Source organism: Achromobacter sp. E1, from assembly GCF_037039475.1.
In the GTDB taxonomy this organism is placed as follows: domain Bacteria; phylum Pseudomonadota; class Gammaproteobacteria; order Burkholderiales; family Burkholderiaceae_B; genus Achromobacter; species Achromobacter mucicolens.
In genome coordinates, this window is sequence record NZ_CP146253.1 from 1,543,562 (window position 1) to 1,658,619 (window position 115,058).

Below are 115,058 nucleotides of genomic sequence, written 5' to 3' on the forward strand. Positions count from 1 at the left end.
TGCTGCCGCGCGGCCAGATCGTTCTTGTTCGGCGCGCCCAGCGCCATGGCCTTGGCGGCCGCCGCCTCGGCGTCGGCGTACTTGCCCTGCGCTTCCAGCGCGTCCAGCCACAGCATGGCCCACGCGCCCTGTTTGGGATCGATGCGAAACGCGCGCTCGGCGCCGCGTTCGGCGGCGGCATAGTCCGCGCGGTTGTAGTCGGCGTACGCGCGCGTGGCGATGGGAAAGCCGCGCTGGTAGGCGCTGCTTGGCCGGGGGGCTGAAGCGGCCGACGCACCGGCAGCGGGCGCGGCGGGGCTGGCCGCAGCCGGGCGCAGATTCGCGCGCGCCTGGCGCAGGGCGCGTGTGTCCAGGCCGCTGGCGATCGCGTCAGCCGCCGCCTTGTCGGCTTCCTGGATCTTGCCCTGCTTCTGCAGCGAATAGATCAGCAGCAGGCGCAGGCGCTCGACGTCCGGTCGCAGCACGATGGCCGATTCGGCCTGCTGCTGCGCCAGCGCGTAGTTGCCGGCGTCGTAGTTCCGGTAGCCCTCGTCGGCAAACTGCCACGCGGCGCCCTCCAGCGGCGCCTCGGCCCGGGACTGCGCCTGCGCGCTCACAGGCGCCGCGGCCCAGACACAGGCCAGGGCCGCGGACAGAACGAGCGATCGGGGAAAGGACGTCATGGAACTGAGGGTTTGGTCGGGGGCGCGGCCGGCGGTTCGCCTTGCCCGGCCTGTTGGAATCGGATGGCTTCGTGCAGCGTGCTTTCGTCCAGCCATCCCTGTTCGGTCAGGATCTGGCCCAGCGGTTTTTTCTCGCGCGCCTGGATCGTCAGCGCCTGCTCCAGCGTGGACTGGTCGATGGCCTGCCACGACAGCAGCAGCTCGCCCAGGCGCTGGCGCTGCTGCGCCAGCTGATCCGTGGACGGAAAATCGTGCATGGTCTTGTCCCACGCCAGCCGCTTGCCCGTGATCAGGTGGCCGATGAACAGGCGCCAGGCCCGGGCGGCTGCCATGGCATTGATGAAATTGCCGACGATCATCCGTGGAACCGACAGCAGGGCATGTTCCCAGCCGTACATCCGGCCGACGAAGTAAGCGCGCTGCACCACGCGCAGCAGCAGCGCCACGGCGTTGGCCCACATCAGCGTCACCAGCCAGCCGCCGGGCCGGAAGTACGACGGGTAATACACCGTCCACCACCCAAACAGGTCGGCCAGGTAGAAGACGAAGAAGTTCGCCAGCAGCACGTAGGCCAGGATGGCGATGAAGGACGTGACCAGGCCCTTGCGATCGCGAAAGAGCAGGTACTTGGTCGCAAGCGACCCGGTCCATCCCACCTGCTGCCAGCCCTGCAGCCCGATCCCCAGCGTCCAGCGCGCCTTCTGCCGGTAAGCGGTGCGGAAGGTGTTCGGAAAGTATTCGCGCACGCCCAGCGGCATGCGCAGCGGCGCGATGCGTTCCTTGCCCATGCCGAACCACGATTGGCGGCGTGTCACGTATTCGACCGGGAATTTGCCGAAGATCTGGCGCATGCCGCGCTGCGCCAGGCGCGCGCCGATGTCGTAGTCCTCGGTCAGCGTGTCCGTGTTGAACGGCTGGTTGTTCGTCTCGGCGGCCAGTTCCACCAGCGCCCGGCGCGAAAAGCACGTGCCCACGCCCGCGGAGGGCACCATCCTGGACAGGCTCTCGCGCACCACCAGGTCCTTGGTGTGCCATTCCGCGAACTCGTCCATGTAGGTGCCCGCCACCAGCTCGTACCAGTGCCGCTCCAGCGACGTCACCGGCAGCTGGATGAAATCGATGCGCGGCAGCAGGTAGTTGTAGTACTTCAGTTCCAGCGGGTGCAGCACGTCCTCGCTGTCGTGCAGGATCACGCCGGCAAACGGCACGGGCTGCTTGGCGTCCTGCGCGAAGATCGCCTGCACGATCCAGTTCAGGCAATCGGCCTTGCAGGTCGGGCCGTCGTGCGGCACCTCCACGCGGACCAGCTGGCGATATCGGCGCCGCATCCGCTCCACTTCCTTGATCGTTCGCTCGTCGTTCTGGTAGGTGCCCGCGAAGATCATGTAGTTCTTGTATTCCAGCGTCGACACCATCGTTTCCAGCATCGACGCGATCACGTCGTACTCCAGCCAGGCCGGCACCATGATCGCCAGCGGCTGCTCTTCCTTGGCGCGCAGTTGCTCCGCGGTAAGCGGCGCGTAGCGGCGCTTGACCGTCAGCCGGCGCCGCAGCTCGCGCACCCAGTACCAGCCGTCGATGAACAGGTCATCCAGGCTGGACAGCAGGATGATGACGCCCACCACGGCGGTCACGACCTCCAGCCCGCGGTAGTAATCCGCGATCAGGTAGGGCCAGTAGAGCGAGGACATGTCGACCGGGCCTTACTTCGAATCCTTGCTCTTCCTGCGGCTGACGCGCATTGCGAAGATCAGGATCAGAAGCAGCACCAACAGGCTGATGCTGATGGCCGGCACGCTCCACGAGATATACCGCCGCCATTCGAAGAAGGCGCTTTCGCCCGCTCCGGGCGGATGGCTCGCGTCCGGATTGTCGCTGTCGATCCATGCCACCGGACCCGTCGCTCCGATGATCGCGATGTTGCCGCGATTGAGCACAAAGGGCGCGTCCGTCATGCCGGGCTGCTCGCCCAGCGTGTGCCACAGCACGCCGTCCTGGCCCCCGGCGCTGACGACTTCCGCGGTGCTCAGTTGGGCAAGCCCGGAAATGTCCAGCCACGTCGTGTCCTTGCCCGCCACCTGCAGCTGCTTGCGGTCGGTGACTTTGACGGCAGGCTTGGCGCCTTCCACCTGCAGTTCCATCGCCAGGAAGGCGCGCGCGGGTTTGACTGCCTGGCCGGCGGGCGACACCGCCAGCTCGGCGCGCGTGGCCGATACGCCGCTGGCCGCGGCGATGCCGATCACCCGCTTGATGTTGGCGGGCGCGTCGGCCAGATAGCTGTCGGGGATCAGCACCTGCGGCGATCCCGCCATCTGCGGCAGCAGACCCACGAAGGTGCCGTCCGGCTGCGACTTGCCGGGCTTCACATAGCTGGTCGGCAGCACGTTCACGGGATAGCCCTGCGGAATCTCGTTGCAGTCCACCGACACGGGCTGACGCTGGAACGTCACGCGGACCGCATTGGTCACGCCCAGCGCGTAACCCGGCACGCGCGCCGTCAGCCGCTCCGGCCGCCCATCGGCCTCAAGCTGCCTGGCGCCCAGCAGGATGCCATTCCAGAACACCGAGGCCACGGGGCGCGTGGTCGACGCGCCAGGCGCTGCCGCCACGTCCATGACAAGTTCATCCGGCACGCGGCCATCACTGGTCACGGCAGCCAGCGGAAACGAGGTGTTCCAATCCCCGCGCGCCACCACGTCAAAGCTGGCGGACGAGCCGCCCAGCGCCGACAGGCGCACGCCGCCATCCTGAAGAGACTGCGGCGGGACGGCCGTTTGCACCTGCACCTGGCGGCTGGCCAGGATGCGGCGCCACGCGGTGTCGAAGACCCCTGCGCCTTGCGCGCCCGCATCGGCCGCAAGGGCAATGACCGCCTGCCGGCCCAGGGACATCAGCCGGATCTCCTTGGACGGCAGGCCGGCGCCCGCCAGCGGCATGCGCTGCTGGCGCCACGCCTTGAAGGCGTCCGCGGCATCGGGGTCCGACGCCAGTTGGGCCTGCAAGGCGTCCAGTGCCTCGCTGTATTTTTGCGTCAGCGCCGCGTCGGCAATCACGACATCGCCGGCCACGGCCGGCGCGCCCATCACCAGCAGGGCGCCGATTTCCGCCGGGTTGGCGAGCTTATGGGTCTCCTTGCCCGTCACCGCGGCAAACGCCGGCACTTGCGCCAGGCCGGCCGGCGCTTGCAAGCCCCGCGTGTCCACGTCCTCGCCCACCGCCGGAAAGGCCCTGACCGCCACGCGCTTGCCGCTGCGCTCCATCGCCACACCCATGCGCCAGGCGCTGTTAAAAGCCTGCTGCTCCAGCTTGCGGCCGGCGACCATCAGCACGGGTTTGCCGGGCAGCGAGCCCCATGCATCATCCAGGTTGTTGATCGCGGATGCGTCATAGCGATAGGTCAGCCGCGTCTGCGGCGAGATGGTCAGGGCGTTGCCTGTGGCACGGTTGCTTTCACAATGGCGCAGCGCGATGTCGGACTGCCAGTCCACGCCCACGCGCAGAAATCCGGACTCGCGCGTGCGCCGCTCCACGGCCAGCGTCCGGCTGGCCGACCCGTCGCCATCGGCGATGCGCTGCGCGGCTTGCGGCACGCCGTCCAGCCACAGCACCATGCTGGTCCGGCCCGGCTCGCCCTTGGTGTAGCGCGCGTCGAAATCCAGCCGGGCGTCCGTGACCGGCACGCCGCGCGGCACCGGCATATAGAACTCCTGCCGCGCATCGCTGTTGGACAGGACCACGGGCTCGTTGATGCCCAGGTCCTCCAGCGTGGTGCTGCGCGTGACCATGTCGTCGCTCTGCAGCCGGCGCAACGCGTCGCCGGCCGGACTGGCCATCGCGGCCAGCGGCGCCAGCAGCCCCGCCGCGATCAAGGCGCGGCACAACGTACGGACATCGGTGGCTTGTGAGGAGAGGGGCATGAAGACTCCGGGCAGGAAGGGCATCGCGGCAAGCATCAGAAGGAGGAGGGGGCGGTAGCGTGGGGAGCGAATTCGGAGACGGCGCGGCCGCAAAGCGCATCGACGATGCGCTGGCTGGCCTTGCCGTCGCCATAAGGATTGATCCGCCGCGAGAAGGCGCCGTGCAGCGCGGGGTCATCCAGAAGGCGGTTGACCTCGGCGACGATGCGCCGCGTGTCGGTGCCCACCAGCGCCACCGTGCCGGCCTGCACCGCTTCGGGCCGCTCGGTCACGTCGCGCATCACCAGCACCGGCTTGCCCAGGTAAGGCGCTTCTTCCTGCACGCCGCCGGAGTCGGTAAGGATCAGGTGCGAGCGCTGCATGAACCAGACAAAGTCCAGGTAATCCAGCGGCTCGATCAGGTGGACATTGGCAAGCCCGGACAGTTCGGGCATCACGACGCCGCGTACCTGCGGATTCAGGTGCACCGGGTACACGATCTGCAGATCGTCCCGCTGCGCCAGTTCGGCCAGCGCCGCGCAGATGTTGCGGAACCCCTCGCCAAAACTCTCGCGCCGGTGGCCGGTCACCAGCAGCAGCCGGCGGTTCGGGTCCAGCCATGCATACCGCGTCTGCAGCATGCGGGTGAGCGCGCTGCCGGCGGTCAGCTTGGCGCACGTCATCGCCAGCGCGTCGATCACCGTATTGCCGGTCACCGTAATGCTGCCCGCCAGGTTTTCGCGCAACAGGTTGCCGCGCGATTGCGCGGTCGGCGCGAACAGCAGGTCGCCGATCGCATCGACCACGCGCCGGTTCATTTCCTCGGGGAAGGGCATCGCCAGATTGCCCGTGCGCAGTCCGGCCTCCACATGACCGATGCGCACGCGCCGGTGAAAGGAGGCCAGCGCGCAAGCCGATGCCGTGCTTGTGTCGCCATGCACCAGCACGCAATCCGGCTTCTCTGCCTCCAGCACGCCGTCCACCCGGCTGATCAGGCGGGCGTACAAGCCGTTCAACGTCTGGTTGGGTACCATGATGTCCAGGTCGTGCTGCGCCTTCAACTCAAACAGCGACAGCACCTGATCCAGCATCTCGCGGTGCTGGCCGGTGACGCACACCACGCTTTGAATCCGCGGCTCGTGTTGCAACGCGGTAACCAGCGGAGCCATCTTGATGGCTTCGGGACGCGTGCCGAATATCGACAGCACTTTCATAGCGAGAATCGGCCTCCCCACGCCGGCGGCATTTTCTTGCGTTCATTTTGTCTTGAAAGCATTCGTAATATGTGTCGAACTATGTCATCGGTCCGGCGGCATTGTGTGGGTGGGCGATTCCCGTTGCGCGATCACGCCGCAGGAGGGGCAGACACTTCATCCAAAATTTGGGGTCGAAACCCGGGCGGTCGTTTCTGCCGGCAAGATAAAGCATGAAACAATAAAATTTCGTTATGAACGCCCGTGTCCACGGCGCCGTTTCATGCGGACGGAGAGGTTGCGTTGCAAAAGGGGGCCGTTGCAAGGATAATCACGATTAATTCTTATTTAGATTTCCGGGCGTCCCAGGATGGCTCGAGGTCCTTCTACCGCCGTGGCCAGCGACACGCCGTCTTCCCAGATCGAATCCCTTTACTCCCACCATCACGGATGGCTGCATGGGTGGCTGCGCCGCCGCCTGGGCGATTCGTGCGATGCGGCGGACCTGGCGCACGACGCCTTCGTGCGGCTGATCCAGAAACCCCGCCGCTTCGATAGCGCGCCCGAAGCCCGCGCCTATCTGCGCGCCATGGCCAACGGCATGTGCGTCGACCTCTGGCGCCGCCGCCAGATCGAGCAGATGTGGCTGCAAGAGCTGGCCGCGCGGCCCGAAGCTCTGGCGCCATCGGCCGAACATCAGGTCATCGTGATCCAGGCGCTGCTGGAAATCGACGGCATGCTGCGCAGCATGCCGGTCAAAGCCGCCAATGCGTTCGTCATGGCGGTCGCCTGCGAAATGTCGGACAAGGAAGTGGCGCAGGAGCTGGGCGTGTCCACCCGCATGGTGCGCAAGTACGTCGCCCAGGCGATGCTGCACTGCCTGATGCTGGAAGCGCGGTCCGTGGTGGCTGATGCGCCGGCGCATCTCGCGGCGTCCTTGGGAACCGGTCCGGCATGACGCACACGGATTCAGCAAGAGGACCGGCATGAACGGCTTGCTGCCGCCGGCCGAACCCTCGCATCTGGCGCTGGAGCAGGCCGCAGAATGGTTTGCGTTGCTGCGCTCCGGCGAGGCCACGGCCGACGAGCGCCGGGGCTGGCAGATCTGGCTCGATCGCGCGCAGGAAAACCGGACCGCGTGGCGCTACGTCGAGCGCATCAGCAGCCATTTCCAGCCCGTCCAGACCAGTCCCAGCCGGGACTCGGCCGCGAAGGGCTTCTGTGCCGCCAATAGCCGCATGGCGCGGCGCCGCCAGATGCTGCTGGGTCTGGCTGCGCTGGCCGGCACGGGCTTGTCCGGGCTGGCGGCCTGGCGCCTCACGCCCTTGCCGGGCGCGGTGCTGGCCTGGACGGCGGATTACCGCAGCCCGACCGGCGAGGTCCGCCGCATCGAGCTGGCCGACGGATCGGTGGTCTGGCTAAGCACCGGCAGCGCGTTCGACGAGGATTACCGCGCAGGCCTGCGCCGTCTGCGTCTGTTGACCGGTGAAATCTTGATACAGGCCGCGGCTGACCCCGCGCGGCCATTTGTCGTCGATACGCCACAAGGACGCGTCCGTGCCCTTGGCACCCGATTCACGGTCCGGCTGGAAGGCGACGAGACCCTGGTCGCCGTCTTCAAGGGCGCCGTCCAAGCCCGCACTGCCGCCACCGGCAGCACCCGCGTCGTCCAGACAGGCGAGCAGACGCGTTTCACGGATGCAATGCTCGCCGCCACGCAATCGGCCGATCGCGCTCGCGAAGCCTGGGCGCGCGGCATTCTGGTGACCAACGACACGCCGCTCTCCGATGTCGCCAGCGAATTGCAGCGCTATCGCGGCGGCGTAATACGCGTCGCGCCAGAGATCGCGCATCTGCCAGTCATTGGCAGCTATCCCGCCACCGACCCCGATCGGGCGCTGACCATGCTGGAAGCGGTTCTCCCGATCCGAGTCCAGCGCACCTTGCCGTGGTGGATCAGCATTCAGCCAAGAAGCGGCCCGCCCACCGGCCGCTGACGTGAACCCCGCGCTGCCAAGGCGCACCTTCGCACCCGTGGCGGCCAACGTTTGGCTCAACCCTGCGGCCGCCATTGCAGCGGCTCCCGCCCCCGCATTGCAAAAAACTTCTCCCGCCCGGTTCCGCTTTTGAGGTTCTCGTTCGATTCCCCTAATGAGAGCGAATTCAATCGCACGGCTCGTCGATAAACCTCATCGGAACCTAAGTTCGTCATGCCCCGTCATTCAGTCCCCGCCGCCGTTTGGCCGCCCCTGTCGCTTCCCCGCCTTGCAGGCGGCTTTCGCCTGACCCGCCCGGCGTGCCTCGTGCAACTGGCGATTGCGGGCGGCGTGGCGGTCCTGGCCGGGTGGGCGCCCGACGCCGCCGCGCAGACCGCGATCGTTCAACCGCCTGCGCCGGCCTCCGCGCTCGCGTCGCGGCACTATGACATTCCCGCCGGCCCGCTGGGCACGGTGCTCGCGCGCTTCGCCAGCGAATCGGGCGTGCTGGTTGCCGGCGCCGGCGAACTCGCGCAAGGCCGCCACAGCCCCGGCGTGTCGGGCGACCTGACCCCGCAGGCTGCTCTGAACGCCTTGCTGGCCGGCACCGGTCTGGCGGCTTCACCCGCGCAAGGCGGCAGCTTTGTGCTGCATCGCGCGGCGCCGGCCAGCGGCGTGGCGACGCTGGCGCCCGTCACGGTGCAGGCCGACGGCGTCGGCGCGACGGAGGGATCGCACAGCTACGCCATGACCGGACCCTTGTCCTTTGCCACCGGCCTGCCGCTCACGCAGCGCGAGACGCCGCAAACCGTCAGCGTGATGACGCGCCAGCGCATCGAGGACGAGGGCGTCGACAGCATCGGGGCGCTGCTGGATCGAACCGCCGGCATCTCGGTACAAAACATCGGCGCCAGCCGGTTCTCGATCCTTTCGCGCGGCTACAACATCGACAATTACCAGTTCGATGGCGTCCTCACCGCGACCGACATCGTGTCGCAGAACGTGCCGCAGAGCCAGACAGACCTGGCCATCTACGACCGGGTCGAAGTCCTGCGCGGCGCAACCGGCCTGCTGACCGGCGCAGGCGATCCGTCGGGCACCGTCAACCTCGTGCGCAAGAAGCCCACGCGTGAATTCCAGGGTTACGTCAGCGCGGGCGCCGGCACCTGGGGCCGCGGCCGCGGCGAGCTGGACGTGGGCGGCCCCATCAACGAGGCCGGTACGTTGCGCGGCCGCTTCGTTGCCGCGCACGAACAAGGCAACACCCATATCGACTACTACAAGGAAAACAAGACGGTCTTCTACGGCGTGATGGAGGCCGACCTGACGCCCGACACGCTGCTCACGGCGGGGGTCGACTACCAGAACAACGATCCGCGCGGACAGTCGTCGTCCGGTCTACCGCTCTTTTACAGCGACGGCCAGCAGACCAATTTCAAGGCATCCGACAACGCGGGTGCACGCTGGAACACCGACGAGCTCAAGGTCTACAACGCCTTTCTCAATCTCGAGCACAAGTTCGCCAATGACTGGAAGCTCAAGTTCTCGGGCAACTACCTGCACGGCAAACGCGAGTTCTCGTCGGCCGACGCCAGTTGGGGTTTCGTCGAGCGCGACACGGGCGACGGCGTGCTGTTCTATGGCGGCCTGGGCAGCGCCCGCCAGCGCCAGACCGGCTTCGACGTGCAGGCAGCCGGACCGTTCGAGTTGTGGGGACGGCAGCACGAGTTCGTCGTGGGGATGAATTGGGCGCAGTTCAAGAACTATCACCAGCCAGCCGATGACGACATCGAAGGCCGTGCCGTCAACATCTACGACTGGGGCAACGACACGCCGAAGCCGAACGTGTCTGGCCAGAAGCTCATGGACTACGACGGCTGGCAGAAGCAGCAAGGCGTCTACTCCGCGCTGCGCCTGAAGCCCACGGATGATCTGGCCGTCATCGTGGGGGCGCGTGTCAGCAACTACCGCTACAAGCTCTCGCAGATCTACACGTCGCCCGAGTGGGCGCGCAACAACAAGATCACCGAGATGAGCGAAAGCGGCGTCGTCACGCCTTACGCCGGCCTCGTCTACGACCTGAACGACCAGCATTCCGTCTACGCCAGCTACACCAGCATCTTCAAGCCACAAAGCGCCCGCGACCGCGACGGCAACGTGCTGGACCCGCGCACCGGCGACAACTACGAGATCGGCTTGAAGAGCGACTACTTCGGCGGCCGCTTGACCAGCGCCATCGCGCTCTACCAGATCCGCCAGGACAACCTGGCCGAAGTGGACGAGGGCCAGTTCGTGCCCGGCACGGTGCGAGAGCCGGCCTATCGCGCTGTCAGCGGCGCCAAGACGTCTGGCCTGGATGTCGAGCTCAACGGCGAACTGGCCCCCGGTTGGCAGGCGGCGTTGAGCTACAGCTACAGCATCACCCAGGACGGCGCGGGCGAAACCATCCGCACCATCTTCCCGCGCCACATGGCCAAACTGTGGACCACCTACCGCCTGCCCGGCGCATGGCATCGCCTGACCGTGGGCGGCGGCGTCAACTGGCAAAGCCGCATCTACTACAGCGCCACCACCTGGTCCCTGCCCGGCGTGACCCTCAAGGGCGAGCAGCCGGCCTACGCCGTTGCAAACCTGATGGCGCGCTACGACTTCAACCGCCAGGTCTCGGCTACGCTGAACCTGAACAACGTGTTCGACAAGAAATACCTGCAGGGTCTGGACACCACGTTCTACACCGGCATCTACGCACCCACGCGCCACGCCATGCTGACGGTGAAGTACCAGTTCTGACGCGGGGCGCCGACTCGGCCGCCGGGTGGGGGCAGGCTGACGCGGGCAGCCCAATGCGAGTAAGGTACGGGGAAGGCCTTATTGCCCGGCACACCGGCCTGTGCCGCCAGCAGGAACCCGCACACCATGAAGACACATCACGCAGCGCTGCGGCTGCTCCTTGCCGGAGCAGCCCTCGCATCCCTCGCAGCCTGTGCCGACACGCCGCAGCAACCGCGCAGCAACGTGGACTACCGCAGCCGGCCGTTGGATTCCCCGGCAGGGGCAGATTCCAACCCGTCCGGCCAGCGCCTGACCATCCAGTCCGGCGAGGGCGAACGCTTGAATCTGCCGTGGTTCATCGAGGGCGCGCAAGACTGGATCAACCGGCAGTGACGCCGCAATGCCGGCGGGCCCGCCAGGCTCAGACGAAAAAAATCCTCAAGGATCTGCATCCTTGAGGATTTTTGGTTTCAGCTGACGTTGCTGAACGGAATTTGGTGGAGCCGGGGGGAATTGAACCCCCGTCCGCAAGCCCTCCGCAACCAGTTCTACATGCGTAGTCGATTTATTTGGTTTTAACTTTGGACTTAGCCAACCGACAGGCCGGACCAAAGCGATTCACGTAATTTAAATCTGAGCCGTGTGACCCCAGCGCAGACCGATTCCTTGTGAATGTCGCTGCTGCGGTTCGAGGGTTACCCCCCTAGGAAGTTGCCTTCCTCCGCCTGACCCAAGGACAGATCAGTGCAGCGGCTCACCGCTTAAGCGGCGAGAGCGAAACGCTCGTCGTTGGCGTTTGTAGTGTTCCAGTGGTTTAACGAGCGTACTGGTGCTCGGCATGCCCTGAGTTGTTTCGCGACCCACGTCGAATCCGGATCGGCCCCAAGAACCTCTATTGTACTGTCAAACGCAATAGCCTGCCATCGCGCAATTGCCCGCCGGAACCGGCGTGGCGGCCAGGACACCGGCGCCGGCTCAGATGGCGTTGGCGCACGCCGCCTTGGACTGCCGCCGGCCGCGCGCCACCGCCATCATCAGCGCGGCCAGGCCCACGGAAACCGCCACGATGATGGCTGCCGCGCCGCCCAGCGCCGCCAGGCCGTAGTGGTCGATCACGTGCCCGCCCACCACGGCGCCCAGGCCGATGCCGATGTTGGCGCCCGAGATGTTCAGCGACGCGGCAAAGGCGGGCGCTTCGGGGGCGGACTTCATCAGCCGCACGTGGCAGACGATGAACAGCGCGGCCTGGGCGATGCCCCAGATTCCCAGCGCCACCGCCAGCAGGCCATGCGACTGCATGGCGGGCGCAACGAACGTCAGGCCCACGGCCATCAGCGCCGAAAAAAGGGCCGTGGCGCCCAGCGGGCTGCGGTCCACGAGGCGCCCGCCCAGCGTGTTGCCGGCCAGTCCGACCGCGCCGAACGCCATCATTGTCCAGCCGACGGTCTCGCCGTCAAACCCGCCCAGGCGCTCGAGCATGTCGGCCAGGTAGGTGTAGGCGGTGAACATGCCCGTGAATACCAGCAGCGACAGCAACACGTGACTGACCACCATGGGATCGCGCAGGATGCGCAACTGCGTGACGAGGCGCACGCTGTCGGCCCGGACGCGCGTGCAGGGAAAGGTCAGGAGCAGCAGCAGGGCCTTGGCGAATGCCACCGCGGACAGCACCCAGAATGCGGCGCGCCACCCGAAGGCGTCCGAGATCAGCACGCCGATGGGAATGCCGAACACCGTGGCGGCCACGATGCCGAAGGCCACCGTCGAGATGGCGCGTCCGGCGCGTGCGGGTCCCACCAGTTCCACGGCGGTGGCGCTGGCCAGCGACCAGAACACCGGCAGCGCCAGCGCCGGCACGAAGCGGGCGATCGCCATGATCCAGATGTTGGGCGCCACGGCCGCCAGCGCATTGGACAGCCCAAACAGCACCAGCACGCCGATGAACAGGCGCTTGCGCTCCATGTTGGCCATGAGGGCGGTGAGCAGGGGGCCGGTCGCCGCGACGGTGAAGGCGAACAGCGTCACCAGCAGGCCGGCCTGGGAAACGGTGACGTTCAGGTCGCGGGCAAGGCCGGGCAAGAGGCCCACGATCAGGAACTCGGTGGTCAGGATGGTGAAGCCGGCGGCGGAAAGAAGCAGGATGGGCAAAAGCATAGGCATTCCGTGGGCGCGAGGCCGGAAGGCGCCGCGCGTGCAGGGAGTTGAAGGCAAGGTCTAAAAGGTCTGGCGTGCGCCACGCCAGGCGGGCGGGGCACGGTGCGACGGGACGCTGAGGGCCGTCAGCACGGGGAAATCGCCGCGGCCTGCTTGGGCCACGACGCCGGCATGCGCCGGTAGCGAAGCGATCCGAAAAAGCCGGAGCGCGGTGTACGGTTCACACTTTAGGGGAGATTGCGGGGCGGATAAAGCCCCGGCGCCCGGATAGATTGTTCGGTCAGTTGCGCTAATGAGGCCGAACAGTGGCGGGCACCAGGCAGGTGCGGGCGCCGCCCCGGCGGGACGGGCAGCCGCCGGGCCGCCCGTGCGCGACCGTCAGCGCAGGTCGCGCGGCAGCAAGGGCTCGATGGCCGCCCACAATTCCGTGGGCGAATTGGCGCAGGTTTCCGCCTGCCAGGCGATGACGTTGTCTTCTTCGCCCACGTACCCATAGGCAGCCGCCACGGCGGGCATGCCGGCGGCGTGGGCGGCCTGGATGTCGCGCAGGTCGTCGCCGACGTAGACGCAGCGGTCGATCTCAAAACCCGCTTCGCGCGCGGCGTGCTGCAGGGGCAGGGGGTGGGGCTTGGCGTGTGCGGTAGTGTCGCCGCAAACCAGCACGGCGCCGTCGCGCGTCAGGTCCAGGAATTCGACGATCGGCAAGGTCAGGTAGGTGACCTTATTGGTGACGATACCCCAGGACATGCCCCGGTTGCGGATATCGGCCAGCAGTTCCTCGATGCCCGGGAACAGTTTGCTGTGCACCGTCGAGCTGGCGGCGTAGTCTTCCAGGAACTGCAGGCGGGTGGGCTCGTAGTCCGGATGACCCGGTTGCAGGTCCAGCGCCACGCGCAGCAGGCCTCGCGCGCCCTGGGACGCCACGGGACGCAGCGCCTCGTATGCCATCGGCTCCAGGCCGCGGCGGGTGCGCTGACGGTTTGCGGCGGCTGCCAGGTCGGGGGCGGTGTCGGCCAGGGTGCCGTCGAAATCGAACAGGATCAGGGCGCTCATTTACGGGTAGCCATCAGGTAGTTGACCGAGGTGTCGGACGACAGCGAGTAGATCTGGGTGATCGGGTTGTATTCCATGCCGCGCATGCTCACCGGCTCCAGCGCGGCGCCGCGCGCCGCGGCCGACAGTTCGCTCGGCTTGATGAACTGGTCGTAGGTATGCGTGCCGCGCGGCAGAAGGCGCAGCACATATTCCGCGCCGATGATGGCGAACACGAAGGACTTGGCGTTGCGGTTCAGGGTCGAAAAGAACACCCAACCGCCCGGTTTCACCAGCGTCGAGCACGCGCGCACGATCGAGGCGGGATCCGGCACGTGTTCCAGCATTTCCATGCAGGTCACCACGTCGTACTGGCCAGGTTGCTCGGCGGCCAGTTCCTCAACGGGCACCTTGCGGTACTCCACCTTCACGCCCGATTCCAGACCGTGCAGGCGCGCGATCTTCAGGGACTTGTCGGCCAGGTCGATGCCGGTCACCTCGGCGCCGCTGCGGGCCATGGCTTCCGACAGGATGCCGCCGCCGCAGCCCACGTCCAGCACCTTGCGGCCGGTCAGGCTGCCCGCGCATTCCTGGATCCACTCCAGGCGCAGCGGATTGATGGCGTGCAGCGGCTTGAACTCGCTTTCGGGGTCCCACCAGCGGCTGGCCAGGGCGCTGAACTTGTCGATTTCGGCCTGGTCGGCGTTGACGGAGGCTTGCGCGGTGTCGTGAGTTTGCGTGTTCATGGGCTGTCCGGCGTAAGGCTGCTCTATATATAGAGGGGTCCAGCGCGCTAGGCGAGGAGAGGGCTCGGCGCTGCACCCGAGGGGCACGGCGCAGGCGAAAAAAAGGGCCTCGCTATGCGAGGCCCCTTTATTGTAGCTAGTCCAGCAATTACTTGCGGCTACCCACGATTTCGATCTCAACGCGACGGTTCTGGGCGCGGCCTTCCTTCGTCTTGTTGGAAGCGATCGGCTGCAGTTCGCCCTTGCCTTCCGTATAGATACGGTTGGGGTCGATGCCCAGGCTGACCAGGTAAGCCTTGACCGAAGCGGCGCGGCGCTCGGACAGCTTCTGGTTGTACTGTTCGGTACCGATCGAGTCGGTGTGGCCGACGGCGATGATCGTTTCCAGATCGATGGTGCTGGCTTGCTGAGCGACTTGCTGCAGCAGTTGGCGACCTTCGGGCTTCAGGGTCGACTTGTCGAAGTCGAAGAACGTGTCAGCATTGAACACGACCTTTGCCGCCATCGGGGCCGGCTTCGCCTTCTGCTGGGCAACCGGGACGCCGTCGCAACCGGGGATGCCGGTGGCCGGGGTCCAGAAGGCATCGCGCCAGCACAGTTCGTTCGTACCGTTCTTCCAAACGTCACCGAACGGGTTGCGCCAGTTGTCCACGGTTTGCGCGGAAGCTACACCAGAGGCCGTGACGGCGGCGAAGGCGAGCGCCAGAGCGAATTTGGAGGGTTTGTTCATGTTTCTCCTCGTTGAGCTTGAAGCTGGATAAGTGACTCGCAGCGAACCCCCGCCGCATATCAGGAAAACGGGGCCAGTATAGCAACGCCAAGAGCTGGTTCAAAGGAATAGCTACTGGGTTTCCTGCGTGCTGGAAACAATCTTAAGGCATTTGGGGGGCTTTGGCTTCCCTGGACAGGCGCATTAATGCTGGATATGACGTTTTCGGCACTCCTGCCGTTTCCCATGTTGGTTTTTGACAACAGGGCTGCGGGGCGCGGGTGGGCTTGGCCGGGCGGCGTTTCCGATCGATCCGTCGCGGTCCGCTTGCGGCGCCTTCCGACGGCCCATCCGACCGGTCCCTCAATCGAATGATAGAATTTCCTGTTTACCCGGCCCGGGTTCCTCCTTACACGATTCTGTCGTTATATATATGGATTCCTTTGCCAAGGAGACGCTTCCGGTATCGCTGGAAGAAGAGATGCGCCGCAGTTACCTCGATTACGCGATGAGCGTGATCGTCGGTCGGGCGCTACCGGATGTGCGGGACGGCTTGAAGCCCGTCCACCGGCGCGTGCTCTACGCGATGCACGAGCTGAACAACGACTGGAACCGCGCCTATAAGAAGTCCGCGCGTATCGTCGGGGACGTCATCGGTAAGTACCACCCCCACGGCGACCAGTCCGTCTACGACACCATCGTCCGCATGGCGCAGGATTTCTCCATGCGCTACATGCTGGTCGACGGCCAGGGCAACTTCGGTTCCATCGACGGCGACAACGCCGCCGCGATGCGTTACACCGAAATCCGCCTGGCCAAGATCGCGCACGAGCTCCTGGCCGACATTGACCAGGAAACCGTCGATTTCGGACCCAACTACGACGGCAGCGAACAGGAACCGCTGCTGCTGCCGTCGCGCCTGCCCAACCTGCTGGTCAACGGCAGCTCGGGCATCGCGGTGGGCATGGCCACCAATATTCCGCCGCACAACCTCCAGGAAGTGGTCGACGGCTGCCTGTACTGCCTGCGCAATCCGGCGTGCACGGTCGATGAGCTGATCGAGCTCATCCCGGCGCCGGACTTCCCCACGGGCGGCATCATCTACGGCATGTCCGGCGTGCGCGAAGGCTATCGCACGGGTCGCGGCCGCGTCATCATGCGCGCCAAGACGCACTTCGAAGACATGGAGAAGGGCAATCGCCAGGCGATCGTGATCGACGCGATTCCCTACCAGGTCAACAAGAAGACGCTGCAGGAACGCATCGCCGAGCTGGTCAACGACAAGAAGATCGAAGGCATCTCCGACATCCGCGACGAGTCGGACAAGGACGGCATGCGCCTTGTCATCGAGCTCAAGCGCGGTGAAGTGCCTGAGGTCGTGCTGAACAACCTCTACAAGAACACCCAGCTGCAGGACACCTTCGGGATGAACCTGGTGGCGCTGGTCGACGGCCAGCCCCGCCTGCTAAACCTGAAGCAGATGATCGACTACTTCCTGCAGCATCGCCGCGAAGTGGTCACGCGCCGCACGGTGTTCCAGTTGCGCAAGGCCCGCGAGCGCGGCCACGTGCTGGAAGGCCTGGCGGTGGCGCTGGCCAACATCGACGATTTCATCGCGATCATCAAGGCAGCGCCGACCCCGCCGGTGGCCCGCCAGGAACTGATGGCGAAGTCCTGGGATTCGTCGCTGGTGCGTGAAATGCTGTCGCGCGCCGACGGCGACACGCCGGGAGGCCGCGCGGCGTTCCGTCCGGACGACCTGGGCGTCGAGTTCGGCCTTCAGGGAGACGGCCTGTACCGCCTGAGCGACACGCAGGCCCAGGAAATCCTGAACATGCGCCTGCAACGCCTGACCGGGCTGGAGCAGGACAAGATCGTCGGCGAGTACAAGGACATCATGTCCACCATCGCCGACTTGCTGGACATCCTGGCCCGTCCCGAGCGCATCACGACGATCATCAGCGAAGAACTGCAGGCCATCAAGGCCGAGTTCTCGACCGGCGCCAAGGATTCGCGCCGTTCGGAAATCGAACTGAACGCGACGGAACTGGATACCGAAGACCTGATCACGCCGACCGACATGGTCGTGACGCTGTCGCACGGCGGCTATATCAAGAGCCAGCCGTTGTCCGAATACCGTTCGCAAAAGCGCGGCGGACGCGGCAAGCAGGCCACGGCCATGAAGGAAAACGACTGGATCGACCAGCTCTTCATCGCCAATACGCACGACTTCCTGCTGTGCTTCTCGAACCGCGGCCGCGTCTACTGGCTGAAGGTCTGGGAAGTGCCTCAGGGCACGCGTAATTCGCGCGGCAAGCCGATCGTCAACATGTTCCCGCTGGCCGACGGCGAAAAGATCACGGTGGTGCTGCCGGTCAAGGAATTCAGCGAAGACCACTTCGTCTTCATGGCGACCTCGCGCGGCACGGTCAAGAAGACCCCGCTGTCCGACTTCTCCAACCCGCGCAAGGCCGGCATCATCGCCGTCGACCTTGACGATGGCGACTACCTGATCGGCGCCGACCTCACGGACGGCAAGCATGACGTCATGCTGTTCTCGGACGCCGGCAAGGCCGTGCGCTTCGACGAGAACGACGTGCGTCCGATGGGCCGCAATGCCCGCGGCGTGCGCGGCATGATGCTCGAAGACACGCAGACCGTCATTGCGCTGCTGGTCGCCGGCGACGAAACGCAGACGGTGCTGACCGCCACCGAAAACGGCTACGGCAAGCGCACGCCGATCGCGGAGTACACGCGCCACGGCCGCGGCACGAAGGGCATGATCGCCATCCAGACCACCTCGCGTAACGGCAAGGTCGTGGGGGCGGTGCTGGTCACGCCCACGGATGAAATCATGCTCATCACCACTGGCGGCGTCCTGGTGCGCACCCGCGTCGCGGAAATCCGCGAAATGGGCCGCGCGACGCAGGGCGTCACGCTGATCAACGTCGACGACGGCAGCACGCTGTCCGGCGTGCGCCGTGTCGTGGAAAGCGATGCGGACGACGACGGCGAACTGGACGAAGACGGCCAGCAAGCCGGTGGCGACGACAGCAGCGACGCAGCAGATTCGACGGAACCTACGGAGCAATAATGGCCCGCCCCTGGAACTTCTCGGCCGGCCCCTCGGTCCTGCCCGAGGTGGTGCTGCAGCAAGCCGCTGCAGAAATGTTGGACTGGCACGGCAGCGGCATGTCCGTGATGGAAATGAGCCATCGCGGCAAGCATTTCGTGCAGATCTGCGATGAAGCAGAGTCCGATCTGCGCGACCTGCTGGGCCTGCCGGCGGACTACGCCGTCATGTTCATGCAAGGCGGCGGTTCCGGGGAAAACGCCATCGTTCCCATGAATCTCATGGGACGCCGCGGCGCGCCGGCCGCGGACTTCGTCGTGACGGGCCATTGGTCCAAGCGCTCGTACAAGGAAGCCGGCCGCTACGGCAGCACGCATATCGCGGCCAGCTCCGACCACGCCACCCAGATCGACGGCCGCGAGCAGGCGCCCTTGACCTGGGTGCCGGCTGCCGACACCTGGCAGGTGCGCAAGGAATCGGCCTACTTGCACCTGTGCAGCAACGAGACCATTGGCGGCGTCGAGTTCCTGGATTGGCCCGATACCGCCGACCTGGGCGCGCCCGACGTGCCGCTGGTCATCGACGCTTCCTCGCATTTCCTGTCGCGCCCGATGGACGTGACGCGCTGCGGCATGATGTACGCCGGCGCGCAGAAGAACGCTGGTCCGGCCGGCGTCACCATGGTCATCGCGCGCCGCGACCTGATCGGCCAGGCATTGCCGATCTGCCCGTCCGCGTTCGACTACGCCAACGTGGCCGCCGAACACTCGCGCTACAACACCCCGCCCACCTTCGCGATCTACATCGCGGGCCTGGTGTTCAAGTGGGTCAAGGCCAACGGCGGCGTGGCGGGCATGGAAGCGGCCAACAAGGCCAAGGCCGACCTGCTGTACGGTTACCTGGACAGCACCGGTTTCTACCGCAATCCCATTCATGCGCCCGTGCGTTCGCGCATGAACGTGCCGTTCGTGCTGCATGACGAGTCGCTCAACGACGCCTTCCTGAAGGGCGCCGAGGCAGCGGGCCTCACGCAGTTGAAGGGCCACAAGAGCGTGGGCGGCATGCGCGCCTCCATCTACAACGCGCTGCCGCTCGAAGGCGTGAAGGCGCTGGTCGAGTACCTGAAGGACTTCGAGCGCCGCCATGGATGAAGAGCTGCAGCGCAAGCTGCTTCCCCTGCGCAAGCGTATCGACGACCTCGATGCGCAAATCCTTGATCTCCTGTCGCAGCGCGCCCGCGCCGCGCTGGAAGTGGGCGAGGCCAAACATGCGGCGCACGTCGATGGCCCCGTGCTGCGGCCCGAGCGTGAGGCCGAAGTCATCCGCCGCCTGCAGCAGATCAATCCGGGTCCGTTTCCGAATGCCGGCGTGGCGTCGGTCTGGACCGAAATCATTTCCGCATGCCGCGGCCTCGAGCGCGGCATGACGGTCGCGTTCCTGGGCCCGCAGGGTTCGTTTTCGGAACAGGCCGCGCTGGAACACTTCGGGCATGCGGTGCAGAAGCTGCCTTGCGCCTCGTTCGACGAAGTCTTCCGCGCCGTTGAGGCCGGACAGGCCGACGTGGGCATGGTGCCTGTCGAGAATTCGACCGAAGGCGCCGTCAACCGCAGCCTGGACCTGCTGCTGAACACCCCGCTCAAGATCCTGGGCGAGCGTTCGCTGGTGATTCGTCATTGCCTGATGTCGCAATCGGGCAGCATGGACGGCATCAAGACCATTTCCGCGCATCCGCAGGCGCTGGCCCAGTGCCAGGGCTGGCTGACGCGCAACTATCCCGACGTCGAGCGCGTGGCCGCGTCCAGCAACTCCGAAGCGGCGCGCGCTGCCGCCGGGGATCCGACCATCGCGGCGATTGCCGGCGATGTCGCGGCGCCTGCCTGGAACCTGCAGATCATCGCCGCTGGCATCCAGGACGACCCGCACAACCGCACCCGCTTTCTGGCGATCGGCAACATCGAGCCGCTCGTCAGCGGCAAGGACAAGACCAGCCTGATCCTGGCGGTGCCAAACCGCGCGGGCGCCGTCTATGAAATGCTGGCGCCCATGGCCGCCAACGGCGTGTCGATGACGCGCTTCGAGTCGCGCCCGGCACGCACCGGCCAGTGGGAATACTATTTCTACGTCGACGTCCTGGGCCACCGGAACGACCCGAATGTCGAGCGCGCACTGGCAGCCTTGCAGGCGCAGGTTGCCTACCTCAAAGTGCTGGGCTCTTACCCGGCGCAGTGAATCCCACATCATGACCCACGCATCCAAGCCCCTCGTTGCCCCCGCGCACGTCAGTGCCATTGCCCCGTACCAGGCCGGCAAGCCGATTGAAGAACTGGCCCGCGAGTTCGGGCTGGATCCGGCCACCATCGTCAAGCTGGCTTCCAACGAAAACCCGCTGGGCATGCCCAAGTCGGCGCGCGCGGCCATGCTGGCCGCCGCCGAATCGCTGGCGCGCTATCCGGACCCCAACGGTTTCGACCTGAAGGCGGCGCTTGCCGAACGCTATGGCGTGCCGATGAACTGGATCACGCTGGGCAACGGTTCCAACGACATCCTGGAAATCGCCGCGCTCGCGCTGCTGGAACCGGGCACGTCGGCGGTGTACGCGCAGCACTCGTTTGCGGTCTACCGCCTGGCCACGCAAGCGCGCGGCGCGCGCCATATCGTGGTGCCCGCCGTCGACCACGGCCATGACCTGGATGCGATGTTCGAGGCGATCGCCGACGACACGCGGCTGGTGTTCATCGCCAACCCGAACAACCCGACCGGCACTTTCGTGCCGGGCGAGAAGGTCGCCGAATTCCTCGAACGCGTAGAGGCCGCCCACGGCGACCGCGTCACCGTTGTGCTGGACGAGGCCTACAACGAATACCTCGACCCCGAATTGCGCTTTGACAGCACCGCGCTGGTGCGCCGCTATTCGAACCTGATCGTGTCGCGCACGTTCTCCAAGGCCTATGGCCTGGCGGGCCTGCGTGTCGGGTTCTCGGTCGCGCAGCCCGGTCTGACCGATCTGCTGAACCGCGTGCGCCAACCGTTCAACGTCAACACGCTGGCCCAGGCCGCGGCCATCGCCGCGCTCGGCGATGCGGACTACCTGGAAGAAGCCTACGCCTCCAACAAGGCGGGCAAGGCTCAGCTCTGCGCCGCGTTTGACAAGCTCAACCTGCGTTACGTGCCCAGCTACGGCAACTTCGTGCTGGTCCACGTCGGCGACGCGCCGCGCATCAACCTTGAACTTCTCAAGCGTGGCGTCATCGTGCGTCCGGTGGCCGGCGACGGCCTGCCGGAGTGGTTGCGCGTGTCCATTGGACTGCCCCATGAAAACGCCCGATTCATCGACGCCCTGACCGCCATCCTGACCGCATGAACGACGCGTTACCTTCTTCCGATCAGGGGGCCGCGGGCCCCCTGATTCCTGTGTTGGCAGTGGTTGGCGTCGGCTTGATCGGCGGTTCGTTCGCGGCGGCCTTGCGCCAAGCCGGGCAGGTTGGCAAGGTGCTGGGCGTGGGACGCAATGCGCAGTCGCTGGAACGCGCCGTCGCGCTGGGCCTGATCGACGAGGCCGTGCCAGCGGAAGCTGCGGCCGCCCAGGCGGATCTCATCATGCTGGCCACGCCGGTTGGCGGCCTGACGAACGTGCTGTCGCAGATGCGGCCGCACCTTGCCCCAAATACCATCCTGACCGATGGAGGCAGCACCAAGGCCGAGGTGGTCGACGCCGCGCGCGAGGCGCTGGGCGACCGCATTGGCCAGTTCGTGCCGGGCCACCCCATCGCGGGCGCCGAGCGTACCGGGCCGGAGGCGGCGGACGCCAGCCTGTATCGCGGTCGCACCGTCATCCTCACGCCCGTGCCGGAAAACCAGGCAGCCGCCCTGACGCTGGTGCGCCGGGCCTGGCAGGCCTGCGGCGCGGACGTGATCGACATGGAGGCAGGCGCGCACGACCGTGTGCTCGCGTCGGTCAGCCATCTTCCGCATCTGCTTTCCGCGGTGTATATGGAACAGGTGGCCACGGCCGCCGACGCCCAGACCCGGCTTGACCTGGCGGGCAGCGGCTTTCGCGACTTCACCCGTATCGCCGCCGGATCGCCCGAGATGTGGCGCGACATCTTTCTGTCCAACCGCGACGCGATGCTGGCCGAACTGGCTGCGGTGCGCGGGGTGCTGGACCGTGCCGAGCGCGCTATTGCCGATGGCGACGGCGAGGCTTTGCTGACGTTGCTGGACACGGCGGCGCGTGCGCGCCGCGGCTGGCGCAAGGAGTAGTTCAATGGGCGCTTTGCCTTACCTCGATCTGCCGCGTGTGCGGCGCGCGCAGGGCATGATGGCCTTGCCGGGATCCAAGAGCATTTCCAACCGCGTGCTGCTGCTGTCGGCCATTGCCGAGGGCACGACCGTCATCACCGGCCTGCTGGACTCCGACGATACCCGCGTCATGCTGGCTGCGTTGCGCCAGTTGGGCGTGCAGGTGTCCGACCTGGACGCCGGCCGCGTGACGGTGCAGGGCGTGCGCCGCTTTCCGGTCGAAAGCGCCGACCTTTTCATGGGCAATGCCGGCACTGCGATTCGCCCGCTGACGGCGGCGTTGGCGCTGATGGGCGGCGACTACCGCCTGTCCGGCGTGCCGCGCATGCACGAACGCCCCATCGGCGACCTGGTCGACGCGCTGAACGCGCTGGGCGCGCGCATCGACTACCTGGGGCAGCCGGGCTATCCGCCGCTGCACATCGGCCGCGGCGACATCGCCGAGAACGCCGTGACGCGCGTGCAGGGTTCGGTGTCCAGCCAATTCCTGACCGCATTGCTGCTGGCCGCGCCGCTGCAGGCGGCGCGCAGCGGCAAGCCGGTGACCATCGAGGTCGTCGGCGAGCTGATCTCCAAGCCCTATATCGAAATCACCCTGAACCTGATGGCGCGCTTTGGCGTGCTGGTGCAGCGGGACGGCTGGAGCCGCTTCGTGGTGGAGGCGGGCGCGGCTTACCGGAGTCCGGGCGAGATCGCCGTGGAAGGGGACGCATCGACGGCGTCGTATTTCCTGGCGCTGGGCGCCATCGGCGGCGGCCCCGTGCGGGTGACCGGCGTGGGCGCCGACAGCATCCAGGGCGATGTGGGATTCGCGAGCACCCTGGCCGACATGGGTGCCAAGGTCACCTACGGCCCGGGCTGGATCGAAGTCTCGGGTGTGCAGGTCGCCGACGGGGCGCGCCTGAAGGCTTTCGACACCGATTTCAACCTGATTCCCGACGCCGCCATGACGGCCGCCGCGCTGGCCCTGTATGCGGACGGCCCCTGCCGGCTGCGCAACATCGGCAGCTGGCGCGTCAAGGAGACGGACCGCATCCACGCCATGCAGACCGAGCTTGAAAAGCTGGGTGCGCGGGTGGAATCCGGTCCCGACTGGCTGCAGGTGACGCCGCCGGCGCAGGACGCCTGGCGCGATGCGCACATCGGCACCTGGGACGACCATCGCATGGCCATGTGCTTCTCGCTGGCAGCGTTTGGCCCGGCGGCGGTCCGCATTCTCGACCCCGGTTGTGTCAGCAAGACGTTCCCGGGTTACTTTGACGTCTACGCCGGCCTGGTGTCGGCCTAGCGCTGCATGGCATCCATGACTTCGACAGCTTCAACTTCCGCCTCACCGGCCCCGGTCATCACGATCGACGGCCCCACCGCCTCCGGCAAGGGCACCGTGGCTCATCGCGTCGCCAAGGCGCTGGGCTGGGCCGTGCTGGACAGCGGCGCGCTGTACCGCCTGACCGCGCTGGCCGCCATCAACCGCGGCGTTGCCGCCGAGGACGAGCCGGCCGTGGCTCGCGTGGCCGAGACGCTGGATGTGCGTTTCGAGGGTCCCCACGTGTACCTCGAGGGCGCCGATGCGGGCCATGACATCCGCCGCGAGGAAGTGGGCAATTTCGCGTCCCGCGTGGCTGCCTTTCCCGGCGTACGGCAGGCGCTGCTCGAGCGCCAGCGCGCCTTCCGGCTGCCGCCAGGCCTGGTCGCGGACGGCCGCGACATGGGCACCGTCGTGTTCCCGGATGCGTCCCTGAAGGTCTTCCTGGTGGCCGACGTTGTCGCCCGGGCGGAGAGGCGGCGTAAGCAGTTGATCGAAAAGGGAATTTCTGCTAATCTAGACGACCTTTTGCGGGATATGCGCGAGCGTGATGCGCGCGATACCGGGCGCGCCACCGCGCCGCTCGCTCCCGCAGCAGATGCACACGTGCTGGATTCGTCCAACCTGACAATCGCAGAAACGGTGCAGGCAATACTGGATTTCTGGCAGCAAGCCAGCCAGTGATGCGCGACGCAGCACTTAAAGCAGTTTTTTGATTAGGCCCTGCTCAAGCCAGGCGACTCCCCCACGGGCCACCCCGCAAGGGTCAGCCAGCCGGCAGGTATTTTGACTCCACTGTGGCGGGCAATCCGCTGCGGTGTGTTCTTAACGGCCATTTCGGCCCAATGGATTTCAACCCCATGTCTTCCGTTTCCACTACCGCCACCGGCGGCGAAAGCTTCGCCGACCTTTTCGCACAAAGCCTCAAGAGCCAGGACATGAAGTCCGGCGAGGTCATCAGCGCCGAAGTCGTGCGCGTCGACCACAATTTCGTCGTCGTCAACGCCGGCCTGAAGTCCGAAGCGCTGATCCCCCTGGAAGAGTTCCTGAACGACCAGGGCGAGCTCGAAGTGCAACCCGGCGATTTCGTCTCGGTGGCCATCGATTCCCTGGAAAACGGCTACGGCGACACCATCCTGTCGCGTGACCGCGCCAAGCGCCTGTCGGCCTGGCTGCAACTGGAAAAGGCCCTGGAGAACGGCGAACTGGTTACCGGCACCATCACCGGCAAGGTGAAGGGCGGTCTGACCGTCATGACCAACGGCATCCGCGCGTTCCTGCCGGGTTCGCTGGTGGATCTGCGTCCGGTCAAGGACACCACCCCGTACGAAGGCAAGACCCTCGAATTCAAGGTCATCAAGCTCGACCGCAAGCGCAACAACGTTGTGCTGTCGCGTCGCCAGGTGCTGGAAGCCAGCATGGGCGAAGAGCGTCAAAAGCTGCTCGAAACCCTGCACGAAGGTGCCGTGGTCAAGGGCGTGGTCAAGAACATCACCGACTACGGCGCGTTCGTCGACCTGGGCGGCATCGATGGCCTGCTGCACATCACCGACATGGCCTGGCGCCGTGTGCGTCACCCCTCCGAAGTCCTGCAAGTGGGTCAGGAAGTCGAAGCCAAGGTCCTCAAGTTCGACCAGGAAAAGAGCCGCGTCTCCCTGGGCGTCAAGCAGCTTGGCGAAGATCCGTGGGTGGGCCTGGCTCGCCGCTACCCGCAAGGCACCCGCCTGTTCGGCAAGGTCACGAACCTGACCGACTACGGCGCGTTCGTTGAAGTCGAAGCCGGCATCGAAGGCCTGGTCCACGTGTCCGAAATGGACTGGACCAACAAGAACGTCGACCCGCGCAAGGTTGTGACCCTGGGCGAAGAAGTCGAAGTCATGGTCCTGGAAATCGACGAAGACCGTCGCCGCATTTCGCTGGGCATGAAGCAGTGCCGCCAGAACCCGTGGGAAGAGTTCGCCACGAACTTCAAGCGTGGCGACAAGGTCCGCGGCGCCATCAAGTCGATCACCGACTTCGGCGTGTTCGTTGGCCTGCCCGGCGGCATCGACGGCCTGGTCCACCTGTCCGACCTGTCGTGGACGGAAGCTGGCGAAGAAGCCGTCCGCAACTTCAAGAAGGGCGACGAAATCGAAGCCGTGGTTCTGGGCATCGACACCGACAAGGAACGCATCTCGCTGGGCATCAAGCAGCTGGAAGGCGACCCCTTCAACAACTTCGTCGCCACGTTTGACAAGGGCGCCGTGGTTCCGGGCACCATCAAGTCGGTCGAAGCCAAGGGCGCCGTGGTTACGCTGTCCGTGGACGTCGAAGGCTACCTGCGCGCTTCCGAGATCTCCTCGGGCCGCGTCGAAGATGCCACCACCGTGCTGTCCGCCGGCGAGAACATCGAAGCCATGATCGTCAACATCGACCGCAAAACGCGTTCGATCCAGCTGTCGATCAAGGCCCGCGACAACGCCGAAACCGCCGACACGATCCAGCGCATGTCCGACGCCAGCGCTTCGTCCGGCACCACCAACCTCGGCGCGCTGCTGAAGGCCAAGCTGGACCAACAGCGCAACGACGGTTAATTCGTGACCAAGTCGGAGCTGATCGCCGCCTTGGCGGCCCGCTATCCTCAGCTGGCCGCCCGCGACACCGATTACGCGGTCAAGACCGTACTTGATGCAATGACCCAGGCGCTTGCCTCGGGTCAGCGCATCGAGATCCGCGGTTTTGGCAGTTTTTCGTTGTCGCAGCGGTCTCCCCGCATCGGTCGCAATCCCAAATCCGGCGAGCAGGTGCTGGTGCCTGGCAAACAGGTGCCGCACTTCAAGGCAGGCAAGGAATTGCGCGAACGGGTGGACCTGGTCGGCGGCAATGACGAGGACGCTCAATCCTCCGGATCGAGCGAGTCGATGCCGTCTTCCATGGCAGGTTTGCACGCCATGCATTGACGCGTCGGCCAGGCAGAGCTGCCTTCGGGCAGATCGGACCGCGAACGAAGCCCCTTGAGAAATCAAGGGGCTTCGTTTTTGTGGCGCCCGTTCACGCGTTCGTCCCACCTTCGCATTCGCTGTCCGGGCTCCGCCTTGGGGCTTTTTTTTCTCTCGCCGTGAAGACGTCGCTTACAATTGACGGTCTCAATCATCTGGAGCATGCGCCATGCGCTATCTCGTCTGGGCCCTGCGATTGCTCGTCTTTGTGGCGGTGTTGATGTTCGCCTTGAAGAACACCGACCCCGTCGCCGTGAAGTTCTACGCCGACTACGTCATCCAGGACGTCCCGCTGATCGTCGTCATGCTGGTGGTATTCGTGCTTGGCGCGTTGTTCGGGCTGCTGCTGACCGTTCCCGCAGCGCTGCGCCGCCGCCGCGAGGCTATCCGCCTGCGCCGCGAACTGGATCGCATCCAGGCCGCCGCCAACGGCACCACGCCTGTCGTGCCCCCCGAAGCCGTCGCTCCCATGTCGCCGCTGTGACATCGCGCCGGCTTTTTTGCACCGAATTACCGCATGAGTCCGAATAGTGGATTTTGAACCTTGGTGGTTGATTTTCGTCCCGGTGCTGTTCGCACTGGGCTGGCTGGCCGCGCGTTTCGATATCCGGCAGATGCTGCGGGAAACGCGTAGCCTGCCTGACTCCTATTTCCGCGGGCTCAACTTCCTGCTCAACGAAGAGCCGGACCGCGCCATCGACGCGTTCGTCGAGGTCGCCAAGCTGGACCCGGAAACCACGGAGCTGCACTTTGCCCTGGGCAGCCTGTTTCGCCGCCGCGGCGAAATGGAGCGCGCCATCCGCGTGCATCAAAGCCTGCTGAACCGTTCCGACCTGCCGCAGGCCGAGCGCGAACACGCGCAGCACGAACTGGCGCAGGACTTCCTGAAGGCCGGGATGCTGGACCGGGCCGAAAGCGGTTTCGAGCAGCTCAAGGACACGCGTTACGCGTTGCCCGCGCTGCGCTCGCTGATCCGCATCTACGAATCCGAACACGATTGGCCGCGTGCGATCGAGGCCGTCAAGACCTTGCAGGGCCTGGTCGACGAGCCCGTCCCGCAAATCGTGCACTACTACTGCGAGCAGGCGCAGACCGCGTTGGCGGCCAAGCCGGCCGACGTCGAAAGCGCGCACAAGGCGCTGGACGCCGCGGACCACGCGCTGACCACCACCGAGGCCGCCTCGAGCAAGGGCGCCAAGGTGCGCACCGCCATGCTGCGCGCGCGCCTGGCGCTGATCGAGCAGGATCCCAAGCGCGAAAGGCTGTACCTGGAATCGGTCATGACCGATGCGTCCGAGTACGCCGGGCTGGTGGCCGAGCAGTTGCTGGCGAACTATCGCAACGCCAACCAGGCCGCTGCGGGCCTGGACTTCCTGCAAAAGCAGTATGGCCGCCATGCGTCCCTGGATCTGTTCAACGTGGTGTTCCGGGAACTGCGCGTGCAGCAGGGCGCGGCGACGGCTTGGGCCTTCGCGCGCGGCGCGCTGCGCAGCCATCCTTCGCTGCTGGGGCTAGATCGCCTCCTGGAGGCCGAACTGGCCAACGGCGACAGCGATGGCGACCACGGCCCGGTGCCGGGCGCGGACCTGACCCTGCTGCGCAGCCTGATTCACAAACACACGCAACGGCTCGATCGCTACGCATGCCGCAATTGCGGTTTTCAAGCGCGTCGCTTCTACTGGCAATGTCCCGGCTGCAACGCCTGGGAAACCTATGCGCCGCGCCGTCTGGAAGAACTTGAATGAACTCTTTTCCCGCCGAAGCCATTTCGCGTAGCCGCGTGCTCGTGGTTGGCGACGTCATGCTGGACCGCTACTGGTTCGGCGAAGTGGAGCGCATCTCCCCCGAAGCGCCGGTGCCGGTCGTGCGGGTCGCCCGCCGCGAAGATCGTCTGGGCGGCGCCGCCAACGTGGCGCGCAACGTGGCCGCGCTGGGCGGCCATGTCACGCTGGTCGGCGTGCTGGGTCAGGACGAGGCCGGCGACAGCGTCCGGCGCCTGTCCACCGAGGCCGGCATCCAGGGCGACCTGATCGCCGACAACGAACTGCACACCACCCTAAAGATGCGCGTCCTGGGCCGCCAGCAGCAACTCTTGCGCGTGGATTTCGAACAGCATCCCTCGCAGGCATCGCTGGACGCCGTGGACGCGGCCCTGGCGCGCCACCTGGCCAACCACGACATCGTCGTGCTGTCGGATTACGCCAAAGGCGTGCTGACCCGCGTGGAGTCTTTGATTGCGCTGGCGCGCAGCGCAGGCATCCCGGTGTTGGTGGATCCCAAGGGCGATGACTACTCGCGCTATCGCGGCGCGACCCTGGTCACGCCCAACCGCTCGGAAATGCAGCAGGCGGTCGGCCGCTGGAATTCCGAGGCCGAATTGACCGATCGCGCGCAGCGCCTGCGCGCGGATCTGGACCTTGAAGCCCTGCTTGTGACGCGGTCCGAGCAGGGCATGACTTTGTTTTCCGATGCGGGACGCGATCACACCGATGCGCAGGCGCACGAAGTGTTCGACGTGTCGGGCGCGGGCGATACCGTGCTTGCCACGCTGGCGGTCACGCGCGCCATCGGGCTGCCCTGGGCCGAGGCCATGGGCTGGGCCAACAAGGCCGGCGGCATCGCCGTGGGCAAGCTGGGCACGTCCGTCGTCACCGCCGCGGAATTGGCAGGAGAATCCTCATGATCGTCGTTACCGGAGCCGCGGGCTTCATTGGCAGCAACCTGGTTCGCGGGCTCAACCGCCGCGGCATCGAAGACATCATTGCCGTCGATGACCTGACCGAAGGCGACAAGTTCGTCAATCTCGTCGATTGCAAGATCGCCGACTACATGGACAAGGACGACTTCCGCCGCCGAGTCGCCGACGGCAGCCTGCCCGATATCCGCGCGGTGCTGCATCAGGGCGCTTGCTCGGACACCACCGAGCGCAACGGCCGCTACATGCTGGACAACAACTACCGCGTCACGCTGGAGCTCTTCGAGTTCTGCCAGACGCGCCGCGTGCCGTTCCTGTATGCGTCCTCCGCGGCCGTGTACGGCGGGTCGACGACCTACATCGAGCATCCCGACAACGAAGGCCCGCTGAACGTCTACGGCTATTCCAAGCTGCTGTTCGACCAGGTGCTGCGCAAGCGCATGGACAGCCTGACGGCGCAAGTCGTCGGCCTGCGGTACTTCAATGTGTATGGCCCGCACGAGCAGCACAAGGGCCGCATGGCCTCGGTGGCCTTCCACAACATGAACCAGTTCCTGGAACACGGGCACGTGCGCCTCTTCGCGGGTTGGGACGGCTACGTGGATGGCGGCCAGAGCCGCGATTTCATCTCGGTCGAAGACGTGGTCGCGGTGAACCTGCACTTCCTGGATCATCCCGAGCAATCCGGCATCTTCAACTGCGGCACCGGCAAGGCGCAGCCGTTCAATGACGTGGCGGCCGCGGTGGTCAACACGTTGCGCGCCGAGCGTGGCGAGGCCGAGCTGACGCTGGCGCAGCTGGCCGAACTGGACCTGATCCGCTACATCCCGTTCCCGGACGACCTCAAGGGCCGCTACCAAAGCTACACGCAGGCCGATGTCACGCAGCTTCGCGCCGCCGGCTTCACGGCACCCATGCGCGATGTGCAGACGGGCGTGGCCGAATACGTGCGCTACTGGCGCGCCCGCAAGTAATCCTTCCGGCAGCCGATCCGACAAGGCCACCGCCATGCGGTGGCTTTTTTTCGCCCGCGTGGTTGCCGGGCTGGATGAATTGATTCACTCGCCGGGCGCGGCGCGGGGCGGGGCCCGATGATGGGAACAAGGCGCGGCAACCGCTGCGCTCCGACCCCTCAGGAGTGCCCATGAATCCCTTCGTCCATTCCACCGTTGCCCGCCATCTGCCGCTGGCGCCGTGGCGCCGCGCGCGTCCGGCCGCCATGCCCGCCTGCCCGCGCGCGGGCCAGCGTGCGCTGCGGCAGGTGCTTGGCGCCTTGCTGCTGTCCGCCGGCCTTGGCGTGGCCGCGCCGCCCGCCCAGGCCGTGGATATCAACCAGGCCACGGCGGCCCAGCTTGAAGGCTTGCGGGGCATCGGCCCGCGCACCGCCGACATCATCGTGCGCGAACGCGAACGCGGCGGCCGTTTCGAATCGCTGGACGACCTGACCGAGCGTGTGCGGGGCATCGGACAGAAAAAGGCGCAGGCGCTTCAGGCGGCCGGCCTGACGATCGGCGCGTCGGGCGCCGCGCCGAAGTCTGCGGCGGCAGCCGCGCCCGCAGCCCGCGCCGCACCAGGCAAGGCGGCTGCGGCGAAGCCGGCCGGGGCGTCCACGGCGGGCGGCGCGCCGGTCCCGGCCCGCGCCAAGCCCTGAGCCCGGCGGTCACGCGATCCGGCGGTCCGGCGGTCCGGCGATCCGGAGATCCGGAGATCAGGCGATCAGGCGGTCCGGCGATCCTGCATCTCTGCATCCCGGCGATGCGGGGAGCCCCTGGCGCGTGCGCGGCTTTTGGGGTCGCGCGGCGCCGGGCGGAGTTATGATCGACCGCATGACTACTACCTACCCCACCATCGAGCAGACCGTCGGCAACACGCCCCTGGTGCGCCTGCAGCGCATTCCCGGGGCGGCGGGAGACGCGCGCGGCAATGTCATCCTGGCCAAGCTGGAAGGCAACAATCCGGCGGGATCCGTGAAGGATCGCCCGGCCTTGTCGATGATCCAGCGCGCCGAAGAGCGCGGCGACATCAAGCCGGGCGACACCCTCATCGAAGCCACCAGCGGCAATACCGGCATTGCGCTGGCCATGGCGGCCGCCATGAAGGGCTACCGCATGATCCTGATCATGCCGGACAACCTGTCCGTCGAGCGGCGTGCCGCCATGGCGGCGTATGGCGCTGAGCTCATCCTGACGCCGGCCGACAAGGGCGGCATGGAATACGCCCGCGACCTGGCGACCGAGATGCAGGCCGACGGCCGGGGGCTGGTGCTGGACCAGTTCGCCAATCCCGACAATCCGCGCGCGCACATTGAAACCACGGGCCCGGAACTCTGGAACCAGACGGAAGGACGCATCACGCACTTCGTCAGCGCCATGGGCACCACGGGCACGATCATGGGCGTGTCCACGTACCTCAAGTCGCGCAACCCCGCCGTGCAGGTGGTGGGTGCGCAGCCGGCCGAAGGATCGCAGATTCCGGGCATCCGCAAATGGCCCGAGGCCTATATGCCCAAGATCTTCGACCGCAGCCGTGTGGACGCCTACGAGTCCATCCAGCAGTCTGAAGCCGAAGTGATGGCGCGGCGGCTGGCCGCCGAGGAAGGCATTTTCGGCGGGATCTCGTCGGCCGGCGCACTGGTCGCGGCCCTGCGGGTTGCCGAGCGCGTCAACGATGCGACCATCGTGTTCATCGTGTGCGACCGCGGCGACCGCTATCTGTCCACCGGCGTCTTCAACTGACCTGCTGGCTGGCCCGCGCGGGATTGCGTGGCGTGCCGTCCAGGACAAAGCGGCAATCCCTTGAATGAAAAAACGCCCCGGCGGTTGAATCCGCCGGGGCGTTTTTCCACCCGCGCGGCAGCAGTCACCGCGCGGGCAAAATCGGCGCGCGCACGATCATCGCGTCACGCGGGCCTCGATCTCGGTGGCCAGATCGGCCACCGACGTGGCGTAGAAGTAGCTGCGGTTGTACTTGGTCAGCGCAAAGAAGTTGGGCGTCCCCACGCGATACTGCGCCGTGCCGCGCATTTCCTCGACCAGATCCACCACGCCCAGCGGCTGGCTGACCCAGCCATCGCTGGATGCGCCGGGCTGCAGGCGCGAGCCGGCCGCCGTCAGCGTGGTCCAGCTTTGCTTGGGCTCCAGGCCGCCGTCCACCAAGGCGGTCGGGTCGGCGGGCAGCACCACGGGCGCGAACACCGGCACGCCGCGCTGCCAGCCGTGCTGCGCCAGGAAACTGCCCACGGACATGATGGCGTCCTGGGTGTTGTTGGTCAGGTCGATATGGCCGTTGCCGTCGCCGTCCACGGCGTAATGCATCACGCTGGTCGGCATGAATTGGGGCATGCCGATCGCGCCGGCGTAAGACCCCTTGGTTTCCAGTTCCAGCTTGTCGTTCATGACGAGCGTCAGGAAGTCGGCCAACTGGGTGCGGAACATCGTGGCGCGCTCGGGCTTGGCCGGGTCCGGGTAGTCGAAGGCCAGCGTGGCCAGCGCGTCCAGCACGCGGAAATTGCCCATGTTGCGGCCATACAGCGTTTCGACGCCGATGATGGAGGCGATGATCGGGGCCGGCACGCCAAAGCGTTGCGCCGCCTGATTCAGCAGGTCGCGGTTTTCGTTGTAGAACTCGACGCCCCAGGCAATGCGCTTGGGTTCGACGAAGCGGGAGCGATAGGTCAGCCAGCTGCGCCAGACCTTCTTGCCGGGCGGGGAGGGCGCGATGAGCCGCGCCACCGTGGCGTTGTAACGTGAGCTTTCCAGCGCCTGGACCATCGGCGCCAGCGGCAGCTGACGCTCGGCGGCCAGGTTTTCGACGAAGGTGCGGACGTCGGGCCGCAAGGCGCCGGATGGCGTCAGCGTGGCGGGCGCGTCGTCCGCGAGTTCGGGGCCGAGCGTCGGCGTGCTGGGCCCGATGCGGATGGCGGGCGTCCCTGAAGCCTGAGCGGTCTGGGAAGCGGAAGGAGTGGAGGTTGCTGCGGTGGGAGTGGTGGTGGAGCACCCCGCCAGCAGAGCGGAAAGCGCGCCGAGTTGCAGTATTCGCCGACAGATGAACATAATCTTCCTTATGGAGACCATGTATCTTACCCACCCGGCATGCCGCTTGCATGAAATGGGAAGCTGGCATCCGGAAAGCCCCCAGAGGCTGGACGCCATCTCCGATCAGTTGCTCGCAAGCGGATTGATGCCTTACCTGAATGACCGGCAGGCGCCGCAGGCGTCCCGCAATGACCTCTTGCGCGTGCACACTGTCCAGTACCTGGACAGTTTGCAGAAACATACGCCGGACCAAGGGTATTACCCTATCGATCCCGATACGCTCATGAACCCGCACACCTTCGAGGCGGCGTTGCATGCGGCGGGAGCGGGGGTGGCGGCGGTCGATGCCGTGCTGGGCGGCGAGGCGCGAACGGCTTTCTGCGCCGTGCGTCCGCCCGGGCACCACGCGTGCCGGTCGCAGGCCATGGGCTTCTGCTTTTTCAACAACGTCGCCATTGCGGCGCAGCATGCCATGGACTTTCACGGCCTGACGCGCGTGGCGATCGTCGATTTCGACGTCCATCATGGCAACGGCACCGAAGATGTCTTTGCCGGGGACGATCGGGTGCTGATGTGCAGCTTCTTCCAGCATCCGTTCTTTCCCAACAGCGGCGCGGACCATCCGGCCGCCAACATGCTCAATGTGCCCGTGCCGGCCTACACGGCTGGCGCCGCGGTCAGGACCATCGTCACGGACACCTGGCTGCCGCGGCTGGAGGCGCACCGTCCGGAATTGATCCTAGTGTCCGCGGGCTTCGATGCCCATCGCGAGGACGACATGGGGCAGATGGGCCTGGTGGAGGCGGACTACGCCTGGATCACCGAGCAGCTGGTCGAGGTGGCCGATCGCCACTGTCAGGGCCGGATCGTGAGCACGCTCGAGGGCGGTTACAACTTGTCCGCCCTGGGCCGCAGCGTGGTCGCGCACATACGGGCGCTGGCGAAGCTGTAGAATCAGGAAAAAATTGTGCAATGCGATCCCGGCGCATGCCGGGTCATTATTTTCCAATTGGAGGCAGCGGGATGAAGGTGTTGGTACCTGTCAAGCGCGTCGTTGACTACAACGTCAAGGTGCGCGTCAAGTCTGATCAGACCGGCGTGGATATCGCCAACGTGAAGATGTCCATGAACCCCTTTGACGAGATCGCCGTCGAAGAAGCCACCCGCCTGAAGGAAAAGGGCGCGGTCGCTGAAGTCGTGGCGGTTTCTTGCGGCGTTGCGCAATGCCAGGAGACACTGCGTACCGCCATGGCCATCGGCGCCGATCGCGGCGTGCTGGTCCAGACCGATGCCGAACTGCAGCCGCTGGCTGTCGCCAAGCTGTTGAAAGCGCTGGTCGATAAGGAACAGCCCCAGCTCGTGATTCTGGGCAAGCAAGCCATCGACGACGACGCCAACCAGACGGGCCAGATGCTGGCCGCGCTGCTGGACTGGCCGCAAGCCACGTTCGCCAGCAAGGTCGAGCTGGCCGACGGCAAGGTCACCGTGACGCGCGAAGTCGACGGCGGCCTGGAAACCCTGTCGCTCAAGCTGCCCGCCATCGTGACCACCGACCTGCGCCTGAACGAGCCGCGCTACGTCACGCTGCCGAACATCATGAAGGCCAAGAAAAAGCAGTTGGACACCGTCACGCCGCAAGACCTGGGCGTTGATCCCGCGCCCCGCCTGAAGACGCTGAAGGTCAGCGAGCCGCCCGCCCGCAAGGCCGGCATCAAGGTTGCCGATGTCGCGGCGCTGGTGGACAAACTCAAGAACGAAGCGAAGGTGGTCTGATCATGACGACGCTGGTTATTGCCGAACACGATAACGCCCAACTCAAGGGCGCAACCCTGAACGCCATCGCCGCCGCCGCCAAGATCGGAGGCGACGTGCACGTGCTGGTCGCCGGCGCCAACGCGCGCGCCGTGGCCGACCAGGCCGCCCAGGCCGCCGGCGTGGCGAAGGTCCTGCTGGCCGATGCCCCGCATCTGGCTGACGGCCTGGCCGAAAACATCGCCGCGCAGGTGCTGGCCGTGGCCTCGAGCTACAGCCACATCCTGTTCCCGGCCACGGCCTCGGGCAAGAACGTGGCGCCCCGCGTCGCCGCCAAGCTCGACGTGGCGCAGATCTCCGACATCATCGGCGTCGAATCCGCCGATACGTTCCAGCGCCCGATCTATGCCGGCAACGCCATTGCCACCGTGCAATCGGCCGACGCCGTCAAGGTCATCACCGTGCGCACGACCGGCTTTGACGCCGTCGCCGCGCAAGGCGGTTCCGCCTCGGTCGAAGACGCTGCCGCTGTCGCCGACTCGGGCCTGTCCACGTTTGTGGGCCGCGAAGTTGCCAAGAGCGATCGTCCCGAACTGGCCGGCGCCCGCGTCGTGGTGTCGGGCGGCCGCGGTCTGGGCAGCGCCGAAAACTTCAAGATCCTGGATCCGCTGGCCGACAAGCTGGGCGCCGCGCTGGGCGCTTCGCGCGCCGCGGTCGACGCCGGCTACGCGCCGAACGACTGGCAGGTTGGCCAGACCGGCAAGATCGTCGCGCCGCAACTGTACGTGGCCGTCGGCATCTCGGGCGCCATCCAGCATCTGGCTGGCATGAAGGACTCGAAGGTCATCGTCGCGATCAACAAGGACGCCGAGGCGCCGATTTTTGGCGTGGCCGATTACGGCCTGGTGGGCGATCTGTTCACGGTCGTTCCCGAACTGACCAACGCGCTGTAAACCGCAGCGCAGGCGTCAATCAGAACCGCGGGCGTGACGCCCGCGGTTTTTTTTGCGCGGTTTTTTTGCGCGTTTTATCCGCGCCGCAAAATTGTCAAAAACGTTTGATTTTCGCAAAGACTCTGCTAACGTAACCGACGCGCTACCCCCTGTTTGCGAATGTGCTTGACCTGTACAGAACGAAGGAGATTCGTGATGGAATGGTTCTTTGACACACTACGTAAGTACCCGGAGCTGGCGATTTTCCTGACCTTGGGTCTTGGCTATTGGATCGGCGCCAAGAAGATCTTCGGCTTCAATCTGGGCGCAGTAACGGGAACTCTGTTGGTGGGCGTGCTGGTCGGCCAGCTCAACATATCGATTGCCCCCATTCTCAAGCAGGTGTTTTTCCTGCTTTTCCTCTTCGGTCTTGGCTACGGCGTAGGACCGCAATTCTTCCGCGGCATGAAAAGCGATGGCCTTCCTCAGGTCATTTTTGCCGTCGTCATCTGCGTGCTCTGCCTGCTGGTCACTTGGGGGACCGCGGTTGCGTTCGGCTTTGACGCCGGCACCGGCGCGGGATTGCTGTCGGGCGCGCAGACCATTTCTGCGGTCATGGGCGTGGCCACCGACACGATCAACGGGCTGTCCGTCGATGCCGCCACCAAGAAGCAGTGGATCGACAGCATCCCCGTCGCGTATGCGGTCTGCTACATCTATGGCACGGTGGGCAGCGCCTGGCTGCTGGCGTCCCTGGGCCCGAAGCTGATGCGCGTGGACATCGTCAAGGAATGCCAGGAATACGAGGCCAAGATGTCCGGCGGGGCCGATTCAATGGAACTGTCGGGCTACCGCAAGTTCACGGCGCGGGCCTACCGGCTGGACAACACGGATTACGTCGGCAAGACCGTTGGCGAGCTCGAGGCGAAATTCGTCGACGCCCGCGTGTTCGTCGAACGCATCCGCCGCGGCGACCAGATCATCGATGCCGACTCGGGCACGGCGCTGCAGGCCGGCGATGTGCTGGGCGTGACCGGACGCCATGACGCGCTGGTGCTGCAGGCCTCGGGTCTCATTGGCACCGAGGTCGAGGACCGTGACGTCATCAACCTGCCCGCCGAAGTCGTCGAAGTCGTGCTGACCAACAAGAACGTGGCCGGCAAGACGATCAAGGAGCTTGCCGATAACGAGACGGTGCGCCAACTGGGCCGGGGCGTGTTCCTGCGCAAGGTCGTGCGTGGCGGCCACGAGATGCCGGTCAACTGGGGCCTGAAACTGGACCGCGGCGACCGCCTTTTCATGCTGGGCGCCAAGCGCGACGTCGAACGGGTCGTGGGCAAGCTGGGCTACGTGGACCGCGCGACCAATCAGACCGACATGGTGTTCGTGGGCTTCGGCATTTTGCTGGGCGGGTTGTTCGGCACGCTGGTGCTGACCGTGGGCGGAATTCCGATCACGCTGTCCACTTCCGGCGGCGCGCTGATTTCAGGGCTGGTGTTCGGCTATCTGCGCTCCGTGCATCCGACGTTCGGGCGTGTGCCCGAGCCGGTGCACTGGTTCCTGACATCGGTAGGCCTTACCGCGTTCGTCGCCGTCGTGGGCATCGTGTCCGGACCGGGGTTCGTACAGGGCTTTCAGCAGTTGGGCGCCAAGCTCTTCATCGCCGGTGTCATTGCCACCAGCATTCCGATGATCCTGGGCGTGCTGATCGCCCGTCATGTCTTCAAGTTTCACCCGGCCATTGCGTTGGGGGTCTGCGCCGGCGCCCGGACCACGACCGCGGCCATCGGCCAGATCACCGAGACGGCGAAAAGCCAGGTCCCGGCGCTTGGCTACACGGTGCCTTATGCCATCGGCAATACCCTCCTGATCATCTGGGGCATTGTCATCGTCATGCTCATGGCCTAGCCGGACAGCCCCGCAAAGCCGCGGCGTGCGGGTGCTACAGAGCAGAAAAGCGCGGCAATCGTAACGGCGCCGGTCTTCACGGCGTCGGCCAACACGCACATCAGGAGTACACAAAATGGCTTCCACTGCGCCCGTCACCGTCAGCCTGGCCTCGGCTTTGAAGACCACGCGTTCCCATCAGCGCGACCTGGAACAGTTGTCTCCGTTTGAACTGAAGGACTATCTGATCACGCTGGCCAAGGATAGCCAGCAATCGGCCGCCGCCACCATGCTGAACGCGGGCCGCGGCAATCCCAACTGGATCGCCACGGAGCCGCGGGATGCGTTTTTCCTGTTGGGCCGGTTTGCCATGAAAGAGGCGCGCCGGGTGCGCGACGAAGGCATCCTGGCGGGCATGCCGGCCAAGAAGGGGTGCGCCGACCGGCTGCGCAAGTTCCTCTCCAAGCACAAGGGTGAAGACGGCTACGACTTTCTGGTCGGGGTGCTGGAATATGGCGTGAAGATCAAGGGGTTTGATCCGGACGAATGGATCCATGAACTGACCGACAGCATCATCGGTGACCACTATCCCGTGCCCCCCCGGGCGCTGGTGCACATCGAGCAGATCATCCATGACTACCTGGTCAAGGAAATGTGCGATGGCCGCCCGCCCAAGGGCAAGTTCGATCTCTTCCCGGTGGAAGGCGGCACGGCGGCCATGTGCTACATCTTCGATTCGCTGATGGTCAACGGTCTGCTCAAGCAGGGCGACACCATCGCGCTGTTCCTGCCCACGTTCACGCCCTACATCGAGATCGCGCACCTAGAGCGCTTCCAGTTCAAGATCGTCGGCATCAACGCCAGCAGCATGCGCGCCGACGGCACGCACGATTGGCACTATCCGCCCTCGGAAATCGCCAAGCTGGAGGATCCCAAGATCAAGCTGGCGGTCACGGTGAACCCCAGCAACCCGCCCTCCGTCGCGTTCAGTCCCGTCGAGATGAAGCAGATCGTGCGCCTGATCCGCAAGAATCCCGACCTGGTGCTGGTGACCGACGACGTCTATGGCACCTTCGTGCCGAACTTCCGGTCGCTGATGGCCGAGGTGCCGCAGAACACCATCTGCGTGTACTCCTTTTCAAAGAATTTCGGCTGCACCGGCTGGCGTCTGGGCGTCATCGCCACGCACGAGAACAACACGATGGACCGGCGCATCGCCGAGCTGCCCGCAGCGTGGAAAAAGCGGCTGGACAAGCGCTACGGCGCCATGACGATGGAGCCGGAAAAACTGAAGTTCATTGACCGCCTGGTCGCTGACAGCCGGGATGTCGCCTTGAATCACACGGCCGGCCTATCGTTGCCGCAGCAGGTGCAGATGGGGTTTTTCGCGCTGTCGCATCTGCTGGACCTGAAGGACGCCTACAAGCATCTGACCATGCAGATCGTGCGCAGCCGGCGCGACGCGCTGTGGCGGGGGCTGGGCATTCCGATGCCGCCGGAAGATCCGATGCGGGGCTGGTACTACGTCGAACTGGACTTCATGGTCTGGGCCAAGGTCATGTATGGAGACGCCTTCTGCAAATACATGATCGACAACTACGAACCGGTGGACTTCCTGTTCCGCCTGGCGGAGAAGTCGGGGGTCGTGCTGATGGACGGCGGCGGCTTCGGCGGCCCGCCGTGGTCGATCCGGATTTCGCTGGCCAACCTGGACGACGGGGACTACGCCAAGATCGGCAAGTACATGGTCGAATCCGCGACCGAATATGTCGAGGCGTGGAAGTCGTCTGAACTGGTGCGTTCCGGCCCCACCGCGGGCAAGGGCCAGACGGTCAAGGCATCTGCCGCCAAGAAGCGCGTCCCGGCTGGCAAGACGGCGGCCAAGAAGGCCGTGAAGAAGGCGGTGAAGAAGGCCGATACGGCTGCGAAGTCGGCAAAGAAGGCCGCCGCGAAGTAGGCGGCCGCAACGCAGGCAACAACAGGGCGGCGTGAACTCATGACGTGTTCGGTCGGGTTTTTCAATAGCGTCCCCATCGCGGTGTTGTTCGTCACGGTGGGCTTGGGATACCTGATCGGCAAGCTGAAGGTCGGGCCGATACAGCTAGGCGGGGTGTGCGGCACGCTCATCGTCGCCCTGCTGATCGGCCAGACCGGCTGCCAGATGCGCGGCGACCTGAAGGAGGTCGCGTTCGCCCTGTTCATCTTTGCCATGGGCTACTCCGGCGGCCCCCAGTTCTTCGCCAACCTCAACCGGTCCAGCCTGCGCTTTGTGGCGCTGCCGCTCATCGAGGCGGTGCTGGTCTTGACGATCGTGCTGACGGCCGTGCCGCTGTTCGGGCTGGATGCCGGCACCGCCGCGGGCCTGGCGGCCGGTGCGGCCACGGAATCGGCGGTCGTGGGCACCGCCGCCGAGGCGCTCAAGCACCTGGGGCTGCCGGACGCCGAGGTGCAGCGCATGGAGGCCAACATCGCGACGGCCTACACGCTGACCTACCTGGTGGGGCTTATCAGCATCGTGTTCTTCACCAGCCAGGTGGCGCCCGCGCTGCTGCGCATCAACCTGCGCGAGGCGTCCAAGGCGCTGGAGGCCCAGTTGGGCGCCACGCCCGGCGACAACGACGAAGCCAGCCTGCCGACGCTGCCGCGGCTGGTGGGACGCGCCCACGTGGTCAAGGACGTGGACGGCAAACGAGTCGCCGACGTGGAGGCCCAGTTGGGCGGGCGCACGGTGGTCAGCCGCGTCCTGCGCAATGGCGAGGCGGTCGATGCCACGCCCGATTATGTGCTGGCGACCGGCGACATCGTGGTGGTGCTGGGACAGCGCCGTTTTGCGCTGCGGGCCGGATCGGTGATCGGCCCGGAAATCCAGTTGCCCGAGGCGCACGCGGACGACCTGCAATTGAGCGAGCTGCAAGTCATCGTCAGCAAGAAGACCGTCAATGGTCACACGGTGGGCGAGCTGGCCAAGCGTCCCAACGCCCGGCGCGCGCGTGGCGTGTTCCTGCAATCCATTACGCGGTCGGGGCACGTGCTGCCCCTGACCCCCGCGACGGTCGTGCAATACGGCGATCTGGTCACCCTGGTGGGCGCGGAGCCGGAGCTGTCCGAGGCGGGCGCGGCGCTGGGATCCGAACTGCGCCGCAGCGGCGTGACCGACCTGGTCTTTCTGGCGTTCGGCATTCTTGCCGGGCTGATGATCGGCAGCCTGGGGGCAAGGCTGTGGGGGATTCCGGTATCGCTGGGCAGCGGGGGCGGGGCGCTGGTCAGCGGCCTGGTGTGCGGCTGGATCAATGCGAAGCGGCCGTCGATCGGACACATGCCGGCCCATGCCGTGCAATTGCTCAAGGACCTGGGACTGGCGATCTTCGTGGCCTGCGTGGGCCTGTCGGCCGGGCCGGATGCGCTGTCGCTGATCCGCGTGCATGGCGCGGTGCTGCCCGTGATCGGCCTGTTGGTGTCGCTGGGGCCTGCGTGCCTGTCGCTCTGGGTGGGACACAAGCTCTTGAAGATCGAAGGGCCGCTGCTGGTGGGCGCCATTGCCGGGCAGCATGTCAGCACGCCGGCCATCAGCGCCATCCTGACGGCCAGCGGCAGTTCGGTGCCCCTCTTGGGTTACACGGTGACATACGCCATCGCCAACGTGCTGCTGCCGGTGCTGGGGCCGATCATCGTGTCGCTGGCGTACCACCTGGGCTGAGGGTATTTGGTCCGGGGGGCGGGATGGCGCAAAGCCTGCTGCGAATATTGCATAAGGTTATATGACTTGCGTATTTCCCCGCCTGTTGGTTTGATGGAAGAATCGTTTCACACGCGGTCACCGCCGCCCGAAACGCGATTGCCCGCTGCGGTCCAAGCCGGACCGGCGGCCGGTCCCATCAACTGAATCCCGTACAGGAGACATCATGAGTCAACTACGCCTGGGCGACACCGCCCCTGATTTCGAGCAGGAATCCTCGGCTGGCAAGATCCGCTTCCACGAGTACCTGGGCAACAGCTGGGGGGTGCTTTTCTCGCATCCGGCCGATTTCACGCCCGTCTGCACGACCGAGCTGGGCTACACCGCCAAGCTGGCCGACGAGTTCGCCAAGCGCAACGTGAAGGTTCTGGCCCTGTCGGTCGATGGCGCCGATTCGCACGCCAAGTGGATCGAAGACATCAACGACACGCAATCGACGACGGTCAACTTTCCGATCATCGCCGACAAGGACCGCAAGGTCTCCGAGCTGTACGACATGATCCACCCGAATGCCAGCGCCACGGCGACCGTGCGTTCGGTGTTCGTCATCGATCCGAACAAGAAGATCCGCCTGACCATCACGTATCCCGCCAGCACGGGCCGCAATTTCAATGAGATCCTGCGCGTCATCGATTCGCTGCAACTGACCGACAGCCACAGCGTGGCCACGCCGGTCAATTGGGAAGACGGCGACGACGTGATCATTGTTCCTTCCCTGCAGGACGAAGCGGTCATCAAGGAGAAGTTCCCCAAGGGCTACAAGGCCGTGCGTCCGTACCTGCGCATCACGCCGCAACCGAATAAGTAAATACGAAAAACAGGGGGTGCGCGCTGCCGCTTCAGCGCGCCGGATAACCACCCGGACCGCCGCAATCTTCATAGAGGATTGCGGCGGTTTTTCGTTGCTGGGACGCGCGTCCTATATGCCTCTTGGCGATGAGCAATCAAAAAATGATTCGTTCCGTTCAGATCGGCCTGCCCGCAAACTTGCCTCCACATTGCAGATCACAGGGAGCAGGGCATGTCTTTCGGGAAAGCCGGTTGGTTGGCCGCCTTGGCCGCAGTCACGGTGTCGTTTGCCGCGATGGCGCCCGCGCAGGCACAGCAGAAGCAGACGCTGTTGAACGTGTCCTACGATCCGACGCGCGAACTCTATCGCGCCATCGATGACGCCTTCGTCAAGCAGTACAAGGAAAAGGCCAACGTCGATCTGACGATCCGCCAGTCGCACGGCGGGTCCGGCCGCCAGGCGCGTTCGGTCATCGACGGCCTGGAAGCCGACGTGGTGACGCTGGCGCTGGCCTACGACATCGACGCCATTGCCGACCGCGGCCTGCTGCCCGAGAACTGGCAGACCCGCCTGCCGCAGAACAGCTCGCCGTACACGTCCACCATCGTGTTCCTGGTGCGCAAGGGCAACCCGAAGCAGATCAAGGACTGGGACGATCTGGTCAAGGACGGCGTGCAGGTCATCACCCCGAATCCCAAGACCTCGGGCGGCGCCCGCTGGAACTACCTGGCCGCGTGGGCCTACGCGCTGGAAAAGAACGGCGGCAGCGAGGACAAGGCGCGCGCCTTCGTCGGCGACCTGCTCAAGCACGTGCCGGTGCTGGATACCGGCGCGCGCGGCGCCACCACGACGTTCGTGGAGCGCGGCGTGGGCGACGTGCTGCTGGCCTGGGAGAACGAAGCGTTCCTGGCCCTGGAGGAACTGGGCCCGGACAAGTTCGACATCGTGGTGCCGTCGCTGTCCATCCTGGCCGAACCGCCGGTGGCCATCGTCGACAAGGTCGTCGACAAGAAGGGCACACGCGCCGCCGCGCAGGCCTATCTGGAATTCCTGTACACCCCGGCCGCCCAGGAAATCATCGCCAGGAATTACTACCGTCCGCTGGACAAGACGGTCGCCGCCAAATACGAGGCGAAGTTCCCCAAGGTCAAGCTCGTCACCATCGACGACAAGATCTTCGGCGGCTGGCGCAAAGCGCAGAAGGATCACTTCAGCGACGGCGGCACCTTCGATCAGATCTACCAGCCGCAGAAGAAATAACGGCATCACGTTCGGACGACGGCCATGACTTCAGCCTCGAACCCGGTGGCAAACGGCGCGCAAGCGCCTTTTGCCGCTCGGCGCAACAGCCCGGGCGTGCTGCCCGGATTTGGCATTTCCATGGGCTACGCGGTGCTGTATCTCAGCGTGCTCGTGCTGATCCCGCTTGCCGCCTTGCCCATCAAGAGCGCCGGCCTGGGATGGCAAGGCTTCTGGGACGCAGTCACCGCGCCGCGCGTGCTGGCCTCCTACAAGCTGACCTTCGGCGCGTCGTTCATCGCTGCGCTGGTGAACCTGGTGTTCGGCACGGTGGTCGCGTGGGTGCTGGTGCGCTACCGCTTTCCCGGCAAGAAGATCCTGGACGCGCTGGTCGACCTGCCGTTCGCGCTGCCGACGGCTGTGGCGGGCATTGCCCTGACCGCGCTGTACTCGCAGAAGGGCTGGCTGGGCGGGCCGTTGTCGGAATGGTTTGGCCTGAAGGTGGCGTTCACGCCGCTGGGCATCGTCATCGCGCTTATCTTCATCGGCGTGCCGTTCGTCGTGCGCACGGTGCAGCCGGTGCTTGAAGACGTCGAGCGCGAAATCGAAGAGGCCGCCGCCAGCCTGGGCGCGGACCGCTGGCAGACCTTCCGGCGCGTGCTGCTGCCGACCATCACGCCCGCGCTGATGACGGGGTTTGCGCTGGCGTTTGCGCGCGCGGTGGGCGAGTACGGATCGGTGGTGTTCATTGCGGGCAACATGCCCATGGTGTCCGAGATCACGCCGCTGCTGATCATTTCCAAGCTGGAGCAGTTCGACTACGCCGGCGCGGCCGCCATCGCGACCGTGATGCTGGTGCTGTCGTTCGTGCTGCTGCTCGTCATCAATCTGTTGCAGGGCTGGCAGGCGCGCCGCGGCCTGGGGAGGCTGTCATGAGCGCATCGGATCGTCCCGCGCATCTGACCGAGCCGCGCTGGGTGCGCGGCGTTCTGCTGTTCATCGCGCTGGGGTTTCTGGCGCTCTTTCTGCTGGTGCCGCTGGCGGCCGTGTTTGCCGAGGCCTTCCGGAAGGGATGGGCGCTGTACCTGGACGCCATCGTCGAACCGGACGCGCTGGCGGCGATCCGTCTGACGCTGCTGGTCGCGGCAATCGCCTTGCCGGTCAATCTGGTGTTCGGCGTGGCGGCGGCGTGGGCCATCACCAAGTTCCAGTTCCGCGGCAAGCAGTTCCTCATCACGCTGATCGACCTGCCGTTCTCGGTCTCGCCCGTGGTGGCCGGTCTGGTGTTCGTGCTGCTGTTCGGCTCGCAGGGCTGGTTTGGCGAGTGGCTGCAGGCGCACGACATCAAGATCGTCTATGCGGTGCCCGGCATCATTCTCGCGACGTTGTTCGTGACGTTCCCGTTCGTGGCGCGCGAACTGATCCCGCTGATGCAGGCGCAGGGCAGCGAGGAAGAGCAGGCCGCGCTGACGCTGGGCGCGAGCGGCTGGCAGATCTTCTGGCGCGTGACGCTGCCGAACATCAAGTGGGGCCTGCTGTACGGCGCCATCCTGTGCAACGCGCGGGCAATGGGCGAGTTCGGGGCGGTGTCGGTGGTGTCCGGGCAGATCCGGGGGCTGACCAACACGATGACCCTGCATGTGGAGATTCTCTACAACGAATACCAGTATTCCGCGGCGTTCGCCGTCGCTTCGCTGCTGGCCTTGCTGGCGCTGGTGACCCTGGTGGCGAAGAACGTGGTCGAGTGGCGCAACGCGCGCCTTCTGCAGGGCGCCGACCAGCCGGTGGAGTATCCCGGCCCCGCGGTTGCCATCAACCCGGCGGCTGCCTGACGGGCCGGGCAAGGAGACATAGGCATGAGTATCGAAGTACGCAATCTATCCAAACGCTTCGGCCAGTTCCGCGCGCTGAACGATGTGTCGCTGCACATCGAGACCGGCGAGCTGGTGGCGCTGCTGGGGCCGTCGGGCTGCGGCAAGACCACGCTCTTGCGCATCATCGCCGGGCTGGAATCGGCCGATTCGGGCAGCGTGCTGTTCGCGGGCGAAGACGCCACTGCCGTGGACGTGCGCCAGCGCCAGGTCGGATTCGTGTTCCAGCACTACGCGCTGTTCAAGCACATGACGGTGTTCGAGAACGTGGCCTTCGGGCTGCGCGTCAAGCACCGCTCGCAGCGTCCGTCCGAGGATCAGATCAAGCGCAAGGTGCATGACCTGCTGAGCCTGGTGCAACTGGACTGGCTGGCCGACCGCTATCCGGCGCAGCTGTCGGGCGGGCAGCGCCAGCGCATCGCGCTGGCGCGGGCGCTGGCGGTCGAGCCTCGGGTGCTGCTGCTCGATGAGCCCTTCGGCGCGCTGGACGCCAAGGTGCGCAAGGAGCTGCGCCGCTGGCTGCGGCGGCTGCATGACGAACTGCACGTGGCCAGCGTGTTCGTCACGCACGATCAGGAAGAGGCGCTGGAAGTCTCGGACCGCGTGGTGCTGATGAACGCCGGCCGCATCGAGCAGGTGGGCACGCCGCGCGAGGTCTGGGAAAGTCCGGCCACGCCGTTCGTCTACGGATTCCTGGGCGACGTGAATCAACTGCAGGGCACCGCCACGCGCGGAGTGTGGCAAGGCGCCGGCCTGTCGCTGCCGGCTCCGGAGCTGGCGCAGGCCGACGCGCAGCGCGCCACGGCCTACGTGCGGCCGCATGAGTTCGAGGTCGAGCGCTACCGCGCCGGCGCCGAGGGCATTGCCGTTCGGCTGTCTCACGCCTATCTGGCGGGCCCCAGCGCATACCTGGAACTGGCGCGCCAGGACTCGGACGCCATCATCGAGGCCGAGGTGCCCGAATCCCTTTATCAGCAACTCAATCTGCAGGATGGCGAGATCCTGCTGGCGCGTCCCCGGCGCGCCCGTATTTTTGCGGTGCAACCATGACCACAACGGAACTCACTTCAGAACTTGAACCCGCCCTGGCGGCGCGCTGGCGCGACCTGATCGGGCGCCTGGCGGACATCCGCCGGCGTTACCCGGACGCCGCGCTGGCCTCGTCTTTGGCGGCCGAGGACATGGTGCTGACGCATGCCATCTACAGCTCGGACCTGAATCTTGAGGTCTTCACGCTGGACACGGGGCGGCTGCATGCCGAGACGCTGGGCGTGCTGGATGCGGTGCGCGACCGCTACGGCCGCGAGATCACGGTGTACCGGCCCGTGCAGGCGGCAGTCGACGAACACGTCGCCGCGCATGGCGCCCATGCTTTCTACGAAAGCGTCGAGCTGCGCAAGGCCTGTTGCCAGATCCGCAAGGTCGAGCCGCTCAAGCGCGCGCTGGCCGGCCGCGGCGCCTGGATCACCGGACAGCGGCGCGCGCAGTCCACGACGCGCGGCGAGCTGCGGCTCGAAGAGGACGACAAGACCTTCGGTCTCTACAAATTCAACCCGCTGGCCGAGTGGAGCGAGGACGACATCTGGTCCGCCATCCGCGCGCTCGGCATTCCCTACAACCCGCTGCACGACCAGGGCTACCCGTCCATCGGTTGCGAACCCTGTACGCGCGCCATCCGCCCCGGCGAGGACCTGCGGGCAGGGCGGTGGTGGTGGGAATCGTCCGACTCGAAGGAATGCGGCCTGCACGCGGGCAACCGGGTCATCACTATTGCGGCGCGCGCCGATTGAGCGCGGCCATGAATTCAAAATCGTTTTAGGGGAAAACCTATGTCTGCTGTTATTCAACGCAGCCACCTGGATTGGCTGGAATCGGAAGCGATCTTCATCCTGCGCGAAGTCGCGGCCGAATGCGAAAAGCCCGTCCTGCTCTTTTCGGGCGGCAAGGATTCCGTGGTGCTCCTGCGCCTGGCCGAAAAGGCCTTCCGGCCCGGCCGCTTCCCGTTTCCGCTGATGCACATCGACACCGCCCACAACTTCGACGAGGTGATCGCCTTTCGCGATGCCCGCGCGGCCGAGCTGGGCGAGACGCTGATCGTGCGCAGCGTCGAGGATTCGATCAAGCGCGGCAGCGTCGTGCTGCGCCGCGAGACCGACTCGCGCAATGCGGCCCAGGCGGTGACGCTGCTGGAGGCCATCGAGGAATTCGGCTTTGACGCCTGCATCGGCGGCGCGCGCCGCGACGAGGAAAAGGCGCGCGCCAAGGAACGCATCTTTTCGTTCCGCGACGAGTTCGGCCAATGGGATCCCAAGGCCCAGCGTCCCGAGCTTTGGAGCCTGTTCAACACGCGCGTGCATCGCGGCGAGAACATGCGCGTCTTCCCGATCTCGAACTGGACCGAGCTGGACGTCTGGCAGTACATCCAGCGCGAACAGCTGGCGCTGCCGTCGATCTACTTCGCGCACGAGCGCGAGGTGGTGCGCCGCAAAGGTCTGCTGGTGCCTGTCACCCGCCTGACGCCGCCGGCCGAGGGCGAACAGGTCGAGCGCCTGTCGGTCCGGTTCCGCACGGTGGGCGATATCTCGTGCACGTGCCCGGTCGCCTCCGACGCCAGCGACACCATGGCCATCATCGCCGAGACCGCCGTGACGGACGTCACCGAGCGCGGCGCCACGCGCATGGACGACCAGACTTCCGAGGCCTCCATGGAGCGCCGCAAGAAGGAAGGCTATTTCTGAACGACAAGACGCGCCGGCGCATGCCGGCGTCTGGGGACCCTCATGAACGCACTGAACGATTCCTTTCTTTCCGGCGCCGACACCGGCGTGCTGCGCCTCATCACGGCGGGCTCCGTCGACGATGGCAAGTCCACGCTGATCGGCCGCCTGCTGTATGACAGCAAGGGCGTATTTGCCGACCAGCTCGATGCGATCTCGCGCGCCAAGCACAAGCGCGTCGCGGGCGACGGCATCGATTTCTCGCTGCTGACGGACGGCCTGGAAGCCGAACGCGAGCAGGGCATCACCATCGACGTGGCCTACCGCTACTTCTCGACGCCCACGCGCAAATTCATCATCGCCGATGCGCCGGGGCACGAGCAGTACACGCGCAACATGGTGACAGGCGCATCGACCGCGGATGTCGCGGTCATTCTCATCGACGCGACCCGCGCCGCCGACGGCAAGCTGCTGCCGCAGACCAAGCGGCACAGCACCATCGCGCGCCTCTTGGGCATACGCCATATCGTCGTCGCGGTGAACAAGATGGACCTGGTGGACTGGGACTGCGCCGTCTTCGAACGCATCCGCGACGCCTATGCGGACCTGGCCGGAAAGTTGGGCATCGCGCATTTCGACGCGTTGCCGTTGTCGGCACTGAGCGGCGACAACGTCGTCACGCTGTCCGGCAAGACGCCTTGGTACGACGGGCAGCCGCTGCTCGCGCTCCTGGAATCGCTGGACTTGTCGGGCGACGGCCGCGCGTTGCCGCTGCGCTTTCCGGTGCAGTGGGTGGCGCGTCATGGCGGCGAGCGCGCCGATGATTTCCGCGGCTACGCGGGCCGGCTCGCCAGTGGCGTGGTGCGCCCGGGAGACGCGGTGACGGTGCAGCCATCTGGCGTGACGGCGGTGGTGCAGGAAGTGCGCGCCTTTGACCGCACGCTTGACGAAGCGGTGGCGGGCGACTCCATCACGCTGGTGCTGGACCGCGATGTCGACGTGTCGCGCGGTGACGTGATCGTGCACACGGCCGCGCCGGCGCAGGTATCGCGCGAGTTCGAAGCCGAGCTGTGCTGGCTGGACGCGCAGGCCTTGAATCCGGCGCGCAAGTATCTGCTCAAGTCGGGCACGCGTCTGACGTCGGCGAAGGTGCGTGCGGTGCTGTCGCATCGGGACATCCACGAACTGCAGGAAGTCGAGAACACCGAAGGCACGCTGCGCATGAACGACATCGGACGCGTGACGCTCACCACGCGCGAGTCGCTCGCGGTCGATCGCTACGACGATGTGGCGGCAACCGGCGCGTTCATTCTGATCGACGAGGCCACGCATCAGACGGCTGCCGCCGGCATGCTGCGGTAAGCCGCAATCCGGGGCGAAATCGCTGAATTTCGCCCCGGGTTTTCATGTTGTTTTTCGTCCAAACCTAATGTTGGCGCGGGTTCCCGGGCGATATCGCAAGATGAAATCGAATTGTTCAGACGATGTCTTCTTCTTGCGGTAAAGTTGGGCTGTCTGACGAAAAGGCTTTTGGTGCTTGTCAAAATCACTGTGTTTTTGTACAGTAGTTTTTATGGCACGCACCGATCATTCTTTTCCCGCCGGTTCTGGGTCCCCGGCTGCCGCCCCCGCCGCCTTGCGCGGTCGGGGTGCGGTTACTAATGTTCGGCATCGCTTTCAGCGCGATGACCGCGTCCAGGTCGACGATGGCTGGTCCGCTTCCGGTCTGCCGGCCGATTTCATCGACTCCGTCCCCGATAACGCGCCGGACGCCAGCGATGCGGTCCGCTCCCCCGTTATCCCCATCCTGCCCGACACCCGCTGCGCGCCGCCCGCACCCAAGACCACGGTCACTGCGGAAGAAGCGCGCAAGATCCTGTCGCGCAACGATTCCCCGGACATTCCCTTCGACGTCGCCGCCAATCCGTACCGCGGCTGCGAGCACGGTTGCGTGTATTGCTATGCCCGGCCTACGCATTCCTACCTGGGCTATTCGCCCGGGCTGGACTTCGAAACCCGGCTGGTGGCCAAGGCCAACGCCGTGCAGGCACTGCGCGCCGAACTGTCCCGGCCCGGCTACAAGCCGTCGCCCATCAACATCGGCTCGGCCACCGACGCCTACCAGCCCATCGAGCGCGACTGGCGCCTGACGCGGGGCATGCTCGAGCTCATGCTCGAAACCCGGCATCCGGTCACCATCGTCACCAAGAACGCGCTGGTCGCCCGCGACCTGGACCTGCTGGCCGCCCTGGCGCAGCAGAACCTCGTGGTGGTCTACATCAGCATCACCACGCTGGATGCCGGCATGGCCCGCACGCTGGAGCCCCGCGCCGCCGCGCCGTGGCGCCGCCTTGAAGCGGTGCGCAGCCTGACCGACGCCGGCGTGCCGGTGGGCGTGCTGGTGGCCCCCGTCATTCCGTTCATCAACGACGAATCCATGGAACACATCCTCCAGGAGGCCAAGGCCGCCGGCGCGCACTACGCCAGCTACACGGTCCTGCGAATGCCCTGGGAGGTCAAAACCCTGTTCGAAGACTGGCTCAACGCCCACTATCCGGACCGCGCGCAGCGCGTGCTGCATCGCATCGAAGACCTGCGCAACGGCCGCCGCAACGATCCCAACTTCGGGTCACGCATGCGCGGGACGGGCATCTGGGCCGACCTGCTGCGCCAGCGCTTCGCGGTCGCCACGCGCAAGCTGGGGCTCAACCGCACGCGCCTGTCGCTCGATTGCAGCCGCTTCGCGCCGCCCGTGGGGCCTGGCGCGTCAGCGTCGCTTTTCGACGCTGCGTCCGCGGCTGTGTTTGCGGCTCCGGCGGGCCCGGCCGCGGCTACGCCGGGTGATGCCGGCGGCGCCGACTCCGACTTTCCATCCCCGGCTGGCGCGAAAGCGTCTTCAGGGGTCCCTTTTCCTGGTGGTTTGCCCGCGGTCAGCGGCGCGTACGGGCGCGGTGCGCGCCAGTTGCGCGCCATGGCCGCCGGCCAACTGTCTTTGTTCGACTGACCGCAGGCTGCCGTTGCCTCGGGTGCATGCCAGGGCGAATCGCCTCGGCGCTGGAACGTTTATCCAAGGAGTTCCCATGAACACCGCTGATTTTTCCGTCCTGCCGGATGAGCTCGCTGTTTCCCTGAATCCGCTGCGCCGCGGCGCCAACCGCGCCCGCGCGTTCTGCGCCAGCCTGACGGGCATGGCCTTGCCCTGGAGCGGTTCGGCCTCTGGCCCGCGCATGCGTGCCACCCGCATGCCCGCCCGCTGGCCGTTCCCGCCGGCGCCCACGCCTGAGGAAGTGGCCATCAGTCCTGCGGCAGGCGCTCCTGCGGTCGACACCCCGGCGAGCGTTTCGGCTCCGGCCGCCGCTCCCGTTCCCGCAGCCGTGCCGGTCGCCTCGGGCGCGCGTGATCACAGCATCGGTGACGCCAAGGCTCAGCCCGTTGCCAACCAGCTCACCATGAAAGCCATGATCACGGACGTCGTGCTGGTGTTGGCCTGGGGCGCAATGATTCCCGGCCTGATGTGGTTGGGCGTGGCGGGCGGATTCTGAAAACGCCGCCACGCGGCGGTCAGCTCGATCCCAACAGGATCACGCCCGCCAGAATGGACACGCAACCGGCCAGACGGCCGACGCCCACTTTTTCACGCAGCAGGAACATGCCGGCCAGGGTGCCGAGCATCATGGACATTTCGCGGGCAGGGGCCACCAGGCTCAGCGGCGCGCCGTTGCGCAATGCATACAGCACCAGGATGTACCCCAGCGGCGACAGAAAACCCACGGCCAGCGCCAGGTGCCAATGTCCGCGCATGGATTCCCACGAATGCGTGGGGCGGCGCAGCATGTGGGGCGTCATCATCGCGGTGCGGGTTACACAGGTGAACCAGTCGAACAGCACCGGGCTGATCAGCAGCACTTTCACGCCGTACGCGTCCACCACCGTATAGGCGGCGATGAACAGGCCGATCACCACACCCCAGCGCACGCCGATCCACGCCTGCGGCTGCTTGAAGATGGCCAGCCGTCCCTGGGTGGCGATCAGCAGCACCCCGGCCACCACGCACAGCATGCCCGCAATCCCGGTGCTGGTGGCTGGCTCGCCCAATAGCAGGAAGGCGCCCGTGGTGGAAAGCAGCGGGCCGGTGCCCCGGGCAATCGGATACACGACGGACAGGTCGGCCACCTGATAGCCGCGTTGCAGGCACAGGCTGTAGCCCAGATGCAACAGGCTGGACGCTAGGATTGCCCCGACGACGGGCCAGGTCCAGTTCATGCCGTCGTGCATCAACACCCAGATCACCCAGGGCGCATACAGCACCGAGGCGCACAGGCCGTACGCGAAGACGAAGGGCGCGCCCACCATGGCCGCGCGCTTGGCAAGGAGGTTCCACGTGGCGTGGGCCATCGCCGCCAGGACGACCAATAACAGGGACGAGTACGACATGAGGGAACAGCGTCAGATGACGTGTTTGTTACAGGGAGTTGGAAGGGTACCGCAAACCATGCTCAAGCCGCACATGTTACCCGAGGCTCAGCGGAATTTTTGGTGTAGAATCATCGGTTTGCCAAATCTCATCCTCTGCTTGCGGCATAGCACTCACAATACTGAACGGCAAAAGTATTACCCCGCAAAGGCATGATGATCTAGGAGTTCACATGAACCTCATCGCTATCCTGGAACAGGAAGAAATTGCCCGTCTGACCGGCGGTCAAGCCAAGCCTGAATTTGCTCCTGGTGACACCGTCATCGTGAGCGTCAACGTCGTCGAAGGCACCCGCAAGCGCGTGCAGGCTTTCGAAGGCGTTGTGATTGCCAAGCGCAATCGCGGTCTGAACTCCGCGTTCACCGTGCGCAAGATTTCGTCGGGTGAAGCCGTGGAACGTACGTTCCAGCTGTACTCGCCGCAAATCGCCAGCATCGAAGTGAAGCGCCGCGGCGACGTGCGCCGCGCCAAGCTGTACTACCTGCGCTCGCGCTCGGGCAAGTCGGCTCGCATCAAGGAAAAGCTGGTCAGCAAGCAAGCCAACGCGGCTTGATCGCTTATCGGTACACGGCCCTGCCAGTGTCGGACGTACACGCCAACCCGCGTTTCCGTCCGGCACGGGTTTCCGGGTTAAAAAGGCACCTGCGAGGGTGCCTTTTTTCTTATTTCTGAGCCGTATGTCTGATTCCTCGTCTTCCGCGCGGCCCCGACGGCCGCTGGCGCGTCCCGGCTTCGATCCCGCGACGCAACCGTGGGTGGTGGCCAACGAATCGCTGCCGCCCGTGCCGACCCGCCTGCTCACGCCGGACTCGCTGCGAGGCACGCTGAGCCAGCCGTCCACCTGGACGCTGGAGTTATCGCGTGACAACGATCTGCGCTATCCCGGGCGAGAGGGCGCGCCGGTGCCTGCCGCCGTGCTGATTCCGCTGGTGACCCGCGACGAGGGCGTGAACATCATGCTGACGCAGCGTGCGGCGCACCTGCATGATCACGCGGGCCAGATCAGTTTTCCCGGCGGTCGCATCGAGACCAGCGACGCCACGCCCGTGGCGGCGGCGCTGCGCGAGGCGCAAGAGGAGACCGGCTTGCCGGCCAATCACGTGGAAGTCCTGGGCAGCATGCCGCCGTACCTGACGGCGACCGGCTTTTCGATCATTCCCGTCGTGTCGCTGGTGCGGCCGGGGTTCGAATTGGCGCCCGATGCGTTCGAGGTGGCCGAGGTGTTCGAGGTGCCGCTGTCGTTCCTGATGGACCCGGCCAATCACCGCCTGTACGAAGCCCGGCTGGATGATGGGCGGGTGCGCCAGTATTACGGCATGCCGTATGGCAAGCATTTCATCTGGGGCGCGACTGCGGGAATGCTGCGCAATCTTTATCACCTGCTGCGCCACGGATTCACGCCGCGCTGACGCGCCTGGGGCAGGGCTTTTCGTGACCCGCACACGCTGACGGCCCCGATTGGGGCCGTTTTCAATGGCGCGGCGCCAAGCGTCAGTAGCGCTGCTGGCCCGCCAGGTTTTCCTCAAGGATGCGTTCGTACAGCGCGTAGCGAGCAGGATCGATCCTGCCGGCCTGCAACGCCGCCATCACGCCGCAGCCGGGCTCGTGGCGGTGGGTGCAGTTGTAGAAGCGGCATTCCTCGATGGGCTGCGTGAACTCCGGAAAACCGCGAATGATGTCGTCACGGGTCAGGTGATGCAGCCCGAACGCCTGGAATCCCGGCGAATCGATCAGGTCGCCGCCCGGCGCCGGCAGATGGTAGAGCCGGGTGCTGGTGGTGGTGTGCTTGCCCATGTCCAGCGCGGTGGAGTGCTCGCGCGTGGCAGCGGCGGCGTCCGGCACCAGGGCGTTCAGCAGCGTGGACTTGCCCATGCCGCTTTGCCCCAGCAGCAGGTTGGTGCGGCCAGCCAGGCGTGGCGCGAGCAGGGTGTGGACCTTTTCGGGCTCGAGCGCACTCAGTTCGATGACGTCCACGCCCAGCGCCGCGATGGGCGCAAGCCGCGCGCGGGCGGCCGGCAGCTCGTCGGTCAGGTCCGTCTTGTTCAGGATGATGAGCGGCGCGATGCCCGCGCTCCATGCGCCCGCCAGGGCGCGGCCCGTCAGGTCGTCCGAAAAGGTGGGCCGCACGGCCACGACGATCAACAGCTGGTCCACATTGGACGCAAACTGCTTGGACCGCATTTCGTCGGAACGATAGAGCAGGTTGCTGCGCGGCAGGATGGCGTCGATGGCGCCTTCGTCTTTGCCTTGCGGCGTGATCTTGACCCGATCGCCCACCGCGGCGCCGGTCTTTTTGCCGCGCGGGAAGCATTTGCGTAGCGCGCCGTCGGCCAGTTCCACGGTGTAGTGGCGGCCATGCGCGGCGATGATGCGGCCTTCCATTGGCGCGCTCATGCGGCGGCCGCCATCAGGTGGCGGATGCGCACGGCGGCAGGCGGGTGACTGTCATAGAAGGCGGAATGCACGGGGTCGGGCGTCAGGGTGGCGGCGTTGTCGTCGTACAGCTTGACCAGCGCGGAGACCAGGCGGTCCGGCGAGCTTTGCTCGGCGGCATAGCGGTCCGCTTCGAATTCGTCGCGGCGGGAATACCAGCTGGCAAGCGGCGTCAACATGAAGGTGAATACGGGAATGACCAGGAAGAACAGCAACAGGGCCATGGCGTCGTTGCGGCCACCCAGTTGCGGCAGTACGCCCAGGCCCACATAGAACCACGGTTGCTGCGCGACCCAACCCAGGATGGCAAAGAACACCAGCGCGGCGGCAAAGCTGAAGACCACGCGCTTGATGATGTGGCGCTTGGCGAAATGCCCCAGCTCGTGCGCCAGCACGGCTTCGATTTCGTCGGCGTTCAGGCGCGCCAGCAGGGTATCGAAGAACACGATGCGGCGGGATTTTCCGAAGCCCGTGAAGTAGGCGTTGCCATGCGCCGAGCGGCGCGAACCGTCCATGACGAAGAGCCCGTTCAAGGCAAAGCCGCAGCGCTGGGCCAGGCGCTGGATGCGGCCGGCCAGTTCGGGGTCGGAAAGCGGCGTGAACTTGTTGAAAAGGGGGGCAATGAACATCGGGTAGATGATCAGCAGCGCCAGGTTGAACACCGTCCAGAGCGCCCAGGCCCAGATCCACCAGTAGGCGCCTGCACTGCCCATCAGCCACAGCACGGCGGCGGCCAGCGGCAGGCCCAGCACGGCGGCGACCAGGAGGCCCTTGAGGGCATCGGCCACGAACAGCCCGGGCGTCATGCGGTTAAAGCCAAAGCGCGCTTCCAGCTTGAACTGGCGCCAGAGCGTGAAGGGCAGGCCCAGCAACCCCAGCACCAGCGCCACGGTCACCAGCAGCAGCATCTGCCGCGCGAAGTCGTTGCTGGTAAGCTGGCCGACCGCAAGGTCGATGAACTGCAGCCCGCCCAACAGCGTCAGGGCGACCAGCACGAGGGCGTCATAGGTGCGTTCGAGCATGCCCAGCCTGACCCGCGCCACGGTGTAATCGGCCGCCCGTTGGTGGCTGGTCAGCCCGATGCGATGGGAGAATTCCGCAGGCACCTGGTCCCGATTGCGGGCGACGTGGCGGATCTGGCGCGACGCCAGCCACATGCGCACGGCAATATCGGTCAGCAGGAAGGCAACGAACAGCAGTGTGAACATGGGCAATGCGTTTTGCTCAAGAAGGGATGTGCGAAAATCGCGTGTTTTAAAGGCAAATTATATGGCTGCGAACGAAAACCGCCTGATCTGGCTCGACATGGAAATGACGGGGCTGGACCCCGAGAAAGAACGGATTATCGAAGTCGCCGTCGTGGTGACCGAGCCTGACCTGACGGTCGTGGCCGAAGGGCCGGTGATCGTGGTGCACCAATCCGACAGCCTGCTCGACGCCATGGACAACTGGAACAAATCCACCCACGGCAAAAGCGGGCTCATCGACAAGGTCAAGGCCTCCACGGTGTCCGAGGCGCAGGCAGAGGATACGCTGTTGGCGTTCCTTGCGCAGCATGTGCCGGCCGGAAAATCGCCGATGTGCGGCAACACCATCGGCCAGGACCGCCGTTTCATGTTTGCGTACATGCCGCGCCTGGAACAGTTCTTCCATTACCGCAACCTGGACGTCAGCACGCTCAAGGAACTGGCGCGCCGCTGGGCCCCCGCCGTCTACAAGGGATTCGAGAAAAAGAGCCGCCACGAAGCGCTGGCCGACATCTACGAGTCCATCGACGAACTCAAGTACTACCGCGAGCACTTCCTGAAGGTCTGAGACCGGCGGCGGACCGCCGGGTTCCAAACGTCACACGGCCTTGCCGCCGCGCTTCGCTTATGCCGTCCTACTCCGTCGTGCAGATCCGTCTTGCAGAGCAGCGCGCCCTGGCATCCGGGCGCACCCTGATGCCGCTTGCCGGCGCCGCGGCCGCCAACTTCGTTACGGCGCGGGTGCCCGCGAAGGCCTCGGTGCTTGCCCTGGCCGGTCCCGGCAATAACGGCGGGGACGCGTTGGAAGCAGCCACGCTGCTGCTGGCGCGGGGCTTCGATGTCCATGTGGTGCTGCCCTCAGGCCCCGGCAAGCTGCCCGCCGACGCTGCCCGTGCCTGGGCCGGCTGGCTGGCCGCAGGCGGACAAGCACGCACGTATGAAGACCTGCCTGACGGACCGTCCCCCGATGTGGTGATGGACGGCCTGTTCGGCATCGGTCTGAACCGTCCCCTGGATGCCAAATGGCAATCCCTGATCGATGCGGTCAATGCCTTGCAGGTGCCGGTGCTGGCGCTGGATGTGCCCAGCGGCATCGAGGCCGACAGCGGGGCGGCGCTGGGCCGCCCGATTCAGGCGCGGTGGACGTTATCTTTCATTGCGGTCAGCCGCGGGCTGTCGCTTCCCGGCGCGGGACGCGCGGCCGCCGGAGAGTGCCACGTCGATACGCTGGGCGTCGTCATGCCCGCCGACAGCGCAGACCGCTGAGCTGCCGCACGGTGGGCTGTCAGGCCGGCCGTCCGCCAAACCGGGTTTCGACCTCGGGCGACAGCGGGCGATAGCGATCGTTGTCCTGGCCGGCCAGGGCATCCAGGTGGAGCTCGGACGGATCGAATACCTTCCAGTAGAGCCGGCCGCATAGGTCGCGGGCGGCGTGGCCGGGCCAGTTGTCCGGCAGCATGGGGGCGGGAAGCTGCGGGTCGTGCAAGACGATCCGGCGCCAGCTGTGCAGCACCATGACGCGGACGGTAAAGGCGTCTGCGGGCGAGGGCGCGTCGTCCAGCAGCTTTTCCAGCGGGCCGAAATTGCGTGAGAACTGCCGGTATTGCTCGGCCACGTCGTCCAGGTTCCAGCACTGCGTGGCCAGGCTGGCGATGGGCAGGCCGCCGGCCCCGGCCAGATCGCGGGCCGACAGCACCAGGGCGCGGTCCGGAATGCCCAGCTTCTCAAGGATCTCGTGCGCGGCGCGCGCCTCGGTGTGCGGATGCGCAAACAGCCCCGGCGCGATCATGCCGAAGCCTTCCCAGGTCAATTCGCGGCGCAACTCGCCGCGTTCAGCCAGTCCGTTGCCCGTGCGGGGCAGCGCGACCAGCGTCCATTCCCCGTTCCATTCCTTGGCGCCGCCTTCGTAGATGCGTTGCGACGCGTGCGACGTATATCGCGCGCCTTGCTCGGAGATCAGGTACAGGCTGCGCCGGCCGTGCCGTTCGGACTGCAGCCAGTTCTGCGCCACCAGGCGAAAGACGCTGGTGCGCAGCAGGCGTTCGTTGATGCCCAGCGGGGCGAGCAGCTCGATCAGGCTGCCCAGCCAGATGGCGCCGCCGTGGGGCGCGAGCGCATCGCCCAGCACGCTGACGCAGAGCGATTTCGCGCGGGGCGGATCGCTTTTCAATAAGCGGGACAGGGCGCGTTCCAGGGGCGACTGAGGGTTTGCCATAAGGAGGGCCGTGGACGGCCGATATCGGGATGCTGGATATGATACATAAATCCAATGTGATACAGATTTGAGTTTGACAATGAATTTTTTGTATTAAATAATCGATCCATGACATGACGGCACTGCGCAGCGTTTGCTTTGCGTTTTCGCAAACCGTCTCAAGGAGACAACTATGTACGCTCAACTCGTCGAAACCGGCGTCAAGCAGGTCAAGACCGCGGACCAGCTTGAAGGCCTGGAACAGACGTTCCAGCGGCGCATCGACGACGGCGTCCGCATCGAGGCCAAGGACTGGATGCCCGAGGCCTACCGCAAGACCCTGATTCGCCAGATCTCGCAGCACGCGCACTCGGAAATCGTGGGCATGCTGCCCGAAGGCAACTGGATCACCCGCGCGCCGTCCCTCAAGCGCAAGGCCATCCTCCTGGCCAAGGTGCAGGACGAAGCGGGCCACGGGCTCTACCTGTACAGCGCCGCGGAAACCCTTGGCGTGTCGCGCGACGACCTGATCGACGACCTGCACGCCGGGCGCGCCAAGTACTCCAGCATCTTCAATTACCCCACGCTCAGCTGGGCCGACATCGGCATGATCGGCTGGCTGGTCGACGGCTCGGCGATCATCAACCAGATTCCCCTGTGCCGCTGTTCGTACGGCCCGTACGCGCGGGCCATGGTGCGTGTCTGTAAGGAAGAGTCCTTCCACCAGCGCCAGGGCTATGACCTGCTCATGCAGATGTGCCTGCACGGCACGCCCGAACAGAAGGCGATGGTGCAGGACTCGCTGAACCGCTGGTGGTGGCCGGCCCTGATGATGTTCGGCCCCTCGGATGCGGATTCGCCCAACAGCGCCCAATCGATGGCCTGGAAGATCAAGCTCTTCTCGAACGACGAGCTGCGCCAGAAGATGGTGGACCAGACCGTGCCCCAGGCCGAGTACCTGGGCCTGACCGTCCCGGATCCTGACCTGAAGTGGAACGCCGAGCGCGGTCACTACGACTTCGGCGAAATCGACTGGACCGAGTTCTACGCCGTGCTCAAGGGCAACGGCCCCTGCAACCGCGAACGCCTCGCCGCGCGCGTCAAGGCGCACGAGGACGGCGCCTGGGTGCGCGACGCGCTGGTCGCCCACGCCGAAAAGCAGTCCGCCCGTAAAGCCGCTTGAAGGTTCCACCCCCCCCCGGAGCGCTGCGCGCTTCCCCCCCAGGGGGGCGCCGCAGCGGACCGGCGGAGCCCGGATCCGCGCGGCCCCGCAGGCCCTTGCTGGCGCTTCGGGATCGGTCAAGTTTCTGGCATTTGCAGTTCCCAATTTCATTTATTGCAGACCGTCGGCGCCATGCGCCCCGGCACTAGAGGAAATCCATCATGAGCAAAGACTGGCCTCTGTGGGAAGTCTTCATCCGCAGCCAGCACGGCCTGGCGCACAAGCACGTGGGCAGCCTGCATGCCCCGGATGCGGAAATGGCGATCAATCATGCCCGCGACGTGTATACGCGCCGCAACGAGGGCCTGAGCATCTGGGTGGTGCGCGCCTCCGATATTTCGGCCAGCAGCCCGGGCGACAAGGATCCGCTGTTCGAGCCGGCCAACAGCAAGGTCTACCGGCATCCGACCTTCTTCCCGATGCCTGAAGAAATCAAGCACATGTAAGGCGGGTGGGGGAGACATGGATAAAGCACTCTTTGAATACCTGCTGCGTCTGGGCGACACGTCGCTCATCCTGTCGCAGCGGCTGGGCGCCTGGACGGGCCACGGTCCGATCCTGGAAGAAGACCTGGCGCTGACCAACACGGCGCTGGACCTGCTGGGCCAGGCCCGCATGTGGCTGACGCTGGCCGGCGAGGTCGAGGGCGGGGGCCGCGACGAGGACGCGCTGGCCTATCTGCGCGACGCGCACGAATTCCGCAACGCGCTGCTGGTCGAGCGCGACAACGGCAACTACGCCGACACCATGGCGCGGCAATTCCTGTTCGACGTGTGGCATTACTTCCTGCTGCAGCGCCTGGAGACGTCCGCCGACGAGCGCGTTGCGGCCATCGCGGCCAAGTCGCTCAAGGAAGTGACCTATCACGTGCGGCGTTCCTCCGACATGGTGGTGCGTCTGGGCGACGGCACGGCCGAAAGCCACGCCAAGATGCAGGCCGCCATCGACGACGCGTGGCGTTTCACCGGCGAGCTCTTCGCCGATGACGCCATCGACCAGGACCTCGCGGCGCGCGGCATCGGCTGTGAGCTGGCCGCGCTGCGACAGCCCTGGCTTGCGCACGTGCGTGAAGTGCTGGAAGAAGCCACCTTGACGGTGCCCGACGAGGCGGCCGCAAACCACGCGGCGCACCGCGGCGGCCGCCAGGGCAAGCACACCGAGGCGCTGGGCTACGTGCTGGCCGAAATGCAATACCTGCCCCGCGCCTACCCGGGAGCCACGTGGTGAACGCGCTCGCGCCCATTTCCGCCGACCAGGTCTACGCCTGGCTGCAGGAGGTTCCCGATCCGGAGATCCCCGTGCTGTCCGTGGTGGACCTGGGCGTGGTGCGCGACGTGTCGTGGGACGGCGACGCCTGTGTCGTCGTCATCACGCCAACCTATTCGGGCTGCCCGGCCATGCGCGAAATCACGCAGGACATCCGCCAGACGCTCGAACGCCACGGCGTGCCCGAGGTCCGGGTGGAAACGCGCCTCGCGCCCGCCTGGACGACCGACTGGATGACCGAAAAAGGCCGCGAGGCCCTCAAGGGTTACGGCATCGCGGCCCCCGCCGAACGCGCCATCGACATCTCGGGCATCAGCCGCCGCACGGCCGCGCCGGCCATCGCCTGCCCGCGCTGCGGGTCGCGCGACACGCGCCTGGTCAGCAATTTCGGCTCCACGTCGTGCAAGGCGCTGTATCGCTGCGTCTCGTGCCGCGAGCCCTTCGATTATTTCAAGACTCACTAAAGAGTGGTTTCGAGATGAGCCAGAACCAATTCCATGCTTTGAAGGTGGCGTCCGTCGCGCGCAACACGCGCGACGCCGTGGTCGTGACCTTCGACCTGCCCGAGGCGCTGACGGAAGAATTTGCCTTCCAGCCCGGCCAGTACCTGACGCTGCGCACGCAGCTCAACGGCGAAGAACTGCGCCGTTCGTATTCGATCTGTTCGGCGCCGCGCGACAAGCTCCTGCGCGTCGCGATCAAGAAGGTCGACGAGGGCGTGTTCTCAAGCTGGGCCAATCACGAATTGCAGCCTGGCCAGACGCTCGAAGTCATGGCGCCGGCCGGCAACTTCACCGTGGACTTCTCGCCCGAGAACCAGCGCCACTACGTGGCCTTCGCGGTGGGCAGCGGCATCACGCCTGTCTTTTCGCTGGTCAAGACGGCGCTGTCGACCGAACCCAAGAGCAAGTTCACCCTGTTCTTCGGCAACCGCGCGTCGTCCGCGGTGCTGTTCCGCGAGGAAATCGAAGACCTGAAGAATCTGTACATGGACCGCTTTTCGCTGGTCTACGTCATGAGCCGCGAGACGCAGGACATCGAACTCTTCAACGGCCGCCTGGACGGGGACAAGGTCGATCAGCTCATGTCGGCCTGGATGAGCCCGGAGGATATCGATTACGCTTTTGTGTGCGGTCCCCAGACCATGACGGAGAGCGTGGTCGAACGATTGCAGGCGCGCGGCATCCCGAAGTCGAACATCAAGTTCGAACTCTTCGGCGCGCCGAAGGGCCCGCGTGCGCTGCGCACCGGCCAGGACGCCCGCCAGGCGCCCGGCAAGGGACAGTGCGAGGTCACCGTGGTGCAGGACGGGCATAGCCGCATGTTCGTCATCGACAAGAACAAGGACAGCGTGCTGGATTCGGCGCTGGCGCAGGGCATCGAACTGCCATATTCGTGCAAGGGCGGGGTGTGTTCCACCTGCCGCTGCAAGGTGATTGAAGGCGAGGTGGACATGGACGCCAACTTCGCCCTTGAAGACTATGAGGTCGCGCGCGGGTTCATCCTGAGCTGCCAGAGCTTCCCGGTCAGCGACCGGCTGGTCATCGACTTCGACCAGGAAACCTGACCCGGCGCGCGCCAGGCAAGCATTCAAATCTTATTGGAGAGACAAGCGTGTCCCAGAAATTCTTCGAACGCCACCAGCCCCTGCTGGAACAATCCCTGGCAGCCGCCGCGCTGCGCGGCTACTGGAGCCCGTTTGCCGAGTCGCCCAGCCCGCGCAACTATGGCGAGACCGCCAACGACGAGGGCCGCGCCGCCTTTGAAGCCCTTAAGGGCAAGCCTTTTCCGCTGAACCTGCACGACGCCGAGGGCGTCGTGGGCGGCGAAAAATCGCCCTATGGCTTCGACCTGGGCATCACCTATCCGCGCGTACCGGCCGACAAGCTGATCGCCGCTTCCAAGCGCGCCCTCGAAGACTGGCGCCGCGCCGGTCCCCACGCCTGGGTGGGCGTGTCGCTGGAAATCCTGGCGCGCCTGAACAAGCTCAGCTTCCAGATCGCCTACGCGGTCCAGCACACCACCGGTCAGGGCTTCATGATGGCCTTCCAGGCCGGCGGCCCCCACGCGCAGGACCGCGGCTTTGAAGCCGTCACCTACGCCTGGCAGGAGATGTCGCGCATTCCGGGCGTCGCCGTCTGGGAAAAGCCGCAGGGCAAGAACGATCCCATCCGCATGGAAAAGCACTTCACGATCGTGCCGCGCGGCGTCGCGCTGGTGATCGGCTGCTCGACCTTCCCGACGTGGAACGGCTACCCAGGGCTGTTTGCCAGCCTGGCGACGGGCAACACCGTCATCGTCAAGCCGCACCCGGGCGCGATCCTGCCGCTGGCCATCACCGTGAAGGTGGCGCGCGAAGTGCTGCAGGAAGCCGGCTTCGATCCCGATGTCGTGCAGCTTGCCGCCCATGAAGCGGGCGACGACACCGCGCAGAAGCTGGCCCTTGACCCGGCGGTCAAGATCGTCGACTTCACCGGCAGCACCGCCAACGGCGACTGGCTGGAGAACAATGCGCGCCAGGCCCAGGTCTACACCGAGAAGGCCGGCGTGAACCAGGTCATCATCGATTCGACCTCGGACCTGAAGGGCGTGGCCCGCAACCTGGCGTTCTCGCTGGCCCTGTATTCCGGCCAGATGTGCACGGCGCCGCAGAACATCTACGTGCCGCGCGACGGCATCAACACGCCCGAAGGCCGGGTCAGCTTCGACGACGTGGCCGCCGCGTTGGGCGTGGCGCTGGAAAAGGTCGGCGCCGACGCCGCCAAGGCCGTCGAACTGACGGGCGCCATCCAGAACGAAGGCATCGTCGAACGCATCGAGAGAGCGCGCGCCTTGGGTCTGCCCGTCGTGGCCGACAGCAAGACGCTGGTCCATCCGCAGTTCGAGAACGCGCGCGTGCGCACGCCGCTGCTGCTGCGCACCGAGGCCGGCAACCCGGCGCTCACCCAGGAGTGGTTCGGTCCCATCGCGTTTGTCGTGGCCACCGATTCCACGGCACACAGCATCGAGCTGGCGCGTGACAGCGTCATCGAGCACGGCGCGCTGTCCCTGTCCGCATACACCACGGACGAGCGCGTGGCAGAGCAGATCCAGGACGCCGCCGAAGTGTCGGGCGTGTCGCTGTCGTTGAACCTGACCGGCGCGGTGTTCGTCAACCAGACCGCCGCCTTCAGCGACTTCCATGGCACCGGCGCCAACCCGGCGGCCAACGCGGCGCTGTCGGACACGGCGTTCGTCTCCAACCGCTTCCGCGTGGTGCAAACCCGCCGTCACATCTAAGCCGGGCGATCGCACATGACCTACCAGGATATTCAATTCGACCTGTCCGGCGGCATCGCGCGCCTGACGCTTAACCGCCCGGACAAGCTCAACAGCTTCACGGCCAACATGCACGCGGAAGTGGCCGACGCGCTGACCCGCGTCGAAACCGAAGGCGCGCGCGTGCTGGTGCTGACCGGCGCCGGCCGCGGCTTTTGCGCCGGCCAGGACCTGAGCGAGCGCAAGCCCGCGCCCGACGGCACACCGCCTGACCTGGGCGAGACCGTCGACAAGTTCTACGCGCCGCTGGTGCGCAGGCTGAACGCCCTGCCCATGCCCGTCGTGGTGGGCGTGAACGGCGTGGCCGCGGGGGCGGGCGCCAATCTGGCATTTGCCGGCGACATCGTCATCGCCAAGGCGTCGGCCAACTTCATCCAGTCGTTCTGCCGCCTGGGCCTCATTCCGGATACGGGCGGCACGTTCGCGCTGCCCCGTCTGGTGGGCCGCGCCCGCGCCATGGGCCTGGCCATGCTTGGCGACAAGCTGAGCGCCAAGCAGGCAGAGGAGTGGGGCCTGATCTGGCAATGCGTGGCCGACGAGGAATTCGACGCCGCGCTGGAGCGCCTGGCCACGCATTTCGCGGCCGCGCCCACCAAGGGCCTGGCGTTCACCAAGCGGGCGCTGCAGGCCAGCCTGGGCAATGACCTGTCCACGCAGCTGGACCTGGAACGCGACATGATGCGCGAACTGGGCCGCAGCGCCGACTATGCCGAAGGCGTGGCCGCGTTCCTGGGCAAACGCGAACCGCAATTCAAGGGGCAATGATGGGCGTCCACGTTCCCCCCGTTGAAGTGCCGGCCGATCCGCAGGAACTGGCGCAGGCCGTGGGCTCGGTGATGTATGCCGGCGACGCGGCCTCGCAAGGTCTGGACATGAAGATCGAGGAAATGGCGCCGGGCTACGCGCGGCTGACCATGCGGGTGCGGCCCGACATGCTGAATGGCCACAAGACTTGCCACGGCGGCTTCATCTTCGCCCTGGCCGACAGCGCCTTCGCGTTCTCGTGCAATTCCCGCAATGTCAGCACCGTGGCGTCGGGTTGCACGATCGACTATCTGGCGCCGGGATTCGAGGGCGACCTGCTGACCGCCGTGGCCCAGGAGCGTTCGCTCGCTGGCCGCACCGGCGTCTACGACGTCACCGTGACCAACCAGGACGGCCGCAACGTGGCCTTGTTCCGGGGACGTTCGTACCGCATCAAGGGCCAGATCGTCGGGACGCCCACGGACGCCTGACTGCATTACAGAACCAAAGAGAAGAGAGACATCATCATGCCCAACACCATGAGCAAGCCGGGACTGGATCCTATCGAGCATGCCAGCCAGGACGAGCTGCGGGCGCTGCAGCTGGACCGCTTGAAGTGGACCCTCAAGCATGCGTACGAGAACGTGCCGCACTACAAAAAGGCGTTCGATGAAGCCGGCGTGCACCCGGACGACCTGAAGCAGTTGTCCGATATTTCGAAGTTCCCGTTCACCACCAAGAAGGAACTGCGCGAGAACTATCCGTTCGGCATGTTTGCCGTGCCGCGCGAGCGCATCTCGCGCATCCACGCGTCCAGCGGGACGACCGGCAAGCCGACCGTGGTGGGCTACACGCAGGGCGATCTGGACAATTGGGCCAACCTGGTGGCCCGTTCGATCCGCGCGGCGGGCGGCAAGCCCGGCGATACGGTGCACGTGGCCTACGGCTACGGGCTGTTTACGGGCGGCTTGGGCGCGCACTACGGGGCCGAACGCCTGGGATGCACGGTCATTCCGATGTCGGGCGGACAGACTGAAAAGCAGGTCCAGCTGATCAATGATTTCCGTCCGGACATCATCATGGTCACGCCTTCCTATTTCTGCAACATCCTGGAAGAGCAGCGCCGCCAGGGTATCGATCCGCGTCAGAGCTCGCTGCGCATCGGCATTTTCGGCGCCGAACCCTGGACGGGCCAGATGCGCGCCGACATCGAGGCCGAAGCCGGCATCGACGCCGTCGACATCTACGGCCTGTCCGAAGTGATGGGCCCGGGCGTGGCGAGCGAATGCGTCGAGACCAAGGACGGTCCGGTGGTCTGGGAAGATCATTTCTACGCCGAGATCATCAACCCGGATACGGGCGAACCGGTGGCCGACGGCGAACCGGGCGAACTGGTGTTCACGTCGCTGACCAAGGAAGCGATGCCGATCGTGCGCTACCGCACGCGCGACCTGACCCGCCTGTTGCCGCCCACCGCGCGCAGCATGCGCCGCATCGGCAAGATCACCGGCCGCAGCGATGACATGCTGATCGTGCGGGGCGTGAACATGTTCCCCACGCAGGTGGAAGAACTGGTCCTGAAGATCGCGCAGCTTGCGCCGCACTACCAGCTGGTGCTGAGCCGCACCGGCAACATGGACGAGCTGGAGATCCTGACCGAAGTGCGCGCCGAGTTCTCGGGCCTGTCCGACGCTGAACGCGCCAACCTGGGCAAGCAGTTGCAGCACGCGGTCAAGACGCACATTGGCGTCAGCGCGCGCATCCAGGTGTCGGATGCCGGGCATGTGGAACGCACGTTGACCGGCAAGGCGCGCCGGGTGATCGACAAGCGTCCGAAGTAAAAAAAAGCAGCCGCAAGGCTGCTTTTTTCATTGCGCCGTCATTACTGACCCACGGTGCGCAGGATCCGCCGGTACCAGAAGTGCAGCAGGGCGGCCGACAACGCCAGCCCGAACATGGCCATCAGCCACATGCTGCCGGCGCCTTGCGGCGATCCCGGCACCAGCAGGTCTCGCAGGCCGTCGATGCCGCCCTGGCCGGGACCGAAGCCGAACCACCAGCCGCCCACCAGTCCCACGCCGGCCAGCGCGACCGTCTGCAGGATCAGCGGCACGACGGCGATCTTGTAGGCGCGCAGCAGGTACGAGTTGATGCACTGCATCGAATCGAACAGATGGAACAGCGGCAGGACGGCGAGCAACGTGGTCGCCACGGCAGCGACCGCGGCGTCGTCCGTGTAGGCGGCCAGGATGAGCGGGCGGCCGATCAGCAGCACGGCGGCTGTCAGCAGCGCGCCTATCAGGCCCAGCGCCAGGCCGGCCATGCCGGTGCGGTGCGCATGCGCGTAATTGCCTGCGCCGATGGCCTGCGCCGTCAGCGCGGCGGTCGCCACGCCCAACGCCATCGGCATCATGTAGCAGAGCGCGGCCAGGTTCGACATGATCTGATGCCCGCCGGTCACGAAGGTGCCCTCGCGCGCCACCAGCAGCGCCATGAACGTGAACGCCGACACCTCGACCAGGTAAGAGCCTCCCATCGGGACGCCCAAGCGCAGCAGTTCCTTGAGCGCCTTCCAGTCCGGCTTGCCGATGCGCAGCTGGAAACGGCGGTAGTAGCGGTCGTGCGTGATCACCCACAGGCCCAGGCCCAGGCTCATCCAGGACACCACGGCCGTGGCCAGCCCCGCGCCGGCCGCGCCCATCGCGGGCAGGCCCAGCTTGCCGTAGATGAAGATCCAGTTGAACAGCGCCTTGAAGCCGATGATGGACAGGTTGATGGCCATGACGAGCTTGGGCCGCGACACCGCGGTGCCCAGCGCATAGATGGTGCGGAACACCAGCGCGGCGGGCAGGGCCAGGACCAGCGCCTGCAGGTAGGACGCGATGCGGTCGCGCACGCCGGGTGCAACATCGCCCGACATGAAGAGCCACATGTCCGGAAACAGCATCAGCACCGCGCCCACGACCGACAGGCCAAGCGCCAGCCACACGCCCTGGCCCCAGCTTTTGCCGACTTCCAGGTTGTTGCCGGCGCCGAATTGCTGCGCCAGGATCGGGATCAGGGCATGCACGACGCCCATCAGGCCGACGAAGATCGTGATGTAGATGGAAGCGGAAAGCGCCATCGCCGCCAGGTCGTCGGGGCTGGAATGCCCCGTCATGGCGGTGTCCAGCACGCCGAACGAAATGCTGGCCCACTGGCTGATTAGCACGGGCCAGGCCTGCTTGAGGATCCCGCGCAGGGTAGCGCCGAAGGTCATCGGCGCCGTCATGGCAGGGGTCATGGCTTGGCGCCGGTGCGCAGCAGGCGGAAGGTTTCGGAACGGTCGGCGCGGCGGCCGCCTTGCCAGAGGACTTCGGCGCCTTCGCTGTAGGCAGCGGTGCCGTCGCGCAGGCTTTGGTTGGTGGTCTGTTGCAGGACCAGCGTGCAGCGCGTGTCGAACGGGAACGACAGGTTGTTGAAGATGAGGAACGAGGCGCGCTGACCGCTGCCCAGGCTCAGGCCGCGGATGCACTCGCCGGGACGCTTGTGCTGCGCGATGGCCTCGGCCAGCTGGCCCGACACGGTGCGATAGCTGCGCGCATAGTCCACTGCGGGTTGCCACAACAGCACCAGCAGGATCCAGGTCACGGTCAGGCCGCCAGCCGACAGCACCGTGCCGCGCCAGAGCGCCTGCGGGCGCACGCGCAGCCGCCATACGACCAGGACGATCCACCCCAGAGTGAAAAGGACGGCCAGAGCAAAGGCCACCCACGAGATCACGGGCTCATAGCCGGTGGTCTGGCGGGCGATGTTGCGGGAAATCTGCGCCGGCCAATGGAAATGCAGCGCCACCCAACCGAGCCAGGCCGTGGCCACCGTCAGCGAAAAGCACATGACGGCAAACCAGTCCAGCGTGTTCACCACGCCGCGGCGCAGGGTGGGCAGCGAGAACGCGCCCAGCACCGCGCACGGCACGGCCAGCAACACGAATTCGGAGTCGCCGGCCTCGTCCACGAAGAACAGGATTACGGTTGAGCACGCCAGCAGCATCAGGGGCACCCAGATGTGCGGGGCATGGATCCAGGCACGCCAGCGCCAGATGGCCAGCAGCGCCAGCGGCCAGGTCGGCCACAGGTACCACGGCAGGTCGCGCAGCGTGCGGGCTGCGTCGTGCAGGCCCGGGATGGCAAACGACGACAGGTTCCAGGTCTTCCAGTTGCGGATCCAGTATTCGCTGCCCTGGCTGGCCGGAATCCACCAGGCGAGGATCAGGCCGGCGGCCAGCACTGCGGCCCAGAGCAGCCAGCGCTTGCATTTCCAGAGCGGGCTGCGGGGATAGAAGGCCAGCGCCGCGCCGATCATGATGGGCAAAGCGCCGACCCAGCCGCGCGTCAGAAAGCTGGCGGCCAGCGCGATGCCCAGCGTGGTGGAGCCGGTGACGGGGCGGTCCACGGTGCGGGCCAGCGAATAGAACGCCAGCGCCTGGCAGGCCATGATCGCGGGCATGACCGTCGTTTCATGCGTGCGCTGCAGGATGCCGACGGTGGCGAGCAGCAGCAGCAGGGCGGCGTCGGCCAGCATGCGGCCATAGTCGCGGGGTTCGGGTTCGCCGCCGAAGGGCAGCGCCAGCGGTTGGGCCTCGGCGCGGCGGCCAAGCAGATACGTGCCGTACCAGACGCTCGAGGCCGTGATGCCGAACCACAGCAGGTTGGGTAGGCGGCCGGCGGTGATGTCGCCGATGAACGGGCCAAACAGCCAGATGCTGATCGCGCCCACCCACGTGATCAGCGGACCTTCCTCGGCGTGGGCCAGATGCCCCACCTGCGGCAGCAGCCAGGTCAGGCCGCCTTCGCGGATCGCGGTGATCATGGTCGCCAGTCCGACGGCGTCGTCGGTTTTCCACGGGTCGCGCATGAACAGCCCGGCCACGATGTAGGCCAGGGCCAGGCCCAGCAGGATGAGGCGGGGCAGTTTTGCGGTGGCGACCGACGTCAGCCGGGCCGGGGTGGAAATGGAAAGTGGGGACACGGGCGTTAATGTAACCGAGTGGTCGGAATGCGCCACCCCCTGACCGATTGTCCGGCGTCAAGGGGGGAAAAAAAAGCAGCCCGAAGGCTGCCTTTTTGCTGTGACTCCCGTAGGAGCAACAGGATCAGGAAGCGGACTTGACCGTGCCAGCAGTGCGGGCGAAGCGGGCGCGGAACTTTTCCACGCGGCCGGTTTCGACGATGCGGGTCTGGGCGCCAGTGTAGAACGGGTGCGATTCGGAGGTCACGTCGCACTTGAAGAGCGGGTACGTCTTGCCGTCGAGTTCGACGGTTTCGCGCGTCTGGACGGTGGAACGGGTGATGAACTTGTTGCCCGTTTGCAGGTCGGCGAAGACGACTTCGCGGTATTCGGGGTGAATGCCTTCTTTCATGGTGCTTTCCTAGACTCGGTCGAGTCTTTTTCAAGAGTTAGGGTCGCCAGCTACAGCTGCCTGGGTCGCTGCCCGGGTCGGGCTTACCTACCACCCAATGGCGCGACAGGCGCTAGCCACGTATCCAAAAAGTAACCCCGCATTCTAGCACGCGATATTGCCCTCGGCCAGCCGTAAGTGGGCGCCTGGGCCAGCCTGCGGCCCGGGCGCCTTGACGCGAGAGAACGTCAGAGATCCGTGCGCAGCTTCCAGATTTCCGGAAACAGCACGACTTCCAGCATGCGCCGCAGGTAATCCACCCCGGACGTGCCGCCCGTGCCGCGCTTGAAGCCGATGACCCGTTCGACCGTCGTCACGTGGCGAAAGCGCCACAGCCGGAAGGCATCCTCCAGGTCGGTCAGCTTTTCGCCCAGCTGGTACAGCGCCCAGTAGCGGTCCGTGTCGCGGTAGACCGCCAGCCACGCGGCTTCAACCGCCGCAGATGCCTGATAGGGCTGCGTCCAATCGCGCTCCAGGTAGTCCGCGGGAATGTCCAGGCCATTGCGCGCCAGCAGCCGCAGCGCCTCGTCATACAGGGACGGCGCCTCGTAGGCGCTCTGCACCTGGGCCAGCAGGTCGGCGCGGTGCGAGTGCGGCTTGAGCATTGCCGCGTTCTTGTTGCCCAGCAGGAATTCGACCTGGCGGTACTGGTAGCTCTGGAATCCGCTCGACCGCGCCAGGTAGGGACGCAACGCGGAGTATTCGGGCGGCGTCATGGTGGCCAGCACGTCCCAGGCGTGAACGAGCTGCTCCATGATCTTGCTGACGCGCGCCAGCATCTTGAAGGCGGGCTGCAGACGGTCCGCCGCCACGCTGGCGATCGCCGCGCGCAGCTCGTGCAGCATCAGCTTCATCCACAGTTCGCTGGTCTGGTGCTGGATGATGAACAGCATTTCGTTGTGCTCGGGCGACATCGGATGCTGGGCGCCGAGCAGTTCGTCCAGATGCAGGTAATCGCCGTAGGTCATGTCGCGCGCGAAATCGAGCTGCGCTTTTTCCTGGTGGACGATGTCTTCGGGGCGTTCGTTCTGGTTCATGCGCGGCCTCCGGGGCAGGGCGGGGCGGCGCGGCGGGCGGATGCGGGCAGGGCGCGCCAGTGGGGCGCGAAAAGCAATTGCATGGTCGATTCTCCGGGCGGGGCGGCTGCAGTCGCGCAGCCGCTCCCAGGCAGGCAAATCAGCCTACAGTTCGCGCAGGACCGCGCGGACCGGGCTGGCATCGGCCTGGACCAGCGCCAACGGCAAGGCGATCAACTCGTAATCGCCTTCCGGCACGTCGTCGAGCACCAGGTTCTCCAGTACCCGCATGTCATGCCGCAAGATCGTGTGGTGGCTGTCCAGGGTCTTGCTGGAAGCGGGGTCGATGCTGGCGGTGTCCAGACCGATAAGCATGACGCCGCGTTCGGCCAGCCATTCGATCGTCTGGGGCGCGTAGGCGGAGAAGTCGTCCGTCCACCAGTCCTGCGCGGCATGCTTGGCGGTGCGCACCAGCACGCGGGGCGGCAGGTTGTGCGCCGCATGGGCAAGGTGATCGATGGTGATGAGCGCGCCGCAGTCGATCGCGTGGATGACGCGGCAGGGGCCCAGAAAGGGTTCAAGCGAGACGGCGCCTATGGCTGCGGCCCCGTTTTCGTAGTGCAGCGGGGCGTCGGCATGCGCACCGATGTGCGGCGACAGCGTGATTTCGCTGACATTGACCGGACAGCCAGGCGTGAGCGACCACTTCCATTGCTGGCGGTACGGCGTGTCGCCCGGAAACACGGGCGATGCCGTCGAGACGGGCGGGGAAATGTCCCACAGGCGTTTCATGGCAGGCAAGAAGGGTCGCGAGGGCCGAAATTAGGTTAAGCCTAAAACAATATCGGGCGGTAGTCTAACGGAATTCGGGCCCGCGTTGCGGTCAGAGGCAGCCCAGCTCGGCCATCGACAGCGCCGAGCCGCCCGCGACGATCAGGTGGTCGACCAGCCGGACGTCCACCAGCGCCAGGGCTTGCTTCAGGTGCCGGGTGAAGCTCTGGTCAGCGGCGCTGGGCGAGGCCACGCCCGATGGATGATTGTGCGCCACAATGAGGGCCGCCGCGTGGTGGCGCAAGGCTTCGCGCACGACCTCCCGGGGGTAGACCGCCGCCTGCGACAGCGTGCCCCGTGCCAGTTCGCCGGTGGCGATCAGGCGCAGTTGGGCGTCCAGGTAGAGCGCGATGCAGTGCTCGACCTGGCGATGCCCGAGCGCTGCCTTGCAGTATTGCTTCACGCGGGTCGGGTGGTTCATGGCGATGTCCCTGACCAGGTCTTCTTCCAGCGCCCGGCGCGCCAGTTCCAGCAAGGCCGCCAGGGTGCAGGCCTTGGACGAGCCCAGGCCGGCGACGGCCATCAGTTCCTCGGGCGAGGTGCTTAAGAGGCCGCGCAGGCCGCCGAACCGGTCCAGCAGCTGGCGGCATAGATCCACTACATTCAGCCCCGGAATGCCCGTGCGCAGGGCGACGGCAAGCAGCTCTGCGTCCTGGATGGATGCGGCCCCGTGGCGCAGCATGCGCTCTCGGGGACGGTCTTGTTTTGGCAGCCGGACGGACAATTTCATAAGAGGCTCTAAAATCAGGGTTTACTCAAATACCCATACGGTGGCAGATCGTGAGCATCGCCTCTAATGAAGTGAACGTTTTGGTCCGTCCGGATTCCTACCTGACGCTGCACTACCGCATCACGCTGGCGTCCGGCCCGGGCGCGGGCTCCATCTTCACGGATACCTTCGACGGCCGGCCCGGCACGCTGCAAATGGGCAGCGGCCAATGGGCGCCCGGCCTTGAGGCCGCATTGGTCGGCCGCGCCGAAGGCGACAAGTTCAGCGTCACCATCGAGCCCGCCGATGCCTATGGCGACCGCAACCCCGAACTCATCCAGCGCGTCACGCGCGCCATGCTGGCCGAACACGCGGGTCCGGATGCCACCTTCGAACCCGGCGACCTGGTCGAATTCACCGCGCCCAACGGGGGCCGTTACTCGGGCGTCCTGAAGGAAATCAACGACGACTCGGCCCTGTTCGATTTCAACCACCCGCTGGCGGGCATCAGCCTGAAAGTGGACGTCGCGCTGCTGGGAGTGCTTTGATGAGCCAGGCTGTCACCGCCTCCGACGCCGAAGTCCTGCTGGCGCAGCCGCGCGGCTTCTGTGCAGGCGTGGATCGCGCCATCGATATCGTCGAGCGGGCCATCGAACTGCACGGCGCGCCCATCTATGTGCGCCACGAGATCGTTCACAACCGCTATGTCGTCGAAGACCTGCGCGCCAAGGGCGCCATCTTCATCGACGAGCTCGAGGACGCCCCGGCGGGCGCCATCGTGGTGTTTTCGGCGCATGGCGTCTCCAAGGCCGTGCGCGCCGAAGCCGAATCGCGCGGCCTGCAAGTGTTTGACGCCACCTGCCCGCTGGTCACCAAGGTTCACATCGAAGTCGCGCGCATGCGCGCGGCCGGCCGCGAAATCATCATGATCGGCCACAAGGGCCATCCCGAGGTCGAGGGCACCCTGGGGCAGGCGCAGGGCGGCATGTATCTCGTCGAAACCGTCGAAGACGTGGCCGGCCTTGATGTCGCAAACCCTGAAAACCTGGCCTTCGTCACGCAGACCACGCTGTCGGTCGACGACGCGGCCGCCGTGTCGCAGGCGCTCAAGGCGCGCTTTCCCAACATTGCCGAGCCCAAGAAGAGCGACATCTGCTATGCGACGCAGAACCGGCAGGACGCTGTCAAGGTCATGGCGCCCGAATGCGACCTGGTGCTGGTGGTGGGCAGCCCGAACAGTTCGAACTCCAACCGGCTGCGCGAAGTGGCCGAGCGCAAGGGCGTCGCGTCCTATCTGATCGACGGCGCGGATTCCATCGATCCGGCCTGGCTGGCTGGCCGCAAGCGCATTGGCGTGACCGCGGGCGCCTCGGCGCCGGAAGTGCTGGTGCAGCAGGTGATTGCGCGGGTCAAGGAACTGGGCGCCGTCTCGGTGCGCAAGATGCCGGGGCTTGAAGAAAACGTTGCGTTCCCGTTGCCCAAGGGCTTGTCGCGCAAGGCGGCCCAGACCGAATCGCTGGAATGAACAAGCGCCGCCCACGCGGGCGGCGCCACAAGAACACCGAGGAGACTTCATGCAGCTTTACAGCTACTTCCGCAGCTCGGCCGCTTACCGCGTGCGCATCGCGTTGAACCTGAAGGGCTTGCCCTACGAATATGTGCCCGTCCATCTGCTGAAGGACGGCGGCCAGCAGCTGTCGGCCGATTACCGCAAGGTGAATCCGACCGCGCTGGTTCCGGCGCTGGTCGACGGCGATGCGATCATCGGCCAATCGCTGGCCATCATCGAATACCTGGAAGAAACCCATCCCCAGACGCCGCTGCTGCCGGCCGACGCAATCGGCCGCGCCCGGGTGCGCGATCTGGCGCTGGGCATTGCCTGCGACACGCATCCGTTGAACAACCTGCGCGTGCTGAAGTACCTGAAGCACACGCTGGGCGTGGACGAAGCGGCCAAGACCGCCTGGTACAAGCACTGGGTGCATCAGGGGCTCGAAGCCCTGGAAGCCCAGTTGGCCGGCTCAAGCGCCACGGGCCAGTTTTGCCACGGCGACACGCCCACCATTGCGGACCTGTGCCTGGTGCCGCAAGTGGCAAATGCGCAGCGCTTCGAGTGTGACCTGTCGGCCATGCCCAATGTGCTGCGCATCGATGCGGCGTGCCGGGCCTTGCCGGCTTTCGAAAAGGCCGCGCCGGGCAACCAGCCCGACGCGGAGTGACACAGCGGCCGGTCAGCCGATCTGCACCGGCACGAAGATCTTGTCTTCGCCCCGCTGCACCAGCAAGGCCACGGTCTTGCCCGCCTTGGACAACTCGGCCTTCACCTGGCCGACGTTGTGCACCGGCACACCATTGAGCGACAGCAGCACGTCGCCGGGCTGAATGCCAGCCTTGGCGGCGGGGCCGGCCGAACGTTCGATCAGCAAGCCTTCCGCACCGGCCTCCTGTTGCTCCTGCGGGCTCAGGGGGCGCAGCGCCAGCCCAAGCTGGCCGCGCTGCACTTCCTGGCCGTCGGCCGACGCCTGCGTCTTGTCCTTGGGCACGCCACCCAGCGTCGCGACCATTTCCTTCTGCCCGCCATTGCGCCACACGTCCAGCTTGATCTTCTCGCCGGGGGCGGCCATGGTGATCGTGGAAGCCAGGTCGCCCGACGACACGATGGTCTTGCCGTCGATCTTGCGCACCACGTCGCCCGGCTGCAGGCCGGCCTTATCCGCCGCGCTGCCCTTTTCGACGCTCGACACCAGCGCGCCCGACGGCGAGTCCAGCTTGAACGAGTCGGCCAGGTCCTGGTTCACTTCCTGGACCGTCACGCCCAGGCGCGCATGCTGCACCTTGCCGTGCTCGAGAATCTGGTCCTTGATCTTGTAAGCCAGGTCGATGGGGATCGAAAACGACAGACCCTGGAAGCCGCCGGTGCGGCTGTAGATCTGCGAGTTGATGCCCACGACTTCGCCGCGGTCGTTGAACAGCGGGCCACCCGAGTTGCCGGGATTCACGGCCACGTCGGTCTGGATGAACGGTACCGACGTGTCGTCCGGCAGCGAGCGGCCCTTGGCGCTGACGATGCCGGCGGTGGCGGTGTTCTCCAGGCCATAGGGCGAGCCGATGGCCAGCACCCATTCGCCCACCTGCAGCTTGTTGACGTCGCCCACCTTGACCACCGGCAGGTTCTTCGCCTCGATCTTGATGACGGCGACGTCGGTCTGCGGATCGGCGCCCAGGACCTTGGCCTTGTACTCGCGGCGGTCGGTCATCTTCACGGTCACTTCCTTGGCGTCCTGGACCACGTGCGCGTTGGTCAGGATGATGCCGTCCGAACTGACGATGAAGCCCGAGCCTTCGCCGCGCATCGGCACTTCACGGGCCGGCGCGCGGCCGCGAGAGCCCGGAATCTGGCCAAAGAACTGGGCGAACGGGTCGTCGCTCTCGGCGGCGGACACCTTGCGTGTGCCGCTCACGCTGATGTTGACGACGGCCGGACCGGATTCGCGCGTGATCTGCGCGAAATTGGGCGGCACGGACGCGCTGATCGGCTGCGAAGCCGCAGTGGGGGCGTCGGCAGCCATCGAAACGCTGCCGGTCAAGGCAGTGGCGCCTGCGCCGCCAATGGCGCCGGCGGCCAGCAGCGCCATGATGAGGCGCGAGGGTTTGATTTGCGTGGTCTTCATGTCGGCTCCTGCGATCATGTTGGGGACATGGCGCTATCTTCAGGCCCGACACTTAGGGGAAACTTAAGCAGGAAAATCCACGCGTGCGCGCAGGCCCAGGCCGGCAGGCGGATCTTCCAAAGTGATGGTGGCGCCGTGGCGGTCGGCGATGGTGCGCGCGATGGCCAGCCCCAGCCCGCTGCCATGCGTCGTGTTGCCTTCGGCGCGATAGAAGCGGTCAAACACGCGCTCGCGTTCGTGGACGGGGATGCCCGGTCCCGCGTCGTCGATCAGCAGCGAGACCCGGTCCGGCGTGCGGTCTAGGCGGATGCCGACGCGCCCGCCGGCAGGCGAGTGCTTGATCGCGTTGTCCAGCAGATTGCGCGCAAGCAGCACCAGCGCATCGCGATTGCCGCGCACCTGCGCCTGCGTTTCGCCGTCCAGCGCAATGTCGATGGATTTGGCGTTCGCCTGCGGCAGCGTCTCGGATACGGCCTGGCGCAGCACGTCGGCCAGATCCACAGGCGCAAGCGGCGTCTGCGCCTGCGCGCCTTCCTGGCGCGCCATCGACAGCAATTGCTCGACCAGCCGCGTGGCGCGATCGATGCCCGCGGCCAGACGCTGCTCGGCAACCTGGCGGGCCTCGGGGTCGGTTGCGCGCTGCAGCGCCTGCATCTGCAGGCGCAATGCCGCCAATGGCGAGCGCAGTTCGTGTGCCGCATCGCCCACGAATTGCTTCTGCTGGGCAAAGGCGCCGCGCATGCGTTCGAGCAGCAGGTTCAGTTCCTGCACCAGCGGGCGGATTTCATCGGGCAGCCCCCGCACGCTCACGGGCGACAGGTCTTCGGGCTGGCGCGCGGCCACTTGCGCGCGGGCGCGCTTGACCGGCCGCAGCGACCAGCTCACGACGCACCAGATGATCAGCATCAGCAGCGGCGCGGCCGCGGCGATCGGCGCGACGGTGCGCAGGGCAAGCGCGCTCGCCATGTTCTTGCGCACGCGCATGTCCTGCGCCACCTGGATCACCTGGAAGGGCGTGGCCAGCGAATACACGCGGTAGGTCTCGCCCTCGAGCCTGGCATCCGAAAACCCCAGCACGATCTGGCTGGGCAGGCGCAGACGGGAGCGCGAATTGAAGACACGCAGGCCGTCCGGCGTCCAGATCTGGATGATGAGATCGTCGGCAACCGGCGAGCCCGCCCCGCGCGCATGCGTCGGCCCCGTGCTGAGCAAGCCGTCGCCGGTGCCCAGCGACAGCGCGGTGCGCTGCAGCAGCGAATCGAAGATGTCGTCGGCTTGCGCCAAGGTGCTGCGGTAGGCGATTGCGCCTTGCACCAGCGCGCCGACCGCGATGGCGGCCAGCAGAAAGAAAAGCAGCCTGGCTCTCAGCGAGTAGCTAAGCGGAATGCTCATGTTTTGGGGATGACATAGCCGACGCCTCTGACGTTCTGGATCAGGTTCGGACCCAGTTTCTTGCGCAGGCCATGAATATAAACCTCAACGGCATTGCTGCTGATGCTGTCCTTCCAGCTGTAGAGTTTTTCTTCGAGCTGGGCGCGGGAGAAGATCATGCCGGGCCGGGCGATCAGGGGTTCCAGCACCGCCCATTCGCGGGCGGTCAGCGTGACCGGCGAGCCGTCGACCATGGCGGCATGGGACTGCGGGTCGATGGTGATGCCTTCGTGTTCGAAGATGGGTTCGGCCCGGCCCGCGCTGCGGCGGATCAGTGCCCGCATGCGAGCCAGCAGTTCGTCCACGTCGTAGGGCTTGACGATGTAGTCGTCGGCGCCGGCGTCCAGCCCCGCGATACGGTCGCTGACCGCATCGCGCGCGGTGGCGATGAGCACCGGCGTGCGGTCCTTGCGCGTGCGCATGTCGCGCAGCAAGCTCAGCCCGTCGCGCTTGGGCAGGCCCAGGTCGAGCAGGACAAGGTCGTAAGGGTCGGTGCGCAGCGCCGAGTCCGCCGCGCTGCCGTCCCGGACCCAATCAACGGCGTAGTGTTCCGCGCGCAGGCAGTCCAGCACGCTTTCGCCGATCATCATGTCGTCTTCCACGAGAAGAATGCGCATGGTTTTTTCCGCTGGGGTGGTCCAAGGGGATTGGACGCGCGGCGATCAGCCCGAGTTCCCGGCTGGGGCGGGGCCGGCGGGACGAGGATAGGGGGCGGAAATGAAAAAAGCAGCCCGAGAGGGCTGCTTTTTGGAAATCTGGTGCCGGCAATAGGAGTCGAACCTACGACCTTCGCATTACGAATGCGCTGCTCTACCAACTGAGCTATGCCGGCAAGACCATTTGCTTTTGTTTCTGGACCAAGCCGGAAAGCGCTAAGCAAAACATCTTTTTTCTTTCCCGTTCGCTGCCTTTTTTGGGGCCCGATCTGGAAAGACCGAAATCATATCAGAGTTTTTTCGCGATGGGAAACAAGGAGTGAAAAAAATCTGGAAAAAGATGGCGTTTGCACGCAATGAATTTTTAGTTCATAATTTCGGTCTTGGCAGATCCCCGATAGCTCAGTCGGTAGAGCGACGGACTGTTAATCCGCAGGTCGCTGGTTCGAGCCCAGCTCGGGGAGCCAAAAGAATGTTGGGCCGCTCACGCAAGTGAGCGGCCCTTTTGGTTTTTGCGGCGTGGCGCCGTTGCGCGTCCATCAAAGGGTCGAATCGGCATGAGTGACGACAAGCGCGTGGGCGTGACCGTGGTGTCCGGCTTTCTGGGCAGCGGAAAGACGTCGTTGCTCAATCGCCTGCTGCAAGAGCCCGCCTATGCCGGCGCGGTGGTCATCGTCAACGAATACGGCGATATCGGGGTCGATCATCATCTGGTCCGGCTCGCCCCGGACAATGTCGTGTTGGTCGAGGGCGGCTGCCTGTGCTGCGTCGTAAGCGGCTCGGTGGTCGACACCTTGCGCGATCTGTTCATGTCGGCGCTCGGGCGCAAGATCAAGCCGTTTCGGCACGTCATCATCGAAACCAGTGGCCTCGCGGATCCGGCGCCCATTCTCTTCACGCTCAAGCATGACCGGTTTCTGGCCGAACGCTACGTGTACCGGGGCGCGATCGTGGTGGTGTCGGCGACGCATGGCGCCGGGCAGTTGCAGACGCAGCCCGAGGCGGCCCGGCAGCTGGCGCTCGCCGACACGGTCGTGGTCAGCAAGTCCGACCTGGCCGATCAGGCGCAAGTGCGGAAGGTCGAGCGGGCGGTTGCCGCCATCAATCCCGGCGCAGCGCGGTGCGTGCAGCGCCCGGACGAGCCGCTTGCGCTCATGCTGCGCGAGGCGCCGGATCTTTTTGCGCGGCAGGATGGCGTGATTGCCGCCAATTGGCTTGCGGCCTTTTCCACGTCCCCGGGCGCTCGGCATGCGGGCGTGGGCAGTGTGTCGATCACGTTGCAGGCGCCCGTCGGGCGGGCAGCGTTTCTGGCGGGCATGGCCCGGATCCAGGAGCGCTATGGGCAGGGCTTGCTCAGGATGAAGGGGCTGATCTGCTTCGAGGGTGATTCGATGCCCTGCGAGGTGCATGGCGTTCATGGCGAGTTGTACCCGCTGCAGGCCTTGCGCGCGTGGCCGGACGAATCGCGCGCGTCGCGGCTGGTGCTCATCGTGCGTGGCGTGGCGGAGACGGAAGTGGCCAGGGCCGTGCGCGAGGCCCTAGGTCAGCCCGCGGCCTGATCCTTTCGAAGGACCCCGTTTCATTGATCGATATTCCGTTGCGGATGCGGCGCGGAAATACGGTATAACCGGTACGGTCTGATGCCCGTGCCGAGACGAAGATGGATCGACTGAAAGCCATGCAGGTGTTCGTCGAGGTTGCCGACCGGGGCAGCCTGTCGGCGGCCGCCGTCCATCTGGACATGTCGCGGGCCATGGTGTCTCGCTACCTGGCCGAGATGGAGCAATGGGTCGGCGTGCGGCTTCTGCATCGCACCACGCGGCGCCTGAGCCTGACGCCGGCCGGCGCCGAAACGCTGCCGCGCTGCCGCCAGATGCTGGATATGGTCGGCGACCTGCATAGCGCCGTCGCCACCCCCGAAGACACGCCGCGCGGCCTGCTGCGCATCACCACAAGCATGTCCTTTGGCGCCCGTCATCTGGCGCCGGCGGTCACCGACTACGTCAAGCGGCACCCCGGCACGTCGGTCGACCTGATGCTGGTGGAGCGGGCGGTCAATCTGGTGGAAGAGCGCGTGGATCTCGCCGTGCGGATCACCAACGACCTCGATCCCAACCTGATTGCGCGCAAGCTGGCCGTGTGCCGCTCCGTGGTTTGCGCATCCCCGGAATATCTGGCGCGCGAAGGCGTGCCGGCGCGCATCGAAGATCTGTCATTGCGCAACTGCCTGACGCATTCCTATTTCGGTAAAAGCCTCTGGCGTTTCGAACGCGACGGCGAGCCGGTCGATGTGCCGGTTGGCGGCAACATCAGCGCCAATGAAGTGTCGGTGTTGTCGTCCGCTGCGGTGGAGGGGGCGGGCATCGCCATGTTGCCCACCTATTACGCGGCCGAGTACATTGCGTCCGGCAAGCTGCAGGTCATTCTGCGCGAGTGCAAGCCTCAGGAACTTGGCATTTATGGCGTTTATGTGTCGCGCCGGCAAATGCCGCTGATTTTGCGCTCGATGCTGGATTATCTTGCCGAGCGGCTGGGATCGGCGCCGTGGGACAGGCCGGCAGCCTAGGCTGCCGGGTGCGCCGCAGCTTGAGAGCGCAATATATGGCGGTATAATTTGCCGGCATTTGACCTTAAAAAACCTAAGAATCATTCCGGCCTGGTGGCGGGCCGGCGCAATCCGCAGCACGGCTCGGTTGCGCATGGGGGTGTGCCAGTGGGCGTGTCTGTCTGGCAGCGGCGCTATTGCGTCGCGCGGCTGTGGCCGATGCCTGTTGGTTCTAGTCTTTGCGATCAATAATTTCGCGGATAACGCTTGGTGCCGGTGGTTCCGGCGCGTTCCGCAGCCATTTTGGCGACCGGCGTCGGCATAGCTGGCGCCAGCTTTTCCAGATTTTGCTCAGACCGGATTTTGCTCAGACGTTTGCCGCTGCTGCGTAGCAGCGGCATGCATTCCGCCTTATTGGCGCCGGCGCGGCGGTTTTGCGCGGGGCCGCGCCAAGAGGCCGGGGCGCGGCGGTAAACAGGAACCCAGTGACAATTTCGCAAGCCAACATCGACTGTTGCGCCGCCGTTCATGCGGCGGCCCGGGTGTTTGCGCGCGAAGATGCCTGCTGCCGCGGGTTTATTTGCAATTCGAATGCCGGTTTCTCGGGCATTCAATTCGGCGGCGCAAATGAAAAAGGCCCGGCGAATGCCGAGCCTTCATCAAATTGGTTGCGGGGGCAGGATTTGAACCTACGACCTTCGGGTTATGAGCCCGACGAGCTGCCAGACTGCTCCACCCCGCGTCTGAGAAAAGAATATTAACCTTATTTCAAACCAAGCGCAAGTTAGCCCCTTTTTGAATTTGGATGTCGATGAACGATAGCGAGGCAATACTCGTGCTGGAAACCGCGCTGCTGTGCGCGGTGCAGCCGATGCAGATTTCCGATATGCGCAAGCTGTTCGGGGATGATGAACAATTCGACAACAGTGCCGTGCGCCGGTTGCTGGAGACCTTGCAGGCCAACTGGGCCGACGGCGGGTTGGAGCTTGTGCAGCTTGCCTCCGGCTGGCGTTTCCAGAGCCGCCCCAGCATGCAGCGCTATCTGGAACGTCTAAGCCCGGAAAAGCCGCCTAAATATTCCCGCGCCGTGATGGAAACGCTGGCCATCGTGGCTTGGCGCCAACCCGTGACGCGCGGGGATATCGAAGACATCCGCGGCGTGACGGTGTCGTCGCAGATCGTCAAGGCCCTCGAAGACCGTGGCTGGATCGAGGTGATCGGCCATCGTGACGCGCCGGGACGCCCCGCGCTGTTCGGCACCACGCGTCAGTTCCTGGACGATCTGGGACTGCGCGCGCTGGACGAGCTGCCGCCGCTGGAAACCGCGCACGCGGCCGCCGCACTCGCCGGGCTGGATCTGGGCGAAGTGCAGCAGGTGCTGGGCGAGGGGCCGGAACAGGCCGAAGGCGAGGGCGCCGCGCCAGCGGGCGAGGCGGCCCAGGAAGGCGCCGCGCCCGGCACCGATGGCGCAGAGCCGGGCTCGGATGTTGAGCCGGACCAGGCGGCGCCCGAAGGCGAAAATCTGCCCCTGGCTGGCCTGGACGAACAAAACCGCGAGAACTTCTCCGTTGCGGAATTGTCTGTTTCGGAAGACGAGGCCCCCATAGCGGCCATCGATAGCGTAGAATCCCAGCTTTCGCGCACAGAAGAAGGCGCGGATCCCGCCGACGAATCCACCGTCCGGGAGCAAGCCGAAGGCTTGTCCAATACGCCGCTCTCGTCCGATCTTCCCGACGACAGGGCTGGCAACGACACTTCCGATATGGCCGCCGATGCCTCCGAGGCCGGTGCTGCAAAGGAAAGAGTCGAGAACGCAAAACACGCGGAACCGACTGACCCGACTGACAAGACCGATGCCGAGGCCCCTGGCGACGCCAGGCGTGAGCCCGTTCATGGTCTTGGCGGGGCTGTTCAGCCCGACGCCGATGCCGCCGACGCGGCGCCGGAAGAGGCGGACCCCGAACGGTCCGGGTCTGGACGGAATTCGGCGTCCCCAGATGATGACGAGCCTGCTCCCGGCAGGCCTACCCAAGTTTGAAATTCGGAGCTGTCCCAGTGACAACGAATACAGCAATACAGGACGACACCCCCCGTTCGGATGACGCCGTTGCCGGCGCGCCGGAATCCTCTGGCGCGCGCGAACCGGCCGCCGAAGGCGATGCCGGCGCCCGCGGCCGCGGACGCAAGCTGAGGACGCCGTTCCGCCGCCGTCGTGGCGATGCTGCCGCCGAACAGGCCCCCGCCGCCGAAGGCCAGGCTGCCGCGCCGGCCGCACCGGTCGAGTCCGCGGACAACCGTGGCGGCGAGCAGGAGGCCGAACAGGCCCTGTCCTACCTGGACACGGCTGACCGCATGGAACAGCGCCTGGGCAAGTACCTGAACAGCGAAGCGGTCATGCCCAAGCTGCACAAGGTGCTGGCCGACGCCGGCATCGGCTCGCGCCGCGAAATGGAAGAACTGATCGTGGCGGGCCGCGTGTCCGTCAACGGGGAGCCGGCGCATATCGGCCAGCGCGTGGGTCCCAACGACCAGGTGCGCGTCAACGGCAAGCCCATCATGCGCGCCAACACCAAGAAGCCGCCGCGCGTGATCCTGTATCACAAGCCCGCCGGCGAGATCGTCAGCCACGACGACCCCGGCGGCCGTGCCAGCGTGTTTGCGCGTTTGCCCAAGCTGCGCACCGGCAAGTGGCTCTCGGTGGGCCGCCTGGACTTGAACACCGAAGGCCTGCTCATCTTCACGACGTCGGGCGACATGGCCAACCGGATCATGCACCCCCGTTATGGCACGGAACGCGAGTACGCCGTCCGTGTCCTGGGCGAAATGGACGAAGCGCAGCGCCAGTCGCTGGTGGACGGCATCGAACTCGAAGACGGTCTGGCCGCGTTCGGCGCGCTGGATTATCTGGGCGGCGACGGCAGCAACCGCTGGTATCGCGTCACGCTGCAAGAAGGCCGCAACCGGGAAGTGCGCCGCATGTTTGAAGCGGTTGGCGTCACGGTCAGCCGCCTGATCCGTACGCGCTTTGGCGATGTCGTGCTGCCCCGCACGCTGCGCCGTGGCCGCTGGGACGAACTGGATGCGTCTCTCGTGACCGCGCTGATGGTGCAACTGGGGTTGTTGCGTGAAGACGACGATTCGTCCGGCAACCGCCGCCGTTCCAAGCAGCCGCAGTCGCATGACAGCGCGCTGCCGCCGGGATTTGGCACGCTGGACCGCAATGGCATGAATGGCGCCCGCATCGGACGCCGCGGCAAGTTGCAGGGCGGCGGTGTGGGCAGCGCGGGTCAGGCGGCGGCGTGTCCGTCCGATCCGTTCGGCACCGGCCTGATGATTGCTGGCGGCTATGCCAACGGCCACCCGCTCTCGGGCGAGGGCGGCTTCGGCAATCGCAAGGGCAAACCGGGTTCGCGGCCCGCTGGCGCCGGCAAGCCCGGTGGCAAGGCGGGCGGTAAGCCGGGTGGCAAGGCGGGTGGACGCGCGGGCGGCAATGCCCGCGGGCCTCGCGCTGCGGCGAACGCCGGCCCGGGTAACCCGATGGCCAGCAGTCCGGTGGGCGGCAATGTCGCAGGCGTCAACCCGGCGGTTGGCGGCATGGCGGAAGCGCCGGCTGGCACGGGTCGCAGGCCCGGCGGCAAGTCCGGTGGCAAGCCGGGCGGCGGCAAGCCGGGCGGCAACAAACCGGCAGGCGCGCGTGGCAGCAATGCGGCGCGCGGCGGCAAGCCGGCTGCCGGCGGCCGCGGCGGCAACAAGGCTGAAGGCGCACGCGCCGGCGGCAACAACAAGGGTCCCGGCGCGGGCGGCAAGCCGCGCACGCCGCGTGCTGGCGGCGCCCGCAGCGAAGGCGGTCAGCGGGGCGACGATTGGCAGCCGCGCAGTGCGTCGGCGCACGAATCCCGCTTGGGTGTCGTCGGCGGCGGCCGGGGACGCCAGGGCCGCTGATCGCCGCAGGGCGGCCCGCTGAACGCGCTGCCGCCCCGCATCCGTCCCATATAAACGTAAGCCCGTGACGAATCAGGCGATTTTCCCGTTTATCTGGTAAAATCAATGGTTTTCATGGCTTCGCGTCATGGCTTTTTGCTGGAAGCACTGGTTTCTCAAGTGCGCTTTACCGCAAAAAGCACGTCGGCTGCATGTGTGCCGACCGGGCGCTCGGCTTTGTGCTGGCGTGTAGGCGTGCCCATGGGCGCTGCTTGCAGCAGTCTCGTTGGAGCGAGCCGCTATCTGCGGACGGCGCACAGGCGCCACGGCATTGATCCCGACCCCGACCCCGGCCAGACCGGGACGGGCAGTCAGGACGGCGCAAGCCAAAAATTAGGTCGCAATATAGGGCACTGCCCAGCATTGCTCCTTACGTGCAGTAGGGAAGCGGCTGGGCTCTGTGCAATATCGGTGGGCTGGGCGTGCAGCCCATTTTTTTTGAGTATATGGCTGATTTATTCGCATTGACCGAAGAGGCTCTGGCCGGCATGGACGTCGAACTCGTCGACGTGGAACGTGCCGCCCTGGGTCTTTTGCGCGTCACGATCGATCGGGTCGGCGGTGTGCGCATCGAAGACTGCGAGCAGGTGTCCCGCCAATTGTCGCGGGTCTATGAGGTCGAGAACATCGACTACAAGCGCCTCGAGGTCGGGTCGCCGGGCGTGGATCGCCCGCTGCGCACCGAGGCCGAGTTCCGCCGGTTCGCAGGCGAGCGCATCGAAATCAAGCTGCGCGAAGCATTGGACGGCCGCAAGGTCTTCTCGGGCACGTTGACCGTGCCGGAAGACGACGCCGCTGCTTCCGACGCGGCTGCTGGCATGCACAAGACCGTGTTCGGTCTCGAATTTGAGGCAAAAAAGAACGAAGTCCAGGTGTTGAATTTCACGGTCGAAGACATCGAGCGTGCAAAACTGGATCCCGTTCTGGATTTCAAGGGCAAAAAGCGATGAGTCGCGAAATTCTTCTGTTGGTCGATGCCTTGGCGCGTGAAAAGAACGTCACGCGTGACGTCGTGTTCGGCGCTCTCGAAAGTGCGCTGGCCTCGGCCATGAAAAAGCGCTTCAAGGATGATGCGGACATTCGTGTTTCCATCGATAGGGAAACGGGAGACCACGAAGGCTTCCGCCGTTGGCTGGTCGTGCCCGACGAGGCCGGCCTGCAAGAACCCGACAAGCAGGAAATGCTGTCGGACGCGGAGGAAATCGTCCCCGGCATCAAGGAAGGCGAGTACATCGAAGAGCCCCTGGAGCCCATCGAATTCGGCCGCATCGGTGCCCAGGCCGCCAAGCAGGCCATCCTGCAAAAGATCCGCGACGCCGAGCGCGAACAGGTGCTGAACGACTTCCTGGACCGTGGTGAAACCATCGTTTCCGGCACGATCAAGCGCATGGACAAGGGCGACGCCATCGTTGAAACCGGCAAGATCGAAGCGCGCCTGCCGCGCTCCGAGATGATCCCTAAGGAAAACCTTCGGGTTGCCGATCGCGTGCGCGCCTTCGTGTTGCGTGTGGACCACGCCGCGCGTGGCCAGCAGGTCATCCTCTCGCGCACGTCGCCCGAGTTCATCCGCCAGCTGTTCGAGAACGAAGTGCCCGAGATCGAGCAGGGTCTGCTCGAGATCAAGGCTGCTGCCCGCGATGCCGGCGTGCGTGCGAAGATCGCCGTCGTGGCATACGATAAGCGTATCGATCCCATCGGGACGTGCGTGGGCATGCGCGGTTCGCGCGTGACCGCCGTGCGCAACGAACTCGGCGGCGAGCAGGTCGACATCGTGCTGTGGTCGGAAGACCCCGCGCAGTTCGTCATCGGCGCGCTGGCGCCGGCCAACGTCGAATCCATCGTCGTCGATGAAGACAAGCATGCGATGGACGTCGTGGTGGACGAGGAAAACCTGCCGAAGGCCATCGGCGCCAAGGGCCAGAACGTGCGCCTGGCGTCCGAACTGACCGGCTGGCAGATCAACATCATGACGCCGGAAGAAAGCCTGAATCGCCAGGAAGTCGAGCGTTCGGGTCTGCGCACCACGTTCATGAGCAAGCTGGACGTCGACGAGGAAGTCGCTGACATCCTGATCGACGAAGGATTTACCGGTATCGAGGAAATCGCCTACGTGCCCATGCAGGAACTGCTGGAAATCGAGGCGTTTGACGAAGACACCATCAATGAGTTGCGCGCCCGTGCCCGCAATGCGCTGCTGACCGAGGCAATTGCCCAGGAAGAGCGCCTTGAGACCGCACAGGATCTGCTAGAACTCGAAGGCATGACGCCGGAACTGGCCGCCAAGCTGGCCGAGCGTCAAGTGCATACGCGTGATGATCTGGCCGAATTGGCAACGGACGAACTGGCGGAAATCGCCGGTCTGACCGAACAGGAAGCCAGCGATCTCATCATGCGTGCCCGTGCCCATTGGTTCGACGAAGAATAACCATAAGGACACGGGTCTGCGGTGGAGGATGCTGCCGCTTCGTCCACCGCAAGTTCACGTTGTTTGTAATAGCTGCCTATAGGGAAGAGAGAGCCTAATGTCGAGTAATACCGTCGCCCAGTTCGCTACCGAGCTGAAAATGCCTGCCAACGTGCTGCTGGATCAGCTGCGTTCGGCTGGCGTTGACCTCAAATCGGTTGACGATTCCGTCACCGACAGCGACAAGGCGAAATTGCTCGAATCGCTGCGTCGCGCACACGGCGCAACCGAAGGCAAGAAGATCACGCTGACGCGCCGCCAGACTTCCGAGATCCGGCAAGCCGACGCCACGGGCCGTTCGCGCACGATCCAGGTCGAAGTGCGCAAGAAGCGCGTCTTCGTCAAGCGCGACCCGTCCGAACTCGCCCTGGAGCAGGCTGCCTCGGCCCGTCCCGAAGAGGAAGCTGCCGAGCAAGCCGCTCCGCAGGTTTCCGCTCCGGCTGCGCCAGCAGTGCCCGAGGCGCCCGCCGCCGCCGAACCTCGCGAAACGGCGCCTGTAGAGGCCGAAGCTCCCGCCCAGGCCGAAGCGCCGCAGCAGGAGCCCGCCGCTGTCGAAGCCGCCGTCCCGGCCGAAGCGCCCGCGGCAACCGAATCCGTCGCGGCCGAAGCGCCCGCCCCCGTCGAGGCCAAAGCGCCAGAAGTTCAGGCCCAGCCTGAACCCGAACCGACGCCGGCGCCTGCTCCTGCCGAGCCCGTGGCCGAAGAGGCCAAGCCCGAAATCAAGACTGAAACCACCGAGCCCAAGGCTGAAGAAGCCAAGCCGGAACCTGCTGTGCTAGCCAATAAGTCCGAAACATCTTCCTCCCAGGCCGCCGCGCCTGTCGCCCAGGCGCAGCCTGCCGCGAAATCCGAATCCGTGAAGCCCGCCGCCAAGCCCGAGGCCGCCGCGCCCGCCGCTGCGCCCAAGGTAGCCTCGCGCGCCGACAATCGTCGCGCCGGTCCGCCGCTGGCCGCTTCCGCCACGACCGCTGGCCGCGACGAAGCCCGCCGCGCCGCCGAGGCCGAGGCTGCCGCGCTGCGCGAAATGCTGAACCGTCCCCGCAAGGTGCTGCGCGCGCCGGAACCGGAAGCGCCCGCTGCCGCGCCGATCTCCGGCACGCTGCACAAGCCCGCCGGCAAGCCCGGCGCCGCGCCCGCGGCCAAGAAGGACGCCAAGCCGGCCGCGCCTGGCGCCAAGAAGACCATCAAGACCGCCGAAGTGTCGTCGACCTGGTCGGACGATTCGTCGCGCAAGAAGCCCGCCGACAAGCCGGCAGCCCCGGCCAGCCGCGATGGCTGGCGTGCAGGCGGCAAGGGCGGTGGCAAGTCGGGCGGCCGTGGTGGCCGCAACCAGCAGAACGACCGCCGCAACGAGCCGGCGCCGCAGGAATTCATCGCACGTGAAGTCCACGTGCCGGAAACCATCAGCGTCGCCGACCTGGCCCACAAGATGTCCGTCAAGGCCGCCGAAGTCATCAAGCAATTGATGAAGCTCGGCCAGATGGTCACCATCAACCAGGTCCTGGACCAGGAAACGGCCATGATCGTGGTCGAAGAACTTGGCCACGTCGCGATCGCCGCCAAGCTGGACGATCCGGAAGCCTTCCTGGACGAATCCGCCACCCAATCCGAAGCCGAACAGCTGCCGCGCGCGCCGGTCGTGACCGTCATGGGCCACGTCGACCACGGCAAGACCTCGCTGCTGGACTACATCCGCCGCGCCAAGGTTGCCGCGGGCGAAGCCGGCGGCATTACGCAGCATATCGGCGCCTATCACGTGCGCACCGAGCGCGGCATGGTCACCTTCCTGGACACCCCGGGCCACGAGGCGTTCACCGCCATGCGTGCACGCGGCGCCAAGGCGACCGACATCGTGATTCTGGTGGTTGCCGCCGACGACGGCGTGATGCCGCAGACGCGTGAAGCCATCCACCATGCCAAGGCTGCTGGCGTGCCCATCGTCGTGGCCGTCACCAAGATCGACAAGCCCGCCGCCAACCCGGACCGCGTCAAGCAGGAACTGGTTGCCGAAGAGGTCGTGCCGGAAGAATACGGCGGCGACGTGCCGTTCGTGGGCGTGTCCGCCAAGACTGGCCAAGGCATCGACGATCTGCTCGAAAACGTTCTGCTGCAAGCCGAAGTGCTGGAACTGAAGGCGCCGGAAGACGCGCCCGCCAAGGGCCTGGTCATCGAAGCCCGTCTGGACAAGGGCCGCGGCCCGGTCGCGACGATCCTGGTGCAGAGCGGCACGCTCAAGCGCGGCGACGTGGTGCTGGCCGGCGCAAGCTTTGGCCGCGTGCGCGCCATGCTCGACGAAAACGGCAAGCCGATCCAGTCGGCCGGACCGTCGATTCCCGTCGAGATCCAGGGCCTGACCGAAGTGCCGGCCGCCGGCGACGAGCTGATGGCGCTGTCCGACGAGCGCAAGGCGCGCGAAATCGCGCTGTTCCGCCAGGGCAAGTTCCGCGACGTCAAGCTGGCCCGCCAACAGGCCGCCAAGCTGGAATCGATGTTCGACAACCTCGGCGAAGGCACCCAGACCCTCACCCTTATCGTCAAGACCGACGTGCAGGGTTCGCAGGAAGCGCTGGTGCAATCGCTGGTCAAGCTGTCCACCGACGAAGTGCGCGTTCAGGTCGTGCACGCCGCCGTGGGCGGCATCTCGGAAACCGACATCAACCTGGCCATCGCCTCGCACGCCGTCGTCATCGGCTTCAACGTGCGCGCCGACGCCAGCGCCAAGAAGCTTGCCGAGAACAACGGCATCGACGTGCGCTACTACAACATCATCTACGACGCCGTGGATGAAGTTAAGGCCGCCATGTCGGGCATGCTGGCGCCCGAGAAGAAGGAAGAAATCATCGGCCTGGTCGAGATCCGCGAGGTGTACAGCATCTCCCGCCTCGGCAACATCGCCGGTTGTATGGTGCTCGATGGCATCGTGCGCCGCGATTCTCAGGTCCGCCTGCTGCGCAACAACGTGGTTCACTGGACGGGGCACCTCGAATCGCTGCGCCGCTTCAAGGACGACGTCAAGGAAGTCAAGTCGGGCTTCGATTGCGGCCTGACGCTGCGCGGCAACAACGACATCCAGGTGGGCGACCAGCTGGAAGTCTTTGAAATCAAGGAAATTGCGCGCACGCTGTAAAGCAGGCGCCAGGCATTGTTAATGAGCCGTCACAAGTCCAAAGCCATTCCCGGCCGCAATCTGCGGCTGGCCGACCAGATCCAGAAGGATCTGGCCGGGATCATCCAGCGCGAGATCGACACCAAACGCGCTGGATTGATCACGATTTCGGGTGTGGAACTGTCGACCGACTACGCGCATGCCAAGGTGTGGTTCACGGTTTTGGGCGCCGAGCCCGAAGCCGCCGCCACCTTGCTGAACGAGAAGGCCGGCTGGCTGCATTCGCAGCTCTACAAGCTTTTGCACATCCATACCGTCCCCACTTTGCGCTTCTTCCACGACGAGCAAGTCGCTCGTGGCATCGAGATGTCGATCCTCATCGACCGCGCAAACCGCCCCGGCCCGCACTCGGGCGTACCCGACGAGCCAGAAGACCAGTCCTGATCGGGCTGTCGTCACTGCTTCATTTTTTTTCCGGATTCCGACGATGGCTAAACGACGCGGGCTTGCGCTCGACGGTGTGCTGTTGCTTGATAAACCCGTGGGTTTGTCGAGCAATCACGCCTTGCAGCGCGCCAAACGCGCCATGGATGCGGCCAAGGCCGGCCATACCGGCACGCTGGACCCCTTTGCCACCGGCTTGCTGGTGTGCTGCATGGGTCGCGCCACCAAAATTTCCGGCGCGATGCTTGACGCCGACAAGGCATATCGCGCTACGCTGCAATTTGGATCGGAAACCGATTCCGGCGACCTGACGGGCAACGTCACGGCGACTGCCGAACCCGGTTTTACCGTCGAGGAACAGGCCCTGCGCGACGCGCTGTCACGTTTCTCGGGCACCATCGAGCAGATTCCGCCGATGTACTCCGCGCTCAAGCGCGACGGCAAGCCGCTGTACGAGTACGCCCGCGCGGGCATCGAACTGGAGCGGCCGCCGCGCCAGATCACGATATACCGCATCGAGCTGTTGTCCCTCTCCGGGACGCAGGCAGAGATCGATGTGGCTTGCAGTAAAGGCACATACATCCGAACACTGGCCCAGGACATCGGGCGCGTGCTGGGCTGTTTCGCCCACCTGACGGCGCTGCGGCGCACGCACGTCGGGCCCTTCTCTCTGGAACGCGCCGTTGAACTGGAAGCCTTGCAGGCCATGCCAGACCCGAAGCAGGCATTGCTTGCACTGAACGAATTGCCGGAGGGCTTGCTGCCCTCCACCCTGACCTTAAAGGACTCGCTATGACTCGCGCCTTGCGCAACGTCGCCATCATCGCCCACGTGGACCACGGTAAAACCACCCTGGTCGACCAGCTGCTGCGCCAATCCGGCACCTTCCGCGAAAACCAGGCGCTGACCGAACGGGTCATGGACTCGAACGACCTGGAAAAGGAACGCGGCATCACGATTCTGGCCAAGAACTGTGCCGTGGAATACGAAGGCACCCACATCAACATCGTCGACACCCCGGGACACGCGGACTTCGGCGGTGAAGTCGAGCGCGTGCTGTCCATGGTCGACGGCGTGCTGCTGCTGGTGGACGCGGTCGAAGGCCCGATGCCCCAGACCATTTTCGTGACCCGCAAGGCGCTGGCCCTGGGCTTGAAGCCGATCGTCGTGGTCAACAAGGTCGACCGTCCGGGCGCCCGTACGGATTTCGTCATCAACGCCACGTTCGATCTGTTCGACAAGCTGGGCGCCACCGACGAGCAGCTGGACTTCCCGGTCGTGTACGCGTCGGGCCTGTCCGGCTACGCCGGCCTCACGCCGGATGTGCGCGAAGGCGACATGCGTCCGCTGTTCGAAGCCATCCTGCAGCACGTGCCGCAGCGCGAGGACGATCCCAACGGTCCGCTGCAGATGCAGATCATCTCGCTGGACTACAACAGCTACGTCGGCAAGATCGGCGTGGGCCGCATCAACCGTGGCCGTATGCGCCCCGGCATGGAAGTGGCCTACAAGTTCGGTCCCGACGGCCAGGGCGGCCGCGGCCGCATCAACCAGGTGCTGAAGTTCCATGGACTGGAGCGCATCGTGGTGGACGAAGCCGAAGCCGGCGACATCGTGCTGATCAACGGCATCGAAGACCTGGGCATCGGTTGCACGGTGATGGATCCGGCCAACCAGGAACCGCTGCCGATGCTGCGCATCGACGAGCCGACGCTGACCATGAACTTCATGGTGAACACGTCGCCGCTGGCGGGCCGCGAAGGTAAGTTCGTGACCAGCCGCCAATTGCGTGACCGCCTGGACCGCGAGCTGAAGTCCAACGTGGCGCTGCGTGTGCGCGACACGGGCGACGACACCGTGTTTGAAGTATCGGGCCGTGGCGAACTTCACCTGACCATTCTGCTGGAAACGATGCGCCGTGAAGGCTACGAGCTGGCCGTGTCGCGTCCGCGCGTGGTGTTCAAGGAAATCGACGGCGTGAAGTGCGAGCCGTTCGAATCGCTGACCGTTGACGTGGAAGACGCCCACCAGGGCGGCGTCATGGAAGAGCTGGGCCGCCGCAAGGGCGATCTGCAGGACATGCAGCCGGACGGCCGTGGCCGTACGCGGCTGGAATACCTGATCCCGGCCCGCGGCCTGATCGGCTTCCAGAACGAGTTCCTGACGCTGACGCGCGGCACGGGCCTCATGAGCCACATCTTCCACGAATACGCGCCCATCAAGGAAGGCTCGATCGGCGAGCGCCGCAATGGCGTGCTGATCAGCCAGGATAACGGCGACGCCGTGGCCTACGCACTGTGGAAGCTGCAGGATCGCGGCCGCATGTTCGTCAACCCGGGCGATGCGCTGTACGAAGGCATGATCATCGGCATCCACAGCCGCGACAACGACCTGGTCGTGAACCCGATCAAGGGCAAGCAGCTGACCAACGTGCGCGCCTCCGGCACCGACGAAGCCGTGCGCCTGGTTCCGCCGATCCAGATGTCGCTGGAATACGCCGTGGAATTCATCGACGACGACGAACTTGTCGAAATCACCCCGAAGTCGATCCGTCTGCGCAAGCGCTACCTGCTCGAAAACGAGCGCAAGCGCGCCGCGCGCGAATCCGCGGTCTAAGCTTGCCGGCGGCAGCCTGCCGCCAACAAGCCCGGCCAATGAAAAGCCGCGCACCTTTGGGTGCGCGGCTTTTTGCATGTCGGGCGGGTGCCAGGCATCGCAGGACGTGGCGCCGCCCGCTTACGAGGCGCTGTGCTGGTGCCGGTATTCCTGCGTGCGTCCGCCATAGCCGTAGGCGGCCGCGCGCGCGTCGATGACGTGCACATAGGAGCATTCGTGCAGCTCGCCCAGGATGTCCGAGAAAGCCGCGTAGATCTCCTTGATGAAGCGGGCTTTCTCGGCCTTGGTGTTGGTCTCGTCCGTCACGCTGATGTCCAGATGGAATGCGTTCTTGCCCAGTTCCGACAAGGGACGCCCGCCGATGAACCAGAGGTCGTGCGCAATGTGCTGCAGCGTGATGGCGATGACGGGCAGCTTTTTTCCGAGGACGGACTGGGTCAGCCCGGCGACGGACTCGACGATGCGGTGGTCGATGGCGGCATCGGGCGTGCCGGAACGATGGATGACGATATGGGGCATGACGGCTCTCCGGGTGGGGTAGGTATGGCGGCAGTGTAGAAAGCGCATTGACATCGGAAAAGCGGGAATTTACGATTTCATCCATCGTATTTGCCGTTGGATAGGCCGTGAGCGGATTTGACCTCGACCAGCTGCGCACCCTGGTTGCCGTGCTGGACGCGGGCAGCCTGACGGCAGCCGCGCCCAAGGTGTTCCTGTCGCAGTCTTCGGTCAGTGAACAGATGCGCAAGCTGGAGGACAAGGCGGGGCAGCCGCTGCTGGTGCGCGGCAAGACGGGCGTGCGCGCAACGCCCGCCGGCCAGCGCCTGCTGGCGCATGCGCGCTCCATCCTGGCCCTGAGCGACGAGGCCTACCGCGACCTGCGCGGCGTGGCGCTGCGCGGCGAACTGCGCCTGTGCATCACGGATTACTTCCGCCCCGGCGACGTCGCGCGTCTGCTGCGGCGGCTGAACGAGCAATATCCGCAGGTGCGGCTGCATGTCACCATCATGAAGAGCGGGGCGATCGAGGCTGCTTACGAGCGCGGCGAGATCGACGTCGGCATCTCCATGGTCATCCAGGAGCGGGGCGCGGCGCGCGGCCGGGCCGATGGCGCGCTATTGCGGCGCGAACCGCTGCTGTGGATGGCAGGCGAGGGCGCGGCGCCGCCGCTGGCCGATCCGTTGCCCTTGCTGGCCCTGCCGGAGACGTGCGCCTTGCGCCAATACGTTGAGCGGCTGTTGTCACGCCGCAGCCTTCCTTATGTCGTGTCGCACGAGGCGTCCGGCGTGGCGGGATTGCAGCTGGCGGTGGCGGCGGGACTGGGCGTGGCGTGCCTGAACGAATCGGCGCTTGGCGCCGGCATGGCGCGGCTGCAGGCGCCTGGCCTGCCGGCGTTGCCGTCGGTGGAATTCCGGCTGCTAGCGGCCCGCCCCGGCGAAAGCGAGTTCGTGGGGCTGGCGCGCGAGGCCATCGTCAAGGCCATGACCTAGGGCATTGCCTTGACGATGGCTGGCCGCGCCCGCGGGGCTTGTGGCCCCGGACGGGCGTGCGGGATCAGGCGGGAAGGGAAGGGGCGTACTGCTCGTCGGACATCACGCGTTCGTGGAACTCGACTACCTTGCGCACGACCTTCACGGGATCGTCTTCGATGATGAAAAGATCCAGGTCATGCGCGCCGATCATGCCATTGCCGAGCACCTGATCGCCAATCCATTCGGCAAGGCCCGACCAGTACTCGCTGCCGACCAGCACGATGGGGGCCGGGGGGACCTTGCCGGTCTGGATGAGCGTCAACGCTTCGAAGAGTTCGTCCAGGGTGCCAAAGCCGCCCGGCATCGCCACGTAGGCGAAGCTGTGCATGAAGAATGCCGCTTTGCGAGGGAAGAAGTACTCGAAGGACAGGCTGATGGTCTGGTATTCGTTGTTGTGCGCTTCGTGCGGCAGGCTGATGTTCAAGCCGACGCTCGTGCCTCCTGATTCGAATGCACCTTTGTTGGCGGCTTCCATGATGCCGGGGCCGCCACCCGCGATGACGGCAAAGCCTGCTTCGGCCAGGGCCGCGGAAATCGCGATGGTGGTTTCATAGTACGGGGAATTACGGCTGACTCGTGCGCTACCAAAAATGCTGACTGCGGGCCCGATGTGTGCGAGTGTCTGCCGCCGTCCTTATCTCTGACATAATCAGCGGAATTTGTTTGCCGGCGGGTGTATCCATATCTGCCTTTGTAACCATGAAAAAAACCTTATTACTGGTCGACGGTTCAAGTTACTTGTACCGCGCTTTCCACGCTATGCCTGATTTGCGCAACGCGCAAGGCGAACCTACGGGTGCGATTTACGGCGTGGTCAATATGCTGCGCAAGCTTGTATCGGACTATAAGGCAGAGTATGCCGCATGTATTTTCGATGCTCGCGGCAAGACTTTCCGGGACGACCTGTATCCGGAGTACAAGTCGCACCGGCCGCCCATGCCCGAAGACCTTGCAGCACAAATCGATCCCATCCATCGCGCGGTGCGCGCGCTGGGCTGGCCGGTGCTGGCCATCGAGGGTGTCGAGGCCGACGACGTCATTGGCACGTTGGCACATCGTGCCGCGCAGCACGACGTGCACACCATCGTCTCTACGGGCGACAAGGACCTGGCGCAGCTGGTGAACAGCCACGTCACCCTGGTCAACACGATGAGCGGCGAGGTCCTGGACGAGGCAGGCGTCGTGAACAAATTCGGCGTGCCGCCCGACCGTATCGTGGATTACCTGATACTGGTGGGTGACACGGTCGACAATGTGCCGGGCGTCACCAAGGTGGGCCCCAAGACGGCCGCCAAATGGATTACGGAATTTGGCTCGATCGACAAACTGGTCGAAGGCGCAGAGGGCATCAAGGGGGTGGCCGGCAACAACCTGCGCGAGGCCATTCCCAATTTCCCGCTGACGCGCCAGCTTCTGACGGTCAAGTGCGATTGCGATCTGACCGGGCACGTCGACGGCGTCGATGACCTGACGCCGCGTGCGCGCGACGACGCGACGCTGACCGAACTGTACGAGCGCTACGGGTTCCGCACCTGGCTGCGCGACCTGACCGGTGACGCCGGACGCGTGCCCGCGGGCGACGCCCGCATCGCGCACGAGGCGCCGGCCGCGCCCGAGACCACCGACTACCGCATCATTTCCGACTGGGCGGCGTTCGACGCCTGGATGGATCTGGTGCAGCAGACTGCGCTGGTTGCGCTGGATACCGAAACGACGTCGCTGGACGAAATGCAGGCCCGGCTGGTGGGCTTGTCGATGTCGGTGGCGCCTGGCGTGGCCTGCTACATCCCCGTCGCGCATCGGGGGCCGGATGGCGCCGTCCAGTTGCCCAAGGACGAGGTGCTGGCACGGCTCAAGCCGTGGCTGCAAGACCCGGCGCGCGCCAAGCTGCTGCACCACGCCAAGTACGACACGCACGTGTTCGCCAACGAAGGCATCCGCCTGGCGGGCGCCGCCGAAGACACCATGCTCCAGGCCTACGTGCTGGAGTCGCATCGCGGCGTTGGGTTGAACGACCTGGCGCAGCGCTTTTTGGGCCGCAGCGGCGTGTCGTACGAGGATCTGTGCGGCAAGGGCGCCAAGCAGATCGGTTTTGACGAGGTGGCGGTCGACAAGGCCGGGCATTACGCGGCCGAGGACGCCGACTTCACGCTGCAACTGCATCAGGTGCTGCGCCCGATGGTCGCCGCCGACGCGGGGCTGGAGCGCATCTATCGCCTGGAAATGCAGGTGTCGGCGGTGCTGACCACCATCGAGCGCAACGGCGTGAAGGTCGATGCCGCGGAACTGGGCCGCCAGAGCAACAAGCTGGGGCAAGAGATGCTGCAGCTCGAGCAGAAGGCCTACGAACTGGCGGGCCAGCCGTTCAATCTGAATTCTCCCAAGCAGCTGGGCGAGATCCTGTTCGGCCGCATGCAGCTTCCGGTGGTGCGCAAGACCGCGAGCGGCGCGCCGTCCACGGACGAGGAAGTGCTGAGCAAGCTGGCGCTGGACTACCCGCTGCCGCAGGTGCTGCTGGAGTACCGCGGGCTGTCCAAGCTGAAGTCGACGTACACCGACAAGTTGCCGCGCATGATCAATCCGGCAACGGGCAGGGTGCATACGCATTATTCCCAGGCCGCCGTCATCACCGGGCGCCTTGCGTCATCCGATCCCAACCTGCAGAACATTCCCGTGCGCACCGAGGCCGGCCGGCGCGTTCGCGAGGCGTTCATTGCCGAGCAGGGCATGCTGCTGTCCGCGGACTATTCGCAGATCGAGCTGCGCATCATGGCGCACGTCTCGGACGATGCCAACCTGCAAAGCGCCTTCGCGGCGGGCGAGGACATCCACCGCGCCACCGCCTCCGAAGTGTTCGGCGTGCCGCTGGAAGGCGTGACGACCGATCAGCGCCGTGCCGCCAAGGCCATCAACTTCGGTCTCATCTACGGCATGGGCGTGTTCGGCCTGGCATCCAACCTGGGCATCACGCGAGACGCCGCGCAGGCCTACATCGACCGCTACTTTGCGCGCTATCCGGGCGTGGCAATGTACATGGAGAACACGCGGCGCCTGGCGCGCGAGCAGGGCTACGTGGAAACCGTCTTCGGACGCCGGCTGCAGTTGCCGGAAATCCGGGGGGCGTCGGGTCCGCGCCGGCAGGGCGCCGAGCGCGCGGCGATCAACGCGCCCATGCAGGGCACGGCGGCCGATCTTATCAAGATGGCGATGGTGGCGGTGCAGGACTGGCTGGACGCCGAAAACCTGAAGACGCGCATGATCATGCAGGTGCACGATGAACTGGTGCTGGAAGCGCCCGACGACGAGCTGCAAGTGGTCAAGGAAGCGCTGCCGCGCCTGATGTGCAACGTGGCGACGCTGCGCGTGCCGCTGGTGGCGGAAGTGGGCGTCGGCAAGAACTGGGAGCAGGCGCACTAGGCTTTGTCGGGGCCGGGCCGTCTTCGGACGGCCCATTTCCGGTTTTTGGTTTGAAACAATATAATGTTGCGCTTCCCCCCGCCTTAATTTTCCCCCCTCATGTTGCTGCTCTGGGTTCTGCTCGCCACCATCACTGGCGGCCTGATTGCCGTCCTTATCGCGAGCTGGCTCGCGTACAAGGTCTTTGCCAAATACCTGCATCACATGGTGAGCCTGTCGGTCGGCGTGCTGCTGTCCGTGGCGCTGCTGCATCTGCTGCCCGAGGCATTCGAGACCGGGGTCGGCAACGCCCATGTGCTCTTCGGACTGATGCTGGCGTCGCTGATCGGCTTTTTCGTGTTGGAGAAGATTGCGCTGCTGCGCCACAGCCATCACCACGAGGGCGACGGCCACCACCATCACAAGGGCCACGACCGCCACGAGGCAGGGCGCGGCGGGATGCTGATCCTGATCGGCAGTTCGCTGCACAACCTGTGCGACGGCGTGCTGATCGCCGCGGCGTTCCTGACCGATCCGCTGCTGGGCGTGCTGACGGCCGCGTCGATCATCATCCACGAAGTGCCGCACAAGCTGGGCGACTTCGTGGTGCTGCTCAACGCCGGCCTGCGCCGCCGCCGCGCCTTTGCGCTGATTCTGTTCACCAGCTTGTGTTCAGCGGTCGGCGGCATAATAGGGTACTTCGTGCTGCAGCAGGCGCAGGAGTGGACGCCGTACATCCTGGTGATTGCCGCCAGCAGCTTCCTGTACATCTCGGTGGCCGACCTGATGCCGCAGATGCACGAGCGGGTATCCCTGTCCGATGCCGTCCCGCAATTGCTGCTGGTCGGTGTGGGCGTGGCGCTGATCTACAGCGTCACGACGCTGATGCACCACGGGCACGACCATGACGCACACGCGGATCAAGGCGTGTCCCAGGCGGAGCACGGCCACCGGCACTAGCGCAGGTGGCGCGGCGGGGATGGCCGGCTTTCGTCGACCCAACCAAGGAGTTCTCCATGAGTTTTTCCACCGCCGCCGGCAATGTTGCCCCCACCGTGATCCACACTGACACGCAGGGCCTGGTCCACGGGGATTTCAAGCTTCCCGTGACGGACGGTTCGATCGACGCGTATTACGCCGCGCCCGAAGGCCAGCGTGACCTGCCGGTCGTGCTGGTGATCCAGGAAATCTTCGGCGTGCACGAACACATCAAGGACATCTGCCGCCGGGTGGCCAAGGCCGGTTACCTGGCCGTTGCCGCCAACCTCTATCAACGCCAGGGCGACGCGTCCGCATACACCGACATCCCGAAGCTCATTTCGGAAATCGTCAGCAAGGTGCCTGACGAACAGGTGTACGCCGATCTGGACGCCAGCGTGGCGTGGGCCGCCGCCAATGGCGGTGACGCGCGCCGCGTGGCGGTGACGGGTTTCTGCTGGGGCGGCCGCCTGACCTGGATGTACGCGGCGCACAATCCCGACGTGAAGGCGGGCGTGGCATGGTACGGCAAGCTCAGCGTGGGCCACGGCCCGCTCATCAAGCGCGTCGCGCTGGACGTGACCCACGAGCTGCATGGCCCCGTCCTGGGCCTTTACGGCGGCCGTGACGCCAGTATTCCGCTGTCGGACGTGGAAACCATGAAGGCGAAACTGGCCGCCGGCAACGCCGCCGCCAAGCAGTCCGAGATCGTGGTCTACCCCGAAGCCGACCACGCGTTCCTGGCGGACTACCGGGCCAGCTACCACCCCGAGGCCGCGAAGGATGGCTGGAAGCGGATGCTGGAGTGGTTCAAGCGGTATCTGTAAGGCGGGGAGGGTGAGCCACCAGGTTGGCCCACCGGATGTGCCCGATGCAAAAGAAAGCCGACCCGTGGGTCGGCTTTTTCGTGCGTCAGCGTGCTTGGGACGGTGTCAGACACCCGGCGCTGGCGGCTTACCTATTCACCATTCAATTGCCCGCCTCGCGCAGGCGGCTGGGCAGGAGCTCCCCGTGGCGGGCCAGCAAGGGGTACGCCGCCGCGCCCACCAGGTGCGAGTTGATGCCCTTCATGTCCCGCAGGATGTCCAGGTACAGCGCGCCCACTTCCGCGGCGTCGACCTGGCCGGACTTGATCTTCTGCAGGTGGGTGTCGGCCGCCTGGGTTTCGATCGTGCGAAAGCGCGCCTTTTCGCCGGCCAGCGAGCGCGCCTGGCGCAGGTCGTCGTTCACGAAGAGCGCGGCGGCCGTGCGTTGGTTGGCGATGAGCTGGCCCAGGGTGTCGTCCAGGCTGGCGCGTTGCTCGGGCGAGAACGTCCAGCCCTGCTTGCGCAGCTTGGCCACGTGGCTCAGCAAGCCGTGATGCGCGATATCGCCCGCGTGGCCGATGTTGCTGGTGAACGCCAGAATGTCGTCCAGCCGCTGGAGGTCCTCGCGCGTCATGTTTTCCTGGTCCAGCGTCGCCAGGTAAGTCGTGATGGCGTTCTCCAGCTTGTCCAGCGCGCCGTCCAGCTGGCGCGCCTGCACCATGCGGTGGCGGTTGTCGCGCTTGAAGCCGGCCCGCGCGTAGAGCAGTAGCGTCTGCAGCATGTCGGCCATGCGCAGCGCCTCGCGCGCGGCATTGCCCAGTGCCACGGCGGGCACGTCGTGGGCCCATTCGTCCAGGTATTGGGGGCGGGACGGGTCGTTCGGGTCGGCGCGCTTGGGCAGCCAGCGGGTCAGCAGCGCGGCGTACGGCGTCAGGATCGGCAGGAAGGCCAGGGCGATGACGGCATTGAACAGGGTGTGGAAGTTGGCGACCGCGCGGGCGGGGTCGCTCGCCAGATCGCTCATCCAGGGCTCCAGGAAAGGCAACAGCAGCAGCCCGGCCAGCACGCCCAGCACCCGCGTCAGCAGATTGCCCAGCGGCAGGCGGCGGGCGGCGGGGTCGTCGCCCGTCACGCCTTCGATCATCGGGTTGATCGCCGTGCCCAGGTTGGCGCCCAGCACCAGCGCGAACGCCACGTGCGGCGCGACCATGTTGTGGCTGGCCAGCGACATCACCAGCACCACGACGGCCACGCTCGAGTGCGCGGCCCACGTGAATGCGGCGGACAGCAAGACCGCGGCGACCGGCTGGGTCGACAGGGCGGCAAGAATCATCCCCAACATGGGCGCGGTCTGAAACGGCGCGAAGAGTTCGACGAGCTGGTGCAGCGACAGCAGGAGCAGGCCCAGGCCGATGAAGACCCGGCCCAGGTCGCGGGTGCGGCCGGGCGGATAGCGCCGGAACATCCAGACGCCGGCCAGGATCAGGATCGGGGCGAGCTCGGTCAGGTCGAAGGACAGCAGCTGGACGATCAGCGTGGTGCCCACGTTGGCGCCCAGCATCGCCGCCAGCGCCGGCACCAGGCCGACCACGCCGCCCGCGGCAAAGCCGGTGATCATCAGGCCGGTGGCGGTGCTGCTTTGCAGCGCGGCCGTGATGCCCAGGCCCGCAAAAAATGCCCGCAACCGCGTGCCCAGGGCGCGTCCCAAGGCCGCGCCCAGCGCCGCCCCGAACGCGCGCTGCACGCCGGTTTGGACCATATGCACGCCCCAAAGCAGCAGCGCGACGTAGCCGGCGAAGTCAAGCAGGGTAATGAGTCCAGACATGCAGGCGTTTTTCCGTTCTTTTTATGACAAGTAATAATTCTGTAATGATCGCATGCCGGGGCAGGCTTTGACACCCGGCGCGAAGATACAGGATACGCCGGGCGGGGCTTTGCTGCGTGCGCCCGGGCTCGCGCGTATCATTGCCTGATCGTTGGTGGATGTATTGGAGTTTGGCGTGGCCGTTTCCGTTTTCGATCTGTTCAAGATAGGCATTGGCCCGTCGAGCTCTCATACCGTGGGCCCGATGCGGGCGGCGCTGCTATTTGCGCAAGGGCTCGAGCGCGACGGCCTTGTGCCGCGCGTGGCCAGCGTGCGGGCCGAACTGTACGGATCGCTGGGCGCCACCGGCAAGGGGCACGGCACCGACAAGGGCGTGCTGCTGGGCCTGATGGGCGAGGCGCCGGATACGGTCGACCCCGCGGCCATCGCCGGCATGATTGCCTCGGTGCGCGCCAGCCGGCAGTTGCCGTTGCTGGGCAAGTACCCGCTGCCCTTCGTGGAAAAGGAACACATGATGTTCTACCGCCGCGAAGCCATGGCCGAACACCCCAACGGCATGAAATTCCACGCATTCGACGCCGACGGCCAGTCGCTGCGCGAGGCCCGCTACCTGTCGGTGGGCGGCGGCTTCGTCGTCACCGCCGGCGCCTCCAACAGCCAGGTCATCGCGGCGCACGACCAGTTGCCGTACCCGTTTCGCATGGGTCGCGAACTGCTGGCCATGTGCCAGGACAACGGTTTGACCGTCGCCCAGGTCATGATGCAGAACGAGCTGACCTGGCGCGAAGCCTCGGAGGTCAATGCCGGCCTGGACCGCATCTGGCTGGTCATGCAGGACTGCGTGGCGCGCGGCTGCGGCATCAACTATCCGGAGGCGGACGGCGAGTTGCCCGGCCCGTTGCGCGTGCGCCGGCGCGCCCCCGAGCTATACCGCAATCTCACCCAGCGGGCCGAGCGCACGTTGTCCGACCCGCTTTCCGTCATGGATTGGGTGAACCTGTACGCGATGGCCGTCAACGAAGAGAACGCCGCGGGCGGCCGGGTGGTTACTGCACCAACCAACGGCGCGGCGGGCATCATTCCGGCCGTGCTGCACTATTACGACCGCTTTGTGCCGGGCGCCAACCGCGAGGGTGTGCGCGAGTTCCTGCTGACCGCGGCGGCGATCGGGCTGCTCTACAAGTACAACGCGTCGCTGTCCGGCGCGGAAGTGGGCTGCCAGGGCGAAGTCGGCGTGGCCTGTTCGATGGCGGCCGGCGGACTGGCGGCGGCGCTGGGCGGGTCGGTCGAGCAGGTGGAAAACGCGGCCGAGATCGGCATGGAGCACAACCTGGGCCTGACCTGCGATCCCGTCGGCGGGCTGGTGCAGATTCCCTGTATCGAACGCAACGCCATGGCCTCGGTCAAGGCCGTGAATGCCGCCCGCATGGCGCTGCGCGGCGACGGTCAGCACTACGTGTCGCTGGATTCGGTCATCAAGACCATGCGCGAAACCGGCGCGGATATGAAGACCAAGTACAAGGAAACGGCGCGGGGCGGTTTGGCGGTGAATATCGTCGAGTGCTGAGCGATGTGATGCCGAGGTCGTTGTTGCTGCAAAGCACCCTCGGCAAGGTGTCTGACACCCAGGGGAGATGATCTCGGGCTTGTCGCAACATCTCAGCGGGTGTCAGACACCCATCGATGCAACGCAAAGCACCCTCGGCAAGGTGTCTGACACCCTGGGGAGATGATCTCGGGCGTGTCGCAACATCTAAGCGGGTGTCAGACACCGATCCATGCAACGCAAAGCACCCTCGGCAAGGTGTCTGACACCCTGGGGAGATGATCTCGGGCTTGTCGCAACATCTCAGAGGGTGTCAGACACCCATCCCTGCAACAGCGTCAGATTTGAACGCAAAAAAGCCCGCCGAAGCGGGCTTTTTTGCGGCCGGTGACCGGTCAGATCACGCGGGCATTCTGCAGCGCGGCGATGCGGGCCGGGATCGGCGGGTGCGAGGCGAACATGGCCGCCAGGCCGCCCTTGCCGGTGATGCCGGACGCTTCGAAGGACTTGGGCAGTTCGCCCGGTTCCAGGCCGCCCAGGCGGGCGAGCGCGCGGATCATCGGTTCGCGGGCGCCCATCAGGTGGGCCGAGCCGGCGTCGGCGCGGTATTCGCGCTGGCGCGAGAACCAGGCCACGATGATCGAGGCCAGCACGCCGAAGATGATTTCACAGACCAGCACGGTGACGAAGTACCCCGGGCCGATGCCGCGTTCGTTCTTGAACACGACGCGGTCGATGAAGTAGCCGACCACGCGCGCCAGGAAGATGACGAAGGTGTTCACCACGCCCTGGATCAGGGTCAGGGTGACCATGTCGCCGTTGGCGATGTGCGCGACTTCGTGCGCCAGCACGGCCGCGACTTCCTCTTCGGTCATGCTTTCGAGCAGGCCCGTGGACACGGCGACCAGGGAGTCGTTCTTGAATGCGCCCGTGGCAAATGCGTTGGGGGCGCCTTCGTAGATGGCGACTTCGGGGCGGCCGATGCCGGCGCGGTCGGCCAGTTGGTGGACGGTGTCGACCAGCCAGGCCTCGCGCTGGTTGCGGGGCGAGTTGGGATCCAGCACCTGCGCGCCCGTGCTCCATTTGGCCATCGGCTTGCTCATGAGGAGCGAGATGATGGCGCCGGTGAAGCCGACCACGACCGAGAAGATCAGGAGCGCGTTGAAGTTGATCCCGTTGGCCGTGATGACACGGTCTACGCCCAGGATGCGAAGCGTGGCCGACAGCACGAGCATGACGGCCAGGTTGGTAATGACGAACAGAACAATGCGTTTCATGTTTTTTATATTCCTCTGCGAGCGGCAAATACCCGGATTTCGACATGGCGGAGCCTTGCCAGTTCCCCGACTCGCCGGCTCCTCGCCCGGTGACGGAGAGTATAGTATCGCTTTCCCTTATTCCTTCCCCCTTTTCCCTTAGCGTAGACCCGCATGCAAGCACTTTGGATGTTGGTGGCGTCCGCCATGTTCGCCATCATGGGGTCGTTCGTGAAGCTCGGCACCGAACACGGCGCATCGCTGCCGCAGGTCGTGCTCTTTCGCGGCCTGCCGTCGGTGATCCTGCTGCTGCTCTGGGCGCGCGCCGGCCGCCAGTCCATCATTCCCACGAGCTGGAAGCTGCACATCTGGCGCAACCTGTCCGGCGTCACCTCGATGTGGCTGGGCTTTTTTGCCATCTCCCATCTGCCGCTGGCCACCGCCACCAGCCTGAACTACACGGCGCCGCTGTTCATCGCCTGCTGGATGCTGGGATGGGGCGGGGCGCAGCGTGACCCGGTGCGGATCCTGGCCGTGGTGCTGGGCTTTCTGGGCGTGATCGCCGTGCTGCGGCCAAGCATCAACGACGACCAGTGGCTTGCCGCCCTGCTCGGCATGGGGGCGGGGGCCATGTCCGCCATTGCGATGATGCAGATCCGCCAATTGGGCCGCATTGGCGAACCCGAATGGCGCACCGTGCTGTTCTTTTCGGTGGCCGTGTGCGCCTCCAGCGCCGCCGGCCTGGCGTTCGAGGGCTGGGGCTACGCGGACTGGACCGGTTACCTGTCGCTCCTGGGCGTGGGCGTCGCGGGGCTGTTCGGACAGTTGGCCATGACCCGGGCGTTCGGCATGGGGTCGGCGCTGCTGACCGCCGCCCTGCAGTACAGCACCATCATCTTCGCGGCACTGATCGGCATGGGCTTCTGGGGCGACCATCTGGACGTCGTGGCCTGGGCCGGCATGGGCCTGATCATTTTCGCGGGCCTGCTTTCGGTGTGGCGCACCATGCGCGACCCCAAGCCGGGCTGATCCCGGCGCCCGCCGCTTTTCACACAGGAGCCCCATCGCATGACGACGACCCTGATCACCGCCGCCGATCTCTCTGCACGCCTGGACTCGCCCGACGTGCGCGTGTTCGACGTGCGCCATGACCTGACCAATCATTCGGCGGGCCGGCAGGCCTACGACGCAGGCCACATCCCCGGGGCCCGCTTCCTGGATCACGAAACCGAGCTGGCTGCCGCCCGCACCGGCAAGAACGGACGGCATCCGCTGCCCGACCGGGCACAGTTTGGCGCCCTGATGGCCGCGCATGGCGTGACGCCCGCCACGCTGGTGGTGGCCTACGACGCCAGCGGCGGCATGTACGCGGCGCATCTGTGGTGGATGCTGCGCTGGCTGGGCCATGACCGGGTCGCCGTGCTGGATGGCGGGTGGCAGGCCTGGACGGCTGCGGGGCTGCCCGTCAGCCACGATCCGGCGCCGGCGGTGCAGCCGGGCGCGCCTGTCGAACCGGGCAAGTCCCTGGCGGGCACGGTCGATGCCCAGGCGGTGCTGGCCAACATCGCCCAGCCGTCGTTCACGGTCGTCGACGCGCGCGCCGCCAACCGGTATCGCGGCGAAGTCGAACCCATGGACCCGGTGGCCGGCCATATCCCCGGCGCGCTGAACCGCCCGAACGGCGAAAACCTGCAGCCCGATGGCCGTTTCAAGACGGCCGAGCAGCTGCGCGCGGAGTTCGGCAGCCTGCTGGCCGGGCGCGACCCAGCCTCGGTCGTCCACCAGTGCGGCTCGGGCATCACGGCCTGCCACAACCTGCTGTCCATGGAGATTGCCGGCCTGACGGGCTCGCGCCTCTATCCGGGGTCGTGGAGCGAATGGTGCAGCGATCCCGCCCGGCCGGTGGCCAAGGGCGCGTGAACGAACAAAAGCCAGGGCAACGCACCCTGGCTTTTTTTCCTGGGCGGTGCGCGGCCGTTACCAGACGGCGGCCAGCTTGACGCGGCCGGACACGCTTTCGGCGATCTCCAGGAAGTGATCGAGCGGCGGCGTGGCCAGCCCCGGCACCTTGGCCATGTCGTCCCAGCGCCGCAGACGGATCGCGTCCGGCGCGCCGGGCATGCTGGCGAAGTCGACCGCCTGGCCCGCGTCGAAACTGCCGCCCTGCAGCGCCAGGCTGCGGCGGGAATCGTCCGACAGCTTCGCTTCGTACTGCGGTTCCACGTAGCAGAGGTAGCGCTTGGCTTCCACGTGCAGCCGGATGGGGTCCAGCACGGCGGAACTGAACAAGCCGCGCAGGAAGGGCAGCACGAAATACTGATGCTTGTCGTCGATGCCGCGCAGCGTGGGTGTGCCCGGCCGGTCGGCGATCAGATGGCCCAGGTCATGCAGCAGGCAGGCCGTGATGAGATGGGCTTTGGCGCCGTGCTGTTCGGCCAGGGCGGCCGTTTGCAGCGCATGGCGCAGATGGCTGACGGATTCGCCGTCATAGGACCGGTGTCCGCGTTCAAGGAAAAGCTGTTCGATGTCCTGCAGGGTCAAGGCCATGGTTGTCTCCTGAGTGGCCGCAAGGGGAAGAGGCGGGACAGTGACCGCGACGGTCAGCCGGCTGCCGGCGCCATCTCCAGAAAGCGCGCGATGAGTTGCACCGGTTGGCGCTCGCGCAAGCAGTACAGGTATTCATTCATCACGATGCCGGCGTCCTGGATGTCCAGGGCGGCCAGATCGGGATGGGACGGAATTTCGCGTGACGGGATAAGGCTGATGCCCAGTTCGCACAGGATGGCCTGTCGGATCGACTCGCGGCTGCCGATCTCCAGCGTGCGGCGCACGGTGACGCCGGCCGCCCGCAGCGCGTCTTCGGTCAGCTGGCGCGTCATGGAGCCGGGTTCGCGCAGCAGCAGCGCGTGCTCGGCCAGATCGGCCAGCCGCACCTGGCCGCGCCGGGCCAGCGGATGATCGCGATGCGCCACCACGCGGATCGGGTCTGCGGCGATCTTGCGGCGGTACAGGTGCTTGTCATCCATCAGAAAGGAAGACGTGGCAATCTCGATGCGGTAATCCTGCAGCGCCTGCAGCATCGACTGCGAATTGCCGATCGTGACCGTCAGGTCGATGCCGGGATAGCGCTGGTTGTAGCGCCGCACGGTATCCATGATGTAGTAGGGGCCGGTCGCGCCAATGCGCAGGTTACCCTCGCGCAGGTCGCTCGCGTCACGCAGCCGGAAGTCGATCTCGGTCTCCTGCTGCACCAGCTTCTCGACCATCGGCATCAGGTTTTGCCCGGCGTCCGACAGCCGCATGCCGCGCCCCTGCCGATGAAACAGCTCGATGCCGTAGCGCGATTCAAGCTGGCGCAATTGCCCCGTCACCGTGGGCTGGCTGACGCCCAGCTGGGCGGCGGCCTTGGTGACGGTTCCGCAGCGGGCCACGGCATAGAAGGATTTGAGTTCGGCGACGAGCACGATCGGGGGGCGAAGGTTGGACGCAATGCGCAAGACCGCCAGTACACCAAAATATTTTGATGTTTTTATTACTGCATTTGCGCGAAGTGTCATAAACGCTCAATACGCGGCTCCCATACTGCCTTCGTTCCCAGACCGGAGGCCCCATGCCCCAACGCGATACCGCCTTTCTCTCCGTGCAGAATCTCGTGAAGCGATTCGGCAGCCACACGGCGCTGGCCGACGTTTCGCTGGATATCCGCGCCGGAGAATTGGTGTGCCTGCTGGGGCCGTCGGGGTGCGGCAAGACAACGCTGCTGCGCGCGATCGCCGGCCTGGAGCGCCAGGACAGCGGAACCATCGTGCTGTCCGGCCGTGATATTTCCCATGCCGAGCCGCAGGCGCGCGACTACGGCATCCTGTTCCAGTCCTATGCGCTGTTTCCGAACCTGACCGTGGCCCAGAACGTGGCCTATGGCCTGAGCGGCAAGCGCGCCCATCGCAACCACGTCGCCAGCCGCGTCGAGGAAATGCTGACGCTGGTCGGCCTGGCCGGCGCGGCGCAGAAGTATCCCGGCCAGATTTCGGGCGGCCAGCAGCAACGCGTGGCGCTGGCGCGCGCGCTGGCCCCGTCGCCGTCGCTGCTGTTGCTGGACGAACCCATGTCGGCATTGGACGCGCGTGTGCGCGAACACCTGCGAATCGAACTGCGCGCGCTGCAAAAGCGCCTGTCCATCACCACGCTGATGGTGACGCATGACCAGGAAGAGGCCATGGTGATGGCCGACCGCATCGCCGTGATGAATGGCGGCGTGATCGAGCAGTACGGCACGCCGCGTGAACTCTACCGCCAGCCGGGATCGGCCTTCATCGCCGACTTCGTGGGCGAAGCCAACTGGCTGCCGTTCGAACGCATCGATACGCATCGCGCCCGGGTGGGGCGGCAGGAACTGGCGGTCGACGCGGCGCTGGACGCCCGCTCGGGCAAGCTTTTCGTGCGGCCCGAGGCCGTGCGCGTCAGCATGGCCAAGCCCGAAGAGCCCAACGCCATGCTGGCCGACGTGCTTGACGGCGTGTTCCTGGGGCGCAGCTACCGCCTTGCCCTGCGCCTGGAAGGCGTGCCCGGCGCCACCGTGCATTCCATCGTGTCCCCCGAAACCGGAGATGCCCTCTTGGGCCCTCACGCTGCCAGCCGTTGCTGGGTGGAGCTGCCGCGCCATGCGATACGCGCCTACGCTTGATCCAGCCATGAACGATTCGCGCGCCGTGGGTCAGACCGCGCCCCATTCCCCGGCTCCCGCCGCCTTTGCGCCGCTGCCCGCCTTGGGGCGCCGCCCGCTGCCCGCCTGGATCGGCGCGCTGGGCCTGGCGCTGGGGCAGGGCGGTCTGGCGCTGGGCCTGCTCGTATTCCTGGCGCTGCCCCTGGCGGCGATCCTCGTCAAATCGGTGACGGACGCCGATGGCGGCTGGGCCGGCCTGTATGTCATCGCGGGCATCATCGGCGCCGATGGTTTCCTGGACATGGTGGGGCGCAGCCTTGCCGTGGGAATCGTGACGACGTTGCTGGTCGTGCCCTGCGCCTACGGCTTTGCCTATGGCCTCACGCGCACCCGCCTGCCGGGCAAGGGCATCCTGCGCACGATCGCGCTGTTGCCGCTGCTTGCGCCGTCGCTGCTGCCCGGCATCGCGCTGGTCTATCTGTTGGGCAATCAGGGACTGCTCAAGGGCCTGACTGGCGGCGCCACCATCTATGGCTTCTGGGGCATCGTGGTGGGCGAGGCGTTCTACACGTTTCCGCATGCGCTCATGATCCTGCTGACGGGCCTGGCGCTGGCCGACGGCCGCCTCTATGACGCGGCACGCGCCATGGGCGCGGGCACGTGGCGCACCTTCATGACGGTCACGCTGCCCGGCACGCGTTACGCGGTGTTCTCGGCCTGCTGCGTGGTCTTCACGCTGACCGTCACCGACTTTGGCGTGCCCAAGGTGGTGGGCGGCGACTACAACGTACTCGCCATGGAGGCCTACAAGGCGGTGGTCGGGCAGCAGAATTTCCCCAAGGGTGCGGCCATCGGCATCCTGTTGCTGCTGCCGGCGCTGCTGACCTTCGTGCTGGACCGCCGGCTGCGGGCCCGCCAGGGCGCCCAGATGAGCGGCCGCGCGCAGCCTTACGCGGCCGGCGTGAACGGCCGCCGCGACGCGGCATTCCTGGCCCTGTCCGGCGTGATGGCTGCCTTCCTGCTGCTCATCATCGGTGTGGCGGTGTGGGCGTCGTTCGTGAAGATGTGGCCGTACAACCTGTCGATGTCGCTGCGTTCTTACGACTTCGACAACATGGACGGCGGCGGCTGGCTCGCCTGGCGCAACAGCCTGCAGCTCGCGTTCTTCACGGCGCTCACGGGCACCCTGGTGGTCTTCGTGGGCGCGTGGATGATGGAGAAGGTGCCTGCGCGCGGCACGATGGCGCGCGGCCTGCGCGGCATGGCCGGCATGCTGGCGCTGATGCCGATGGCGGTGCCGGGGCTCGTGCTGGGCCTGGGCTACATCTTCTTTTTCAATAGCCTGGCAAACCCCCTGAACGTGCTGTACGGGACGATGCCGCTGCTGGTGCTGTGCACGGTCGTGCACTTCTACACCAGCGCCCACCTGACAGCCGCCACGGCGCTCAATGCGCTCGACCCGGAGTTCGAGGCCGCCTCCGCGTCGCTGAAGGTGCCGCGCCTGACGACCTTCCTGCGCGTGACGCTGCCGATGTGCCTGCCCGCAGCGCTGGATGTTGCCCGCTACCTTTTCGTATCCGCCATGACGACGGTGTCGGCCGTGGTGTTTCTCTACAGCCCGTCGACGGTGCTGGCCGCCGTGGCCGTGCTTAACATGGACGACGCCGGCTTCATCGGTCCGGCCGCCGCCATGTGCACGGTCATCATGGCCAGCTCCGCCGCCGCCGCCCTGGTCCTGCACCTGGCCAGCCGTGCCCTGGTGGCGCGCACGCAGGCCTGGCGGCGCCCGGCGACCCGTTGATCGGCCAATTTTTCAGGATAACTTCCATGACAGTTCAACCCTTGCCCGTCCGCCTCGAGGCGGTGATCTTCGACTGGGCCGGCACGCTGGTCGACTTCGGCTCCTTTGCGCCCACCAAGGTGTTCGTGGACGCGTTCGCGCAGTTCGGCATGGACGTGTCGCTGAAGCAGGCGCGCGGCCCGATGGGCATGGGCAAGTGGGACCACATCCGTACCCTGTGCGACCAGCCCGCCATCGCCGCCCAGTATCAGGCCCGCTTCGGCCGCGTGCCCAGCGACGACGACGTCACCGCCATCTACGAGCGTTTCCTGCCGATGCAGCTGGAGAAGGTGGCGCAGTATTCGGCGGCCATTCCCGGCGCGGCCGACGTGATGCGCGCCTTGCGCGGGCGCGGCCTGAAGATCGGTTCATGCTCCGGCTATCCCGCCAGTGTGATGCGTCGCGTCGTCGAGCGAGCGGCCGCCGATAACCTGACGCCCGATTGCATCGTCGCCAGCGACGAGGTGCCGCGCGCGCGTCCGGCGCCCGCGATGGCCCTGAAGAACGTGGTCGAGCTGGGCCTGTCCGACGTGGCCGCGTGCATCAAGGTCGACGACACCGCGCCGGGCATCGAAGAAGGCCGCCGCGCCGGCATGTGGACCGTGGGCCTCTTGCTGTCGGGCAATGCCGCGGGCCTGACGCTTGACGAATACCTTGGCCTTGCCGGCCCCGCCCGTGACGCAGCACGCGCCGCCGCGCGCGCGGAGCTGAAACCGGCCGGCCCGCATTACGTGATCGACACGGTGGCTGACTTGCCGGCCGTGGTCGACGACATCGAAGCCCGTCTGGCGCGAGGCGAACGCCCCTGATCTAAACCCTGCCGCCCGGCGCTCCGGGCCACCCCGAAACCTTTGACTCACCGCGATCCGCAGCCGGCAGCCGCCGGCCGTGGGGACCTCGTTCATCCTGTTTTTCGCTCACGCACGGAGTTGTTCATGAATCGCTACAAGCTGCTTGCACTGGCCGCCGCCCTGACGGGCGTGATGGGCGCCGCCTCGGCCGAGACCACGTTGACCGTCTACACGGCGCTGGAAGCCGACCAGATCAAGGCCTACCAGGCCGCCTTCGAGAAGGCCAATCCCGACATCAAGATCCAGTGGGTGCGCGACTCCACCGGCATCATCGCCGCCAAGCTGCTGGCCGAGAAGAACAACCCCAAGGCCGACGTGATCTGGGGCTTGGCCGGCACGGCGCTGGGCCTGATGGACAAGGAAGGCATGCTGCAGCCCTACGCCCCCAAGGGCCTGGACCAGATCGCCGCCAACATGCGCGACGCGAAGGCCGAACCCGCCTGGGTCGGCATGGACGGCTACGCCGCCGCCATCTGCTTGAACACGATCGAAGCCGAAAAGCAGAAGCTGCCCAAGCCCACGTCGTGGCAGGACCTGACCAAGCCGGTGTATGCCGGCAAGATCGTCATGCCCAACCCGGCCTCGTCCGGCACGGGCTTTCTGGACGTGAGCGCCTGGCTGCAGATGTTTGGCGAAGAAAAGGGCTGGGCTTACATGGACGCCCTGCACAAGAACATCGGCTCGTACACGCACTCGGGCTCCAAGCCGTGCAACATGGCTGCCGCCGGCGAATTCCCGATCGGCATCTCGTTCGACTACCGCGCGGCCAAGCTGAAGGCCGACGGCGCGCCGGTCGAAGCCGTGTTCCCTTCGGAAGGCCTGGGCTGGGAAGTGGAAGCCACCGCCATCATGAAGGGCACGAAGAACCTGGAAGCCGCCCGCAAGCTGGCTGACTTCTCGGCCAGCCGCGAGGCCAATGAGCTGTACAAGGCCAACTTCGCGGTGCTGGCGATTCCGTCGATCGCCACGGCCAACCCGAACCTGCCCGCCGACCTGACCGCGCGCATGATCAAGAACGACTTCACGTGGGCCGCCACGAATCGCGACCGCATCATCGCCGAGTGGACCCGCCGCTACGACGGTAAGTCCGAGCCCAAGAAGAAGTAAGGCGGCGTCCCGGCGATGAAGACTTACGACGTAATCGTGGTGGGCGCGGGCATGCTCGGTATCGCGCATGCCTGGGCGGCCGCCAAGCGCGGCCTGTCCGTGGCCGTCATCGAGCGCAGCCGCCAGGCCCACGGTGCCACCATCCGCAACTTCGGACAGGTCATCGTGACGGGGCAGGCGCCCGGCACGATGCTGTCGCACGCGCAGCAGTCGCGCGAGCTGTGGCTCGACCTGGCGGACAAGGCGGGCTTTCATGTGCGCGCCAACGGGGCGCTGGTGCTGGCCCGCAACGTCGACGAGGCCGACGTGCTGCAGGAGTTCGCGGACACGCGCCTGCGGCAGGAAGGGTATCGCGCGGATCTGCTTTCCGCGCGTGAGGTGGCCGGCCTTTATGGCGGCCAGCTCGCGCATCACAGCCTGGCGCTGCGCGGCCACGACGATCTGCAGATCTATTCGCGCGAGGCGCTGCCGGCCATCACGCACTACCTGCAGTCTTCGTTGGGCGTGGACTTCATCACCGGAACGCTCGCGCGCGCCGTGGAAAAGGGCGAAGTCAGCACGTCGGCGGGCGACTTCACGGGCACGCACGTCTTCGTGTGCCCGGGCCACGACTACCTGACCCTGCTGCCGGAACTGTTCGCGCCGCTGGATCTGGAGGTCACGCGCCTTCAGATGCTGCGCGCGGTGTTCGACACGCATCCCATCGCGCTGGACCGGCCGCTGCTGACCGGGCTGTCGTGCGTGCATTACGGCGCGTTCTCGGACCTGCCCACGGCGCAGGCGCTGCGCGGCGTGATCCAGGCGCGCACGCCCATGCTGCTGGAAAACGGCATCCACCTGCTGATCAGCCCCACGCCCTACGGCGAACTGATCATCGGCGATTCGCACCGCTATGGACAGGACGCGCTGCCGTTCAATGACGAGGCAGTCGACAACGCGATGCTGGACCTGGCGTCGCAGGCATTGGGCGCGCGGCTGCGGGTGGTGGAGCGCTGGCAGGG

General features: G+C 65.9%; 101 protein-coding genes, 3 tRNA genes, 1 other RNA gene and 1 pseudogene (2 of these 106 running past the window's edge). 74 read left to right on the forward strand and 32 right to left on the reverse strand.

Annotated elements, in window-relative coordinates; translation table 11 throughout:
- The 4 genes in view from V6V88_RS07010 to wecB are tightly spaced (at most 35 nt apart) and all read right to left on the reverse strand, a layout consistent with a single transcriptional unit that may run on beyond the window.
- A protein-coding gene (locus V6V88_RS07010) for a hypothetical protein (RefSeq protein WP_338618591.1) crosses the window boundary here: on the reverse strand, window positions 1–662 show its 5' portion. 2,086 nt of this gene lie to the left of the window's left edge; 662 of the gene's 2,748 nt are visible here — the first part of the coding sequence; the start codon lies at window positions 660–662; the stop codon falls past the left edge of the window.
- Entirely contained in the window at window positions 659–2,353 is a 1,695-nt protein-coding gene (locus V6V88_RS07015) for a glycosyl transferase family protein (protein ID WP_062838594.1), read from the reverse strand. The genes V6V88_RS07010 and V6V88_RS07015 overlap by 4 nt, the downstream gene beginning before the upstream one ends.
- 12 nt (window positions 2,354–2,365) lie before the next feature.
- Window positions 2,366–4,579 carry a cellulose biosynthesis cyclic di-GMP-binding regulatory protein BcsB gene (locus tag V6V88_RS07020; protein ID WP_338618594.1) on the reverse strand — a complete coding sequence of 738 codons (2,214 nt, stop codon included), beginning with the start codon at window positions 4,577–4,579 and terminating at the stop codon, window positions 2,366–2,368.
- 35 nt (window positions 4,580–4,614) lie between these two features.
- Window positions 4,615–5,772, reverse strand: coding sequence for a UDP-N-acetylglucosamine 2-epimerase (non-hydrolyzing) (wecB, locus tag V6V88_RS07025; protein WP_062838595.1), 1,158 nt, complete (start codon window positions 5,770–5,772; stop codon window positions 4,615–4,617).
- A gap of 349 nt (window positions 5,773–6,121) precedes the next feature.
- On the opposite strand from wecB, the gene V6V88_RS07030 reads away from it, so the two are divergent.
- The 4 genes from V6V88_RS07030 (at window position 6,122) to V6V88_RS07045 (ending at window position 10,892) form a co-directional block, all read left to right on the forward strand.
- On the forward strand, window positions 6,122–6,709 hold the full coding sequence (locus tag V6V88_RS07030; RefSeq protein WP_338618596.1) for a sigma-70 family RNA polymerase sigma factor: 588 nt from the start codon (window positions 6,122–6,124) through the stop codon (window positions 6,707–6,709).
- A gap of 28 nt (window positions 6,710–6,737) precedes the next feature.
- A complete protein-coding gene (locus V6V88_RS07035; RefSeq protein WP_338618598.1) occupies window positions 6,738–7,748 on the forward strand; it encodes a FecR family protein in 1,011 nt (336 codons plus the stop codon).
- A gap of 306 nt (window positions 7,749–8,054) precedes the next feature.
- The gene (locus V6V88_RS07040; protein ID WP_338618600.1) at window positions 8,055–10,517 is read left to right on the forward strand and encodes a TonB-dependent siderophore receptor; all 2,463 of its coding nucleotides are present in this window, start codon (window positions 8,055–8,057) and stop codon (window positions 10,515–10,517) included.
- Between the two features lie 126 nt (window positions 10,518–10,643).
- Window positions 10,644–10,892: a hypothetical protein gene (locus tag V6V88_RS07045; RefSeq protein WP_056322221.1), complete on the forward strand. Its 249-nt coding sequence runs from the start codon at window positions 10,644–10,646 to the stop codon at window positions 10,890–10,892.
- Between the two features lie 102 nt (window positions 10,893–10,994).
- Here V6V88_RS07045 and ssrA read toward each other — a convergent pair.
- From ssrA to ompA, 5 genes are all read right to left on the reverse strand, one after another.
- Window positions 10,995–11,383, reverse strand: a transfer-messenger RNA (tmRNA) gene (gene ssrA, locus V6V88_RS07050).
- Window positions 11,384–11,474: 91 nt separating this feature from the next.
- Window positions 11,475–12,653, reverse strand: a complete 1,179-nt coding sequence (locus V6V88_RS07055; RefSeq protein ID WP_223574695.1) for an MFS transporter — start codon at window positions 12,651–12,653, stop codon at window positions 11,475–11,477.
- Window positions 12,654–13,031: 378 nt separating this feature from the next.
- Window positions 13,032–13,706 carry an HAD-IA family hydrolase gene (locus tag V6V88_RS07060; protein ID WP_280002313.1) on the reverse strand — a complete coding sequence of 225 codons (675 nt, stop codon included), beginning with the start codon at window positions 13,704–13,706 and terminating at the stop codon, window positions 13,032–13,034.
- On the reverse strand, window positions 13,703–14,431 hold the full coding sequence (gene ubiG, locus V6V88_RS07065; RefSeq protein WP_062838601.1) for a bifunctional 2-polyprenyl-6-hydroxyphenol methylase/3-demethylubiquinol 3-O-methyltransferase UbiG: 729 nt from the start codon (window positions 14,429–14,431) through the stop codon (window positions 13,703–13,705). Before ubiG ends, V6V88_RS07060 begins: the two co-directional genes overlap by 4 nt.
- Window positions 14,432–14,579: 148 nt before the next feature.
- Window positions 14,580–15,161, reverse strand: a complete 582-nt coding sequence (ompA, locus tag V6V88_RS07070) for an outer membrane protein OmpA (protein WP_062838602.1) — start codon at window positions 15,159–15,161, stop codon at window positions 14,580–14,582.
- 412 nt (window positions 15,162–15,573) lie between these two features.
- On the opposite strand from ompA, the gene gyrA reads away from it, so the two are divergent.
- From gyrA to cysM, 15 genes are all read left to right on the forward strand, one after another.
- Window positions 15,574–18,234 (forward strand): DNA gyrase subunit A, encoded by a 2,661-nt coding sequence (gyrA, locus tag V6V88_RS07075; RefSeq protein WP_056322234.1) that lies wholly within the window; start codon window positions 15,574–15,576, stop codon window positions 18,232–18,234.
- Window positions 18,234–19,364: a 3-phosphoserine/phosphohydroxythreonine transaminase gene (gene serC / locus V6V88_RS07080; protein WP_062838603.1), complete on the forward strand. Its 1,131-nt coding sequence runs from the start codon at window positions 18,234–18,236 to the stop codon at window positions 19,362–19,364. The genes gyrA and serC overlap by 1 nt, the downstream gene beginning before the upstream one ends.
- A complete protein-coding gene (gene pheA / locus V6V88_RS07085; protein ID WP_338618606.1) occupies window positions 19,357–20,442 on the forward strand; it encodes a prephenate dehydratase in 1,086 nt (361 codons plus the stop codon). The genes serC and pheA overlap by 8 nt, the downstream gene beginning before the upstream one ends.
- A 10-nt stretch (window positions 20,443–20,452) precedes the next feature.
- Window positions 20,453–21,574, forward strand: a complete 1,122-nt coding sequence (gene hisC, locus V6V88_RS07090) for a histidinol-phosphate transaminase (RefSeq protein WP_062838604.1) — start codon at window positions 20,453–20,455, stop codon at window positions 21,572–21,574.
- Window positions 21,571–22,473, forward strand: a complete 903-nt coding sequence (locus tag V6V88_RS07095) for a prephenate dehydrogenase/arogenate dehydrogenase family protein (protein WP_142050107.1) — start codon at window positions 21,571–21,573, stop codon at window positions 22,471–22,473. The genes hisC and V6V88_RS07095 overlap by 4 nt, the downstream gene beginning before the upstream one ends.
- Window positions 22,474–22,477: 4 nt before the next feature.
- The gene (aroA, locus tag V6V88_RS07100) at window positions 22,478–23,800 is read left to right on the forward strand and encodes a 3-phosphoshikimate 1-carboxyvinyltransferase (protein ID WP_338618609.1); all 1,323 of its coding nucleotides are present in this window, start codon (window positions 22,478–22,480) and stop codon (window positions 23,798–23,800) included.
- A 15-nt stretch (window positions 23,801–23,815) separates the two neighbouring features.
- On the forward strand, window positions 23,816–24,502 hold the full coding sequence (gene cmk / locus V6V88_RS07105; RefSeq protein WP_180099121.1) for a (d)CMP kinase: 687 nt from the start codon (window positions 23,816–23,818) through the stop codon (window positions 24,500–24,502).
- Between the two features lie 176 nt (window positions 24,503–24,678).
- Window positions 24,679–26,391 (forward strand): 30S ribosomal protein S1, encoded by a 1,713-nt coding sequence (gene rpsA, locus V6V88_RS07110; RefSeq protein ID WP_056322251.1) that lies wholly within the window; start codon window positions 24,679–24,681, stop codon window positions 26,389–26,391.
- Window positions 26,392–26,394: 3 nt separating this feature from the next.
- Window positions 26,395–26,757: an integration host factor subunit beta gene (locus V6V88_RS07115; protein WP_056322254.1), complete on the forward strand. Its 363-nt coding sequence runs from the start codon at window positions 26,395–26,397 to the stop codon at window positions 26,755–26,757.
- A gap of 208 nt (window positions 26,758–26,965) precedes the next feature.
- Window positions 26,966–27,280, forward strand: a complete 315-nt coding sequence (locus V6V88_RS07120) for a LapA family protein (RefSeq protein WP_062838607.1) — start codon at window positions 26,966–26,968, stop codon at window positions 27,278–27,280.
- Between the two features lie 46 nt (window positions 27,281–27,326).
- Entirely contained in the window at window positions 27,327–28,541 is a 1,215-nt protein-coding gene (lapB, locus tag V6V88_RS07125) for a lipopolysaccharide assembly protein LapB (protein WP_056322260.1), read from the forward strand.
- Window positions 28,538–29,479, forward strand: a complete 942-nt coding sequence (gene rfaE1, locus V6V88_RS07130) for a D-glycero-beta-D-manno-heptose-7-phosphate kinase (RefSeq protein ID WP_056322264.1) — start codon at window positions 28,538–28,540, stop codon at window positions 29,477–29,479. The genes lapB and rfaE1 overlap by 4 nt, the downstream gene beginning before the upstream one ends.
- Window positions 29,476–30,465: an ADP-glyceromanno-heptose 6-epimerase gene (gene rfaD, locus V6V88_RS07135; protein WP_280002306.1), complete on the forward strand. Its 990-nt coding sequence runs from the start codon at window positions 29,476–29,478 to the stop codon at window positions 30,463–30,465. Before rfaE1 ends, rfaD begins: the two co-directional genes overlap by 4 nt.
- A gap of 170 nt (window positions 30,466–30,635) precedes the next feature.
- Entirely contained in the window at window positions 30,636–31,142 is a 507-nt protein-coding gene (locus V6V88_RS07140) for a helix-hairpin-helix domain-containing protein (protein WP_223574709.1), read from the forward strand.
- 175 nt (window positions 31,143–31,317) lie between these two features.
- Window positions 31,318–32,226, forward strand: a complete 909-nt coding sequence (cysM, locus tag V6V88_RS07145) for a cysteine synthase CysM (protein ID WP_056322744.1) — start codon at window positions 31,318–31,320, stop codon at window positions 32,224–32,226.
- Between the two features lie 156 nt (window positions 32,227–32,382).
- On the opposite strand, the gene mltB is transcribed toward cysM, so the two are convergent.
- Complete coding sequence (gene mltB / locus V6V88_RS07150) at window positions 32,383–33,543, reverse strand: lytic murein transglycosylase B (RefSeq protein WP_056322271.1); 1,161 nt, start codon at window positions 33,541–33,543, stop codon at window positions 32,383–32,385.
- A gap of 10 nt (window positions 33,544–33,553) precedes the next feature.
- Between mltB and V6V88_RS07155 the strand changes: the two genes are divergently transcribed.
- From V6V88_RS07155 to V6V88_RS07230, 16 genes are all read left to right on the forward strand, one after another.
- Window positions 33,554–34,477 (forward strand): histone deacetylase family protein, encoded by a 924-nt coding sequence (locus V6V88_RS07155; protein WP_082586273.1) that lies wholly within the window; start codon window positions 33,554–33,556, stop codon window positions 34,475–34,477.
- Window positions 34,478–34,548: 71 nt separating this feature from the next.
- Window positions 34,549–35,298: an electron transfer flavoprotein subunit beta/FixA family protein gene (locus tag V6V88_RS07160; RefSeq protein ID WP_056322273.1), complete on the forward strand. Its 750-nt coding sequence runs from the start codon at window positions 34,549–34,551 to the stop codon at window positions 35,296–35,298.
- A gap of 2 nt (window positions 35,299–35,300) precedes the next feature.
- Window positions 35,301–36,230, forward strand: a complete 930-nt coding sequence (locus V6V88_RS07165; RefSeq protein ID WP_056322276.1) for an electron transfer flavoprotein subunit alpha/FixB family protein — start codon at window positions 35,301–35,303, stop codon at window positions 36,228–36,230.
- A gap of 195 nt (window positions 36,231–36,425) precedes the next feature.
- Window positions 36,426–38,117 carry an aspartate-alanine antiporter gene (gene aspT / locus V6V88_RS07170; protein ID WP_279210530.1) on the forward strand — a complete coding sequence of 564 codons (1,692 nt, stop codon included), beginning with the start codon at window positions 36,426–36,428 and terminating at the stop codon, window positions 38,115–38,117.
- A gap of 115 nt (window positions 38,118–38,232) precedes the next feature.
- On the forward strand, window positions 38,233–40,053 hold the full coding sequence (locus V6V88_RS07175) for a bifunctional aspartate transaminase/aspartate 4-decarboxylase (RefSeq protein WP_142050095.1): 1,821 nt from the start codon (window positions 38,233–38,235) through the stop codon (window positions 40,051–40,053).
- Between the two features lie 39 nt (window positions 40,054–40,092).
- Window positions 40,093–41,793, forward strand: a complete 1,701-nt coding sequence (aspT, locus tag V6V88_RS07180; RefSeq protein WP_338618622.1) for an aspartate-alanine antiporter — start codon at window positions 40,093–40,095, stop codon at window positions 41,791–41,793.
- A 205-nt stretch (window positions 41,794–41,998) separates the two neighbouring features.
- Window positions 41,999–42,640: a peroxiredoxin gene (locus tag V6V88_RS07185; protein ID WP_217617709.1), complete on the forward strand. Its 642-nt coding sequence runs from the start codon at window positions 41,999–42,001 to the stop codon at window positions 42,638–42,640.
- Between the two features lie 276 nt (window positions 42,641–42,916).
- Window positions 42,917–43,882: a sulfate ABC transporter substrate-binding protein gene (locus V6V88_RS07190; protein WP_230964897.1), complete on the forward strand. Its 966-nt coding sequence runs from the start codon at window positions 42,917–42,919 to the stop codon at window positions 43,880–43,882.
- 24 nt (window positions 43,883–43,906) lie between these two features.
- A complete protein-coding gene (cysT, locus tag V6V88_RS07195; RefSeq protein ID WP_056322290.1) occupies window positions 43,907–44,797 on the forward strand; it encodes a sulfate ABC transporter permease subunit CysT in 891 nt (296 codons plus the stop codon).
- Window positions 44,794–45,693, forward strand: a complete 900-nt coding sequence (gene cysW / locus V6V88_RS07200; protein ID WP_062838614.1) for a sulfate ABC transporter permease subunit CysW — start codon at window positions 44,794–44,796, stop codon at window positions 45,691–45,693. The genes cysT and cysW overlap by 4 nt, the downstream gene beginning before the upstream one ends.
- 24 nt (window positions 45,694–45,717) lie before the next feature.
- Window positions 45,718–46,782 (forward strand): sulfate ABC transporter ATP-binding protein, encoded by a 1,065-nt coding sequence (locus V6V88_RS07205; RefSeq protein WP_062838615.1) that lies wholly within the window; start codon window positions 45,718–45,720, stop codon window positions 46,780–46,782.
- On the forward strand, window positions 46,779–47,522 hold the full coding sequence (locus tag V6V88_RS07210) for a phosphoadenylyl-sulfate reductase (protein ID WP_338618628.1): 744 nt from the start codon (window positions 46,779–46,781) through the stop codon (window positions 47,520–47,522). The genes V6V88_RS07205 and V6V88_RS07210 overlap by 4 nt, the downstream gene beginning before the upstream one ends.
- Window positions 47,523–47,561: 39 nt before the next feature.
- Window positions 47,562–48,470 (forward strand): sulfate adenylyltransferase subunit CysD, encoded by a 909-nt coding sequence (cysD, locus tag V6V88_RS07215; protein ID WP_280003582.1) that lies wholly within the window; start codon window positions 47,562–47,564, stop codon window positions 48,468–48,470.
- A gap of 42 nt (window positions 48,471–48,512) precedes the next feature.
- Window positions 48,513–49,811, forward strand: a complete 1,299-nt coding sequence (locus V6V88_RS07220; protein ID WP_338618630.1) for a GTP-binding protein — start codon at window positions 48,513–48,515, stop codon at window positions 49,809–49,811.
- Between the two features lie 211 nt (window positions 49,812–50,022).
- Complete coding sequence (locus V6V88_RS07225; RefSeq protein ID WP_223574725.1) at window positions 50,023–51,453, forward strand: PA0069 family radical SAM protein; 1,431 nt, start codon at window positions 50,023–50,025, stop codon at window positions 51,451–51,453.
- 76 nt (window positions 51,454–51,529) lie between these two features.
- The gene (locus tag V6V88_RS07230) at window positions 51,530–51,991 is read left to right on the forward strand and encodes a hypothetical protein (RefSeq protein WP_338618635.1); all 462 of its coding nucleotides are present in this window, start codon (window positions 51,530–51,532) and stop codon (window positions 51,989–51,991) included.
- Between the two features lie 19 nt (window positions 51,992–52,010).
- On the opposite strand, the gene V6V88_RS07235 is transcribed toward V6V88_RS07230, so the two are convergent.
- A complete protein-coding gene (locus V6V88_RS07235) occupies window positions 52,011–52,883 on the reverse strand; it encodes a DMT family transporter (RefSeq protein ID WP_108696456.1) in 873 nt (290 codons plus the stop codon).
- A 212-nt stretch (window positions 52,884–53,095) separates the two neighbouring features.
- Here V6V88_RS07235 and rplS point away from each other — a divergent pair, with 212 nt between their 5' ends.
- Together rplS and V6V88_RS07245 are read left to right on the forward strand one after the other, a co-directional pair.
- Window positions 53,096–53,476: a 50S ribosomal protein L19 gene (rplS, locus tag V6V88_RS07240; RefSeq protein ID WP_056322312.1), complete on the forward strand. Its 381-nt coding sequence runs from the start codon at window positions 53,096–53,098 to the stop codon at window positions 53,474–53,476.
- A 124-nt stretch (window positions 53,477–53,600) separates the two neighbouring features.
- Complete coding sequence (locus V6V88_RS07245) at window positions 53,601–54,332, forward strand: CoA pyrophosphatase (RefSeq protein ID WP_056322314.1); 732 nt, start codon at window positions 53,601–53,603, stop codon at window positions 54,330–54,332.
- Between the two features lie 82 nt (window positions 54,333–54,414).
- Here V6V88_RS07245 and rsgA read toward each other — a convergent pair whose 3' ends face one another.
- Entirely contained in the window at window positions 54,415–55,317 is a 903-nt protein-coding gene (gene rsgA / locus V6V88_RS07250) for a ribosome small subunit-dependent GTPase A (protein ID WP_062838621.1), read from the reverse strand.
- Window positions 55,314–56,564, reverse strand: a complete 1,251-nt coding sequence (locus V6V88_RS07255; protein WP_062838622.1) for a M48 family metallopeptidase — start codon at window positions 56,562–56,564, stop codon at window positions 55,314–55,316. Before V6V88_RS07255 ends, rsgA begins: the two co-directional genes overlap by 4 nt.
- Before the next feature lie 61 nt (window positions 56,565–56,625).
- Between V6V88_RS07255 and orn the strand changes: the two genes are divergently transcribed.
- Window positions 56,626–57,171, forward strand: coding sequence for an oligoribonuclease (gene orn / locus V6V88_RS07260; protein ID WP_223574733.1), 546 nt, complete (start codon window positions 56,626–56,628; stop codon window positions 57,169–57,171).
- A 59-nt stretch (window positions 57,172–57,230) separates the two neighbouring features.
- On the forward strand, window positions 57,231–57,869 hold the full coding sequence (locus V6V88_RS07265) for an NAD(P)H-hydrate epimerase (RefSeq protein ID WP_223574735.1): 639 nt from the start codon (window positions 57,231–57,233) through the stop codon (window positions 57,867–57,869).
- 19 nt (window positions 57,870–57,888) lie between these two features.
- On the opposite strand, the gene paaX is transcribed toward V6V88_RS07265, so the two are convergent.
- A complete protein-coding gene (paaX, locus tag V6V88_RS07270; RefSeq protein WP_223574737.1) occupies window positions 57,889–58,818 on the reverse strand; it encodes a phenylacetic acid degradation operon negative regulatory protein PaaX in 930 nt (309 codons plus the stop codon).
- 172 nt (window positions 58,819–58,990) lie between these two features.
- Between paaX and paaA the strand changes: the two genes are divergently transcribed.
- The 9 genes from paaA (at window position 58,991) to paaK (ending at window position 67,188) form a co-directional block, all read left to right on the forward strand.
- Entirely contained in the window at window positions 58,991–59,980 is a 990-nt protein-coding gene (gene paaA / locus V6V88_RS07275) for a 1,2-phenylacetyl-CoA epoxidase subunit PaaA (protein WP_056322331.1), read from the forward strand.
- Window positions 59,981–60,180: 200 nt separating this feature from the next.
- On the forward strand, window positions 60,181–60,465 hold the full coding sequence (gene paaB, locus V6V88_RS07280) for a 1,2-phenylacetyl-CoA epoxidase subunit PaaB (protein ID WP_006388300.1): 285 nt from the start codon (window positions 60,181–60,183) through the stop codon (window positions 60,463–60,465).
- Window positions 60,466–60,481: 16 nt separating this feature from the next.
- The gene (gene paaC, locus V6V88_RS07285) at window positions 60,482–61,246 is read left to right on the forward strand and encodes a 1,2-phenylacetyl-CoA epoxidase subunit PaaC (protein WP_223574739.1); all 765 of its coding nucleotides are present in this window, start codon (window positions 60,482–60,484) and stop codon (window positions 61,244–61,246) included.
- Complete coding sequence (gene paaD / locus V6V88_RS07290) at window positions 61,243–61,749, forward strand: 1,2-phenylacetyl-CoA epoxidase subunit PaaD (protein WP_062838680.1); 507 nt, start codon at window positions 61,243–61,245, stop codon at window positions 61,747–61,749. The genes paaC and paaD overlap by 4 nt, the downstream gene beginning before the upstream one ends.
- 14 nt (window positions 61,750–61,763) lie before the next feature.
- A complete protein-coding gene (gene paaE / locus V6V88_RS07295) occupies window positions 61,764–62,852 on the forward strand; it encodes a 1,2-phenylacetyl-CoA epoxidase subunit PaaE (protein WP_056322336.1) in 1,089 nt (362 codons plus the stop codon).
- Window positions 62,853–62,899: 47 nt separating this feature from the next.
- Window positions 62,900–64,564 (forward strand): phenylacetic acid degradation protein PaaN, encoded by a 1,665-nt coding sequence (paaN, locus tag V6V88_RS07300; protein ID WP_223574741.1) that lies wholly within the window; start codon window positions 62,900–62,902, stop codon window positions 64,562–64,564.
- 15 nt (window positions 64,565–64,579) lie between these two features.
- A complete protein-coding gene (gene paaG, locus V6V88_RS07305) occupies window positions 64,580–65,368 on the forward strand; it encodes a 2-(1,2-epoxy-1,2-dihydrophenyl)acetyl-CoA isomerase PaaG (RefSeq protein WP_108696450.1) in 789 nt (262 codons plus the stop codon).
- The gene (gene paaI / locus V6V88_RS07310) at window positions 65,368–65,838 is read left to right on the forward strand and encodes a hydroxyphenylacetyl-CoA thioesterase PaaI (protein WP_056322752.1); all 471 of its coding nucleotides are present in this window, start codon (window positions 65,368–65,370) and stop codon (window positions 65,836–65,838) included. Before paaG ends, paaI begins: the two co-directional genes overlap by 1 nt.
- 36 nt (window positions 65,839–65,874) lie before the next feature.
- Window positions 65,875–67,188 (forward strand): phenylacetate--CoA ligase PaaK, encoded by a 1,314-nt coding sequence (paaK, locus tag V6V88_RS07315; RefSeq protein ID WP_062838629.1) that lies wholly within the window; start codon window positions 65,875–65,877, stop codon window positions 67,186–67,188.
- A gap of 41 nt (window positions 67,189–67,229) precedes the next feature.
- Here paaK and V6V88_RS07320 read toward each other — a convergent pair whose 3' ends face one another.
- The 6 genes from V6V88_RS07320 to radC form a co-directional block, all read right to left on the reverse strand.
- Entirely contained in the window at window positions 67,230–68,630 is a 1,401-nt protein-coding gene (locus V6V88_RS07320; protein ID WP_155721765.1) for an MATE family efflux transporter, read from the reverse strand.
- On the reverse strand, window positions 68,627–70,357 hold the full coding sequence (locus V6V88_RS07325; protein WP_223574743.1) for a glycosyltransferase: 1,731 nt from the start codon (window positions 70,355–70,357) through the stop codon (window positions 68,627–68,629). Before V6V88_RS07325 ends, V6V88_RS07320 begins: the two co-directional genes overlap by 4 nt.
- A gap of 124 nt (window positions 70,358–70,481) precedes the next feature.
- Complete coding sequence (locus V6V88_RS07330; RefSeq protein WP_008164119.1) at window positions 70,482–70,748, reverse strand: type B 50S ribosomal protein L31; 267 nt, start codon at window positions 70,746–70,748, stop codon at window positions 70,482–70,484.
- Window positions 70,749–70,975: 227 nt separating this feature from the next.
- A complete protein-coding gene (gene kynA, locus V6V88_RS07335; protein WP_062838631.1) occupies window positions 70,976–71,824 on the reverse strand; it encodes a tryptophan 2,3-dioxygenase in 849 nt (282 codons plus the stop codon).
- A 144-nt stretch (window positions 71,825–71,968) separates the two neighbouring features.
- On the reverse strand, window positions 71,969–72,595 hold the full coding sequence (gene kynB, locus V6V88_RS07340) for an arylformamidase (protein WP_062838632.1): 627 nt from the start codon (window positions 72,593–72,595) through the stop codon (window positions 71,969–71,971).
- 91 nt (window positions 72,596–72,686) lie between these two features.
- Window positions 72,687–73,364: a DNA repair protein RadC gene (radC, locus tag V6V88_RS07345; RefSeq protein ID WP_152383795.1), complete on the reverse strand. Its 678-nt coding sequence runs from the start codon at window positions 73,362–73,364 to the stop codon at window positions 72,687–72,689.
- 50 nt (window positions 73,365–73,414) lie between these two features.
- Between radC and V6V88_RS07350 the strand changes: the two genes are divergently transcribed.
- Genes V6V88_RS07350 through maiA form a run of 3 tightly spaced genes read left to right on the forward strand, consistent with a single transcriptional unit; the run spans window position 73,415 to window position 75,562 of the window.
- Complete coding sequence (locus V6V88_RS07350) at window positions 73,415–73,891, forward strand: peptidylprolyl isomerase (RefSeq protein ID WP_081100848.1); 477 nt, start codon at window positions 73,415–73,417, stop codon at window positions 73,889–73,891.
- Window positions 73,891–74,868 carry a 4-hydroxy-3-methylbut-2-enyl diphosphate reductase gene (ispH, locus tag V6V88_RS07355; RefSeq protein WP_056322361.1) on the forward strand — a complete coding sequence of 326 codons (978 nt, stop codon included), beginning with the start codon at window positions 73,891–73,893 and terminating at the stop codon, window positions 74,866–74,868. The genes V6V88_RS07350 and ispH overlap by 1 nt, the downstream gene beginning before the upstream one ends.
- 49 nt (window positions 74,869–74,917) lie before the next feature.
- Window positions 74,918–75,562 (forward strand): maleylacetoacetate isomerase, encoded by a 645-nt coding sequence (gene maiA / locus V6V88_RS07360; protein ID WP_062838634.1) that lies wholly within the window; start codon window positions 74,918–74,920, stop codon window positions 75,560–75,562.
- Window positions 75,563–75,574: 12 nt separating this feature from the next.
- Here maiA and V6V88_RS07365 read toward each other — a convergent pair whose 3' ends face one another.
- The 4 genes from V6V88_RS07365 to V6V88_RS07380 form a co-directional block, all read right to left on the reverse strand.
- Window positions 75,575–77,014, reverse strand: coding sequence for a DegQ family serine endoprotease (locus V6V88_RS07365; protein WP_056322366.1), 1,440 nt, complete (start codon window positions 77,012–77,014; stop codon window positions 75,575–75,577).
- 63 nt (window positions 77,015–77,077) lie between these two features.
- On the reverse strand, window positions 77,078–78,406 hold the full coding sequence (locus V6V88_RS07370) for an ATP-binding protein (RefSeq protein WP_223574745.1): 1,329 nt from the start codon (window positions 78,404–78,406) through the stop codon (window positions 77,078–77,080).
- On the reverse strand, window positions 78,403–79,062 hold the full coding sequence (locus tag V6V88_RS07375) for a response regulator (protein WP_128827761.1): 660 nt from the start codon (window positions 79,060–79,062) through the stop codon (window positions 78,403–78,405). The genes V6V88_RS07370 and V6V88_RS07375 overlap by 4 nt, the downstream gene beginning before the upstream one ends.
- A gap of 139 nt (window positions 79,063–79,201) precedes the next feature.
- Window positions 79,202–79,277: transfer RNA gene (locus V6V88_RS07380), tRNA-Thr, on the reverse strand.
- A gap of 215 nt (window positions 79,278–79,492) precedes the next feature.
- Between V6V88_RS07380 and V6V88_RS07385 the strand changes: the two genes are divergently transcribed.
- The 3 genes from V6V88_RS07385 to V6V88_RS07395 all read left to right on the forward strand — a co-directional run bounded on the left by V6V88_RS07385 (window position 79,493) and on the right by V6V88_RS07395 (window position 81,667).
- Window positions 79,493–79,568: transfer RNA gene (locus tag V6V88_RS07385), tRNA-Asn, on the forward strand.
- Between the two features lie 90 nt (window positions 79,569–79,658).
- Complete coding sequence (locus V6V88_RS07390; protein ID WP_223574747.1) at window positions 79,659–80,660, forward strand: GTP-binding protein; 1,002 nt, start codon at window positions 79,659–79,661, stop codon at window positions 80,658–80,660.
- Window positions 80,661–80,761: 101 nt separating this feature from the next.
- Window positions 80,762–81,667, forward strand: coding sequence for a LysR family transcriptional regulator (locus V6V88_RS07395; RefSeq protein WP_155721766.1), 906 nt, complete (start codon window positions 80,762–80,764; stop codon window positions 81,665–81,667).
- Window positions 81,668–81,891: 224 nt separating this feature from the next.
- Here the strand turns inward: V6V88_RS07395 and V6V88_RS07400 are convergent, their stop codons facing one another.
- Together V6V88_RS07400 and V6V88_RS07405 are read right to left on the reverse strand one after the other, a co-directional pair.
- Window positions 81,892–82,260, reverse strand: a complete 369-nt coding sequence (locus V6V88_RS07400) for a hypothetical protein (RefSeq protein WP_155721767.1) — start codon at window positions 82,258–82,260, stop codon at window positions 81,892–81,894.
- Between the two features lie 51 nt (window positions 82,261–82,311).
- Window positions 82,312–82,388 (reverse strand) — tRNA-Met (locus V6V88_RS07405).
- Between the two features lie 63 nt (window positions 82,389–82,451).
- Here V6V88_RS07405 and scpB point away from each other — a divergent pair.
- From scpB to typA, 8 genes are all read left to right on the forward strand, one after another.
- Entirely contained in the window at window positions 82,452–83,684 is a 1,233-nt protein-coding gene (gene scpB / locus V6V88_RS07410; protein WP_338618656.1) for an SMC-Scp complex subunit ScpB, read from the forward strand.
- 17 nt (window positions 83,685–83,701) lie between these two features.
- Window positions 83,702–85,588 (forward strand): 23S rRNA pseudouridine(2605) synthase RluB, encoded by a 1,887-nt coding sequence (gene rluB / locus V6V88_RS07415; RefSeq protein WP_338618658.1) that lies wholly within the window; start codon window positions 83,702–83,704, stop codon window positions 85,586–85,588.
- Between the two features lie 485 nt (window positions 85,589–86,073).
- Entirely contained in the window at window positions 86,074–86,577 is a 504-nt protein-coding gene (gene rimP, locus V6V88_RS07420; protein WP_056322384.1) for a ribosome maturation factor RimP, read from the forward strand.
- Window positions 86,574–88,052, forward strand: a complete 1,479-nt coding sequence (gene nusA / locus V6V88_RS07425) for a transcription termination factor NusA (protein ID WP_056322387.1) — start codon at window positions 86,574–86,576, stop codon at window positions 88,050–88,052. Before rimP ends, nusA begins: the two co-directional genes overlap by 4 nt.
- A gap of 97 nt (window positions 88,053–88,149) precedes the next feature.
- Window positions 88,150–91,218, forward strand: coding sequence for a translation initiation factor IF-2 (infB, locus tag V6V88_RS07430; protein WP_338618661.1), 3,069 nt, complete (start codon window positions 88,150–88,152; stop codon window positions 91,216–91,218).
- A gap of 21 nt (window positions 91,219–91,239) precedes the next feature.
- On the forward strand, window positions 91,240–91,641 hold the full coding sequence (gene rbfA / locus V6V88_RS07435) for a 30S ribosome-binding factor RbfA (protein ID WP_056322392.1): 402 nt from the start codon (window positions 91,240–91,242) through the stop codon (window positions 91,639–91,641).
- Window positions 91,642–91,684: 43 nt separating this feature from the next.
- Window positions 91,685–92,437, forward strand: coding sequence for a tRNA pseudouridine(55) synthase TruB (gene truB, locus V6V88_RS07440; RefSeq protein WP_056322394.1), 753 nt, complete (start codon window positions 91,685–91,687; stop codon window positions 92,435–92,437).
- The gene (gene typA / locus V6V88_RS07445) at window positions 92,434–94,257 is read left to right on the forward strand and encodes a translational GTPase TypA (protein WP_062838643.1); all 1,824 of its coding nucleotides are present in this window, start codon (window positions 92,434–92,436) and stop codon (window positions 94,255–94,257) included. The genes truB and typA overlap by 4 nt, the downstream gene beginning before the upstream one ends.
- Before the next feature lie 120 nt (window positions 94,258–94,377).
- Here the strand turns inward: typA and V6V88_RS07450 are convergent, their stop codons facing one another.
- Window positions 94,378–94,776, reverse strand: a complete 399-nt coding sequence (locus V6V88_RS07450) for a hypothetical protein (RefSeq protein WP_062838644.1) — start codon at window positions 94,774–94,776, stop codon at window positions 94,378–94,380.
- Between the two features lie 107 nt (window positions 94,777–94,883).
- On the opposite strand from V6V88_RS07450, the gene V6V88_RS07455 reads away from it, so the two are divergent.
- Window positions 94,884–95,747, forward strand: coding sequence for a LysR family transcriptional regulator (locus tag V6V88_RS07455; protein ID WP_338618666.1), 864 nt, complete (start codon window positions 94,884–94,886; stop codon window positions 95,745–95,747).
- A 64-nt stretch (window positions 95,748–95,811) separates the two neighbouring features.
- Here V6V88_RS07455 and V6V88_RS07460 read toward each other — a convergent pair.
- Window positions 95,812–96,436: pseudogene (locus tag V6V88_RS07460) on the reverse strand (TIGR00730 family Rossman fold protein).
- 52 nt (window positions 96,437–96,488) lie between these two features.
- Here V6V88_RS07460 and polA point away from each other — a divergent pair.
- The 3 genes from polA (at window position 96,489) to V6V88_RS07475 (ending at window position 100,990) form a co-directional block, all read left to right on the forward strand.
- Window positions 96,489–99,206, forward strand: coding sequence for a DNA polymerase I (gene polA, locus V6V88_RS07465; protein ID WP_338618667.1), 2,718 nt, complete (start codon window positions 96,489–96,491; stop codon window positions 99,204–99,206).
- Between the two features lie 99 nt (window positions 99,207–99,305).
- Entirely contained in the window at window positions 99,306–100,145 is an 840-nt protein-coding gene (locus tag V6V88_RS07470) for a ZIP family metal transporter (RefSeq protein WP_062838647.1), read from the forward strand.
- 56 nt (window positions 100,146–100,201) lie between these two features.
- A complete protein-coding gene (locus tag V6V88_RS07475; protein ID WP_062838648.1) occupies window positions 100,202–100,990 on the forward strand; it encodes a dienelactone hydrolase family protein in 789 nt (262 codons plus the stop codon).
- 142 nt (window positions 100,991–101,132) lie between these two features.
- Here V6V88_RS07475 and V6V88_RS07480 read toward each other — a convergent pair whose 3' ends face one another.
- Window positions 101,133–102,794, reverse strand: a complete 1,662-nt coding sequence (locus V6V88_RS07480; protein ID WP_056322414.1) for a Na/Pi cotransporter family protein — start codon at window positions 102,792–102,794, stop codon at window positions 101,133–101,135.
- Between the two features lie 175 nt (window positions 102,795–102,969).
- Between V6V88_RS07480 and V6V88_RS07485 the strand changes: the two genes are divergently transcribed.
- Window positions 102,970–104,361, forward strand: a complete 1,392-nt coding sequence (locus tag V6V88_RS07485; protein WP_062838649.1) for an L-serine ammonia-lyase — start codon at window positions 102,970–102,972, stop codon at window positions 104,359–104,361.
- Window positions 104,362–104,735: 374 nt separating this feature from the next.
- Here V6V88_RS07485 and htpX read toward each other — a convergent pair whose 3' ends face one another.
- Window positions 104,736–105,617, reverse strand: a complete 882-nt coding sequence (gene htpX / locus V6V88_RS07490) for a protease HtpX (protein ID WP_056322419.1) — start codon at window positions 105,615–105,617, stop codon at window positions 104,736–104,738.
- Between the two features lie 153 nt (window positions 105,618–105,770).
- On the opposite strand from htpX, the gene V6V88_RS07495 reads away from it, so the two are divergent.
- Complete coding sequence (locus V6V88_RS07495) at window positions 105,771–106,625, forward strand: DMT family transporter (protein ID WP_056322422.1); 855 nt, start codon at window positions 105,771–105,773, stop codon at window positions 106,623–106,625.
- A 39-nt stretch (window positions 106,626–106,664) separates the two neighbouring features.
- Window positions 106,665–107,516 carry a sulfurtransferase gene (locus tag V6V88_RS07500; protein WP_062838650.1) on the forward strand — a complete coding sequence of 284 codons (852 nt, stop codon included), beginning with the start codon at window positions 106,665–106,667 and terminating at the stop codon, window positions 107,514–107,516.
- Between the two features lie 57 nt (window positions 107,517–107,573).
- On the opposite strand, the gene V6V88_RS07505 is transcribed toward V6V88_RS07500, so the two are convergent.
- Together V6V88_RS07505 and V6V88_RS07510 are read right to left on the reverse strand one after the other, a co-directional pair.
- Window positions 107,574–108,143, reverse strand: a complete 570-nt coding sequence (locus V6V88_RS07505) for a phosphonate degradation HD-domain oxygenase (RefSeq protein ID WP_056322428.1) — start codon at window positions 108,141–108,143, stop codon at window positions 107,574–107,576.
- 53 nt (window positions 108,144–108,196) lie between these two features.
- A complete protein-coding gene (locus tag V6V88_RS07510) occupies window positions 108,197–109,060 on the reverse strand; it encodes a LysR family transcriptional regulator (protein ID WP_056322757.1) in 864 nt (287 codons plus the stop codon).
- 146 nt (window positions 109,061–109,206) lie between these two features.
- On the opposite strand from V6V88_RS07510, the gene V6V88_RS07515 reads away from it, so the two are divergent.
- From V6V88_RS07515 to V6V88_RS07535, 5 genes are all read left to right on the forward strand, one after another.
- A complete protein-coding gene (locus V6V88_RS07515; protein WP_062838651.1) occupies window positions 109,207–110,280 on the forward strand; it encodes a putative 2-aminoethylphosphonate ABC transporter ATP-binding protein in 1,074 nt (357 codons plus the stop codon).
- A gap of 7 nt (window positions 110,281–110,287) precedes the next feature.
- The gene (locus V6V88_RS07520; RefSeq protein ID WP_230964896.1) at window positions 110,288–112,060 is read left to right on the forward strand and encodes a putative 2-aminoethylphosphonate ABC transporter permease subunit; all 1,773 of its coding nucleotides are present in this window, start codon (window positions 110,288–110,290) and stop codon (window positions 112,058–112,060) included.
- 17 nt (window positions 112,061–112,077) lie between these two features.
- Entirely contained in the window at window positions 112,078–112,908 is an 831-nt protein-coding gene (gene phnX, locus V6V88_RS07525) for a phosphonoacetaldehyde hydrolase (protein WP_196589450.1), read from the forward strand.
- Between the two features lie 126 nt (window positions 112,909–113,034).
- A complete protein-coding gene (locus V6V88_RS07530) occupies window positions 113,035–114,057 on the forward strand; it encodes a putative 2-aminoethylphosphonate ABC transporter substrate-binding protein (protein WP_062838654.1) in 1,023 nt (340 codons plus the stop codon).
- Between the two features lie 15 nt (window positions 114,058–114,072).
- Window positions 114,073–115,058, forward strand: the 5' portion of a protein-coding gene (locus tag V6V88_RS07535; protein ID WP_062838655.1) for a TIGR03364 family FAD-dependent oxidoreductase. It continues 145 nt past the right edge of the window; the window shows 986 of its 1,131 coding nt (coding positions 1–986); its start codon is at window positions 114,073–114,075; its stop codon lies off the right edge, out of view.

Bases quoted from the DNA above. Each gene is read 5' to 3' on its own strand.
- V6V88_RS07255 (WP_062838622.1), bottom strand. From the start codon at position 56,564: ATGTTCACACTGCTGTTCGTTGCCTTCCTGCTGACCGATATTGCCGTG.
- rimP (WP_056322384.1), top strand. From the start codon at position 86,074: ATGGCTGATTTATTCGCATTGACCGAAGAGGCTCTGGCCGGCATGGAC.
- gyrA (WP_056322234.1), top strand. From the start codon at position 15,574: ATGGATTCCTTTGCCAAGGAGACGCTTCCGGTATCGCTGGAAGAAGAG.
- V6V88_RS07035 (WP_338618598.1), top strand. From the start codon at position 6,738: ATGAACGGCTTGCTGCCGCCGGCCGAACCCTCGCATCTGGCGCTGGAG.
- V6V88_RS07515 (WP_062838651.1), top strand. From the start codon at position 109,207: ATGCCCCAACGCGATACCGCCTTTCTCTCCGTGCAGAATCTCGTGAAG.
- V6V88_RS07450 (WP_062838644.1), bottom strand. From the start codon at position 94,776: ATGCCCCATATCGTCATCCATCGTTCCGGCACGCCCGATGCCGCCATC.
- infB (WP_338618661.1), top strand. From the start codon at position 88,150: ATGTCGAGTAATACCGTCGCCCAGTTCGCTACCGAGCTGAAAATGCCT.
- pheA (WP_338618606.1), top strand. From the start codon at position 19,357: ATGGATGAAGAGCTGCAGCGCAAGCTGCTTCCCCTGCGCAAGCGTATC.
- V6V88_RS07500 (WP_062838650.1), top strand. From the start codon at position 106,665: ATGACGACGACCCTGATCACCGCCGCCGATCTCTCTGCACGCCTGGAC.
- kynB (WP_062838632.1), bottom strand. From the start codon at position 72,595: ATGAAACGCCTGTGGGACATTTCCCCGCCCGTCTCGACGGCATCGCCC.
- rplS (WP_056322312.1), top strand. From the start codon at position 53,096: ATGAACCTCATCGCTATCCTGGAACAGGAAGAAATTGCCCGTCTGACC.
- rfaE1 (WP_056322264.1), top strand. From the start codon at position 28,538: ATGAACTCTTTTCCCGCCGAAGCCATTTCGCGTAGCCGCGTGCTCGTG.
- maiA (WP_062838634.1), top strand. From the start codon at position 74,918: ATGCAGCTTTACAGCTACTTCCGCAGCTCGGCCGCTTACCGCGTGCGC.
- V6V88_RS07205 (WP_062838615.1), top strand. From the start codon at position 45,718: ATGAGTATCGAAGTACGCAATCTATCCAAACGCTTCGGCCAGTTCCGC.
- paaK (WP_062838629.1), top strand. From the start codon at position 65,875: ATGCCCAACACCATGAGCAAGCCGGGACTGGATCCTATCGAGCATGCC.
- V6V88_RS07365 (WP_056322366.1), bottom strand. From the start codon at position 77,014: ATGAAGACCACGCAAATCAAACCCTCGCGCCTCATCATGGCGCTGCTG.
- V6V88_RS07235 (WP_108696456.1), bottom strand. From the start codon at position 52,883: ATGTCGTACTCGTCCCTGTTATTGGTCGTCCTGGCGGCGATGGCCCAC.
- polA (WP_338618667.1), top strand. From the start codon at position 96,489: ATGAAAAAAACCTTATTACTGGTCGACGGTTCAAGTTACTTGTACCGC.
- V6V88_RS07160 (WP_056322273.1), top strand. From the start codon at position 34,549: ATGAAGGTGTTGGTACCTGTCAAGCGCGTCGTTGACTACAACGTCAAG.
- V6V88_RS07225 (WP_223574725.1), top strand. From the start codon at position 50,023: ATGGCACGCACCGATCATTCTTTTCCCGCCGGTTCTGGGTCCCCGGCT.
- cmk (WP_180099121.1), top strand. From the start codon at position 23,816: ATGACTTCGACAGCTTCAACTTCCGCCTCACCGGCCCCGGTCATCACG.
- V6V88_RS07165 (WP_056322276.1), top strand. From the start codon at position 35,301: ATGACGACGCTGGTTATTGCCGAACACGATAACGCCCAACTCAAGGGC.
- V6V88_RS07045 (WP_056322221.1), top strand. From the start codon at position 10,644: ATGAAGACACATCACGCAGCGCTGCGGCTGCTCCTTGCCGGAGCAGCC.
- V6V88_RS07140 (WP_223574709.1), top strand. From the start codon at position 30,636: ATGAATCCCTTCGTCCATTCCACCGTTGCCCGCCATCTGCCGCTGGCG.
- V6V88_RS07055 (WP_223574695.1), bottom strand. From the start codon at position 12,653: ATGCTTTTGCCCATCCTGCTTCTTTCCGCCGCCGGCTTCACCATCCTG.
- rfaD (WP_280002306.1), top strand. From the start codon at position 29,476: ATGATCGTCGTTACCGGAGCCGCGGGCTTCATTGGCAGCAACCTGGTT.
- scpB (WP_338618656.1), top strand. From the start codon at position 82,452: ATGTCGATGAACGATAGCGAGGCAATACTCGTGCTGGAAACCGCGCTG.
- kynA (WP_062838631.1), bottom strand. From the start codon at position 71,824: ATGAACCAGAACGAACGCCCCGAAGACATCGTCCACCAGGAAAAAGCG.
- V6V88_RS07495 (WP_056322422.1), top strand. From the start codon at position 105,771: ATGCAAGCACTTTGGATGTTGGTGGCGTCCGCCATGTTCGCCATCATG.
- V6V88_RS07470 (WP_062838647.1), top strand. From the start codon at position 99,306: ATGTTGCTGCTCTGGGTTCTGCTCGCCACCATCACTGGCGGCCTGATT.
- V6V88_RS07475 (WP_062838648.1), top strand. From the start codon at position 100,202: ATGAGTTTTTCCACCGCCGCCGGCAATGTTGCCCCCACCGTGATCCAC.
- htpX (WP_056322419.1), bottom strand. From the start codon at position 105,617: ATGAAACGCATTGTTCTGTTCGTCATTACCAACCTGGCCGTCATGCTC.
- wecB (WP_062838595.1), bottom strand. From the start codon at position 5,772: ATGAAAGTGCTGTCGATATTCGGCACGCGTCCCGAAGCCATCAAGATG.
- orn (WP_223574733.1), top strand. From the start codon at position 56,626: ATGGCTGCGAACGAAAACCGCCTGATCTGGCTCGACATGGAAATGACG.
- rbfA (WP_056322392.1), top strand. From the start codon at position 91,240: ATGAGCCGTCACAAGTCCAAAGCCATTCCCGGCCGCAATCTGCGGCTG.
- V6V88_RS07185 (WP_217617709.1), top strand. From the start codon at position 41,999: ATGAGTCAACTACGCCTGGGCGACACCGCCCCTGATTTCGAGCAGGAA.
- radC (WP_152383795.1), bottom strand. From the start codon at position 73,364: ATGAAATTGTCCGTCCGGCTGCCAAAACAAGACCGTCCCCGAGAGCGC.
- V6V88_RS07095 (WP_142050107.1), top strand. From the start codon at position 21,571: ATGAACGACGCGTTACCTTCTTCCGATCAGGGGGCCGCGGGCCCCCTG.
- V6V88_RS07375 (WP_128827761.1), bottom strand. From the start codon at position 79,062: ATGCGCATTCTTCTCGTGGAAGACGACATGATGATCGGCGAAAGCGTG.
- truB (WP_056322394.1), top strand. From the start codon at position 91,685: ATGGCTAAACGACGCGGGCTTGCGCTCGACGGTGTGCTGTTGCTTGAT.
- V6V88_RS07210 (WP_338618628.1), top strand. From the start codon at position 46,779: ATGACCACAACGGAACTCACTTCAGAACTTGAACCCGCCCTGGCGGCG.
- paaX (WP_223574737.1), bottom strand. From the start codon at position 58,818: ATGGCAAACCCTCAGTCGCCCCTGGAACGCGCCCTGTCCCGCTTATTG.
- cysW (WP_062838614.1), top strand. From the start codon at position 44,794: ATGAGCGCATCGGATCGTCCCGCGCATCTGACCGAGCCGCGCTGGGTG.
- paaE (WP_056322336.1), top strand. From the start codon at position 61,764: ATGAGCCAGAACCAATTCCATGCTTTGAAGGTGGCGTCCGTCGCGCGC.
- V6V88_RS07480 (WP_056322414.1), bottom strand. From the start codon at position 102,794: ATGTCTGGACTCATTACCCTGCTTGACTTCGCCGGCTACGTCGCGCTG.
- V6V88_RS07120 (WP_062838607.1), top strand. From the start codon at position 26,966: ATGCGCTATCTCGTCTGGGCCCTGCGATTGCTCGTCTTTGTGGCGGTG.
- cysM (WP_056322744.1), top strand. From the start codon at position 31,318: ATGACTACTACCTACCCCACCATCGAGCAGACCGTCGGCAACACGCCC.
- typA (WP_062838643.1), top strand. From the start codon at position 92,434: ATGACTCGCGCCTTGCGCAACGTCGCCATCATCGCCCACGTGGACCAC.
- ompA (WP_062838602.1), bottom strand. From the start codon at position 15,161: ATGAACAAACCCTCCAAATTCGCTCTGGCGCTCGCCTTCGCCGCCGTC.
- rpsA (WP_056322251.1), top strand. From the start codon at position 24,679: ATGTCTTCCGTTTCCACTACCGCCACCGGCGGCGAAAGCTTCGCCGAC.
- aspT (WP_279210530.1), top strand. From the start codon at position 36,426: ATGGAATGGTTCTTTGACACACTACGTAAGTACCCGGAGCTGGCGATT.
- cysT (WP_056322290.1), top strand. From the start codon at position 43,907: ATGACTTCAGCCTCGAACCCGGTGGCAAACGGCGCGCAAGCGCCTTTT.
- paaA (WP_056322331.1), top strand. From the start codon at position 58,991: ATGTACGCTCAACTCGTCGAAACCGGCGTCAAGCAGGTCAAGACCGCG.
- ispH (WP_056322361.1), top strand. From the start codon at position 73,891: ATGAGCCAGGCTGTCACCGCCTCCGACGCCGAAGTCCTGCTGGCGCAG.
- V6V88_RS07505 (WP_056322428.1), bottom strand. From the start codon at position 108,143: ATGGCCTTGACCCTGCAGGACATCGAACAGCTTTTCCTTGAACGCGGA.
- cysD (WP_280003582.1), top strand. From the start codon at position 47,562: ATGTCTGCTGTTATTCAACGCAGCCACCTGGATTGGCTGGAATCGGAA.
- aspT (WP_338618622.1), top strand. From the start codon at position 40,093: ATGACGTGTTCGGTCGGGTTTTTCAATAGCGTCCCCATCGCGGTGTTG.
- V6V88_RS07030 (WP_338618596.1), top strand. From the start codon at position 6,122: ATGGCTCGAGGTCCTTCTACCGCCGTGGCCAGCGACACGCCGTCTTCC.
- rsgA (WP_062838621.1), bottom strand. From the start codon at position 55,317: ATGAGCGCGCCAATGGAAGGCCGCATCATCGCCGCGCATGGCCGCCAC.
- V6V88_RS07230 (WP_338618635.1), top strand. From the start codon at position 51,530: ATGAACACCGCTGATTTTTCCGTCCTGCCGGATGAGCTCGCTGTTTCC.
- paaB (WP_006388300.1), top strand. From the start codon at position 60,181: ATGAGCAAAGACTGGCCTCTGTGGGAAGTCTTCATCCGCAGCCAGCAC.
- mltB (WP_056322271.1), bottom strand. From the start codon at position 33,543: ATGTTCATCTGTCGGCGAATACTGCAACTCGGCGCGCTTTCCGCTCTG.
- V6V88_RS07245 (WP_056322314.1), top strand. From the start codon at position 53,601: ATGTCTGATTCCTCGTCTTCCGCGCGGCCCCGACGGCCGCTGGCGCGT.
- aroA (WP_338618609.1), top strand. From the start codon at position 22,478: ATGGGCGCTTTGCCTTACCTCGATCTGCCGCGTGTGCGGCGCGCGCAG.
- V6V88_RS07370 (WP_223574745.1), bottom strand. From the start codon at position 78,406: ATGAGCATTCCGCTTAGCTACTCGCTGAGAGCCAGGCTGCTTTTCTTT.
- serC (WP_062838603.1), top strand. From the start codon at position 18,234: ATGGCCCGCCCCTGGAACTTCTCGGCCGGCCCCTCGGTCCTGCCCGAG.
- paaI (WP_056322752.1), top strand. From the start codon at position 65,368: ATGGGCGTCCACGTTCCCCCCGTTGAAGTGCCGGCCGATCCGCAGGAA.
- paaG (WP_108696450.1), top strand. From the start codon at position 64,580: ATGACCTACCAGGATATTCAATTCGACCTGTCCGGCGGCATCGCGCGC.
- V6V88_RS07060 (WP_280002313.1), bottom strand. From the start codon at position 13,706: ATGAGCGCCCTGATCCTGTTCGATTTCGACGGCACCCTGGCCGACACC.
- V6V88_RS07175 (WP_142050095.1), top strand. From the start codon at position 38,233: ATGGCTTCCACTGCGCCCGTCACCGTCAGCCTGGCCTCGGCTTTGAAG.
- V6V88_RS07155 (WP_082586273.1), top strand. From the start codon at position 33,554: ATGGAGACCATGTATCTTACCCACCCGGCATGCCGCTTGCATGAAATG.
- ubiG (WP_062838601.1), bottom strand. From the start codon at position 14,431: ATGAACACGCAAACTCACGACACCGCGCAAGCCTCCGTCAACGCCGAC.
- nusA (WP_056322387.1), top strand. From the start codon at position 86,574: ATGAGTCGCGAAATTCTTCTGTTGGTCGATGCCTTGGCGCGTGAAAAG.
- paaC (WP_223574739.1), top strand. From the start codon at position 60,482: ATGGATAAAGCACTCTTTGAATACCTGCTGCGTCTGGGCGACACGTCG.
- hisC (WP_062838604.1), top strand. From the start codon at position 20,453: ATGACCCACGCATCCAAGCCCCTCGTTGCCCCCGCGCACGTCAGTGCC.
- V6V88_RS07530 (WP_062838654.1), top strand. From the start codon at position 113,035: ATGAATCGCTACAAGCTGCTTGCACTGGCCGCCGCCCTGACGGGCGTG.
- V6V88_RS07020 (WP_338618594.1), bottom strand. From the start codon at position 4,579: ATGCCCCTCTCCTCACAAGCCACCGATGTCCGTACGTTGTGCCGCGCC.
- V6V88_RS07190 (WP_230964897.1), top strand. From the start codon at position 42,917: ATGGCGCCCGCGCAGGCACAGCAGAAGCAGACGCTGTTGAACGTGTCC.
- V6V88_RS07520 (WP_230964896.1), top strand. From the start codon at position 110,288: ATGAACGATTCGCGCGCCGTGGGTCAGACCGCGCCCCATTCCCCGGCT.
- V6V88_RS07390 (WP_223574747.1), top strand. From the start codon at position 79,659: ATGAGTGACGACAAGCGCGTGGGCGTGACCGTGGTGTCCGGCTTTCTG.
- V6V88_RS07265 (WP_223574735.1), top strand. From the start codon at position 57,231: ATGCCGTCCTACTCCGTCGTGCAGATCCGTCTTGCAGAGCAGCGCGCC.
- V6V88_RS07330 (WP_008164119.1), bottom strand. From the start codon at position 70,748: ATGAAAGAAGGCATTCACCCCGAATACCGCGAAGTCGTCTTCGCCGAC.
- V6V88_RS07220 (WP_338618630.1), top strand. From the start codon at position 48,513: ATGAACGCACTGAACGATTCCTTTCTTTCCGGCGCCGACACCGGCGTG.
- V6V88_RS07395 (WP_155721766.1), top strand. From the start codon at position 80,762: ATGGATCGACTGAAAGCCATGCAGGTGTTCGTCGAGGTTGCCGACCGG.
- V6V88_RS07320 (WP_155721765.1), bottom strand. From the start codon at position 68,630: ATGACCCCTGCCATGACGGCGCCGATGACCTTCGGCGCTACCCTGCGC.
- V6V88_RS07015 (WP_062838594.1), bottom strand. From the start codon at position 2,353: ATGTCCTCGCTCTACTGGCCCTACCTGATCGCGGATTACTACCGCGGG.